Source organism: Massilia sp. Leaf139, assembly GCF_001424165.1.
GTDB lineage: Bacteria > Pseudomonadota > Gammaproteobacteria > Burkholderiales > Burkholderiaceae_D > Telluria.
Map to the genome: position 1 here is coordinate 511854 of NZ_LMOJ01000025.1, position 113701 is coordinate 625554.

Annotated in this window: 104 protein-coding genes (2 of these 104 only partly in view); 64 read left to right on the plus strand and 40 right to left on the minus strand. The window is 66.0% G+C overall.

Annotated elements, in window-relative coordinates; genetic code table 11:
* From paaH to ASF77_RS20115, 7 genes are all read left to right on the plus strand, one after another.
* Positions 1 to 809: the 3' portion of a 3-hydroxyacyl-CoA dehydrogenase PaaH gene (gene paaH / locus ASF77_RS20085; RefSeq protein ID WP_056343522.1), read on the plus strand. It extends 754 nt beyond the left edge of the window; 809 of the gene's 1563 nt are visible here — the last part of the coding sequence; its start codon lies beyond the left edge, outside the window; the stop codon is at positions 807 to 809.
* A complete protein-coding gene (paaI, locus tag ASF77_RS20090) occupies positions 802 to 1296 on the plus strand; it encodes a hydroxyphenylacetyl-CoA thioesterase PaaI (RefSeq protein ID WP_056343525.1) in 495 nt (164 codons plus the stop codon). The genes paaH and paaI overlap by 8 nt, the downstream gene beginning before the upstream one ends.
* Before the next feature lie 26 nt (positions 1297 to 1322).
* On the plus strand, positions 1323 to 2639 hold the full coding sequence (gene paaK, locus ASF77_RS20095) for a phenylacetate--CoA ligase PaaK (RefSeq protein WP_056343526.1): 1317 nt from the start codon (positions 1323 to 1325) through the stop codon (positions 2637 to 2639).
* A 19-nt stretch (positions 2640 to 2658) separates the two neighbouring features.
* Positions 2659 to 3864, plus strand: coding sequence for a 3-oxoadipyl-CoA thiolase (pcaF, locus tag ASF77_RS20100; RefSeq protein ID WP_056343529.1), 1206 nt, complete (start codon positions 2659 to 2661; stop codon positions 3862 to 3864).
* 2 nt (positions 3865 to 3866) lie between these two features.
* A complete protein-coding gene (locus ASF77_RS20105) occupies positions 3867 to 4466 on the plus strand; it encodes a phenylacetic acid degradation protein PaaY (RefSeq protein WP_056343532.1) in 600 nt (199 codons plus the stop codon).
* A 115-nt stretch (positions 4467 to 4581) separates the two neighbouring features.
* A complete protein-coding gene (paaZ, locus tag ASF77_RS20110; RefSeq protein ID WP_056343535.1) occupies positions 4582 to 6648 on the plus strand; it encodes a phenylacetic acid degradation bifunctional protein PaaZ in 2067 nt (688 codons plus the stop codon).
* Positions 6649 to 6711: 63 nt separating this feature from the next.
* A complete protein-coding gene (locus ASF77_RS20115) occupies positions 6712 to 7248 on the plus strand; it encodes a cupin domain-containing protein (protein WP_082493925.1) in 537 nt (178 codons plus the stop codon).
* Between the two features lie 59 nt (positions 7249 to 7307).
* Here ASF77_RS20115 and ASF77_RS20120 read toward each other — a convergent pair whose 3' ends face one another.
* From ASF77_RS20120 to ASF77_RS20135, 4 genes are all read right to left on the minus strand, one after another.
* Positions 7308 to 7991 (minus strand): HAD-IA family hydrolase, encoded by a 684-nt coding sequence (locus ASF77_RS20120; RefSeq protein ID WP_056343537.1) that lies wholly within the window; start codon positions 7989 to 7991, stop codon positions 7308 to 7310.
* An 8-nt stretch (positions 7992 to 7999) separates the two neighbouring features.
* Complete coding sequence (locus ASF77_RS20125) at positions 8000 to 8227, minus strand: hypothetical protein (RefSeq protein ID WP_056343539.1); 228 nt, start codon at positions 8225 to 8227, stop codon at positions 8000 to 8002.
* A gap of 68 nt (positions 8228 to 8295) precedes the next feature.
* Positions 8296 to 9399, minus strand: coding sequence for a PAS domain-containing protein (locus ASF77_RS20130; protein WP_307181851.1), 1104 nt, complete (start codon positions 9397 to 9399; stop codon positions 8296 to 8298).
* A 114-nt stretch (positions 9400 to 9513) separates the two neighbouring features.
* On the minus strand, positions 9514 to 10251 hold the full coding sequence (locus tag ASF77_RS20135) for a transporter substrate-binding domain-containing protein (protein ID WP_056344201.1): 738 nt from the start codon (positions 10249 to 10251) through the stop codon (positions 9514 to 9516).
* Between the two features lie 199 nt (positions 10252 to 10450).
* Between ASF77_RS20135 and ASF77_RS20140 the strand changes: the two genes are divergently transcribed.
* From ASF77_RS20140 to rsgA, 6 genes are all read left to right on the plus strand, one after another.
* Entirely contained in the window at positions 10451 to 10792 is a 342-nt protein-coding gene (locus ASF77_RS20140) for a PadR family transcriptional regulator (RefSeq protein ID WP_056343546.1), read from the plus strand.
* Positions 10789 to 11313 (plus strand): DUF2812 domain-containing protein, encoded by a 525-nt coding sequence (locus ASF77_RS20145; protein WP_056343549.1) that lies wholly within the window; start codon positions 10789 to 10791, stop codon positions 11311 to 11313. Before ASF77_RS20140 ends, ASF77_RS20145 begins: the two co-directional genes overlap by 4 nt.
* Positions 11314 to 11354: 41 nt before the next feature.
* On the plus strand, positions 11355 to 12779 hold the full coding sequence (locus ASF77_RS20150; RefSeq protein ID WP_056343551.1) for an alpha/beta fold hydrolase: 1425 nt from the start codon (positions 11355 to 11357) through the stop codon (positions 12777 to 12779).
* A gap of 10 nt (positions 12780 to 12789) precedes the next feature.
* Entirely contained in the window at positions 12790 to 13524 is a 735-nt protein-coding gene (locus ASF77_RS20155; protein ID WP_056343554.1) for an ATP-binding cassette domain-containing protein, read from the plus strand.
* Between the two features lie 32 nt (positions 13525 to 13556).
* On the plus strand, positions 13557 to 14714 hold the full coding sequence (locus ASF77_RS20160; protein ID WP_229445514.1) for an ABC transporter permease: 1158 nt from the start codon (positions 13557 to 13559) through the stop codon (positions 14712 to 14714).
* A 229-nt stretch (positions 14715 to 14943) separates the two neighbouring features.
* Positions 14944 to 16002, plus strand: coding sequence for a ribosome small subunit-dependent GTPase A (gene rsgA, locus ASF77_RS20165; protein ID WP_229445515.1), 1059 nt, complete (start codon positions 14944 to 14946; stop codon positions 16000 to 16002).
* Positions 16003 to 16226: 224 nt separating this feature from the next.
* Here rsgA and argH read toward each other — a convergent pair whose 3' ends face one another.
* A complete protein-coding gene (argH, locus tag ASF77_RS20170; RefSeq protein WP_056343559.1) occupies positions 16227 to 17624 on the minus strand; it encodes an argininosuccinate lyase in 1398 nt (465 codons plus the stop codon).
* 146 nt (positions 17625 to 17770) lie between these two features.
* Between argH and ASF77_RS20175 the strand changes: the two genes are divergently transcribed.
* The 3 genes from ASF77_RS20175 (at position 17771) to ASF77_RS20185 (ending at position 20175) form a co-directional block, all read left to right on the plus strand.
* Positions 17771 to 18376: a hypothetical protein gene (locus tag ASF77_RS20175; protein ID WP_229445516.1), complete on the plus strand. Its 606-nt coding sequence runs from the start codon at positions 17771 to 17773 to the stop codon at positions 18374 to 18376.
* 77 nt (positions 18377 to 18453) lie between these two features.
* A complete protein-coding gene (locus ASF77_RS20180; protein ID WP_056343562.1) occupies positions 18454 to 18891 on the plus strand; it encodes a GNAT family N-acetyltransferase in 438 nt (145 codons plus the stop codon).
* A 69-nt stretch (positions 18892 to 18960) separates the two neighbouring features.
* Positions 18961 to 20175, plus strand: a complete 1215-nt coding sequence (locus ASF77_RS20185) for a cyanophycinase (RefSeq protein WP_056343564.1) — start codon at positions 18961 to 18963, stop codon at positions 20173 to 20175.
* Between the two features lie 147 nt (positions 20176 to 20322).
* Here the strand turns inward: ASF77_RS20185 and ASF77_RS20190 are convergent, their stop codons facing one another.
* Positions 20323 to 21033, minus strand: coding sequence for an alpha/beta fold hydrolase (locus ASF77_RS20190; protein WP_162244875.1), 711 nt, complete (start codon positions 21031 to 21033; stop codon positions 20323 to 20325).
* A gap of 174 nt (positions 21034 to 21207) precedes the next feature.
* Between ASF77_RS20190 and ASF77_RS20195 the strand changes: the two genes are divergently transcribed.
* On the plus strand, positions 21208 to 22626 hold the full coding sequence (locus ASF77_RS20195) for an IgA Peptidase M64 (RefSeq protein ID WP_056343566.1): 1419 nt from the start codon (positions 21208 to 21210) through the stop codon (positions 22624 to 22626).
* A 143-nt stretch (positions 22627 to 22769) separates the two neighbouring features.
* Complete coding sequence (locus tag ASF77_RS20200) at positions 22770 to 23312, plus strand: hypothetical protein (protein WP_056344209.1); 543 nt, start codon at positions 22770 to 22772, stop codon at positions 23310 to 23312.
* Between the two features lie 344 nt (positions 23313 to 23656).
* Here ASF77_RS20200 and parC read toward each other — a convergent pair whose 3' ends face one another.
* The 4 genes from parC to ASF77_RS20220 are packed head-to-tail and all read right to left on the minus strand — an operon-like array spanning position 23657 to position 31634.
* Positions 23657 to 25987: a DNA topoisomerase IV subunit A gene (parC, locus tag ASF77_RS20205; RefSeq protein WP_056343569.1), complete on the minus strand. Its 2331-nt coding sequence runs from the start codon at positions 25985 to 25987 to the stop codon at positions 23657 to 23659.
* 4 nt (positions 25988 to 25991) lie between these two features.
* The gene (locus ASF77_RS20210; RefSeq protein ID WP_056343572.1) at positions 25992 to 27914 is read right to left on the minus strand and encodes a hypothetical protein; all 1923 of its coding nucleotides are present in this window, start codon (positions 27912 to 27914) and stop codon (positions 25992 to 25994) included.
* Entirely contained in the window at positions 27911 to 29620 is a 1710-nt protein-coding gene (locus ASF77_RS20215; protein ID WP_056343575.1) for a molecular chaperone HscC, read from the minus strand. Before ASF77_RS20215 ends, ASF77_RS20210 begins: the two co-directional genes overlap by 4 nt.
* 16 nt (positions 29621 to 29636) lie before the next feature.
* The gene (locus tag ASF77_RS20220; RefSeq protein ID WP_056343579.1) at positions 29637 to 31634 is read right to left on the minus strand and encodes a DNA topoisomerase IV subunit B; all 1998 of its coding nucleotides are present in this window, start codon (positions 31632 to 31634) and stop codon (positions 29637 to 29639) included.
* 279 nt (positions 31635 to 31913) lie between these two features.
* Here ASF77_RS20220 and ASF77_RS20225 point away from each other — a divergent pair, with 279 nt between their 5' ends.
* The 3 genes from ASF77_RS20225 (at position 31914) to ASF77_RS20235 (ending at position 34277) form a co-directional block, all read left to right on the plus strand.
* Complete coding sequence (locus ASF77_RS20225) at positions 31914 to 32729, plus strand: response regulator (protein ID WP_056344212.1); 816 nt, start codon at positions 31914 to 31916, stop codon at positions 32727 to 32729.
* Between the two features lie 94 nt (positions 32730 to 32823).
* Positions 32824 to 33810, plus strand: coding sequence for a gamma-glutamyl-gamma-aminobutyrate hydrolase family protein (locus ASF77_RS20230; protein ID WP_082493926.1), 987 nt, complete (start codon positions 32824 to 32826; stop codon positions 33808 to 33810).
* A 137-nt stretch (positions 33811 to 33947) separates the two neighbouring features.
* On the plus strand, positions 33948 to 34277 hold the full coding sequence (locus tag ASF77_RS20235; RefSeq protein ID WP_056343586.1) for a hypothetical protein: 330 nt from the start codon (positions 33948 to 33950) through the stop codon (positions 34275 to 34277).
* A gap of 8 nt (positions 34278 to 34285) precedes the next feature.
* On the opposite strand, the gene ASF77_RS20240 is transcribed toward ASF77_RS20235, so the two are convergent.
* Both ASF77_RS20240 and ASF77_RS20245 read right to left on the minus strand, forming a co-directional pair.
* Complete coding sequence (locus ASF77_RS20240; RefSeq protein ID WP_056343589.1) at positions 34286 to 35422, minus strand: YbdK family carboxylate-amine ligase; 1137 nt, start codon at positions 35420 to 35422, stop codon at positions 34286 to 34288.
* Positions 35412 to 36626, minus strand: coding sequence for a cation:proton antiporter (locus tag ASF77_RS20245; protein ID WP_056343592.1), 1215 nt, complete (start codon positions 36624 to 36626; stop codon positions 35412 to 35414). The genes ASF77_RS20240 and ASF77_RS20245 overlap by 11 nt, the downstream gene beginning before the upstream one ends.
* Before the next feature lie 239 nt (positions 36627 to 36865).
* Between ASF77_RS20245 and ASF77_RS20250 the strand changes: the two genes are divergently transcribed.
* A complete protein-coding gene (locus ASF77_RS20250) occupies positions 36866 to 37462 on the plus strand; it encodes a CPBP family intramembrane glutamic endopeptidase (RefSeq protein WP_056343595.1) in 597 nt (198 codons plus the stop codon).
* 1 nt (position 37463) lies between these two features.
* Here ASF77_RS20250 and ASF77_RS20255 read toward each other — a convergent pair whose 3' ends face one another.
* From ASF77_RS20255 to ASF77_RS20275, 5 genes are all read right to left on the minus strand, one after another.
* Positions 37464 to 38015 carry a DUF4166 domain-containing protein gene (locus ASF77_RS20255; protein ID WP_056343598.1) on the minus strand — a complete coding sequence of 184 codons (552 nt, stop codon included), beginning with the start codon at positions 38013 to 38015 and terminating at the stop codon, positions 37464 to 37466.
* Positions 38012 to 39112 carry a saccharopine dehydrogenase NADP-binding domain-containing protein gene (locus ASF77_RS20260; RefSeq protein ID WP_056343601.1) on the minus strand — a complete coding sequence of 367 codons (1101 nt, stop codon included), beginning with the start codon at positions 39110 to 39112 and terminating at the stop codon, positions 38012 to 38014. The genes ASF77_RS20255 and ASF77_RS20260 overlap by 4 nt, the downstream gene beginning before the upstream one ends.
* A gap of 107 nt (positions 39113 to 39219) precedes the next feature.
* Positions 39220 to 40392, minus strand: coding sequence for a VWA domain-containing protein (locus ASF77_RS20265; protein WP_056343609.1), 1173 nt, complete (start codon positions 40390 to 40392; stop codon positions 39220 to 39222).
* On the minus strand, positions 40393 to 40983 hold the full coding sequence (locus ASF77_RS20270; protein WP_056343613.1) for a GNAT family N-acetyltransferase: 591 nt from the start codon (positions 40981 to 40983) through the stop codon (positions 40393 to 40395).
* Positions 40980 to 41834: a MoxR family ATPase gene (locus ASF77_RS20275; RefSeq protein ID WP_056343616.1), complete on the minus strand. Its 855-nt coding sequence runs from the start codon at positions 41832 to 41834 to the stop codon at positions 40980 to 40982. The genes ASF77_RS20270 and ASF77_RS20275 overlap by 4 nt, the downstream gene beginning before the upstream one ends.
* 187 nt (positions 41835 to 42021) lie before the next feature.
* Between ASF77_RS20275 and ASF77_RS20280 the strand changes: the two genes are divergently transcribed.
* The 3 genes from ASF77_RS20280 (at position 42022) to ASF77_RS20290 (ending at position 44325) form a co-directional block, all read left to right on the plus strand.
* Entirely contained in the window at positions 42022 to 42357 is a 336-nt protein-coding gene (locus tag ASF77_RS20280) for a cytochrome c (protein ID WP_056343620.1), read from the plus strand.
* 11 nt (positions 42358 to 42368) lie between these two features.
* The gene (locus ASF77_RS20285) at positions 42369 to 42719 is read left to right on the plus strand and encodes a cytochrome c (protein ID WP_056343625.1); all 351 of its coding nucleotides are present in this window, start codon (positions 42369 to 42371) and stop codon (positions 42717 to 42719) included.
* Between the two features lie 109 nt (positions 42720 to 42828).
* Entirely contained in the window at positions 42829 to 44325 is a 1497-nt protein-coding gene (locus tag ASF77_RS20290; RefSeq protein ID WP_229445517.1) for a SulP family inorganic anion transporter, read from the plus strand.
* Here ASF77_RS20290 and ASF77_RS20295 read toward each other — a convergent pair whose 3' ends face one another.
* From ASF77_RS20295 to ASF77_RS20320, 6 genes are all read right to left on the minus strand, one after another.
* Entirely contained in the window at positions 44326 to 45876 is a 1551-nt protein-coding gene (locus ASF77_RS20295) for a retroviral-like aspartic protease family protein (protein WP_056343630.1), read from the minus strand.
* Between the two features lie 131 nt (positions 45877 to 46007).
* Entirely contained in the window at positions 46008 to 46436 is a 429-nt protein-coding gene (locus ASF77_RS20300; RefSeq protein WP_056343631.1) for a DUF1841 family protein, read from the minus strand.
* Between the two features lie 28 nt (positions 46437 to 46464).
* A complete protein-coding gene (locus tag ASF77_RS20305; protein WP_056343634.1) occupies positions 46465 to 47994 on the minus strand; it encodes a retroviral-like aspartic protease family protein in 1530 nt (509 codons plus the stop codon).
* Complete coding sequence (locus tag ASF77_RS20310; RefSeq protein WP_056343638.1) at positions 47991 to 49505, minus strand: aspartyl protease family protein; 1515 nt, start codon at positions 49503 to 49505, stop codon at positions 47991 to 47993. The genes ASF77_RS20305 and ASF77_RS20310 overlap by 4 nt, the downstream gene beginning before the upstream one ends.
* Positions 49506 to 49507: 2 nt before the next feature.
* Entirely contained in the window at positions 49508 to 51028 is a 1521-nt protein-coding gene (locus ASF77_RS20315; protein WP_082493929.1) for a retroviral-like aspartic protease family protein, read from the minus strand.
* A 144-nt stretch (positions 51029 to 51172) separates the two neighbouring features.
* On the minus strand, positions 51173 to 51793 hold the full coding sequence (locus tag ASF77_RS20320; RefSeq protein ID WP_056343643.1) for an RNA pyrophosphohydrolase: 621 nt from the start codon (positions 51791 to 51793) through the stop codon (positions 51173 to 51175).
* Between the two features lie 204 nt (positions 51794 to 51997).
* On the opposite strand from ASF77_RS20320, the gene ASF77_RS20325 reads away from it, so the two are divergent.
* The 4 genes from ASF77_RS20325 to ASF77_RS20340 all read left to right on the plus strand — a co-directional run bounded on the left by ASF77_RS20325 (position 51998) and on the right by ASF77_RS20340 (position 57376).
* On the plus strand, positions 51998 to 53728 hold the full coding sequence (locus ASF77_RS20325) for a proline--tRNA ligase (RefSeq protein WP_056343646.1): 1731 nt from the start codon (positions 51998 to 52000) through the stop codon (positions 53726 to 53728).
* Positions 53728 to 54372 (plus strand): lytic transglycosylase domain-containing protein, encoded by a 645-nt coding sequence (locus tag ASF77_RS20330; RefSeq protein ID WP_373961958.1) that lies wholly within the window; start codon positions 53728 to 53730, stop codon positions 54370 to 54372. Before ASF77_RS20325 ends, ASF77_RS20330 begins: the two co-directional genes overlap by 1 nt.
* A 152-nt stretch (positions 54373 to 54524) precedes the next feature.
* Positions 54525 to 55955 (plus strand): alkaline phosphatase, encoded by a 1431-nt coding sequence (locus tag ASF77_RS20335; RefSeq protein ID WP_082493930.1) that lies wholly within the window; start codon positions 54525 to 54527, stop codon positions 55953 to 55955.
* A 20-nt stretch (positions 55956 to 55975) separates the two neighbouring features.
* Positions 55976 to 57376 (plus strand): alkaline phosphatase, encoded by a 1401-nt coding sequence (locus ASF77_RS20340; protein WP_056343652.1) that lies wholly within the window; start codon positions 55976 to 55978, stop codon positions 57374 to 57376.
* A 168-nt stretch (positions 57377 to 57544) separates the two neighbouring features.
* Here ASF77_RS20340 and ASF77_RS20345 read toward each other — a convergent pair whose 3' ends face one another.
* Positions 57545 to 57946: an SWIB/MDM2 domain-containing protein gene (locus ASF77_RS20345; RefSeq protein WP_056343657.1), complete on the minus strand. Its 402-nt coding sequence runs from the start codon at positions 57944 to 57946 to the stop codon at positions 57545 to 57547.
* A 360-nt stretch (positions 57947 to 58306) separates the two neighbouring features.
* Positions 58307 to 59674, minus strand: coding sequence for a signal recognition particle protein (gene ffh, locus ASF77_RS20350; protein ID WP_056343659.1), 1368 nt, complete (start codon positions 59672 to 59674; stop codon positions 58307 to 58309).
* A 273-nt stretch (positions 59675 to 59947) separates the two neighbouring features.
* On the opposite strand from ffh, the gene ASF77_RS20355 reads away from it, so the two are divergent.
* The 10 genes from ASF77_RS20355 to ASF77_RS20395 all read left to right on the plus strand — a co-directional run bounded on the left by ASF77_RS20355 (position 59948) and on the right by ASF77_RS20395 (position 71766).
* Positions 59948 to 60931 (plus strand): ABC transporter substrate-binding protein, encoded by a 984-nt coding sequence (locus tag ASF77_RS20355; protein WP_056343662.1) that lies wholly within the window; start codon positions 59948 to 59950, stop codon positions 60929 to 60931.
* Positions 60932 to 60946: 15 nt separating this feature from the next.
* Entirely contained in the window at positions 60947 to 61810 is an 864-nt protein-coding gene (locus tag ASF77_RS20360) for an ABC transporter permease (protein WP_056343665.1), read from the plus strand.
* Positions 61811 to 61820: 10 nt separating this feature from the next.
* A complete protein-coding gene (locus ASF77_RS20365) occupies positions 61821 to 62615 on the plus strand; it encodes an ABC transporter ATP-binding protein (protein WP_056343667.1) in 795 nt (264 codons plus the stop codon).
* A gap of 60 nt (positions 62616 to 62675) precedes the next feature.
* Positions 62676 to 63485, plus strand: a complete 810-nt coding sequence (locus tag ASF77_RS20370; RefSeq protein WP_056343671.1) for an inner membrane protein YpjD — start codon at positions 62676 to 62678, stop codon at positions 63483 to 63485.
* Positions 63482 to 63736 (plus strand): PP0621 family protein, encoded by a 255-nt coding sequence (locus ASF77_RS20375; RefSeq protein ID WP_056343674.1) that lies wholly within the window; start codon positions 63482 to 63484, stop codon positions 63734 to 63736. The genes ASF77_RS20370 and ASF77_RS20375 overlap by 4 nt, the downstream gene beginning before the upstream one ends.
* Positions 63733 to 65493 carry a PAS domain-containing sensor histidine kinase gene (locus ASF77_RS20380; RefSeq protein ID WP_056343676.1) on the plus strand — a complete coding sequence of 587 codons (1761 nt, stop codon included), beginning with the start codon at positions 63733 to 63735 and terminating at the stop codon, positions 65491 to 65493. Before ASF77_RS20375 ends, ASF77_RS20380 begins: the two co-directional genes overlap by 4 nt.
* Positions 65490 to 66944 carry a sigma-54 dependent transcriptional regulator gene (locus ASF77_RS20385; protein WP_056343679.1) on the plus strand — a complete coding sequence of 485 codons (1455 nt, stop codon included), beginning with the start codon at positions 65490 to 65492 and terminating at the stop codon, positions 66942 to 66944. Before ASF77_RS20380 ends, ASF77_RS20385 begins: the two co-directional genes overlap by 4 nt.
* A 4-nt stretch (positions 66945 to 66948) precedes the next feature.
* Entirely contained in the window at positions 66949 to 67119 is a 171-nt protein-coding gene (locus ASF77_RS24430) for a hypothetical protein (RefSeq protein WP_156648955.1), read from the plus strand.
* A gap of 539 nt (positions 67120 to 67658) precedes the next feature.
* Entirely contained in the window at positions 67659 to 70577 is a 2919-nt protein-coding gene (locus ASF77_RS20390) for a ribonucleoside-diphosphate reductase subunit alpha (RefSeq protein WP_056343682.1), read from the plus strand.
* 76 nt (positions 70578 to 70653) lie between these two features.
* On the plus strand, positions 70654 to 71766 hold the full coding sequence (locus tag ASF77_RS20395; RefSeq protein WP_200934208.1) for a ribonucleotide-diphosphate reductase subunit beta: 1113 nt from the start codon (positions 70654 to 70656) through the stop codon (positions 71764 to 71766).
* A 603-nt stretch (positions 71767 to 72369) separates the two neighbouring features.
* On the opposite strand, the gene ASF77_RS25170 is transcribed toward ASF77_RS20395, so the two are convergent.
* Positions 72370 to 73851: a hypothetical protein gene (locus ASF77_RS25170; RefSeq protein ID WP_156648956.1), complete on the minus strand. Its 1482-nt coding sequence runs from the start codon at positions 73849 to 73851 to the stop codon at positions 72370 to 72372.
* Between ASF77_RS25170 and ASF77_RS25045 the strand changes: the two genes are divergently transcribed.
* Together ASF77_RS25045 and ASF77_RS20410 are read left to right on the plus strand one after the other, a co-directional pair.
* Positions 73835 to 74173, plus strand: coding sequence for a hypothetical protein (locus tag ASF77_RS25045; protein ID WP_056343690.1), 339 nt, complete (start codon positions 73835 to 73837; stop codon positions 74171 to 74173). The two genes, ASF77_RS25170 and ASF77_RS25045, sit on opposite strands and share 17 nt — an antisense overlap.
* 80 nt (positions 74174 to 74253) lie before the next feature.
* Positions 74254 to 74781, plus strand: coding sequence for a YggT family protein (locus ASF77_RS20410; RefSeq protein WP_229445518.1), 528 nt, complete (start codon positions 74254 to 74256; stop codon positions 74779 to 74781).
* Positions 74782 to 74911: 130 nt separating this feature from the next.
* On the opposite strand, the gene ASF77_RS20415 is transcribed toward ASF77_RS20410, so the two are convergent.
* The 8 genes from ASF77_RS20415 to ASF77_RS20450 all read right to left on the minus strand — a co-directional run bounded on the left by ASF77_RS20415 (position 74912) and on the right by ASF77_RS20450 (position 82138).
* Positions 74912 to 75853 carry a carbohydrate kinase family protein gene (locus tag ASF77_RS20415; protein ID WP_056343696.1) on the minus strand — a complete coding sequence of 314 codons (942 nt, stop codon included), beginning with the start codon at positions 75851 to 75853 and terminating at the stop codon, positions 74912 to 74914.
* A gap of 18 nt (positions 75854 to 75871) precedes the next feature.
* Positions 75872 to 77368, minus strand: coding sequence for a zinc-ribbon and DUF3426 domain-containing protein (locus ASF77_RS20420; protein WP_082493932.1), 1497 nt, complete (start codon positions 77366 to 77368; stop codon positions 75872 to 75874).
* 9 nt (positions 77369 to 77377) lie between these two features.
* On the minus strand, positions 77378 to 78328 hold the full coding sequence (gene prmA / locus ASF77_RS20425; RefSeq protein WP_056343702.1) for a 50S ribosomal protein L11 methyltransferase: 951 nt from the start codon (positions 78326 to 78328) through the stop codon (positions 77378 to 77380).
* On the minus strand, positions 78325 to 79713 hold the full coding sequence (accC, locus tag ASF77_RS20430; RefSeq protein ID WP_056343705.1) for an acetyl-CoA carboxylase biotin carboxylase subunit: 1389 nt from the start codon (positions 79711 to 79713) through the stop codon (positions 78325 to 78327). Before accC ends, prmA begins: the two co-directional genes overlap by 4 nt.
* Before the next feature lie 105 nt (positions 79714 to 79818).
* Positions 79819 to 80286, minus strand: a complete 468-nt coding sequence (gene accB / locus ASF77_RS20435) for an acetyl-CoA carboxylase biotin carboxyl carrier protein (RefSeq protein WP_056343709.1) — start codon at positions 80284 to 80286, stop codon at positions 79819 to 79821.
* Between the two features lie 99 nt (positions 80287 to 80385).
* A complete protein-coding gene (aroQ, locus tag ASF77_RS20440) occupies positions 80386 to 80817 on the minus strand; it encodes a type II 3-dehydroquinate dehydratase (protein WP_056343710.1) in 432 nt (143 codons plus the stop codon).
* A gap of 140 nt (positions 80818 to 80957) precedes the next feature.
* On the minus strand, positions 80958 to 81509 hold the full coding sequence (locus ASF77_RS20445; RefSeq protein WP_056343713.1) for a TlpA disulfide reductase family protein: 552 nt from the start codon (positions 81507 to 81509) through the stop codon (positions 80958 to 80960).
* Positions 81506 to 82138, minus strand: a complete 633-nt coding sequence (locus ASF77_RS20450) for a hypothetical protein (protein ID WP_056344222.1) — start codon at positions 82136 to 82138, stop codon at positions 81506 to 81508. Before ASF77_RS20450 ends, ASF77_RS20445 begins: the two co-directional genes overlap by 4 nt.
* A 76-nt stretch (positions 82139 to 82214) precedes the next feature.
* Here ASF77_RS20450 and mpl point away from each other — a divergent pair, with 76 nt between their 5' ends.
* The 9 genes from mpl to corA all read left to right on the plus strand — a co-directional run bounded on the left by mpl (position 82215) and on the right by corA (position 90886).
* The gene (gene mpl, locus ASF77_RS20455) at positions 82215 to 83585 is read left to right on the plus strand and encodes a UDP-N-acetylmuramate:L-alanyl-gamma-D-glutamyl-meso-diaminopimelate ligase (RefSeq protein ID WP_082493933.1); all 1371 of its coding nucleotides are present in this window, start codon (positions 82215 to 82217) and stop codon (positions 83583 to 83585) included.
* Positions 83582 to 84190, plus strand: a complete 609-nt coding sequence (locus ASF77_RS20460) for a YqiA/YcfP family alpha/beta fold hydrolase (protein ID WP_056343716.1) — start codon at positions 83582 to 83584, stop codon at positions 84188 to 84190. The genes mpl and ASF77_RS20460 overlap by 4 nt, the downstream gene beginning before the upstream one ends.
* Positions 84187 to 84771, plus strand: coding sequence for a chorismate lyase (locus tag ASF77_RS20465; protein WP_056343719.1), 585 nt, complete (start codon positions 84187 to 84189; stop codon positions 84769 to 84771). The genes ASF77_RS20460 and ASF77_RS20465 overlap by 4 nt, the downstream gene beginning before the upstream one ends.
* Position 84772: 1 nt before the next feature.
* Positions 84773 to 86815: a ribonuclease catalytic domain-containing protein gene (locus tag ASF77_RS20470; RefSeq protein ID WP_056343722.1), complete on the plus strand. Its 2043-nt coding sequence runs from the start codon at positions 84773 to 84775 to the stop codon at positions 86813 to 86815.
* Positions 86815 to 87117 (plus strand): hypothetical protein, encoded by a 303-nt coding sequence (locus tag ASF77_RS20475; RefSeq protein ID WP_056343725.1) that lies wholly within the window; start codon positions 86815 to 86817, stop codon positions 87115 to 87117. The genes ASF77_RS20470 and ASF77_RS20475 overlap by 1 nt, the downstream gene beginning before the upstream one ends.
* Before the next feature lie 172 nt (positions 87118 to 87289).
* Complete coding sequence (locus tag ASF77_RS20480) at positions 87290 to 88141, plus strand: energy transducer TonB (RefSeq protein WP_056343728.1); 852 nt, start codon at positions 87290 to 87292, stop codon at positions 88139 to 88141.
* Positions 88138 to 88953 (plus strand): shikimate dehydrogenase, encoded by an 816-nt coding sequence (gene aroE, locus ASF77_RS20485; RefSeq protein ID WP_056343730.1) that lies wholly within the window; start codon positions 88138 to 88140, stop codon positions 88951 to 88953. Before ASF77_RS20480 ends, aroE begins: the two co-directional genes overlap by 4 nt.
* An 8-nt stretch (positions 88954 to 88961) precedes the next feature.
* The gene (mtgA, locus tag ASF77_RS20490) at positions 88962 to 89687 is read left to right on the plus strand and encodes a monofunctional biosynthetic peptidoglycan transglycosylase (protein WP_056343733.1); all 726 of its coding nucleotides are present in this window, start codon (positions 88962 to 88964) and stop codon (positions 89685 to 89687) included.
* Between the two features lie 224 nt (positions 89688 to 89911).
* On the plus strand, positions 89912 to 90886 hold the full coding sequence (gene corA, locus ASF77_RS20495) for a magnesium/cobalt transporter CorA (RefSeq protein ID WP_056343735.1): 975 nt from the start codon (positions 89912 to 89914) through the stop codon (positions 90884 to 90886).
* Between the two features lie 195 nt (positions 90887 to 91081).
* On the opposite strand, the gene ASF77_RS20500 is transcribed toward corA, so the two are convergent.
* The 4 genes from ASF77_RS20500 to ASF77_RS20515 all read right to left on the minus strand — a co-directional run bounded on the left by ASF77_RS20500 (position 91082) and on the right by ASF77_RS20515 (position 94545).
* Positions 91082 to 91456, minus strand: a complete 375-nt coding sequence (locus tag ASF77_RS20500) for a hypothetical protein (RefSeq protein WP_056343738.1) — start codon at positions 91454 to 91456, stop codon at positions 91082 to 91084.
* 76 nt (positions 91457 to 91532) lie between these two features.
* Complete coding sequence (locus tag ASF77_RS20505) at positions 91533 to 92339, minus strand: hypothetical protein (protein ID WP_229445519.1); 807 nt, start codon at positions 92337 to 92339, stop codon at positions 91533 to 91535.
* An 84-nt stretch (positions 92340 to 92423) separates the two neighbouring features.
* On the minus strand, positions 92424 to 93734 hold the full coding sequence (gene hemL / locus ASF77_RS20510; RefSeq protein ID WP_056343743.1) for a glutamate-1-semialdehyde 2,1-aminomutase: 1311 nt from the start codon (positions 93732 to 93734) through the stop codon (positions 92424 to 92426).
* A 16-nt stretch (positions 93735 to 93750) separates the two neighbouring features.
* Positions 93751 to 94545: a hydroxymethylpyrimidine/phosphomethylpyrimidine kinase gene (locus ASF77_RS20515; RefSeq protein ID WP_229445520.1), complete on the minus strand. Its 795-nt coding sequence runs from the start codon at positions 94543 to 94545 to the stop codon at positions 93751 to 93753.
* A gap of 133 nt (positions 94546 to 94678) precedes the next feature.
* Between ASF77_RS20515 and ASF77_RS20520 the strand changes: the two genes are divergently transcribed.
* The 6 genes from ASF77_RS20520 (at position 94679) to ASF77_RS20545 (ending at position 104215) form a co-directional block, all read left to right on the plus strand.
* Entirely contained in the window at positions 94679 to 94831 is a 153-nt protein-coding gene (locus tag ASF77_RS20520; RefSeq protein WP_056344231.1) for a rubredoxin, read from the plus strand.
* Positions 94832 to 95169: 338 nt separating this feature from the next.
* On the plus strand, positions 95170 to 95565 hold the full coding sequence (locus ASF77_RS20525; protein WP_056343748.1) for a PleD family two-component system response regulator: 396 nt from the start codon (positions 95170 to 95172) through the stop codon (positions 95563 to 95565).
* Between the two features lie 21 nt (positions 95566 to 95586).
* On the plus strand, positions 95587 to 95955 hold the full coding sequence (locus tag ASF77_RS20530) for a response regulator transcription factor (RefSeq protein ID WP_056343752.1): 369 nt from the start codon (positions 95587 to 95589) through the stop codon (positions 95953 to 95955).
* Positions 95955 to 96482, plus strand: a complete 528-nt coding sequence (locus tag ASF77_RS20535) for a chemotaxis protein CheW (protein ID WP_056343755.1) — start codon at positions 95955 to 95957, stop codon at positions 96480 to 96482. Before ASF77_RS20530 ends, ASF77_RS20535 begins: the two co-directional genes overlap by 1 nt.
* A gap of 31 nt (positions 96483 to 96513) precedes the next feature.
* Positions 96514 to 98841, plus strand: coding sequence for a methyl-accepting chemotaxis protein (locus ASF77_RS20540; protein ID WP_056343759.1), 2328 nt, complete (start codon positions 96514 to 96516; stop codon positions 98839 to 98841).
* 25 nt (positions 98842 to 98866) lie between these two features.
* The gene (locus tag ASF77_RS20545) at positions 98867 to 104215 is read left to right on the plus strand and encodes an Hpt domain-containing protein (protein WP_056343762.1); all 5349 of its coding nucleotides are present in this window, start codon (positions 98867 to 98869) and stop codon (positions 104213 to 104215) included.
* A 47-nt stretch (positions 104216 to 104262) separates the two neighbouring features.
* Here the strand turns inward: ASF77_RS20545 and ASF77_RS20550 are convergent, their stop codons facing one another.
* A complete protein-coding gene (locus tag ASF77_RS20550) occupies positions 104263 to 105735 on the minus strand; it encodes a deoxyribodipyrimidine photo-lyase (protein WP_056343764.1) in 1473 nt (490 codons plus the stop codon).
* Between the two features lie 266 nt (positions 105736 to 106001).
* Here ASF77_RS20550 and ASF77_RS20555 point away from each other — a divergent pair, with 266 nt between their 5' ends.
* Genes ASF77_RS20555 through ASF77_RS20580 form a run of 6 tightly spaced genes read left to right on the plus strand, consistent with a single transcriptional unit; the run spans position 106002 to position 110649 of the window.
* The gene (locus ASF77_RS20555; RefSeq protein ID WP_056343767.1) at positions 106002 to 106655 is read left to right on the plus strand and encodes a YqgE/AlgH family protein; all 654 of its coding nucleotides are present in this window, start codon (positions 106002 to 106004) and stop codon (positions 106653 to 106655) included.
* A 15-nt stretch (positions 106656 to 106670) separates the two neighbouring features.
* A complete protein-coding gene (gene ruvX / locus ASF77_RS20560; RefSeq protein WP_056343770.1) occupies positions 106671 to 107063 on the plus strand; it encodes a Holliday junction resolvase RuvX in 393 nt (130 codons plus the stop codon).
* On the plus strand, positions 107050 to 107586 hold the full coding sequence (gene pyrR, locus ASF77_RS20565; protein ID WP_056343776.1) for a bifunctional pyr operon transcriptional regulator/uracil phosphoribosyltransferase PyrR: 537 nt from the start codon (positions 107050 to 107052) through the stop codon (positions 107584 to 107586). Before ruvX ends, pyrR begins: the two co-directional genes overlap by 14 nt.
* Positions 107573 to 108550 (plus strand): aspartate carbamoyltransferase catalytic subunit, encoded by a 978-nt coding sequence (locus ASF77_RS20570; RefSeq protein ID WP_056343779.1) that lies wholly within the window; start codon positions 107573 to 107575, stop codon positions 108548 to 108550. The genes pyrR and ASF77_RS20570 overlap by 14 nt, the downstream gene beginning before the upstream one ends.
* An 11-nt stretch (positions 108551 to 108561) precedes the next feature.
* A complete protein-coding gene (locus ASF77_RS20575; protein ID WP_056343783.1) occupies positions 108562 to 109842 on the plus strand; it encodes a dihydroorotase in 1281 nt (426 codons plus the stop codon).
* A 33-nt stretch (positions 109843 to 109875) separates the two neighbouring features.
* Entirely contained in the window at positions 109876 to 110649 is a 774-nt protein-coding gene (locus tag ASF77_RS20580) for a 1-acyl-sn-glycerol-3-phosphate acyltransferase (protein WP_056343786.1), read from the plus strand.
* Here the strand turns inward: ASF77_RS20580 and ASF77_RS20585 are convergent.
* Complete coding sequence (locus ASF77_RS20585; RefSeq protein ID WP_056343788.1) at positions 110646 to 111491, minus strand: symmetrical bis(5'-nucleosyl)-tetraphosphatase; 846 nt, start codon at positions 111489 to 111491, stop codon at positions 110646 to 110648. The two genes, ASF77_RS20580 and ASF77_RS20585, sit on opposite strands and share 4 nt — an antisense overlap.
* Positions 111492 to 112303: 812 nt before the next feature.
* Here ASF77_RS20585 and ASF77_RS20590 point away from each other — a divergent pair.
* Both ASF77_RS20590 and ASF77_RS20595 read left to right on the plus strand, forming a co-directional pair.
* Positions 112304 to 113404 carry a glycosyltransferase family 4 protein gene (locus ASF77_RS20590; RefSeq protein ID WP_056343791.1) on the plus strand — a complete coding sequence of 367 codons (1101 nt, stop codon included), beginning with the start codon at positions 112304 to 112306 and terminating at the stop codon, positions 113402 to 113404.
* Positions 113405 to 113480: 76 nt separating this feature from the next.
* Positions 113481 to 113701 carry the 5' portion of an H-NS family nucleoid-associated regulatory protein gene (locus ASF77_RS20595; RefSeq protein ID WP_056343802.1) on the plus strand. Its footprint extends 91 nt past the window's final position, so 221 of the gene's 312 nt are visible here — the first part of the coding sequence; it begins with the start codon at positions 113481 to 113483; its stop codon lies beyond the right edge, outside the window.

The following is a 113701-nucleotide window of genomic DNA, read 5'->3' on the forward strand; positions in this document are numbered from 1 at the left end:
ACGCGGCTTATTTCGGCGACGGCCGTTTCACGCCCTCGGTGCTGCAGCAGGAACTGGTGAACGCCGGTTTCCTTGGCCGTAAGTCCGGGCGCGGTTTCTACCGCTATGGCGACGATGCCGCGAAACCAAGCGTGCAGACCGAGCCGCATGCCGTGCGTCCGCACACGGTCGGCATCAGCGTGGCGCGCGAAGTCACGAGCAGCGTGTTGTCGCCGATGGAGGCGCGCCTGGCCATCGCCGGTTTTACCGTCGCCCACCGCGAGCCGCTGCACGGCGCCGAGAAGCACGAGGCGCCGGCCTTCCACACCAACGGCGCGGCGATCTTCCTCACCGACGGACGCAGCGCCACCGAGCGCGCGGCCGCCAACAAGCACCCGAACACGGTGGTCTACGACCTGCTGTTCGACCATGCCAATGCGACGCGCATCGCGCTGGCGCGCGCCGACCAGTGCAGCGAAGAGGCCTACCAGGCCGCCGTCGGCCTGTTCCAGGCGGCCGGCTTCACGGTCACGCGCCTGGACGACGTGCCCGGCATGGCCGTGATGCGCACCGTCGCCATGCTCGCCAACGAGGCGGCCGACGCCGTCAACCAGGGCGTGTGCAGTGCGAGCGCGGTCGACATCGCGATGCAGAAGGGCGTGAACTACCCGCGCGGCCCACTGGCCTGGGCCGACAGCGTCGGCCTCGCCCACATCGTCGCCGTCCTGGCCAATCTCGGCGCCACCTATGGCGAGGAGCGCTACCGCGTCTCGCCGCTCTTGCGCCGCAAACTCGCCGCCAACCCGATCGGAGCCCGCTTTCATGCATAACGAGCAGCACAGCAATCCGCAAGCACTGGCCGAACTGGCCGGCAAGACCATGTACGAGCGCGACCCGGCCAGCCAGGCGCTGGGCATGACGCTCGACGCCATCCGCCCCGGCTATGCACGCATGTCGATGCGCGTGCGCGGCGACATGCTCAACGGGCATGCCACCTGCCACGGCGGCTTCATCTTCATGCTGGCCGACAGCGCCTTTGCCTTCGCCTGCAATTCGCACAATTTCAACACGGTCGGCGCCGGCTGCACGATCGACTACCTGGCGCCCGGCCGCGAAGGCGACCTGCTGGTGGCCGAAGCGGTCGAGCAGGCGCTGGCCGGCAAGACCGGCGTCTACGACGTCACGGTGAAAAACGAAGAAGGGCGCACGATCGCCCTGTTCCGCGGCAAGTCGCACCGCGTGAGCGGCATGGTGGCCGAAGTAGCTAACCCCGCTAACCCCGCTAACCCCGCCAACCCCGCCGGCCTCGCCGCATAAATCCAAACGCTGAAAGGAGTCCGAGAATGGTGCAACGTCATCCCACGCCCGACGATCTGGAGCCGATCGAACGCGCCAGCCGCGACGAGCTTCAGGCGCTGCAGCTCGAACGCCTGCGCTGGTCGCTGCAGCACGCCTACGACAATGTGCCGCACTACCGCAAGGCCTTCGACGAAGCCGGCGTCCATCCGGGCGACCTGAAATCGCTGTCCGACCTGGCGAAGTTCCCTTTCACCGAGAAGAAGACCCTGCGCGACAACTACCCGTTCGGCCTGTTCGCCGTGCCGCGCGAGCAGGTGGTGCGCGTGCACGCCTCGTCCGGCACGACCGGACGGCCGACCGTGGTCGGCTACACCCAGAAGGACATCGATACCTGGGCCGATGTGGTGGCGCGCTCGATCCGCGCGGCCGGCGGACGCCGCGGCGACATGGTGCACATCGCCTACGGCTACGGCCTGTTCACGGGCGGCCTCGGCGCCCACTACGGCGCCGAGCGCCTGGGCTGCACGGTGATCCCGATGTCGGGCGGGCAGACGGAAAAGCAGGTGCAGCTGATCTGCGATTTCCAGCCCTCGATCATCATGGTTACGCCCTCGTACATGCTGAATATCGTCGAGGAATTCAAGCGCCAGGGGATGGATCCGACGGCTTCCTCGCTGAAGGTCGGCATCTTCGGGGCCGAGCCGTGGACGAACGAGATGCGCCGCACCATCGAAACGGAGGCCGGTATCGACGCGGTCGACATCTACGGCCTGTCCGAAGTGATGGGCCCGGGCGTGGCAAGCGAATGCATCGAGAGCAAGGATGGCCCGGTCATCTGGGAAGACCACTTCTATCCCGAGATCATCGACCCGGATACCGGCGAAGTGCTGCCCGACGGTGAAGAAGGCGAACTGGTGTTCACTTCGCTTTCGAAGGAAGCGCTGCCCATCATTCGCTACCGCACGCGCGACCTGACGCGTTTGCTGCCGCCGACCTCGCGCTCGATGCGGCGCATGGGAAAAATCACGGGCCGCTCGGACGACATGCTGATCATCCGCGGCGTGAACGTGTTCCCGAGCCAGATCGAGGAACTGGTGTTGAAGATGCCGGCGCTGGCGCCGCATTACCAGCTGGTGGTGGCGCGCGACGGTCATCTCGACACGCTCGAAGTCTTCGGCGAGCTGAAGGAAAACACGCACACCCAGGACAGCATCGCCGCGCTGGCCAAGGAACTGCAGCACTGCATCAAGACCTATGTCGGCGTGAGCACCAAGGTCACCCTGACGCCGCCGATGGGCATCGAGCGCACGATGACCGGCAAGGCACGGCGCGTGCTCGACAAGCGTTCCAAAAATACCTGAAAAATAAGAGGAGACACACATGAACGACGCATTCATCTGCGACGCCGTCCGCACCCCCTTCGGCCGCTACGGCGGCTCCCTGGCCTCCATGCGCGCCGACGACCTGGCTGCACTGCCGATCGCCGCCCTCATCGAGCGCAACAAGGGCGTCGACTGGGCCAGCGTCGACGACCTGTACTGGGGCTGCGCCAACCAGGCCGGCGAGGACAACCGCAACGTCGGCCACATGGCCGGGCTGCTGGCCGGCCTGCCGCCTGAAGTGCCGGGCAATACGATCAACCGCCTGTGCGGATCGAGCCTGGACGCGGTCGGCCTGGCCGGCCGCGCCATCCTGTCGGGACAAGCGCAGCTGATCATCGCCGGCGGCTCGGAAAGCATGACGCGCGCACCTTTCGTGATGGGCAAGGCCGATTCCGCCTTCTCGCGCGCGGCCAAGATCGAGGACACGACCATCGGCTGGCGCTTCGTCAATCCGCTGATGAAGGCGAAATACGGCATCGACTCGATGCCCGAAACGGCCGAGAACGTGGCGAAGGATTTCAACGTCAACCGCGCCGACCAGGACGCTTTCGCCATTCGCAGCCAGCAGCGCTGGGCGCGCGCGCATGCCGCGGGATTGTTCAAGGACGAGATCGTGCATGTGACCCTGCATTCGAAAAAGGGCGAGTCGCGGGTGTTCGACACGGATGAACATCCGCGTCCGGACACCACCATCGAGGCGCTGGCGAAACTGAAAGGCGTCGTGACGCCGGACGGCACCGTCACCGCCGGTAACGCCTCCGGCGTGAACGACGGCGCCTGCGCGCTGCTGATCGCGTCCGGCGCCGCCGCCGAGCGCTTCGGCTTGCGCCCGCGCGCCCGCATCGTCGGCATGGCGACCGCCGGCCTGCCACCGCGGATCATGGGCTTCGGGCCATCGCCGGCGACGAAGAAAGTGCTGGCGCAGACGGGTCTCACCATCGGCCAGATGGATGTCATCGAACTGAACGAAGCCTTTGCCGCCCAGGGCCTGGCCGTGATGCGCGACCTGGGACTTGCGGACGATGCCGAGCACGTGAACCCGAACGGCGGCGCGATCGCGCTGGGCCACCCGCTGGGCGCGTCCGGCGCCCGCCTGGTCACCGCCGCGGTCTACCAGTTGCAGCGCACCGGCGGCCGCTACGCGCTGTGCACGATGTGCATCGGCGTCGGCCAGGGCATCGCCCTCATCATCGAGCGAGTCTGATCATGGTGAAGGTTTATGAAATCGACGGCGTGCGCCCGGTCATTCACCCGACCAGCTACGTGCATCCGACGGCAGTCATCATTGGCGACGTCATCATCGGGCCGCGCTGCTACATCGGCCCGCTGGCCTCCTTGCGCGGCGACTTCGGCCGCCTGATCCTGGAAGAGGGCGCCAACGTGCAGGATTGCTGCGTGATGCACGGCTTCGAGGACGGCGAGACCGTGATCGAAGTCGACGGCCACATCGGCCACGGCGCCGTGCTGCACGGCTGCCGCGTGGGCCGCAACGCCATGGTCGGCATGAATGCCGTCGTCATGGACGGCGCCGTGGTGGGCGAAGAATCGATCGTCGCCGCCATGAGTTTCGTAAAAGCCGGCATGGTCATCCCGCCGCGCAGCATGGTCATGGGCACGCCCGCCAAGGTGATGCGCGCGTTGACGGACGAGGATATCAAGTGGAAGAGTTTCGGTACGAGCCAGTACCACCAGCTGACGACGCGTTCCCTGAACACGATGCGCGAGGTCGAAGCGTTCACGGAAATCGAACCGAACCGTCCCGTCTTCGATTTCAGCACCACCGGCGGCCACGCCCCCAAAAAATAATCTTTTTGTAGGGGGAATTGAGGCCAGTGGCCTCAATTCCGGGTGTGTCGGGCTCCGCCCACGCGGTGCAGCGCCTGCACACCACCTGCCTAAACAAATCCTGAGGAGACAAAACATGGCTCATGTAAGCACCCCGCCAAGCACCCTGCAAAGCTGGATCGCCGGCCGCTGGATCGGCCAGGAAGCCGCCGCGCCCCTCCACGGCGCCCTCGACGGCCAGCTGCTGTACCACACCCACGCCGAAAAGATCGACTTCGACGAAGCCGTCACCTATGCCCGCAAGACGGGCGTGCCCGGCCTGATGAAGCTCGACTTCCAGACCCGCGCCCAGCGCCTGAAAGCCCTGGCGCTGTACCTGATGGAACGGAAGGAAGAGCTGTACGAGATCTCCCATCTCACCGGCGCCACCCGTCCCGACAGCTGGGTCGACGTCGAAGGCGGCATCGGCACTCTGTTCGCCTACGCCAGCATGGGCTCGCGCGAACTGCCGTCCTCGAACGTGCTGCACGAAGGCCCGGCGCTCAACCTGGGTAAACGCGGCGGCTTCGCCGGTACCCACATCCTGGTGCCGAAGGGCGGCCTGGCCGTGCACATCAACGCCTTCAACTTCCCGATCTGGGGCCTGCTCGAGAAATTCGCGCCGAGCTTCCTGGCCGCCATGCCCTGCATCGGCAAACCGGCGACTGCGACCAGCTACCTGACCCATGCGGTAGTAAAAATGATGCAGGAATCCGGCCTGCTGCCCGAGGGTTCGCTGCAACTCGTGATCGGCTCGACCGGCGACCTGCTCGACCGCCTCACCGGCTTCGACGCCGTCACGTTCACGGGCTCGGCCGACACCGCGGCCAAGCTGCGTGCCAACCCCAACCTGATCCGCGAATCGGTGCCGTTCACGGCCGAAGCGGACTCGCTCAACGCCGCCATCCTGGCGCCGGACGTGAGCCCGGACGATCCGGAGTTCGACCTGTTCGTGAAGGAAGTCGCGCGCGAGATGACGGGTAAAGCCGGCCAGAAGTGCACGGCGATCCGCCGCGTCATCGTGCCCGAGCAGCACGTCGATGCGCTGGGCGAGCGCCTGCGCGACCGGCTTTCGAAAATCGTCGTCGGCAATCCGAAGATGGAAGGCGTACGCATGGGCGCGCTGGCTTCGATGGATCAGCACCGCGACGTGTCGGAACGCTTGGAGATGCTCGCACGCGGCAATGAGATCGTCTTCGGCGCGCACCACGGCTTCAATCCGGTGGGTGAAAACTGCGCCAGCGGCGCCTTCTTCTCACCGACCCTGCTCCTGTGCCGCAATGCGTCCATCAACACAGCCGTGCACGACATCGAGGCCTTCGGCCCGGTCAGCACGATGATGACCTACCGCGACATCGACGAGGCCCTGCACCTGGCCGCTTTGGGGCGCGGCAGCCTGGTCACGACGCTCGCTACCAAGGATCCGGCGATCGCGGCCTACGCGGTGCCGATCGCGGCCGCTTCGCACGGACGCGTGCACATCCTCGACCGCGAATCGGCAGTCGATTCCACCGGCCACGGCTCGCCGCTGCCGCAGCTGAAGCACGGCGGCCCGGGCCGCGCCGGCGGCGGAGAGGAGCTGGGCGGCATCCGCGCCGTCAAACACTTCCTGCAGCGCGCGGCGGTGCAGGGCTCGCCGACCATGCTGACGGCGGTGACCGGCGAATATGTGCGCGGCGCGGCGGTCAAGGAAACGGAAGTCCACCCGTTCCGCCGCCATTTCGAGGAGCTGGAGATCGGCCACTCGCTGCTGACCCACCGCCGCACCGTGAGCGAAGCGGACATCGTGAATTTCGGCGGCGTCTCGGGCGATTATTTCTACATGCACTTCGACGAGATCGCAGCCAAGGACACCCAGTTCGGCAAGCGCATCGCGCACGGCTACTTCGTGCTGTCGGCGGCGGCCGGCCTGTTCGTCTCGCCGGCGCCGGGCCCGGTACTGGCGAACTACGGCCTCGACAACCTGCGCTTCGTGGCGCCGGTGGCGATCGGCGACACCATCCGCGCGCGCCTGACCTGCAAGCGCAAGGTCGACCGCAACCGCAGCGACGAACAGGGCCGTGGCCAGGGTGTGGTGGCCTGGGACGTGCAGGTCACCAACCAGAACGACGAACTGGTGGCAAGTTACGATATCCTGACGCTGGTACAGAAACGCGCGAGCTAAGCCTTTCTCGGGATCGAGGGGGGCCGGCTGCTTTCGAGGCTCCCCCATTCCTAAGGAACGAGTATGTCGCGGTTAGATTTGAGCAGTATCCCCGTGCTGACCGGCACCGGCTATCCGGAACCGTTCGCCGACATCGTCAACGGACGCAGCCGCCAGGCGCTGGGCGCGGCCGGCGGCTTGACGCAATTCGGCGTCAACCTGGTCGAACTGAAGCCGGGCGCGGCCTCGTCGCAGCGCCACTGGCACACCCATGAAGACGAGTTCGTCATGGTCGTGTCGGGCGAACTGACCCTGGTAACCGACGAGGGCGAGACCCTGATGCGCGCCGGCGACTATGCCGCCTTCCCGGCCGGGCGGCCGAACGGCCACCACCTGGTCAACCGCAGCTGGGGCAATGCGCTGTTCCTGGCGGTGGGGCCGAACGTGCCCGAGGACAAGGCGACCTATCCGGACATCGACCTGATGTACGACGGCGCGACCGACAGCTACACGCACAAGGATGGGACGCCGTATCCGAAACGGGAGGGAGCTGCTACGCCGGTGCCCCAGCCGCCGACGGAAGAGCAGACGCTGGACCAGCGGGTGTATCGGCACGAGTAGTTCCGTAACGTGGGCATGCCCGGTAAACCCGTAATCGGGGCCATTGGCCCCGATTACCCCTACTTTACGCGGGTGATTTGCAACAAGCCCTCCGCGCTAAGTTTCACCCGCAAATCCGCATAATCGAGCACGCTCACTACATCCGTTTCCATCGGATGCGTATGCGTCACCGTCACCACGATGGCCTCCATCCCGGCTGCCGCCGCGGCGCGCAGCCCCGTTTGGGTATCCTCGAACACCAGGCAATCGGCCGGCTCGACCCCCAGCTTGCGCGCGCCCAGCAGAAAGGGATCGGGCGCCGGCTTGCCGCGCTCGACATCTTCGGCCGCCACCAGCAGGCGGTGCGACGGCAGGCCGGCGGCCGCAAGACGCGCCTGCGCCAGCGCGCGCGGCGCCGAGGTGACGATGCCCCAGCGCTCCGGCGGCAGGCTGGCGAGGAAATCGGCCGCGCCCTGGATGGCCTCGATGTCGGCGACGTCCTCGATCTCGGCCGCCGTGATCCAGGCCGCTTCCGCGATCGGATCGACGCCGGGCAGGCCGAGCTGGCGGATGGTGTCGTGGGTGCGCTTGCCGTGCAGGGTCGGCAGGAAGGTCTCGCCGTCGAGCTGGTGGCGCGTCGCCCAGGCCGTCCACACCCGCTCGGCGGAGCGGATCGAGGTGAGGATGGTGCCGTCCATGTCGAACAGGAAGGCGGCAAAGGCGCGGTCGGGCAGCGCCGTGGAAGTAGACGTGGAAGCAGTCATGGCGCGCCTCAATCGAGCTTGCGCGCGTAGCGCTCGCGGACGATCTGGCTGATGAAAGTCGACAGGCCGCTGCCCAGCGTCGCCAGCCGCTGCATCTCGGCGATGTTTTCGGCGCCGGCGCTCTGGTCGGTGTAGAGATAGCGGTCGCCGTTCATGAAACGGATCGTGATCGCGCGGTCGCCGATCTCGTAGGCGACGACGCCGGATTCGCCGCTCAGGTTCTTGTAGCGTTGCATCGCGTTCCCCGCAAATTTGATTAATGAAGCAAGTGTATAGGGGCAAGGGCTGGCGCTCTGTGCCGGTTTCAACCGTGCTGGCCTGGCGGCGCCGGTTGCAGGCGCAGGGTCGCCGCGATGCGCGTGCCCTGGCCAGGTGTGCTGTCGACCTGGAACTGGCCGCCGAGCAGCTGGATACGCTCGCCCATGCCGGCCAGGCCGGTACGCCCCGCGCGAGCGGCGCGCTCGCGCCAGTTGGCGGCATCGAAACCGGCGCCGTCGTCGCGCACCACCAGCTCGAGTTCGCTGCCGTCGGCGCCGCCGTTGATTTCCACGACCACATGGCGCGCATCCGCATGGCGCACGATGTTGGTCACGCTTTCCTGGACGATGCGGAACACGCCGATCTCGACCGCCGGCGCCAGCCGTTGCGGCAGGCCGGCATACTCGAAGATCCAGGCCGGGCCGCCTTCGAACTGGCGCGCCAGCAACTGGCGGATCGTCGGTTCCAGTCCGAAGAAGTCCAGGCCGGGCGGGCGCAGCGAGGCCGACATGCCGCGCACCAGTTCGATCAGGCCGCCCAGTTCCTGCTCCGCCTTCGTCCACAGCGCGCGTCCTTCTTCCGCCTCCAGATGGGGAAGCGTGCGGTGCAGCAGGAGGTTCAGCACCGTCATGCGCTGCCCGAGTTCGTCGTGCAGCTCGCGCGCCAGGGCCTTGCGTTCGTTTTCCTGCACCGTGAGCAGGTCGCGCGACAGCTGTTCCAGCTGGCGCCGCTGCAGCTCGAGTTCCCCGATGAGACGGGCGCGTTCGCTTGCCGTGCGTTCGAGATCCGCGAGCAGTTCCCGTTCTAGCGTCACGTCGTGCTGGACGCCGACGAAATGGCTGATGTCGCCGCCGGCGCGCCGGATCGGGAAAAAGTAGAGCTTGTTCCAGAACATGGCGCCGGATTTGCGGTAGTTGCGCAGCACGCATTCGCAGGCGGCGCCATCGCGTAGCGCCGCGCGAATCACCGCCCGGCCGGGCTGGTCGCGATCCTCGCCCTGCAGGAAACGGCAGTTCCGGCCGAGCACCTCCTGCAGCGCATAGCCCGTCATCTTCTCGAAGGAAGGGTTGACGAAGACGATGGGGGTGTCGGGTTGGACGGCATCGACGATCACGATCGAGGAGTTGCTGGCGCCGGCGACGGACAGCAGGAACGCGAAAGCGTCGGGCGAGGGAAGTCGGTAGGCATTGCACGGTCACCTGAATACACCAGATTGCATGCTACGAGAACGGATAGCAGGCCGTCGCGCGCAATGTGTACCGGTTCAGGCGCCGGCCGGCGGCGCCACCGAGGCCCCTTCGATCCGGTGCCGCGCCAGCGCCGCGGCGACAACACCGTTTGCTTTCATCTCTTCGACGAAGCCGGCGAGGAAGGCGGCTGCCTCCGGCCCGCGGCTTTTCGGCACGCCCATCGCCTGCCGGATCACCATGAAGCGCCCGTCCAGCAGGCGCAGGCCGCCCAGGCGCCGCGCATCGGCTTCCAGCTGCTGCCTGACGCCGGCTGCGACGTCGGCATCTTCCGCGACGAAGGTGGCGACCACCGCGGGCGAGCTCGGTGCGCGCACGATCCGCGCGTGCTGCAAACTGCGGCTCAGGTACAGGTCGTAGGCGCTGCCCTGGCCGACCACGACGCGGTGCGCCCCGGCGTCGACCTCGTCGTTGGCGCGGATCGGCGAATCCTCGCGCACCAGGTAGCAGCCTTCGATCAGGACATAGGCATCCGTAAACGCAATGTGCTCGCCGCGCAGCGGGTCGATGGCGAAGAAGCCGACGTCGGCCTCGCCGCCGGCCACGACTTCGACCGACCTGGCGGCGGTGTCCACGACCACCAGTTCCAGTTCCACGCCCAGCAGGCGGGCAAGCCCTGCCGCCAGGTCGACCGAGACGCCGGCTGCGGCGCCCGCCGCATCGCGCTGGGCCAGGATGGGATTACCCAGGTTGATGGCGGCGCGCAGGGTGCCGGTGGGTGTGAAGGCGGAGCGGAGGGCGGCAGTCGGGAGCATGGCGGTCGATGGCGAATTGATTAACCAAGTGTAATCGACTTCCACCCATGGGCTCGTCCGCACATTGTCCGGCGTGAGTCGGCTTTTTCTTGTTGACAAAACATTTCGCACTGCTACTATGTCGTAACCCGATATATCGTAACTCAATGTATCGAGCCTAGGTATATCGGGTTTCAATGTAAAGCGTCAGGAGCGCGGCATGGCAGTAACGGATTACTCGAAATACCTTCCCTTGTCCGAGGCGACCTATTACATCCTGGTCGCCCTCGAGGAGCCCCTGCACGGCTATTCGGTCATGCAGAAGGTCGAGGCGATCAGCGCGGGCACGGTGCTCATCGGCCCGGGCACCCTGTATGGCGCCTTTTCCACGCTGGAGAAGCAGGGCCTGATCGCGATGGTCAGGGAAGAGGCGCGCCGCAAGTCCTATGCGCTCACCGCAAGCGGCCGCGAGGTGCTGGCCGAGCAGGTGCGCCGTTTGCAGATCATGGTGCGCAATGGCGCCCAGTTCGTTTCCACTTTGAAGAAGGCAGAAGCAGCATGAGCGACCAATTCGTCAGCAAACTCAGGTTTTATTGGGACGACGCCGACCATGCGCTCGAACGCTGGCTCGAAGACATGGCGCGCCAGGGCCTGCACCTGCACAAGGTGCAGTGGGTGCGCTGCCGCTTCGTCTTCAAGCGCGGCGCGCCGGCCGAGATGGCCTACCGCCTCGATTTCCAGACGAAGCGCGTCGCGCCTGATTACGTCCAGCTGTTCGCCGACGCCGGCTGGGAGCGGGTCGATTACTACCTGGGCTGGCAGTTCTGGCGCGCGCCGGCACGGGCCGGCCGGCCGACCGAGATCTTCACCGATACCGAATCGCACATCCGCAAGTACCAGCGCCTGCTGTGGCTGTTCGCCCTGGTCTGGCTGATCTTTTTCCTTGCGTTGTTCAGGCGCGGCGCGACCCTGTGGGACTCGCCCGCCGACATTGCCCTGATGCTGGCGGTGGTGTTCTTCAATTTGTATCCGGTGGTGCGCCTGGTGCTGCGCATACGCCGGCTGCGTAACCGAACGCCGTAGGCCGCCAGGCACCCCTTTCACCTTCTCCAAGGAGTTAAAAAATGAAATTTCGGATTTCATGGGCGGTGCTCGCCCTGATGTTTTACGTCCCGGCCTGGGCGCAGGCGGCCAGCGCCGGGCGCGAATGCCATCTGCCGGGCAGCAAGGAGGCCCTGCGCTGCCACGCTGTCGCGGTGCCGCTCGACCCGCAGCAGCCAGGCGGCGCCCAGCTCAAGATTCACGTGACCGTTGCGCCGGCCTTCCGCCCGGCGGCCAGCGCCGATCCGCTGTTCGTGCTGGCCGGCGGGCCGGGCGAGGCGGGATCGAGCCTGGCGGGCATGCATGCCACCGTGTTCCAGCGGGTGCGCGCCACCCGCGACATCGTCTTTATCGACCAGCGCGGCACCGGCCTGTCGGGCAAGCTGCGCTGCCCCGGGAGTCCGATCGACGAGGCGGCGGACGAAGCCGCCATGCGCACCGCGTTCGCCCGCTGCCTCGGCACGCTGCCCCATCCGCTCGCCCTCTACACCACCGCGAACGCCGCGCACGACATCGAACGCGTGCGCCTGGCGCTGGGCTACGGCAAGGTCAACGTGTTCGGCGGTTCCTACGGCACCCGCCTCGGGCAGCACTATGCGCGCAGCTATCCGGCCAGCGTGCGCACCCTGATCCTCGACGGCGTGGCCGCCCCCGAGCGCGTGATTCCGGCCAGCGCCGACAACGCCCGGCGCGCCCTCGACGGCGTGTTTGAGCGCTGCGCCGCCGATCCGGCTTGTGCGCGTGCTTTCCCCGCGCTGCGCGCCGAGTTCGAGACCCTGCTGGCGCGCGTGAACGCCGGCGGCGTGACCCTCGACTTCGCCCATCCGCGCACGGCACAGCCGACCCGGGAGGCGCTGTCGAACCTGCGCTTCGTCTACACGATCCACAACAGCCTGTATGCGCCGCAGACGAGCCAGCGCCTGCCTTACCTGATCCACAGTGCCTACCAGGGCAACTGGGGCCCGTTCATCGCACGCGGCTTTACGGGCACCGACCTGTCGCCGGAAGGCTATCTGGCCATGCCCCTGTACATGGCGGTCGTGTGCGCGGAAGACATCCCGCGCCTGACGCCGTCCCTGCGCGATGCCGACGAGCGCGGCTCCTTCCTGCGCGGCCATGCCGGCCGCCTCGCCGCGCTCTGCCCGCTGGCGAAGGTGCCGGCCGCCGCCGCGCCGCTCACGACGCCGATCGCGGCGCCGGCCTTGCTGCTGTCGGGCGCGCTCGACCCGGTGACGCCGCCGTCCGGCGCCGCCAGCGCCGCCCGCACCATGCCGAAGGCGCAGCACCTGGTCGTGCGCCATGCCGGCCACGGCGTCTCGCCGCTCGGCTGCGCGCCGCGCCTGCTGCGCGAATTCCTCGACCGGCCGGAGGCGGCGCTCGACAGCCGCTGCCTGGGCGAGATCGCCATCCCCGCATTCCAGCTCGGCCACGCCGGCACCCATCCCTGAAAGGCAGGCCATGATCGAAGTTGCAGACATCCATAAACGCTTCGGCCAGGTGCAAGCACTGGCCGGCGTGAGTTTTACCGCCGCCGACGGCCGCGCCACCGCGCTGCTGGGCCCGAACGGCGCCGGCAAGACCACCCTGATCCGCACCCTGGTCGGACTGCTGCAGCGCGACCGTGGCACGGTCGCCATCGACGGCGTCGACCCTGCCCGCGACCCGCTCGGCGCGCGCCGCAGCATCGGCCTGCTGACCGACCAGTTCGGCCTCTACGAACGCCTGAGCACGCGCGAATACCTGCGCTACTTCGGCCAGCTCAACGGCATGGGTCTGGCGGAGATCGGGCACCGCACCGACGAAGTGACCGAATTGCTGGGCCTGGAAGACATCCTGGAGCGTCCCTGCAAGGGCTTTTCGCAGGGGCAGCGCATCAAGGTGGCGCTGGCGAGAACGCTGCTGCACCGGCCGCGCAACCTGCTGCTCGACGAGCCCACGCGCGGCCTGGACGTGATGAGCACGCGGGCGCTGCGGCGCGCGCTGGCGGCGCTGCGCGCCGAGGGCTGCTGCATCATCCTCGCCACCCACGTGATGCAGGAAGTGACGCAGCTGTGCGACGACGTGATCGTCATCGCCAAGGGGCAGACCGTGGCGCAGGGCTCGCCGCAGGAACTGTGCAGGCAAACGGGAATCGCCAGCCTGGAGGACGCCTTTGTCCACCTGGTCGGCACGGAAGAGGGGATCGCAGCATGAAATCGGGAATGACGCCATTGTGGATCGTTATCATGAAAAAGGAATTGCTCGAGGCGCTGCGCGACAAGCGTACCCTGAGCATGCTGCTGATGCTGACCCTGCTGTATCCGGCCCTGGTCGGCTTCTTCCTGCACACCAGCATCGAACGCGGCACCCGCACCGAGAAGGCCGGCATCGAGCTCGCCGTCATCGGCGGCGCGCAGGCGCCGAACCTGCTGGCGCGCCTGCGCGAAAAGAGCGTCAAGGTGAGCGAGCACGGCCCGATGGACGATGCCGGGATCAAGGCGCTGCTGCGCGAGAAGAAGGTCGTGGGCGTGCTCAGGCTGGCGCCGGAATTCGCCGCCTATTACGCCGACATCCGCCCGGCGCCGCTCGAGCTGTGGTTCGATTCCTCGGCCGCGAAGAGCGAACAGCGGCTCGAGGTGGAAACGATCCTGCGCGACTACGCCAACAACATCGCCGGCGCGCGCCTGGCCGCCCATGGCGTCTCGGCGGTCGTCCTGTCGCCACTGCGCCTGGAGCGTTATGACACAGGCGACGGCGCCGGCGCGGGCAAGCGCATCGGCGGCTTCCTCGGGATGTTCTTCATACCGGTCTTCATTTTCGGCTTGTCGATGGCGATCGACAGCACCGCCGGCGAACGCGAACGGCGCTCGCTCGAAGTGCTGATGGCGCAGCCGATGCGCGCACGTGAACTCATCATGGGCAAGTGGCTGGCGGCGTCCGCGCTGGCGGCGATCGGCCTGGCGCTCGAGCTGGTCGTCGCGCACGGCGTGCTGTCGGTGCTGCCGCTGGAAGAGATCGGCCTGTCCTGGCGCGTCGGCCTGCCGATGCTGCTGGCCGTGATCCTGGCCGCGCTGCCGCTGTGCCTGTTCGTGGGCGCGCTGCAGGTGGCGATGGCGATGAATTCGAAGACCTTCAAGGAAGCGCAGGCCAGCGCCGCCATGCTGACCATGCTGCCGATGCTGCCGATGATCGTCATCCCCGTCCTGGATCTGCGGGTCGACACCTGGATGTATGCGGTGCCGGTGCTGTCGAACCAGACCATGTTCCAGTCGATCGCGGCAGGGCAGGCGCTCGGCCTGCTGCCCTACCTGCTGACCTGCCTGCTGCCGCTGCTGCTGGCCTGGGCCGCGGTGGAGTTCGCCGCGCGCCGGATGCGCAGCGAGCAATACGTGATGGGCATCTGAGCTGGCAGGGGCCGCCGCGCGGCCCTTGACCGGATGGCCAGGCCCGGCCAGAATGGGCCTTCATTCACATGCCACGGGGAGACGACACATGCACCAGCCTGATACCGCCTTCCGGTCGGCCGCCTGACCCGTTCCGCCATCTGACGATGCCGCGGGCGCGTTAGCGCCGACCTTCCACGCTTCGACCTCGCTGCGCACGCCACATGCGCCGCAGCCGCCCGCGCACGCCTTGCGCGCATCGAACTGGAACCACATCGTCATGATCGACATCGATTTTCCGACCCTGCACGGGATCGGCTTCAAGCAGCATTTCGTTTCTCAACTCGCGGCCATGTCGCCGCCGCAGCGCCTCGCGCGCGTCACCGAAGTCCAGCGCGACTGGATGAACCTGGACGACGGCAGCGCCGCCTTCGGCGCACGCCACCTGCGCCACAGCATGCCGGTTGCCGTCGGCGACTGGGTACTGGCCCGCCCGCATGGCGGCGAACACTGGGTCGACACGGTGCTGGAACCGCTCACCCGGCTGACGCGCCGCACCCCGGCAGGCCGCCAGATCCTGGTCAGCAACGTCGATACGGCCCTGCTGCTGATGGGCCTCGACCAGGACTTCAATCCGCGCCGCATGGAGCGCTACATCGCGCTGGTGCGCGCCTGCGGGGTGGCGCCGGTGATGGTGCTGACCAAGTCCGACATCGGCAGCGACGCCGCGGACAAGATCGTCCGCTTGCGCGAGCGCATTCCCGCCGACGTGCCGGCCGTGGCCCTGCATCCGGCCGGGCAGCTTGACACCGGTCCCCTGGCGCCCTGGCTGGGCGCGGGCCAGACGCTGGTGCTGCTGGGCTCATCGGGCGTGGGCAAGTCGACGCTGACGAATGCGCTCAGCGGCAGCGCGCAGGCGACCGGCGGCACGCGCCAGGGCGACGACCACGGCCGCCACACCACCACGGCGCGCTCGCTGCACCGCTGCCCAGGTGGCGCCTGCATCATCGACACGCCGGGCCTGCGCGCCTGGCAGCCCGACGCGGACGAGCACGAACTGGCGCTCTCCTTCGACGACATCGCCGCGCTGGCGGCAAGCTGCCAGTTCCGCGACTGCGGCCACGAGGGCGAACCCGGCTGCGCCGTGCGCGGGATCGTGGACGCGGATCGCCTGCGCAACTACCGCAAGCTGCTGCGCGAAGCGCGCCGCAGCGAACAGACGGCGCTGGAGCGGATTGCGGATCGGGGGAAGTGGAAGGTGTTGATGAAGGCCGCGAAGCAGCGCGGGCGCGATAAACGGGGAGGATAGAAGGGCTAGTAACTGCTCTACTGTTGACAGATGTGTAACGTAGGGTGGAGTCCCCGACTCCACGCGTTCGCTGCCTCTGTTCAGAGCTATGGTTAGCCATGACGCAGGTCGTGAGGACACGGTTCCATGGTTCAGGTCGTGAACGCGTGGAGTCAGGACTCCACCCTACGTTATTACGTTACACGGCGGCCAACGATAAATCGAAAGCCGCCCATTAGGCAGCCTTACCCCGCCAGTTGCCCGCGCACGCGTTCGATCGCCTTGCGCACCTGGTTCGGCGCGGTGCCGCCAACGTGGTCGCGCGCGGCAACCGATCCTTCCAGCGTCAGCACGGCGAAGACGTCGTCCTCGATCAGCGGCGAGAAGCCTTGCAAGGTGGCGAGCGACATCTCCGACAGGTCGACGCCGGCCCCGTCGCAGGCGCGCACCGCGTGGGCCACGGCTTCGTGGGCGTCGCGGAAGGGCAGGCCCTTCTTGACCAGGTAGTCGGCCAGGTCGGTGGCGGTGGCATAGCCCTGCAGCGCGGCGGCGCGCATGTTCTCGGCTTGCACCGTGATGCCGCCGGCCATGTCCGTAAAGATGCGCAGCGTGTCGAGCACGGTGTCGACGGTGTCGAACAGCGGTTCCTTGTCTTCCTGGTTATCCTTGTTGTAGGCCAGCGGCTGGCCTTTCATCAGGGTCAGCAGGGAAGCGAGGTGGCCATACACGCGGCCGGTCTTGCCGCGCGCGAGTTCCGGCACGTCCGGGTTTTTCTTTTGCGGCATGATCGACGAGCCGGTGCAGAAGCGGTCGGCGATGTCGATGAAGCCGACCCGTGGGCTCATCCACATGACCAGTTCTTCCGACATGCGCGAGACGTGCATCATGATGAGCGATGCTGCCGCCGTGAATTCGATCGCGAAATCGCGGTCGGAGACGGCGTCGAGCGAATTGTGGCAGACATCCTCGAAGCCGAGCGTCTGCGCCACGCGCAGGCGGTCGATCGGGAAGGTGGTGCCGGCCAGGGCGGCCGCGCCCAGCGGCAGGCGGTTCACGCGGCGGCGCGCATCCAGCATGCGCTCGGCATCGCGCCCGAACATTTCGACATAGGCCAGCATGTGGTGGCCGAAAGTGATCGGCTGCGCGACCTGCAGGTGGGTGAAGCCCGGCATGATGGTGTCGAAGTGGCGCTCGGCCAGATCCGTCAGCGCCCTGCGCAGCTGCTTGAGCAGCGCAACGACGTCGTCGATCGCCGCGCGCACATATAAACGGATGTCGGTGGCGACCTGGTCGTTGCGCGAACGGCCCGTGTGCAGGCGCTTGCCGGCGTCGCCCACCAGTTCGGTCAGGCGCTTTTCGATATTCAGGTGCACGTCTTCCAGGTCGAGCAGCCACTCGAAGCTGCCGGCCTCGATCTCGCTCCGGATCTGCGCCATGCCGCGCTCGATCTCGGCGCGGTCGGCGGCGCTGATGATGCCTTGCGCGGCCAGCATCTCGGCATGCGCGAGCGAGCCCTGGATGTCGAACATCGCCAGGCGCTTGTCGAAGAAGACCGAGGCCGTATAGCGTTTGACGAGATCGGATACGGGTTCGGAGAAGCGCGCCGACCAGGCTTCGGCTTTTTTTGAGAATTGTTCGTTCATGGCGGATGGATTCGGGTGGGATGCGGGTGGGATTCTTTCGATTATAAACGCCCGTCCACTGCGTCGTCGGCGCCGTCGCTGAATGACAGGGCGGCTAAAATAGACGATTATTCAACTGCTAACACTTGTCACCGAAGGAGAAGACGATGAAACGATGGCTCAGGCTTGGCCTTGGCGCCGCCATGGCGGCGTGCGCGGGCGCGGCGATCGCGGCCCAGCAGCCGCTGCAGCAACCGCAGCAGCCAGTGCATACGGCGCCGGCCCATCCCGCGGTGGCAAAGGAAGCCGACGGCGCTTCGGTCGACAGCACGATCGCGGCCCTGTACGAGGTCATCTCCGGGCCGGCCGGGGCGCCGCGCAACTGGAACCGGATGCGTGCGCTGTTCGCGCCGGATGCGCGGCTGATGGTGATCCAGCCAGCGCGCGAAGGCGGCTTCGGGCTGCGCGCGATGACGGTCGAGGATTACATCAGCCGCAACATGAGCGTCTTCAACACCAGCGGATTCTTCGAGCGCGAAATCGCCCGTACGACCGATGCCTTCGGCCAGCTGGTGCACGTGTTCAGCACCTATGAAGCGCTGCGCTCGCCGAACGATCCGAAGCCTTTCATGCGCGGCATCAACAGCATCCAGCTGGCCTTCGACGGCAAGCGCTGGTGGATCGCCAACCTCGTCTGGCGTGCCGAGGACGCCGGACTTGCGCTGCCGGAACGCTATCTGCAAGGCCGCATGGACGCACCCGCGAAGCCTTGATAAAGCCCCGGTGAATCGAACTTGTCGTTTGTGCAAACGGCGCTAGAATTCATTTTTTAGCCAGAGTGGCCAGGCAGATGACTACCAACGATTCCAGCTTCGAGGTCAGCACCGACCAGTCGCGGCTCGACATCCCGATGATCTACCGTTTTCTCAGCGAGCAGTCGAGCTGGGCGGTCGGGATCTCGCGCCCGCTCGTCGAGCGCGCCATCGAGAATTCCCTGTGCTTCGGGGCCTATCTCGACGGCCGCCAGATCGGCTTCGCCCGCGTGATCACCGACTTCGCCACCTTCGCCAACCTGGTCGACGTGTTCGTGCTGCCGGAATACCGCGGCCGCGGCTATGGCAAGCAACTGGTCGGCGCCGTGTTGCGCCACCCGAGCCTGCAGCGCCTGCGCCGCTTCACGCTCGCCACCAACGACGCGCAAGGGTTGTATGAACGCTTCGGTTTCACCACGCCGCGCAATCCTGAAACGCTGATGGAGCGTTACTTCCCGAACATTTATCTCTCCTGAGACACCTCAACATGGCGCACTTCTTCTCGACACAGGCTTATGATTTAGTGTGTTGAGAAGGAGCGCCATATGTGGCCCGTCGCTGGTTCTGTTGCGCTTGCCGTTTCCCTGTTGACCGCCGCCCCGGCGTCCGCTGCCGACCTGCCTGCGTCAAAAGGTTCCCTCGTCATCATCGGCGGCGCCCTGCGGCCCGACAATGCCGCCGTCTGGGAACGCATCGTCCAGCTCGCGGGCGGGAAGGGCGCCCGCATCGCCATCTTCGCCTCCGCCTCCGCCAATCCCGAAAAAGCCGGCGCCGCCCTCGTCGAGCGCCTCAACAAATACGGCGCGAACGCCTTTTTCGTGCCGGTCGCGGTACGCCTGACCGGCACCGACTACCAGGTCGCGGCCGACGATGCCGAACTGGCCAAGGCCGTGCGCGGCGCCGGCGGCGCCTATTTCGCCGGCGGCGACCAGGCCCGCATCACGCGCGCCCTGCGCCGCCCCGACGGCAGCAATACGCGCGTGCTCGACGCCCTGTGGGACATGTACCGCCGCGGCGGTGTGATCGCCGGCACCAGCGCCGGCGCCGCCATCATGAGCAGCACCATGTTCGGCCATCCGAAACCCGTGCTCGCGACCCTCAAGCTGGGCCTGACGGACGGCCAGGAAATCACGCAGGGCCTGGGTTTCATCGGCGACGACGTCTTCGTCGACCAGCACCTGCTGGTGCGCGGCCGCTTCGCGCGCATGCTGCCGGCGATGCTGCAGAAGGGCTACAAGCTGGGACTGGGCATCGACGAGAACACGGCGATGGTGGTGGGGCCGAACCGCGAGGTCGAGGTGCTCGGCTACAAGGGCGCGCTGGTGGTCGATCTGTCGGGCGCGAACGCGAAGCAGGGCACCTTCAACGTCAGCAACGTGCGCCTGAGTTATCTCGACAACGGCGACCGTTTCAATATCGCCAGCCACAGTTTTACGCCGGCGCCGGACAAGGCCGACGGCCGCCTCGATCCGGCGCGGCCGTATTATCGGGAACCGCTGTTTTCGGCCGACATTCTCGGCAACAGCACGGTGGTCGACCTGATGGGCAAACTCATCGACAGCGACCAGCCCGAAGCCATCGGCCTCACGCTCGACAGCGCGCACGCGGTGCAGCCCGATCTCGGCTTCGAGTTCAGGTTCTCGCGCACGGGCGAGAGCGTCGGCTACATGTCGGCCACGACCGAGGCCTATTCGGTCTACAACGTGCGGCTCGATATCCGGCCGATCGTGGTGAAGCGGCCGCTCTACCAATACAAGTGAACTCCCTCAGCGCGCGGCAGACTGGGGCTTGTTCGACGCCGCCAGCACGCGCCGGATCGCCGCCGTCACGACCTCCGGCGAAGTCAGCGCCATCTGGTGGCTGGAATCGGCCACCACCGTCGTCGCGGCCGGATACAGGGCGCGCACCTAGCTGCGCGTCGTCTCGTCCATGCGGAAGGCGCCGAAGTCGACGGCGATCGCCGTGTTCGAGGTCGGCTGGTTCACCAGACGCACGATCGGTTTGTCGTCGATGGCGGGCAGGGCCAGGATCATCTCGCCGGTGGCGTCGATCTGCTCGATCTCGCGCCAGACCGAACGCGAAAACGCCAGCTGCCCGGCCAGGCGCGTCATGAAGGGAAACTCCGACGCTTTCCTGACCATGCGCGGATACAGCGCGTCCACCAGCACCAGCCCCTTGACCTCGTCTGGATAAGCCCTGGCAAAGAGCTGCATGTACAGGCCGCCCAGCGAATGGCCGACCAGCACATAGGGCGGCTGCAAGCCCTTGTGGCGCAGCACGCGGCGCAGTTCCTCGACGATGGTGCGGCCGTCGCGCGGGGTGGTGGCCGGTTCGCTGTCGCCATAGCCGGGGCGGTTATAGGCGAACACGCTGGCCTCGCTGCCGAGCTGCCCGAGCACCGTGCCCCACTTGTCGATCGTGTTGCGCGAGCCGCCCTCGAACACCACCACCTCTTTCGCGGCCGGATGGCGGATCGTCAGCGATTCGACCCGGCGCCCTTCGATTGTCTCGACGACGGGGGAGGGGAGGGGAGCTGCAAAGGCGGCCGCGCATGCTGACGCACACAGGCAGAAGGTGGACAGCAAGATGGAGGACAACATCGGGGTGGGCTGGAACATGGGCGTCTCCGTCGAAGAAAACGCCAGCATCGGCGCCGGCACTCTCGTGCGCACCCGCTTTACGACGGATCGACAGCGGCTGCGACGAACGGCGAGCGGAAGACGCAGCCGCATCGGCCGGAATGGGGCGTGCCAGGATTACAATGCCGGGATTCGCCATCCTGAGGACACCCCATGCTCCGCTTCCTTTCCCGGCTGTGCGCCGCCGCCTTCGTGCTCCTGGCCGGCCTCGTCCACGCCGCGCAACCGGCCACCGTGCGCGTCGACTACACCCACAGCGGCAACGCCCTGCTTGATTCCTACGCGCTGGAACAGGTGCTGATCGAGCCCTTGCCCTGGCCGGGAGACACGGCGAGAAACCTGGACAACACCAACCGCGGCCAGAACCGGGTCGAGGTGGCGGACGCGCAGACGGGCGACCTGCTGTACTCGCGCGACTTCTCCACCATCTTCGGCGAATGGCGCACGACGGACGAGGCCAACAAGATCAGCCGCAGCTTCCAGGAATCGGTGCGCTTTCCGAAGCCCGACCGCCCGGTGCGGGTGCGCATCCTGAAGCGCGACGAGCGCAACGCCTTCTCGGTCGCCTGGAGCGTCGAGATCGATACCGACGCGCCCGACGTGATGCGCAAGCAGGCGCCGGCGCCGGCCGCGCCGATCCCGATCCGCGTCAGCGGCCCCTCGCCGCAGAAGGTGGATCTGCTGGTGCTGGGCGACGGCTACACCGCAAACGAGATGAAGAAGTTCGAGGCCGACGCGCGCCGCCTGGCGGATCACCTGTTCACGGTTTCGCCCTTTAAAGAGCGCGCGAACGATTTCAATGTCTGGGCGCTGGCCGTGCCGACCGCGGAGTCGGGCGTGTCGCGGCCGTCGACCGGCGTGCACCGCGCCTCCAGGCTGGGCACGCGCTACGACATCTTCGGCAGCGAGCGCTATGTGCTCACGCTCGACAACCGCGCCCTGCGCGAGATCGCTCAGCATGCGCCCTACGAGTTCATCGAGATCCTGGTAAACAACGAGACCTATGGCGGCGGCGGCATCTTCGGCCAGTTCAGCACGGCGGCGGCGGGCAACGAATGGGCGCCGTATTTGTTCGTGCACGAGTTCGGCCACCACTTCGCCGGCCTGGCCGACGAGTACTACACCTCGCCGGTGGCCTATGCCGCCAGCAGCACGCGCATGGAACCGTGGGAGCCGAACGCCACCGCGCTGCGCGACCCGAGCAAGCTGAAATGGGCCAAGCACGTCAAGGCCGGCACGCCGCTGCCGACGCCCTGGCCCAAGGCCGAGTACGAGGAAGCCTCGCGCGCCTACCAGAAGCGGCGCGCGGCGCTGCGCGCCGAGAACCGGCCCGAGAGCGAAATGAATGCGCTGTTCAGGGAAGACCTGGCCCGTACCCGCGCCTTGTTCGCGAAGCAGCCGCACCGCCACACGATCGGCGCCTTCGAGGGCGCCAACTACGAAGCGAAAGGGTATTACCGGCCGGCGATGCAGTGCATCATGTTCGACCGCAGCGAGGCGTTCTGCCCCGTGTGCCAGGACGGCATCGTCGACATCATCGACCTGTATGCGGGGCAGGCGGTACGGAAATGACGGCTTGAGGCGGTACAAAGACGGTCTGTGTGATGGCGAACAGACCCGTCCTTCGGGCGGGCCTATTCTGGGGGCGTTGTTAATAAAAGATTAAACAGGCGGGAGAGAACCCGCAACCCACCATAGCTTTGAAAGGACACATCATGAACAAACTGCTCGCCACCCTGATCGCCGGTTTCGTCGCCACCAGCGCCTATGCGCAAACCGCCGTCACGACCACGACCACCACGACCACGCCCGCGGTCACCACCGCGCCGGCTACCACGACCTCGTCGAACACGAAGGCCATCGTGAAGGCCGAAGCCCGCGCCGAGGAAGACGTGGCCAAGGCCGAAGCGAAGGAAATGAAGACCGCCGCCAAGGCCGACGAGAAAGCCGCCAAGGCCGTCGCCGACGCCCAGGAAAAGAAAGCCAAGGCCCATGCCAAGGCCGTGAAAGCGCATGCGAACGCCGCCGAAAAAGTCACCAAGGCCGACCCGGAAGACCGCGCCAAGGCGATCGCCAAGGCGGAAGAGAAAGTCTCGGAAGCGAACCTGAAGGCCGAGAAGGCCATGATCAAGGCCGACGAGAAGTCCCTGAAGGTGCAGGTCGACGCGGCGGCCGACAAGGCGACCGCATCGGCCAAGACCGAGCAAGTGCGCGCCGAAGCGATGGCCGACGTGCACAAGGCTGCCGCCAAGAAGTAATCGGGCTGCGGGTACCAATGAAAAATGCCGGCGCGAAGCCGGCATTTTTTTGTCCGTGGCCGATGGGAGCGCCCAGGTACACATCGGCACGTACGCGGGCATGCCCGCCCTACGTTACGCGACCGTCGTGCACCGTAGGGCGGGCATGCCCGCGTTACGGACGTGTGCATACCCCACCACCATTTAACAGTGCGAAAGCAACAATGCCGGCACACGCCGGCATCGTCACATCGTAGGGCGGGCATGCCCGCGTTACGCACCGTGACACGGCCGCACACCCACTCCATACCGCACAAACAACAATGCCGGCTCACGCCGGCATCGTCGCAATCACAACGAAACGATTACTCGCCGGTCGCGCGCATCGCCAGATCCGTCGCCTTCAGCTTCTGCGACAGCGGCTTGCCCTTGCGTGCCCGCTTCCCGAAATGCGGCTCCAGACCCGATGCATACAGCTCCACCGTGCGCGGCTTGGAGCCGGCCCAGGTGCCGATCACGTTCACGCCTTTCTGGCTGATCGGCTGCGCCGCCAGCAGCTGCTCTTTCGGATCGAGTTCCATCAGCGTCACGCCGCGGCCGCCGTTGGTCAGCACTTTCATCTCGTCGATGCCGAACACCAGCACCCGGCCGTTGCCTGACAGGCAGGCGATCGCGCCGGCACTGTCCGCCACCACGCGCGGCGGCAGCGGCACGGCCCCGTCGTCCAGGGTGATGAAGGACTTGCCGCCCTTCAGACGGCTGACCATGTCGCCCGCCTTGGAAATGAAACCGAAGCCGTTCGAGGTGGCCAGCAGCAGGCGCGTGTCGGCATTGCCGGCGAAGTAGTGCAGGATGCGGATGCCGCCCGACAAATCGACCAGGGTCGTGATCGGCACGCCGTCGCCGCGCGCGCCGGGCAGCGCCGACACCGGCACCGAGTAGGATTTGCCGTTGTCGCCGATGCCGACCAGCGCATCGACCGTGCGGCATTCGAAGGCGGAGAGCAGCGAGTCGCCCGCCTTGAAGGTAAACTGCGCCGGATCGTGGCCGATGCCGGTACGCGCGCGCACCCAGCCCTTCTCGGAGACGATCACGGTGACCGGCTCGTCGATGATCTTCTGCTCGGCAACCGCTTTTTGCGCTTCCTCGATCAGGGTACGGCGCGCGTCGCCGAACTGCTTGGCGTCCGCTTCGATCTCGCGGATGATGGTGCGCTTCATGGTCGATGGATTGGCCAGGATGTCTTCCAGCTTTTCCTTCTCGCCGCGCAGCTGCGACAGCTCCTGCTCGATCTTGATCGCTTCCAGGCGCGCCAGCTGGCGCAGGCGGATCTCGAGGATGTCCTCGGCCTGGCGATCCGACAGCCCGAATTCCGCGATCAGGGCCGCCTTAGGCTCGTCCGAATTGCGGATGATGGCGATCACCTTGTCGATGTTGAGCAGGACGATCTCGCGGCCTTCCAGGATATGGATGCGGTCGTTGACCTTGCCTAATCGATGCTCGGTACGGCGTTTGACGGTTGTAAATCGATAGTCGATCCACTCCTGGATGATCTCGTTCAGGCCCTTCTGGCGCGGGCGGCCGTCGCCGCCGATCATCACCAGGTTGATCGGCGCCGAGGTCTCGAGCGAGGTATGCGCCAGCAGCAGCAGCATGAATTCGTTCTGATCCTGGTTCTTCGATTTCGGCTCGAACACCAGGCGCACCGGCGCCTCGCGGCCCGATTCGTCGCGCATCGTGTCGAGCGAGTTCAGGATCGTCTGCTTGAGGGCGATCTGTTCCGGCGTGAGGGTCTTCTTGCCCAGCTTGACCTTTGGGTTGGTGATCTCCTCGATCTCCTGCTGCACCTTGGCAGCCGAGGTACCCGGCGGCAGTTCGGTGACCACCGCCTGCCACTGGCCGCGCGCCAGTTCCTCGATCTTCCAGCGCGCGCGCACCTTCATCGAGCCGCGGCCGGTCGCGTACATGTCGGCGATCTGGGAAGCCGGGGTGATGATCTGGCCGCCGCCCGGGAAGTCCGGGCCCGGCATCAGCGTCATCAGTTCGGCGTTCGAGATCTTCGGGTTGCGGATCATGGCGACCGTGGCGTCGGCCACTTCGCGCAGGTTGTGCGACGGGATCTCGGTAGCCAGGCCGACGGCGATGCCGGAGGCGCCGTTGAGCAGCACCATCGGCAGGCGCGCCGGCAACGTGCGCGGCTCGAGCGTGGAGCCGTCGTAGTTCGGCTGGAAGTCGACCGTGCCCATGTCGATCTCGTCCATCAGCAGGCGCGAGATCGGGGTCAGGCGCGCTTCGGTATAGCGCATCGCCGCGGCGCCGTCGCCGTCGCGCGAGCCGAAGTTGCCCTGGCCGTCGATGAGCGGATAGCGCAGCGAAAAGTCCTGGGCCATGCGCACCAGCGCATCGTACACCGACTGGTCGCCGTGCGGGTGCAGTTTACCGAGCACGTCGCCGACCACGGCCGCCGACTTGCGCGGCTTGGCGGTCGGGCCGAGACCGAGTTCGTTCATCGCGTACAGGATGCGGCGCTGCACCGGCTTCTGGCCGTCGGCCACATCGGGCAGGGCGCGGCCTTTCACGACCGAGACCGCGTAGTCGAGATAGGCGCGCTCGGCGAAGGTCGACAGAGTCAGCGTTTCGACGTCGTCGTCGACAGGCGCGGCGGCTTGTTCAAAAAGGTTTGCTTGAGTTGACATGGTCTTACGAGAATGGATGTTGATTCTTTTTGGCGCGGATCATGTTCATGAACATGAAGATCGCGACACCGAAGAGCGGGGTGACGAGCATGGACATCGGCATGACGCTCAACACCGGCGACGCCGGCCGCAGGGTGCTCATGCCGAACAGGAGCACGACGCCGCCAACTCCCGCCGCGAAATAATGAATGGTCGGATTCGACAGCAGCATGCCGCCTAGCACCCATAGCCAGCATAGCGCGGCATGCAGGGCCAGCGGCAGCAGCGATCTGTCGGCGCCGAGCACCAGCACCACCGTTCCGGCCAGCCAGGTGCAGCGCAGCGGCAGGAGCAGATGGGCGTGCTCCGGGATCCGGGCCCACAGGTCGGCGCCGCCGCGATACAGCAGCTGCAGGGCACAGTAGGCGCTGGCGATGCAGGTGACGTAGCCGTACGCGGCGAACCCCTTGCTCGCCATCGCGCCGCCGAATAGGCAGGCCCCGAGGCCGCCCATGATGTAATGCGCTTTTGCGAGCATGACCGAGTTGGCGAAGCTGGCGACAAGCGCGCAGCCCACCAGCGCCGTTCCCAGCAGCCATGCAAACACGCGTGGCGGATCCGGGACGAACAGGAGCGCCGAGAGCAGGGCGTAGACGGGAATCCAGCCCAATTGCCAGCCCGCCCGGTAACGCTGCTCGTGCAGCAGCCAGGCCATGCGTTCGCTGTTCTGGAACCACGTCAGGGGCCGCTTGAGCGTCCAGAATGCGCCGCCGGCCACGCCCAGCGCCGCGCACACTGCGACCCGGATGCCGGATTCGACCGCCAGCCCCCAGTAATCGAGCAGGAGCTCGGCCAGCAGGTTGATACCGAACAGCCCCAGGACGAGCGACCACAGCGCAGTCTCGAGGAAATAGCGGCGGCCTGCGACGCGCCGCTCCCATTCCTCGAACAGGTCGCGGTTCAGTTTGAAGTGCAGCAGCTCCGGCTGGTAGGTGCGGATGCGGGCGATCTCGTCCTGCAGCGTGCGCGTGAACTTGCTGCGCAGGGTGCGGCCGAAGCGCCAGCCGGCGCCGTCGGCGAGCAGGGCGGCAACCGCCGGTTCGCTCGAGGAGCGCTCCAGCAGCGCGGCATAGGCGCGATCCGCGCGCAGGCGTGCGAAGGCTTCGCCGGCCGCATCGGGCAGGCGCCGGCTGACGAAGCTGTCGTCGTCTTCCCAGCCGTAGAACGTGACGATGGCCTCGCGCAGGTCTTCCGGGCAGGATTCGGCGGCGCAGTACCCGATGGCGAACAATTCCAGGTGGTCGCGCACTTCCAGGTTCTGCAGCTCCTCGCTGTCGGCCAGTTTGCGCAGGTGCCACTTGGGCGCCACCGTGGAGAGATTGATGAAGTCAGCCCAGAGACGGCGCGCCACCTCGAAGGCGGCGTCGCTCGCAGCTTGCGCTTCGGCCCGCGCCCGTTCGCGTTCGCGGCGGCGCTGGCGCTCGAGCGCGACCGGGTCGGGCAGCGCGCGCAGGAAGGGAACGGGATGCTCCCAGGCTTCCTCGCGCAGCGCCGCCAGCGGCTGCTCCCATGCCTCGACTTGTTCTTCAGGTGCGGACGGCGCCTCGGCATGCTGCGCGCGCACGGCCTGCGGACGCTGCGGCGTCGCCGGCCGTTCCCACGCCGGCTGCGGCGCGGGCTCATGCAACTGCGCGGCTACCGGCTCGGGTTCGGCCTGCTCAATCCAGCCGCCATTGTCCTGCTTGTCCTGCTCGTCCGCCTCGTCCGGTTCCTCCGCCTGCGCATAATGCGGCGCCATGCGCAGCGCCATCTGATAGGCCTCGTTCAGGGCCTGGAAGGCGGCCGGATCGTCGTCCGGACGCGTGAGCTTGAGCTTGCGCGCATAGGCACGTTTGATCTCGCGCTCGTCCGCGGTCGGCGCGATGCCGAGCAGGGCCCAGACGTTCACTCCAGGCCGCCCCGGTCGAGTTCGCGCATGACCTGCTGCAGCGCTTCGCGTGCGCGCCGGGCGGCATGCTGATCCTGGCGGTCGAGCACGGCCTGGAAGGCGGTGATCTGGTGCGCCAGGTATTGGCGCGCCTCGCCCAGCAGTTCCTGGTAGAGGCGGTCGGCTTCGGCCATGACGGTACGGTTTTCGATCTGGTCGCGCGGGTGGATCTTCAGCTCGGCCAGCTCGGCCAGGCGCTGCTCGACCTGCTCCGGCGTCATCACGCCGGCGTTCTCGGTGACCACCAGCTTGTGCTTTTCGCCGGTCTGCTCGACCGTGATTTCCGCTTCCAGCACGCCGCTGACGTCATAGGTGAAACGCACGTCGGCGCTGATCTCGCCCGCCTTTTTCGGCGGGATCGGGAATTCGAGCGCGCCCAGGTAGACGTTGTCCTTCACGAGGCGCGCCTCGCCCTGGTAGACCAGCACGCGCAACTGGCGCTGGCCGTCGGTGATGGTGGTGATGTTCTGCACGCGCGACACCGGCACCGTCGCATTGCGTTCGATGATCGGCAGGTAGTGGCCGCCTTCGTAGTTGTTCGGCCCGAGCTGGCGCGAGATGCTGATGCCGAGCGAGTAGGGCGCGACGTCGGTCATGACCACTTCGTCGAGGGCGGCGTCGCGCATCTTGAGGCCGGCCTGCACGGCGGCGCCGAGGGCGATCGCGTGATCCGGATCCAGGTGCACGTTGGGGAAGCGGCCGAACATGCGCGAGACGAGTTTACGGACGATGGGCATGCGCGTGGCGCCGCCGGCCAGCACCACGGCATCGAGCTCGCTCGCCTTGATGGTGGCGTCGCGCATGGCGCGGTCGACCGGTTTGCGCAGGCGCGCCAGCAGCGGCTCGCACAATTGCGCCAGGGTGTCCTCGTCGAGATCCCAGCCGAATTCCTGCCCCTCGTGCTGGAACACCATGCGCGCGCGCGCCGTTTCCGACAGCGCGCGCTTGACGCGCTCGGCCTCGTCGCGCAGGCGCTGGGTCTGGGTGCGCGCCAGCGTGGCGCTGCCGAGGGCGCGCGCCAGGCCGCTACGGTCATAAAAGGCGCGCACGATGATCTCGACGAAATCCTCGCCGCCGAGGAAATTGTCGCCGGCCGAGGCGCGCACTTCCATCACGCCCTCGAACAGATCCAGGATCGAGACGTCGAAGGTGCCGCCGCCGAGGTCGAAGACGAGGAACTTGGTTTCCTGCTGGCTGTCCTGGATGCCGTAGGCGAGCGCCGCGGCGGTCGGCTCGTTGAGCAGGCGCTCCACGCGCAGCCCGGCCAGCTGGCCGGCGGCGCGCGTCGCTTTGCGCTGGGCGTCGCTGAAATAGGCCGGCACCGTGATGATGGCCTCGTCGACCTTGTGGCCAAGCCAGGCTTCGGCATCTTCCTTCAGCGCGCGCAGTACCAGCGAGGACAGTTCTTCCGGACGGAAGTCCTGGCGCCCGAGCCGGGTGATGCGCTCGCTGCCCATGTAGCGCTTGAACAGCGAAGTGCTCTGGTCGGGATGGGTTTGCAGGCGTGCGCGCGCGGCGGCGCCGACCAGCACGGTGCCGTCGTCGTCGATGCCGACGCAGGAGGGCGTGAGGAACTCGCCCAGGGCATTCGGGATGATGTGCGCCTTGCCGTCGCGCCAGGCGGCGACGAGGCTGTTGGTGGTGCCCAGGTCGATTCCAATGATCATGGTCGCAAGTCCGTGGTCAGATGTCCGCTTCGGTTTCGTTGCCGTGTTCTTCGATCCAGGCGCGGCGTGCGGCGGCCTCGCCCTTGCCCATCAACATGTTGAAACGCGCGCTCGATTCGCCGTGGTCGAAGCCGCCAAGGGCCACCGGCAGCAGGCGCCGGGTGTCCGGATTCATCGTGGTTTCCCACAGCTGCTCGGCATTCATCTCGCCCAGGCCTTTGAAACGCGAGATGTTCCAGCTGCCTTCCTTGAGGCCGTCCTTTTTCAGCTTGTCCTCGATCGCCAGCAATTCGCCGTCGTCCAGCGCGTACAGCTTTTGCAGCGGCTTCTTGCCGCGCGGCGGGACGTCGACGCGGTACAGCGGCGGACGCGCCACGCAGATGTGGCCGTGGCGGAACAGCGCCGGGAAATGCTTGAAGAACAGGGTGAGCAACAATACCTGGATGTGCGAGCCGTCGACGTCCGCATCCGACAGGATGCAGATCTTGCCGTAGCGCAGACCCGACAGATCCGGCGAATCGCCGTGCGAGTGCGGGTCGACCCCGATCGCCACCGAAATGTCGTGGATCTCGTTGTTGGCGAACAGGCGGTCGCGGTCGGTTTCCCAGGTATTCAAGACCTTGCCGCGCAGCGGCAGGATGGCCTGGTATTCCTTGTCGCGGCCCATCTTGGCGGAACCGCCGGCCGAATCGCCCTCGACCAGGAACAGCTCGTTGCGGGTGAGGTCGGTCGATTCGCAGTCGGTCAGCTTGCCCGGCAACACGGCCACGCCCGAGGACTTCTTCTTTTCGACCTTCTGCAGCGAGCGCATGCGCGACTGCGCCTGCTTGATGACCAGTTCGGCCAGCTTCTTGCCGTATTCGACGTGCTGGTTCAGCCACAGCTCGAGCGGCGGTTTCGTGAACGTCGAGACCAGTTTCACGGCGTCGCGCGAGTTCAGGCGCTCCTTGGTCTGGCCCTGGAACTGCGGATCGAGCACTTTCGCGGACAGCACGAAGGAGACGCGGGCGAACACGTCTTCCGGCAGCAGTTTGACGCCTTTCGGCAGCAGGCCGTGCAGTTCGACGAAACCTTTCACGGCGCCGTAGAGGCCGTCGCGCAGGCCGGACTCGTGCGAGCCGCCGCTCGGCGTCGGGATCAGGTTGACGTAGGATTCGCGCACCAGGCCGCCTTCCTCGTTCCAGGCCACGACCCAGGCCGCACCTTCGCCCTCGGCAAAGCTCTCGTCGCCGGCCAGCGCATAGCCCGAACCCTCGAACAGCGGGATCACGGTCTGGCCGCTCGAGGTCTGGTTCATCGCTTCGACCAGGTAGCCGCGCAGACCTTCGTCGTAGCGCCAGGTCTGGATGTCGCCGGTTTTCGCGTTGGTGAGCGTGACGGTCACGCCCGGCAGCAGCACCGCCTTGGAGCGCAGCAGGCGCACCAGGTCGCCCATCGGGATGTTCGGCGAATCGAAGTATTTGCCGTCCGGCCAGGCGGTGACGCGGGTGCCGTTCTTCTTGCCGCCGCGCTCGAAAGGCACGGAGGACAGCGGCTCGATCACTTCGCCGTCGGCAAAGACCAGATTGTGGATGCCGTTGCCGTCGTCGGTTTTACGCCACACGGTGATTTCCAGGCGCTTGGACAGCGCGTTGGTCACCGAGACGCCGACGCCGTGCAGGCCGCCCGAGAAGGCGTAAGCGCCGCCCGAACCCTTGTCGAATTTGCCGCCGGCGTGCAGGCGGGTGAACACGATTTCGACCGTGGACACGCCTTCTTCCGGGTGGATGCCGACCGGGATACCGCGGCCGTCGTCCTCGACGGTGACGGAGCCGTCGACGTTCAGGGTGACGCCGATGTTGTTGCAGTAGCCGCCCAGCGCCTCGTCCGAGGCGTTGTCGATCACTTCCTGGATGATATGCAGCGGGTTCTCGGTACGGGTGTACATGCCGGGCCGCTGCTTCACGGGCTCGAGTCCCTTGAGGACGCGGATGGATGATTCGCTGTAGTCGGGTGCGGGTTTCTTGGTTGCCATGCTGATCAGTGTTTTTTCGTAAGCCTGCGTATTTTATCTTGCCGAGGCTATCTTGTCGGAAGGAAATAACAGGAGGGGCGTAAGCGATTGTTCTTGTCATCGCTTGGAAACGTGACTAGATTGGTACGCAAGGTTGCCATGTCAAGCGGCCCCGAGAAACCGTTGAGCGCAGGCCCAGGCCGAGAATGATACTGTACATGCATACAGTGCTTCTCGCAAGTGGCCTGCTTTTTGCGCAACAGTCGAGGGCCCCCGACAGGGCACGCACCGGTGACGATCATGCATGCACATAAAATTCCGACTGCCGTACGTCTGCTCGGATTCGGGCCTGAGGACTCCCGCCGGCTGACGACGCTGCTCGACGCGGCGCCACGTTCCGGCCCGCTGTATTGCTGCCTCCACGACGACAGCCTGCAGGAACCCGACATCGTGCTGGTCGACGGTGCCAGCCCCTCCGCCCATGCCTGCCTGGACGGCATGCGTTGCCCGCCGCCGGCGCTGGTGATCGGCGGCGCCGCGCGCCCTGGCTGCACGCACCTCGAAACGCCGGTCGACCCGGAACAGCTGCACACGTCCCTGATGCACCTGCTGGACGAACAACGCCGCGCGCTGGCGCTGCTGCGCGCACGCGGGGCGCCCGTGCTGGCCGAACGGCGGCGCCGTCCGCGGCTCGGGCCGGGCACTGGCTGCGCCGCCGAACGCCGGCCGCCGCGCGACGGCAAGGTGCTCATCGTCGACAAGGGCGGCGCCTTCCGCGACCACCTGGCCGGCCTGGTCGGCGCAGGGCGCCTGGCGATTGCCTGGACGGACAGCGCGCCGATGGCGGTGCGCCTGTGCGACGAAACGAAGATTGCGCTGGCGATGATCAATACCGCCGCGCCCGGCATCGATCCGTATGCCTTGAGCCGCACCATCAAGGCCCAGGAGGGGGCGGGACGCACGGCCGTCGTGCTCCTGGTCGGGAAGATGTTCAGCTACGACAGCGAACTGGCGCGCGGCGCCGGCGTGCGTGGGCTGCTCGACAAGCCGGTGGGCGACCGTAGCCTGGTGTGCATGCTGCAAAGGCTGACGAGCTTGCCGGAGTTGCCGGCTTGATGCGACCTGCGCAAGCTCCCGGCAGCCTGCTCATCCGTTTGATTTTGTTACAACTTCGAATCGTGCGCGGCAATGGCAGGGCTATATTTGGGCCATGGCAGACGATCAACCACAGCGCCGCGGCGAGGCACCCGGCCCGCCGCTGGAAAACCGTGAGGATGCGCCGCAGCGCATTCCCGACCGGCGCGCGGGCAATGGCGCGCCGCGCTACCAGCGTCCCGGCGATACCCCCTTCGCCCTGGCCGGCCGCGTCCTGCGCTCGCGCTGGCGCGCCTTGCGCGACCGCTTCAGCCGCGACTTTATGCGCCGCACCCTGCGCATCGGTGTCTCGGCGCGCATCTTTCATCCCGAACCGGGTTCCACCGGGCTACGCAGCAAGAACCTGCAATACCTGGAAGAGTCGATCGCCCAGTGGGTGATGTCGCGCGACGTGCTGGTCTTCATGATCCCGACGGTGAACACCAACGGTCTGCTCCACCCCAGCAACATCACCCTGCGCCACTACGCGCGCCACCTGGACGGCCTGGTGCTGCAGGGCGGGGCGGACGTCTCGCCGCAAACCTATTCCGAATCGCCCACGCGCCCCGAGTGGAGCGGCGACCGCGCGCGCGATCTGTATGAACTCGAGCTGCTGCACGAATTCGTCGAGGCCGGCAAACCGGTGCTGGGCGTCTGCCGCGGCTGCCAGCTGATCAACGTCGCCTTCGGCGGCACCCTGTACCAGGACGTGGCGACCAACGTGCCGGCCGCGCTGGCCCACGTGCACACCGACTACGACGCCCACCGCCACGCCATCGAATTCCCGCCCGGCTCGACCCTGGGCCGCATGTTCCCGAACGCCGGACGGCCGATCGTCAACTCGATCCACCACCAGGCCGTGAAGGAACTCGGGCGCGACATCCGGGTCGAGGCGATGTCGTATCCGGACGGGATCGTCGAGGCGATCCGCTACGACAAGGCCGATTTCGTGATGGGGCTGCAATGGCACCCGGAATTCCACCGGGCCGGTGGGACGGATCTGCTCGATTGCACGCCGGTGCTGGACGAGTTTTTGAGGGCGGCGCGCGAGACGCGCTTGTAATAAACCCCGTGGAGTCGGGACTCCACCCTGCGACTGAATCCACCGCGCACGCTTGCAAAACCACTTGCATCGCCTCGCCCCCTTGATCATAATGAATGAGAATCATTCTCATTAACGACGGATCAAAAGGGAGCGCCATGAATCACCCCTCCGCAGACATCGCCCTGCCATCGTCCGGCATGCCCCAGCGCCACGCCGTCATGCTGGCCTCCCTGTTGCACCTGATGTCGCACTACACCGCGCGCGACGGGAAGGACAAGCCCTGCGTGCGCCTGGCCTCGGTGATCGAGCGCCATCTGTGTGCACTGGCGCGCCTGCCCGATCTCGATCCGGTGCTGCGCGCCACCTGCGAGCAGCTGTGCGAACGCTGGGCGGCGCTGGTCGACGACGGCATGCCGCGCCCGGTGAAGCGCAATTTCCTCGATCGGATCATGCGCAGCAGCCGGGCAGGGGCGAACCCGGCGTAATCGCGTGGCTACCGCCGCCGGAAGCGCCGCTCGCCGCGGAACCAGTTGATGGCCGCATGCACCATGCCCTCGACGCTGCCCTGGCGCTCGTACTGCTGGCGCAGCAAGGCGGCATCGCTGCCGCCGGCCGCGGCGGCGGCCAGGTGGCGCAGGCCGTCCAGGCTGCCCAGCTCGGCCGCGTAGGGTTCCATTTTTGTGAGCGTGGCCAGGATATCCTCGCGCAGCGACACCGTCTCGTAGGTCTTCGGATGCGTGATCGCCCCTTCCAGCCCGAAGCGGCAGGCCTGGAAGCGGTTGTAGTTGTAGACGAGGTAGTCGTCCTCGACTGGCGGCGCCTCGTGCCGCCCCAGCAGGTAGCTGCACAGCGCCTGCAGATACGCCGCCAGCGCCGCCGCCCGTTCCACGGTGAGCGGCGTGTCGCACACGCGCAGCTCGATCGTGCCGTACTCGGGCTTCGGGCGCAGATCCCAGTAAAAATCCTTCATGCTCTTGATGATGCCGGTGCGCTCCATCTTGGCGTAATAGCTGGACTCGAACTCGCCCCAGCCGAGCGTGAACGGCGCGCGCCCGCTCATCGGGAAGGCGAATACGGAATTCAGGCGCGCCGAGTCGAACAGGCTGTCGTGCCCCTGCACGAAGGGAGAGGAGGCCGACAGCGCAATGAAATGCGGAATGTAGCGGCTCAGCGCATGCAGCAGGTACATGGCGTCGTCGCCGCTGCCGCAGCCGATGTGCACGTGCTGGCCGAAGACCGTGAACTGCTTCGCCAGGTAGCCGTACAGCGACGACAAATGCTCGAAGCGCGGCTTCGAAAAGATCTTCTGCTCCGACCAGTGCTGGAAGGGATGGGTACCGCCGCCGGCGATGCCGATGTTGAGCTGGTCGCCGGCCGCCACCAGGGTGTCGCGGATTTCCTGCAGCTCCGCCAGCAGCGGCGCATAGGCCGAGTGCACGCTCGAATTAATCTCGATCATGCTCTCGGTGATCTCGGGCGTGACGTTGCCGGGGAAGGGCTTGCGGCCCAGCAGGTGCAGCAGATCCGGGCTGGCGGCGGTGAGGTCGAAGTCCGACAGGCTGACCAGCTGCAGCTCGAGCTCGACGCCGAAGGTGAGCGGCGTCGAGGCCTTGAACGGTTCAAGCGGCATGGCTAGCCTCCGGCTGGGTCTTCGGTACTTCGTTCGCCCACATCAGGGCGCGCTGGATGATGATCGGGCCGAACACTTCCAGCAGCATCGTCACCGCCGCCACCGAACGCAGTTCCTCGACCACGTGCACGCCGCGCAGGCGCGCGTGTTCCAGCAGCAAGATGACGAACACGGACAGGGGCGCCAGCGCGACCCCGGCCAGCGCGCCCTTGCGCCAGGTGACGCCCGACAGGTGGGCAAAGGCTACCACGCCGCCGGTTTTCGTCAGCAGCCGCACCAGCACGATCAGCACCGCCAACCCGCTGCCGGCGGCGACCTTCTGCCAGTCGAGGGTGGAGGCGGCGAACACGAACAGCAGCACGGTGAGCAGTTCGCCGAGCGCCCCGAACCCGCGCTGGGCCTGGCTGTAGGCGACGCGGCGGTGGCGCGCCACCAGGCCGAAGGCAAGGGTCGCGACCACCGGCGACAGCCCGCATGCATACGAAATGGCCACCAGCAGGATCACCGCCAGGGCAAAGGCGACGGTCGCATCCTGGCGCGGGTTGCCGATCGCCCGCAGCAGCGCCGGCACGGCCAGCCCGAACACGGCGCCGGTCAGGATCGACACGGCCAGCAAGACCAGGCTGTTCCAGATGGCGTCGCTCAGGTCTTCGAAGGTGCGGAAGATCCAGAAGCCGACGACGACGTTGAAGGCGAACACGGCCAGTACGCAGTTCTGCGCCGTCAGGTGCAGCACCCGTTCCGTCACCTGGCCCGAGCTGCGCTGCTCGTTGATGACGCGCACCACGGTGGCGGGCGAGGTGGCCATCGACAGCGCCGCCAGCATCAGCGCCGTCAGTTGCGGTGTGCCGAAGGCGGTCGCGATCAGGTAGACGGCGACGAAGGTCGCCAGCGACTCGACCAGGCCGCTGATCCCGATCCAGGGATTGGTGCGCAGCCAGCGCAGGTTGATGCGGTAGCCGAGCTCGAACAGGATCAGGCCGAAGGCGATGTCGGCCAGCATCGGCACCGCGCCCGAATTCGTGTCCACCCCGGGAAAGGGCAGGATGCCGAGCTGGGGCCCGGCCAGCGCGAAGCCGACCACGCCATAAAAGCTAATGCGCGGCAAGCCCGTCCAGCGCTGCCCGAATTCTCCGGCAAGCCAGGCGATGGCGATCGCGAACGGCCACGCCAGGCTGGTCAGGATGGGCAACAGGTCGGGCATGCATGCTCCTCGAAAATATCGCGCTAAGCCAGGTAAGCCAGCCCAGGGCGGACTGGTCTTTTGTCGATTTTACAAGACGGGTGGAGCGGAGGCTGCGCACGATTGGACAGCCCATTCACGGAAGAGTTCGTTGTCAGCGCCCCCGCGGGTGGCTAGAATGGCGGGCGGCCGGCCGGCATGGCGCTGCTTGCCGCAGCAGTCTTTCCGATTCCTCATCCGTCGTTTCCCGACGCACCATCATGTCCCAGCCGACTCCCCCGCACGTCCAGGCAGCCCGCCCGCCGATCCGCCTCACCGCCCAGGTGCTCACCTGCGTCGTGTTTTCCGCCATCGCGCTGGTGCTGATCTTCGTCATCCAGGACGACCCGCGCGCGGTGCTGCGCGGGCCGATGGCGCTGGGCGAACAGCTGGTGTACGGCCTCGGACTGTCGGCGCTGGCCGCCGTGTTTTCGTATGTCAGCTACCGCTTCACCGCTCGCTCGGAGGCGAGCAGCAATACGATCAAGGCCTATAGCCGGCTCGACCTGTCGGGCCTGAACCCGGTCTGGATCAGCCTGGCCGCCGCGATCGGCGAGGAGCTGCTGTTTCGCGCCGCGCTGCAGCCGCTGCTGGGGGTGTGGATCACCTCGGTCGTGTTCCTGGCGACGCACGTGCCGGTCTACCAGTTCCGCAAGCTGGACAAGGCGACGCTGGTGCAGGCGGCGGGGCTGTTCGCCGTGAGCGTGGCGCTCGGTTTCGTTTACCAATACGTCGGCCTGCTGGCGGCGATGATGGTGCACGCGGCGCTCGACGTGGTCGGGCTGTACGTCGTGCGCAATGCGCTGCGCCGCATGTGAGCTAGGGCTGTTCCGGCGCCGCGGTGTGGATCACCAGGTGGCCTGAGTAACCGGCGACCTGGCCGACCAGCGGCAGCGCCGCGCTGACCTTGAAATACAGCCGGCCGTCGCGCCCTTCTTCTTCGGCCACGATGCGCGGCAGCGCCCAGCGCGGGCAGGGAATGCCGAGAAACTGCAATCCCCGCAATTCCATCACCAGGCGCCCTTCCTCGGCATTGAGCCCGAAGCGCAGGCGCGTCAGGCCCAGGCGTTCGGTCAGCTCGCCGCCGACCAGGGTCATGTGCGAGCGCATGGTGTTGGTCGGGAAGTGGCGCACCCAGGTTTCCCGATCGGGCCGGGCATCGAGTTCGAAGCGGATCGCGCCGGACGAGGGCAGCAAGGGCGTGCCCAGACAGCGTGCCAGCAGGCGCGCCGGCGTCGATTGCGGCGCCTCGGTGCGCACCTGGCCGTGCAGCACGCGCCGGCCGCGGCTGCGGTGGAAGGCCTGCACCGGTTCGGCAAGCTGGCCGAAGGCCGAGCCCATCACAGTTTCATACATCGCGCGATCGTTCATGCTTCCTCTTTCATGGTGATGGCGAGACCATCGGCCTCGCGTGCGAAGTCGGCCAGCGCCAGCAGCCCGAGGCACGGTAACGCTCCGGCCTCGAACGGCACGCTGGCAGCCAGGCGCCGCACCAGCGCGGCGGCGGCCAGGGTCGGCACGAAGGGGCCGTCGCCCCGCGCCGCAACCAGCGACCAGCGGCGCCCGATGGCGGCGCCGTCGGCCGCCACTCCCCTCACTTCGACGTGCATGGCGCCGGCATCCGAGCCGCAGTGCCGGAACCAGTCGGCCATGCGCTTGAGCAGCGGCGCATGCTGCGCCCAGTCGCGCACCAGGCCGCGCTCGGCCAGCAGCGCCATCGCGTTCATCCCGCGGTGCAGGAAGGCCAGTTCGAGGCCGGCGCCAAAGCGCACCGGTGGAGATCCGGCAAAGCGCGGGCCGAGCAGCACCAGGTCGGGCACGTTGCAGGGCGACAGCAGACGGCGGCCGACCGGCGCCGGGTAGGCGTGCGCTCGGGTCGTGCGCCAGCCGATGGCGCCGCCGGGCAGCGGCTTGCCGCAATAGCCGAGGATGGCGCGCACGGTGGACAGGCCGCGCTCGGTGCGGTTGCCGGGGCTGATGCCGATGTCGATGCCGCTCACGCGCGCCATGCCGGCGGCCAGGGCGTCGGCGGCCGCGCCCGACAAGGCGGGAACCGAGCTGGCGCCGCTGGTCACGAGCACGCCGGCGCGCACGGCGGCATCGTCCAGGGTCTTGATGCCGGCCACGAAATCGCGGCCGTCGGCCAGGTCGATGTAGTGGGCGCGCGCGGCGATGCAGGCTGCGGCCACGCGGTAGTCCTGGCCCTGGAAGGGGCCGGCGGTGTGGATGACGGCATCGAGGCGCAGCGCCGCCAGTGCCGCGGGCAGGGAGGGGTCTTCGATGTCGAGCGCCAGGGCGTCGAGTGGCGAGGCGGCATTCGGACGCAGCTTGTCGACCAGGGCTTGCGCCATGGCCAGGGAACGGCCGGCGACCAGGATGTGCAGGGTCGGCTGGCGTGAGAGGAGGGTGGCCAGGCGGGTGCCGAAGAAGCCGTAGCCGCCGATGATCAGGACGCGAAAGGTGCTCATGCGTAGGGGTATAGCACGGGTCGTGTACCGAAAGATAGGGGCGGTTGATCGAGCGGTGAACTGCGTGGGCGCCCCGTGCCCACGCATGACGTGTGCCGGCCCGCGGCTTACTTGCTGAGCAGCCGCATCGCCCGCTCCAGCCCCTCCAGCGTCACCGGAAACATCCGGTTGCTCATGATCTGGCGGATGACGGCGATCGACTGGCGGTACTGCCACAGGTGTTCCGGCTCCGGATTGAGCCAGGCGAACTTGGGAAAAGCCTTGCAGAAGCGCGCCAGCCATTCGGCGCCGGCTTCCTCGTTGTTGTATTCGACCGAGCCGCCCGGCGCCAGCACCTCGTAGGGGCTCATGGTGGCGTCGCCGACGAAAATCAGGCGCGTGTCGTTCGGGTATTTGCGCAGCACGTCCCAGGTGTCGAAGCGCTCGGCGTGGCGGCGGCGGTTGTTCTTCCACAGGTAGTCGTAGACGCAGTTGTGGAAGTAGTAGAACTCCATGTTCTTGAATTCGCTCTTCGCCGCCGAGAACAGTTCCTCGGTGCGCTCGATGTGGTCGTCCATGCTGCCGCCCACGTCCAGCAGCATGACCACCTTGATGCGGTTCTTGCGCTCGGGCTGCATCTTGATGTCGAGGTAGCCGGCGTTGCTGGCCGTGGCGCGCACCGTTTCGTCGAGCGCGAATTCATCGAGCGCGCCGGTGCGGGCGAAGCGGCGCAGGCGGCGCAGGGCGACCTTGATGTTGCGCGTGCCCAGTTCGCGCTCGTCGTCGTAGTCCTTGTACGAGCGCTGATCCCATACCTTGACCGCCGTGCGATTGCGGCCGGCGCCGCCGATGCGGATGCCTTCCGGGTTGGTGCCGCCATGCCCAAAGGGAGACGTGCCGCCGGTGCCGATCCACTTGCTGCCGCCTTCGTGGCGTTCCTTCTGTTCCTTCAGCAGTTCGCCCAAGCGATCCATCAGCCTGTCGTAGCCGAATTTTTCCAAAGCCGCCTTCTGCTCGGGCGTCAGTTCGCGCTCCATGCGCTTGATCAGCCAGTCGAGCGGGATCTCGCCCTTGCTCGTGTCGAAAACGGCCTCGATGCCCTTGAAATAACTGCCGAAGGCACGGTCGAACTTGTCGAAATGGGCCTCGTCCTTCACCATCACCAGGCGCGCGAGATAATAAAACTCGTCGAGGGAAGGGGCGATGACGCTCTTTTCCAGGGCCTCGAGCAGGGTCAGGAATTCCTTGATCGAGACCGGGACTTTTGCGCTGCGCAGCGCGAAGAAAAAGTCGATCAGCATTTACGTGCTCGCGTGCCGTGTCAGTTGATAGTGCAGGTGGCTTTTGATCTCGTGCCATTCGCCGCGCACGATGCTGTACATGACGGTGTCGCGCACGGTGCCGTCGCGGCGCGCGCCATGGTGGCGGATCACGCCGTCCTTTTTCGCGCCCAGCCGCTCGATGGCCTTTTGCGAGGCGTAATTAAAATTATCGGTACGGAAGCCGACGACGGCGCAGCCGAGCGTGTCGAAGGCGTGCGAGAGCAGCAGCAGCTTGCAGCTGGTGTTCACATGGCTGCGCTGGACGCTCCTGGCGTACCAGGTGTAGCCGATCTCGACCCGGTCGACCTCGGGCAGGATGTCGTGGTAGCTGGTCGTGCCGAGCACGGCGCCGCTGGAAGAATCGACCACGGCGAAGGCGACGCGGTTGGGCGTTTCCAGCGCGGTGTGCACATAGGCCTGGGTGCGGTGTGGTTCCGGCACCGAGGTCACGCGCAGGTTCCATAGTTCGCCGTCGGCGGCGGCCAGGCGCAGGCCGTCGACGTGCTCGAGGCTCAGGGGTTCGAGACGCACGCCGTTGAATTCGAGCGCGGCCGGCTCCACGTGAATCACCGGTTCATCCTCGACATCGACAGCAGGCGCTCGAACAGGTGCACGTCCTGCTCGTTCTTCAGCAGCGCGCCGTGCAGCGGCGGCACCACGGTTTTATTGTCCTTGCTGTGCAGGGCTTCGGCCGGGATGTCCTCGGCCATCAGGAGCTTGAGCCAATCGAGGAATTCCGAGGTCGATGGCTTCTTCTTGATGCCCGGGATATCGCGCACATCGTAAAAACTCTGGAGCGCGGCGGCCAGCAGTTCCTGCTTCAGGCGCGGGTAGTGCACCTTGACGATGTCGGCCATCGTCTCGCGATCCGGGAATTTGATGTAGTGGAAGAAGCAGCGGCGCAGGAAGGCGTCCGGCAGTTCCTTTTCGTTGTTCGAGGTGATGATCACCAGCGGGCGGTGCTTGGCCACGACCATCTCGCGCGTCTCGTAGACGTAGAACTCCATGCGGTCGAGTTCGCGCAGCAGGTCGTTGGGGAATTCGATGTCGGCCTTGTCGATCTCGTCGATCAGCAGCACCACCGGCTCCGGCGCGGTGAACGCCTGCCACAGCACGCCCTTGACGATGTAGTTGTGGATGTCGCGCACGCGTTCGTCGCCGAGCTGGGAGTCGCGCAGGCGCGAGACGGCGTCGTATTCGTACAGGCCCTGCTGGGCCTTGGTGGTCGACTTCACGTGCCACTGCAGGAGCGGCATGTCGAGCGCGGCGGCCACTTCCTCGGCCAGCATGGTTTTGCCGGTGCCGGGTTCGCCCTTGATCAGGAGCGGGCGCTGCAGCGTGAGGGCCGCGTTCACGGCCAGTTTCAGGTCGCTGGTCGCGACATAGCTTTCGGTGCCTTCGAAGCGGGGTTGGGCTTGCATACGCGTCTATCGTGAAGAGGGAAATCCCGAGTATATGCCAGAACGGCGGGCACGTCCGGCGCCCCGCACGACGTTGGTAGACTGCAATCTTTTGTTGGGCTAGAATCAACAGCTTGGTAGTACTGAATTAGATTCAAGGCTTTTTGTGCGGTAGCGGTATTCGATTAAAAATTTTGCGATTCCCACCATGAAAAAACTTTTGGCAGTACTCGTTCTGGCAGCCACTGCCGGCTCCGCAGGTGCAGCGGACGTCGTCGGCAATCCGAAGGCGGCGCAGAGCAAGATCGAAATGTGCATCGGTTGCCACGGCATCCCCGGCTACAAGGCCAGCTTCCCCGAGGTCTACCAGGTGCCGATGATCGGCGGCCAGTCGGCCAAGTACATCGAAGCCGCACTGCACGCCTACAAGAAGGGCGACCGCAAGCATCCGTCGATGCGCGGCATCGCCACCAGCCTGTCGGATCAGGACATCGCCGACGTCGCCGCCTATTATTCGCAGCAGAACGCCCAGAGCCGCAAGTAAGGAACCACGCCATGAAAAAAACGATCATCGCGCTGGTTCTCGGCGCCGTTTCCCTTGCCGCTACGTCCGCGTTCGCAGCCGACATCAAGCGCGGCGAGGAGCTGACCAAGAAGTACAACTGCGCCTCCTGCCACGGCGCCGACTATAATAAGCCGATCGACCCGAGCTATCCGAAGCTGGCCGGCCAGCACGCCGACTACATCGCGCACGCCCTGGCGGCCTATAAACGCGGCGGCGACAAGGCCAACGGCCGCGCCAACCCGATCATGGCCGGCTTCGCCAAGCCGCTGTCGAACCAGGACATGGCCGACATCGGCGCCTATCTGCACAGCCTGCCGTCGCAGCTGGTGGTGCGCAAGTAAGCCGTTGAGAGTCCGTCCGGTTCGCGCCGGACACTGAACACTATTCGGATCCCCCGGATGCCGCCGCCAGGCGCATCCGGGGGATTTTATTTTTTGTGGAGCTTTTATCTTGCAGTCCGCCTATCTGAAAACCAATCTGCTCAGCGGCCTCACCGTCGCCCTGGCGCTGGTGCCCGAAGCGATCGCCTTTGCGCTGGTCGCCCACGTGTCGCCGCTCACCGGCCTGTACGCGGCGGTGCTGGTGTCCTTCATCACCTCGGCCTTCGGCGGACGGCCCGGCATGATCTCGGGCGCGGCCGGCGCGCTGGCCGTCGTCATGGTGGCGCTGGTGGTCGAGCACGGCGTGCAGTACCTGTTCGCCGCCATCGTGCTGATGGGCGTGCTGCAGATCCTGTTCGCGCTGGCGCGGCTCGGCAAATTCATCCGCATGGTGCCGTATCCGGTCATGCTCGGCTTCGTCAACGGCTTGGCCCTGGTGATCTTCATCGCCCAGTTCGGCCACTTCAAAGTGGACGGGCAGTGGATGGCGGGCGCCGAACTGTTCACGATGCTGGGGCTGGTGGCCGCGACCATGGCCGTCATCTACCTGACCCCGCGCATCACGAAAGCGGTGCCGGCGACCCTGGCCGGCATCCTGGTGGTGACCGGCGTGGCCGCGCTGCTGGGCATCGAATCGAAGACCGTGGGCGACCTCGGTGCGATTGGCGGCGGCCTGCCCAGCTTCGCGGTGCCAAACGTGCCCTTCAACCTGGAGACCCTGCGCATCGTGTTCCCCTACGCGCTGGTGCTGGCCGGGGTCGGCCTGATCGAGTCGCTGCTGACCCTGACCCTGGTCGACGAGATCACGGACACGCGCGGCCAGCCGAACCGCGAATGCATGGCGCAGGGCGCGGCCAACGTGGTGACGGCCTTCTTCGGCGGCATGGGCGGCTGCGCCATGATCGGGCAATCGATGATCAACGTGAACAACGGCGCCTACGGCCGCCTGTCGGGCATCGCCGCTTCCCTGTTCCTGCTCTCCTTCATCCTGTTCGGCTCGCACTGGATCGAGCAGATTCCGCTGGCCGCGCTGATCGGGGTGATGTTCGTGGTCTGCGAAAAGACCTTCGAGTGGGGGACGTTCCGCATGATCGGCAAGGTGCCGCGCGCCGACACGCTGGTGGTCGTGCTGGTGGCGGCGATCACCCTGGTCTTCGACCTGGCAGTGGCCGTGCTGGTCGGCGTGATCGTCTCGGCCCTGGTCTTCGCCTGGCAGCACGCCAAGCAGGTGCGGGCGAGTACCAAGGTCGATGCCCAGGGCTGGAAGGTGTATGAGGTGGAAGGGACGCTGTTCTTCGCCTCGGTCGCGCCGTTCAACGCGCTGTTCGCGCCGAAGGAGGATCCGCAGGACGTGGTGCTCGAATTCCGCCGCGCGCGCGTGGCCGACCATTCGGCGATCCAGGCGATCGACGCCCTGGCCGAGCGCTATCGGGCACTCGGCAAGCGCCTGCACCTGCGCCACCTCAGTCCCGACTGCCGCGAGCTGCTGGAGCAGGCCCGCGACATGATCGAGGTGAACGTGCTGGAAGACCCGCGCTACCGGGTCGCGGACGACAAGCTGGGTTGATCAGTCGCCCAGGCTGGCGAAGCTCTGCCCGGTGTCGGCGCAGCTGGTTTTCAGCTGCGCGTCGGTCGCCCTGGCCGGCTCGGCCTGGCCGTGTGCGCGCTGCCAGTCGCCGATCGAGGACAGCGCGGAGCAATAGCGCTCCTTGCCCTGCCTGCTTCCCTTGTCATGGTCGGCCGCCTGCGCCAGCAGCTTGTCGGCCGCGAGCGTGCCCAAGTAAAAATCGGCGACCGGCTTCGGCCATTCGTTCTTTTCGCTGCGCGCAAAGGCGGCGGCCAGTTCGGTCTTCGCCAGCTCGGCCTGGCCGGTCTTGACGCGGGCGATGTAGAGCGTCAGGGCGGCATCGCGTTCGGCGGGCAGCTTGTCGAGAGCGGCGCGCAGGCGCGGGATGGCGGCCGCATACTCGCGGCGCGCGACCATGCGTTCGCCGGAGCGCAGCATGGCGTGCGGGCTGCCGCCGGCGGCCGCCTTTTCCAGCCAGCTGGCCGCCAGTTCGGCGTCGCGCGTCACGCCCTTGCCGCGGCTGTAGGCGGAGGCCAGGGCCAGCTGGGCATCGGGGTTGCCGCCATTGGCTTCGGCCACGACCCAGGGCTCGAGCTTCGTGCCCTGGCTGAAGGGGTCGCCGCCGACATAGGAAAAATACAGCTTGTTCTGGCTCATCGCGAACAGCACGCGGTGGGCGCGCAGGAAGTCGGCGCCGAGCGTCACGTCAGCGCCGCCCATGCCCGAGTTCTCCACGGCGATGTCGGCGTTCTGCACGACTTCGTCGCCGATCTGGAAGCTCTTGACGGTCGCCAGCCAGCGCGAGGTCGTATAGCTGCCCACGCCGACCAGATCCACGCCGCGCTTGACGTCGGGCGTGTCGTAGGCGATGCCGGCGCGCCTGGCGCCGTCGGTGCTGATCAGGCTGACGACGGCGCCGGTGTCGATCATCGCTTCCAGTTCGACGCCGTTGATCTTGACGGCGAAATGCGGATTCATGTGGTGCTGGTTGTGGCGGCGCAGCGGAATGTCCTGCGCGTTCCCGCCCCAGTAGCCGAGGAAGGTATTGCCGCATTTTTCGGGGACGAAGAAGGTCAGCTCCTTGGTCGCCAGCGAGAGTTCCATGTCGGTCTGGAACAGGGCCGGCGCGCCCAGGATGCCCTCGTACGATGGGCTGTCGCCGAAGGTGCCCAGCACCGGCATGCTGCTGCGCCCCGCGCGGATCGGACCGACGGTGAACTCCTCGACCTTCGTCGCGTAGATCGGCGAGGTGCCGCCGATGCCGGTCGCGCGCTCGCCGGTATCGTAGAGCCGCAGGCCGCGCCGTTCGGTGCCGGTGCGGGTCATGACGGTCGCGTAGGCGCCCGTGTCGACCAGCAGCTCGGCCGGCGTGCCGTTGATCGTGCCCTGGGTCGTGATGGCCAGGCCCGGGCCGCTGTAGCGCAAGGCCAGCTTGCCGATCGGCGTGTAGCTGCACTTGGCCGGCTCGGCCGCTGCATGGGCGAGGGGGAACAGGGCGCAGCTGGCGCCGACAATCAGGCGCGTGAGCGCGCGGCAAGGGATCGGGTTCATGCTTTAAATTCTAAAAGAAAAATTTGATTTAAAGCAATCTATTTTGACAACAATTCGGAGGCTCTTGCGATCCGGAACACGATACAAAAAATGCGGCCTCGGCCGCATTTCTGTATCAAGTTCGGGGGCGCTCAGCGCGTCGCGCGTCGCCGCACGCACTCGATATACGCCTCGGTATCGGGCGGGACGCCGTTGCGCTGCGATTTCCAGATCATCTCGCCCAGGCATTCCATGATCTCGTGGTCGGCATCGTGCTTGCCGATGCGGGCGACCAGCAGGTCGTGCGCCGCCTTGATGCCGCGCGGCTGGTCGATCGACACCTGCTCGGCGATCGACAGGTGCATCGACAGGTGCAGAAACGGATTCGGCTGGCCGCCCTCGACCGAATAGTCGCGCGCGACGGCTTCGTCGGCGTCCATCAGGGCGTCGTGGTATTCGGGATGCTGGACGATCCAGTCGGCGGCGATGGCGTCCATCGGCGTGAGGACTTCGCCGGCGCGCTGCTTGCGCCAGGCTTCGCAGAAGAAGCGGCGCACGTCGTGCGAGGAGGGTGTGAACATGGGAAGTGGCAGAACGGTGAAGTGGCCGTCATTGTAGCGCGCGTTGCGAAAGCGCGCGCGCTGGAGGGCATTCCGTCTCGAACCGGGCTGCGAGCGCGCCGGCCTGGCCGGTGTCGCCGTGTGCATCGTACCAATCCGCCATGGCCGACAGCGCCTCGCAGGTATGTTCCCGTGCGCGCTCGCCGCTGGCGGCCGCCCCGTTCAACAAGGCCTCGGCGGTGATCTTGCCGAGATAAAAATCGGTGACCGGCGCAGGCCAGGTTTTGGCCGGGTTACGCGCGCGATGGGCGGCCAGTTCGCTCCCGGCCAGCTCTAGCTGCTTGCTGCGCACGCGGCCCAGATACAGCCAGTGCGCGGCCGTGTGAAGCGAGGGCAGCTTGTCGGCCGCATGGCGCAGGCGCACGAGGCCCTGTTCCAGGAACCCTTGCTGGATCAGTGCATGCCCGGTGGTCATCGTTGCCAGCGGATTGGCGCCAAGGGCAGCCTGTTCGAGCCAGCCGGAGGCCCGCGCCGCATCCTCGGGCGTGCCTTCGCCGCTCATCGCCATGTGGGACGCGAGCATTTGCGCATCGTGGTTGCCCGCCTCGGCTTCCGCGACGATCCACCGTTCGAGCTTGCTGCGCTGGCCGAAGGGTTCGCCGCCGATATAGGACAGATAGATTTTTCGCTGGCTCATGGCGATCAGCACGCGGTGGGCGCGCAGGAAATCGGCGCCGAGCAGGATATCGACATGGCCGTCCCAGTCGATCACGCCGACCTGCGCGTTGCGCACGACTTCATCGCCGATCTGGAAGGTGGCGAAACTGGTGCTCCAGCGCGCCACGCGGCCGGCGCCGATGCCGATGCTGTCGTGCACCCGGGTCACGCCCGGTGCGTTCAGTTGCAGGCCGGCGCGCCGGGCGGCGGCCAGGCCGATGACGGTGCTGCCCGACCCGGTGTCGATCATGGCGCGCATCTTCTTGCCGTTGACGAGGACGGTGAACTGGGGATTCGGGCTCGGATCGTTACTTGCCTCGAACGGGATCTGCATGGCCGCCTCGTCCCAATAGGCCAGCGATGCGCCGCCGCAGTGCGAGGGCTGGAAGAAGCGCAGCGTTTTATCCGCCACCGACAGTTCCATGTCGGCCTGCAGCAGGAAAGGCGCGCCGATCAGCGCATCGTAGTCGGGCGCCTGGCCGAACTCGGCCAGCATCGGCATCCAGCGCCGGCCGGTTTGCAGCGGGCCGGCCGTGAGTGCATCCACCTGGGCCAGGTAGATGGGAGTCTCCCCGCCGATGCCTTTCGCGGAATGGCCGGTGGCGCGCATGGGCAGTTTGCGGCGCGCGGCGCCGGTGCCGGTCAGTACCGTGTCGAAGGCGCCGGTATCGACCAGGATGGTGGCCGGGGTGCCATTGATGCTGCCTGCGGTGCTCAAGGCCAGTTCCGCGCCGCTGTACTGCAAGCGGAGCAAACCGACCTGGGTGTAACGGCAGGCCGGTGCATCGGCCTGTGCCTGGACGGCAAAGGGAAAGAGGAGGGCGCAGAGGGCAAGCGCGGCGCGCGGATGCGGGCGGCTCATGTTCCGCTCTCGCTCCGTCCGCACCCGGCCCTGAACTGCTCCGACAAGGCCTTGGCGCGCGCCAGGTCGCCGTGGACATGGTGCCACTCCGACATCCTCGTCAGCGCTTCGCAGGTGCGCGCTTTGGCCGTCGCGGACTGGGCCGCCGCTGTTTTCAGCAAGGCTTCCTCGCCCATTTTGCCGAGGTAGAAATCGGCGACCGGTTCCGGCCAGGCCTTGTCCTCGTTGCGCGCGAAATGGGCCGCCAGTTCGGTCTTGGCCAGCTCAAGCTGCTTGCTGCGCACGCGCGCGATATAGAGCCACAATGCGGCGTCGTGGTTCGACGGCAGCTTGTCGAGCGCGCTGCGGATGCGCGCGGCGCCATCCTCGGGAAAACCCTTCAGCATCATTTCGCGTCCGGAGATGATGTTCGCTTGCGGGTTGCCGGCGCGCGCCGCCTTCTCCAGCCAGCTGGCGGCAAGGGCCCGATCCTGGGGCACGATTTTCCCGGCCCGGTAGATCTGGGCCAGCACCATCTGGGCGTCGCCATTGCCGGCGTCGGCCTCCTGCTGCAGCCACGGCTCGAGCTTGCGGCGCTGGCCGAAGGGATCGCCGCCGATATACGACAGGTAGATCTTCTGCTGGCTCATCGCGAACAGGACGCGGTGGGCGCGCAGGAAGTCGGCGCCCAGCAGGATGTCGACTCCGCCGTCCCAATCGAGGACGCCGATCTCCGCATTCTTCACGGTTTCTTCGGCAATCTGGAAGGTCTCGACGGTGGCGCTCCAGTGCGCCACGCGCTCGGCGCCGATGCCGGCGCTGTCGCCCAAACGGGTCGCGCCCGATCCATCGAGCTTCAGGCCGGCGCGCTCGGCCGCTTTGCGCCCGATGACCGTACTGGCGGCGCCGGTATCGATCATCGCCCGCATCTTCTTGCCGTTGATCAGAACCGTAAACTGCGGGTTCGGACTGCGGCCGCTGTTGCCCTCGAACGGAATCTCCATTGCCGCCTCGTCCCAGTAGGCAAGGAAGCGGTCGCTGCAACCCGTCGGGCGGAAAAAGCGCAGTTCCTTGGTCGCCAGCGACAATTCCATGTCGGCCTGGAGCAGGAAGGGCGCGCCGATGATTGCGTCGAACGAGGGCGCGAAGCCGAAGTCGGCCAGCACCGGCAGCCAGGTGCGGCCGCTTTTGGTCGGGCCGGCCGAGATCTCGTCGACCCGCGCCTGGTAGATGGTGGCGGAGCCGCCGATCCCGCGCGCGTAGTGGCCCGTGGCGCGCATGAACAGCTTGCGGCGCTCGGTGCCGGTCTTGGTCAGCACGGTGTCGAAGGCGCCGGTATCGACCAGCATCGTGGCCGGCGTGCCGTTGATGCTGCCTTCGGTGGTCAGCGCCAGGCCGGGGCCGGTGTAGCGCAGCGGCAGCGAACCGACTTCGGCGTAGCGGCACTTCGGTACATCGGCCTGGCCCTGGGCGGCAAAGGGGAAAAGGAGGGCGCAGAAGGCAAGCGTGGCGCGTGGAGAGAGGCGTGCCATGATCACACTCCGCCCGCGCCGCTGCCCGGCCGGCCGCATCCTGCCTTGAACTGCTCGGACAAAGTCCGCGCACGCGCCAGGTCGCCGTGGACATTGTGCCACTCCGACATCCGCGTCAGCGCTTCGCAGGTGCGCGTTTTGGCGGTCGCGGCCTGCGCCGCCGCTGCTTTCAGCACGGCTTCCTCGCTGCGTTTGCCGAGGTAGAAATCGGCGAGCGGCATGGGCCAGGCATTGTCCTTGTTGTGCGCGAAGCTGGCGGCCAGTTCGGTGCCGGCCAATTCAGGCTGCTTGCTGCGCACGCGCGCGAGGTAGAGCCACAGCGCGGCCTCGCCGTCGGCCGGCAGCTTGTCGAGCGCCGTGCGCAGGCGCGCCGCCCCCTCGGCCGGGAAGCCTTCGAGCATCAGGCGGCGCCCCGTGCGCCGGTTGGCCGCGGCGCTGCCCGCCTTGGCCGCCTTGTCCATCCAGCTGCCGCCGAGCGTCGGATTGCGCGCCACACCGGCACCGTCCAGGTAGGCGAGGGCCAGGCGGAACTGGGCATCGGGATTGCCGGCCTCGGCTTCCTGCACGATCCAGGGTTCGAGCGTGCGGCCCTGGCTGAACGTTTCGCCGCCGACATGCGACAGGTAGAGCTTGCGCTGGCCCATGGCGAACAGCACGCGGTGGCTGCGCAGGAAGTCGGTGCCGAGCAGGACGTCGACGTGGCCGTCCCAGTCGATCACGCCCACTTCCGCGTTGAGCACGGTTTCATCGCCGATCTGGAAGGTGTCGAAGCTGGTCACCCAGCGCGCGACATGCTTGCTGCCGAAGCCGCCGCTGTCCGCTACCCGGGTCACGCCCGGCGCGTCCAGTTTCAAGCCGGCGCGCTGCGCCGCTTTCAGGCCGATGAGGGTGCTGCGGGTGCCGCTGTCGATCATCGCCCGCATCTTCTGGCCGTTGACCAGGATCGTAAAGCGCGGGTTCGGATCGGCCTTGCTGCTGGCCTCGAAGGGGATGACCATGGCCGCGGGATCCCAGTAGGCGAGATGGCGCTCGGCGCAACCAGTGGGACGGAAGAAGCGCAGTTCCTTGGTCGCCAGCGACAGTTCCATGTCCGCCTGCAGGAGGAAGCGCGAGGCCACGATCGCATCGAAGGCGGGCGTGCCGCCGAATTCGGTCACCACCGACACCGTGGCGCTGCCCGTCTTGACCGGGCCGGCGGAAAGGGAATCGACCTGCGCCGTGTAGATGGCCGCCTCGCCGCCGACGCCGTGCAGCGTCTGGCTGGTGGAACGCAAGGGTAGCTTGTGGCGGGCGACGCCGTTGCTGCTCAGTACTACGTCGGGCGAGCCGGTGTCGACCAGCATGGTGGCCGGCGTGCCGTTGATGCTGCCGTCGGTCATGACGTGCAGACCGGGGCCGGCGTAGCGCAGCGGCAAGGCACCGACTTCGGTATAGCGGCAAGCCGCCATATCGGCTTGGGCCTGGGCGGCGAACGGGAGGAGGGCGCAGAGGGCGAGCGCGGCGCGTGAGTAGGATCGGAGCATGTTCCGATTCTACGAGAATAATTTTCTATCTTGCAACTTTTTAATTGTTGCAGTTGTAACGAAGTGGTGGGGCCGCGACGAAAAAAAAGCAAGCGCACCGGATACGCGGCAGGCTTGCTTTCGACAGGTTTTTTACGACCCGCTTTACTTGTCCGGCGCGAGCATCAACTGCGCTTCGCCGCTCGCCACCGGCGCCTTGGCGGCAGACTTGCTGCCCGCCGAGCTGCTGGTGGTGCGCGGCTGGCGCAGGTAACGCGCGCTGTGGCGGCGCTCGCCATGGCCGCCGTTGGGCGGCATGGTGAGAAAACGCGACAGCTCCTGCAAGGCCCGCTGGTAGACATCGCGCTTGAATTCGATGACCACGTCCAGCGGCACCCAATAGTCGTGCCAGCGCCAGGCGTCGAACTCCGGATGGTCGGTCAGGCGCAGATTCACGTCGTTGTCGCGCGCAACCATGCGCAACAGGAACCAGATCTGCTTCTGGCCGCGGTAATGCCCGCGGATCTCGCGCTTGATGAAATGATCCGGCACCTCGTAGCGCAGCCAGTCGCGGGTACGGCCCACAATCTTGACGTGCTCCTGGCGCAAACCGATTTCTTCCTCGAGCTCGCGGTACATCGCCTGTTCCGGCGTCTCGCCGTATTTGATACCTCCTTGCGGAAATTGCCATGAGTGCTCGCGCACCCGCTTGCCCCACCACACCTCGTTATTGGCGTTCAGCAGGATGATGCCGACGTTGGGGCGGAACCCTTCCCGATCGAGCATAAGACACCTCGAAACTTTCTGCCGGCTTCTGTGTCCCTTACATTTTTACCTACAAATCCACACGTCAGCTTCCCTCGTGCACGACGAAAACGGCGGACGCTGCGTGTTCCGGACCCATTTGTACAAAGATTGGACGCATCAGCCAGCTAATCCTTTAAAATTAGGTCGATTATAACTCTCTCTTTTTAAAAAGAATTCATCGATATGCGCGCCTCACGATTTTTTATTTCTACGCTTAAAGAAGCGCCGTCCGACGCCGAGATCGTCAGCCACCAGCTCATGATGCGCGCCGGGATGATCAAGCGCCTCGGTTCCGGTATCTATACGTACATGCCGGTCGGCTTGCGCGTGATCCGCAAGGTCGAGGCCATCATCCGCGAAGAAATGAACAAGTCGGGCGCCCTCGAACTGCTGATGCCGGTCGTGCAGCCGGCCGAACTGTGGCAGGAAACCGGCCGCTGGGACAAGATGGGTGCTGAACTCATGCGCGTCAAGGATCGCCACGGCCGCGAGTTCGCCATCCAGCCGACTTCGGAAGAAGTCGTCACCGATGTGGTGCGCAGCGAGATCAAATCCTACCGCCAGCTGCCGCTGAATTTTTACCACATCCAGACCAAGTTCCGCGACGAGCGCCGTCCGCGCTTCGGCCTGATGCGCGGCCGCGAATTCACGATGAAGGATGCCTATTCCTTCGACCGCGACCTGGAAGGCATGCAGAAGTCCTACCAGATCATGTTCGACGCCTATGTCCGCATCTTCAACCGTTTTGGTTTGAAATTCCGCGCGGTGGCGGCCGATAACGGCGCCATCGGCGGCACCGGCTCGCATGAATTCCACGTGATCGCCAGCACCGGCGAAGACGCGCTGGTCTATTGCCCGGATTCGGATTTCGCCGCCAACATGGAAGCGGCCGAGGCGCTGGCCATCGGCGAGCGCGCGGCACCCGCCGAGGAAATGAAAAAGGTGCCGACGCCTGGCAAGACCAAGTGCGAAAGCGTGGCCGAGCTGCTGAACCTGCCGCTGTCGCGCACCGTCAAGACGATCGCGCTGACGGTCGAGCAGGAAGAAGAGGGCAAGGTCTCGAAACAGTACTTCATGCTGCTGCTGCGCGGCGACCACGAGCTGAACGAAGTCAAGGTCGGCAAGGTGGCCGGCCTGGCGAATCACCGCTTCTCGACCGAAGCCGAGATCCAGGAAGTCTACGGCACCGTGCCGGGCTACCTGGGCCCGGTCGCGCCAAAGCAGCCGGTGACCATCGTTGCCGACCGCACGGTCGCCAACATGGGCGATTTCGTCTGCGGCGCGAATGAGGTCGACGCCCACCTGACGGGCGTGAACTGGGGCCGCGACCTGCCGGAACCGATCGTTGCCGACCTGCGCAACGTGGTCGAGGGCGACGCTTCGCCGGACGGCAAGGGCGTGCTCGCCATCGAGCGCGGCATCGAAGTCGGCCACGTGTTCCAGCTCGGCACCGCCTACTCGGAAAAGATGGGCGCGACCTTCCTGGACGAGAACGGCAAGCCGGCGCCGCTGCAGATGGGCTGCTACGGCATCGGCGTGACCCGCATCCTGGGCGCGGCGATCGAGCAGAACTTCGACGACAAGGGCATCGTCTGGCCGGACGCGCTGGCGCCGTTCCAGCTCGTGCTGTGCCCGATGGGCATGGATCGCAGCGAGATGGTCAAGACCCAGGTCGAGCAGCTCTACGCCGACCTGCAGGCGGCCGGCGTGGATGTCATCGTCGACGACCGTGGCCTGCGTCCGGGCGCGATGTTCGCCGACTGGGAGCTGATCGGCGTGCCGCACCGCGTCGTCATCGGCGAGCGCGGCCTCAAGGAAGGCAACCTGGAATACCAGGGCCGCCGCGACAGCGAAGCGACCGCCGTGCCGGTGGCGGAGATGGTCGGCTTCATCAAGGGCAAGCTGGGCCAGTGATGCCGATGCGGGGACATGGCCGGGTCGCAGCCTGGCTGGGCGGCCTGCTGTGCGCCGCCGCGCTTGCCGGCGGGCCGGCGCACGCCGGCAACCAGAAGGAAGAGGCGCTGGCCGACTCCGTGCGCCTGGCCCTGTCGAACGCGATCGCCGACACCCGCCCACCGAAGCCCACCTTCCGCGACGAGGCGGCGCGGGTGCGCTACCAGGCCTGGTTCGGCGAGATGTCGGCGCGCCTCAAAAAGCGCCTGCCGGACGACCAGTCGCGCACCGAGTTCCTCGAATCGGTCTGGTACGAATCGACCCGCGCCGGACTCGACCCGGGCCTGGTGCTGGGCCTGATCCAGGTCGAATCGGCCTACCGCAAGTACGCCGTCTCGATCGTCGGCGCGCGCGGCTACATGCAGGTGATGCCCTTCTGGACGAAGGTCATCGGCGACAGCGACCGCCGCAAACTCTTCCACATGCAGACGAACCTGCGCTACGGCTGCGCCATCCTGCGCATGTACATCGACATGGAACGCGGCAACCTGTATCTGGCGCTGGGCCGCTATAACGGCAGCCGCGGCAAGCCGCAGTATCCGAACGCGGTGCTGGCGGCGTGGAAGCGGTGGGAGTTCAATCCGGTGGCGGTCGCGTCGCGGTAGTTCAACCGGTCTTTGAAACTTCGCGACATTTCAAACGTGCGCTGAACGCGTGGGCGGAAACCCGCCTACCTTACAAAACCCTAACATATCAACTTCACCACGCTCCTTGCTGCCGGTGTAGACTCCACCCTTTCCCCGCTCCACACTCCATCATGCGAATGAACACTCTCGCCGCCGCGTGCCTGCTTTCGGCGCTTGCCGGTTGCGCCTCGACCGGCCCGGCCGCAACGGGCACCCGTCCAGCCGTCGCCGGACAAGCGAAAAACATCATCTTCTTCCTCGGCGACGGCATGGGCATCAACACCCTGACCGCGGCCCGCATCTACGCCGTCGGCGAAGACGGCGAGCTCGCCATCGACACGCTGCCCGAATCGGCCTTCGTGAAAACCTTCTCGAACGACGCGCAAGTCACCGACAGCGCCGCCTCGATGTCGGCCTACATGACCGGCGTAAAACAGAACAATGGCGTGATCTCGATGTCGACCGACACCCGCTCGATCGCGCCAGCCACGGAAGGCAAGCGGACCGTCAGCCGCTGCAACAACGGCCACGCCGTGCCGACCCTGGCCGAGCTGGCAAAAGCGCGCGGCATGGCCGCCGGCGTCGTCACCACCACCAGCGTCACCGACGCCACGCCCGCCGCGACCTATGCCCACGCCTGCCACCGCAAGCTCGAGGAAGACATCGCGGCGGCCCTGGTGCCAGGCGGCGCCGGCTACAACAAGGCGCTCGGCGCAACCGGCCTCGATCTGGTCTTCGGCGGCGGCGCCCAGCAATTCACGCCGCTGGACGCCGGCGGCAAGCGCGGCGACGGCCGCAACCTGCTCACCGAACTGCAGGGCAAGGGCTGGCGCGTGGCATCGAACACGGCGCAGCTGCAGGCGCTGGCCGCCAACAGCCAGCCGGCCATCGGCCTGTTCGCGCAAAACCATTTTAAATACGAAGCCGCGCGCGACCCGGCGCAGCAGCCGGCGCTGTCCGAGATGACGGCGAAAGCGATCGACATCCTGGCGAACAATCCGAATGGTTTCTTCCTGATGGTCGAGGGCGGCCTGATCGACCACGGCCTGCACGCCACGCTGGCCAAGCGCGCGCTGCAGGAGACGGTCGGCTACAACGCCGCCATCAAGACCGCGCTCGACAAGATGAACAGGCTCGATCCGGGCCTGAAGAATACCCTGATCGTCGCCACCGCCGACCATGACCACACCCTGCTGATCAACGGCTATTCGCCGCGCACCGGCAAGACCACGCCGACCAATGCCGGCGTGCTGGGCCTGGTGCGCAGCCTGCCGGACGGGAAAGTCCGCCTGGACAAGGACGGCGCGCCGTTCACGATCCTGGGCTTCGGCACGGGCGAGCACCGCATCCAGGGCAGCCGCAAGGACGTGAAGCTCACCGACGAGATCGCGGCCGGCGACGACTACCATCAGGAAGCCGTGGTGCGCACCAAGACCGGCGCCGAGACCCATGGCGGCGCCGACGTCTATCTGGGCGCGGCCGGCGCCAATGCCGAGCTGTTCCGCGGGACGATCGACAACACCCGCGTTTTCGAACTGATCAAGACCGCGGCGGGATTATGAGCGCCGCACGAAAGCAAGCAATGACCAGAACCCTCCTTTCCACGCTGCTGCTGGCAGCCTGCTGCGGCGCCGCGACCGCGCAGACCGCAAACACCATGCGCCTGGCGCCGAAGGCGCAAGCCAAGAACATCATCTTCTTCCTCGGCGACGGCATGGGCCCGACCACGATCACGGCCGCGCGCATCTTCAAGGCCGGCGAAGACGGCTTGCTCGATTTCGAACGGCTCGATCGCACCGCGCGCATCAAGACCTATTCGGCCGACGCCCAGGTGACCGACAGCGCGCCCTCGATGGGCGCCTACATGACGGGCGTGAAGATCAACAACGACGTCATCTCGCTGAAGGACGCGAAACCGGTCGCACCGGGAAAGGACGGCAACGGTAATCCAAGCATTGACCGCTGCGGCACCGGTAACGGCACGGCGCCGATGACGATCCTGGAACTGGCCAAGGCGGCCGGCAAGTCGGTCGGCGCGATCACGACGACCGAGCTGACGCACGCCACGCCGGCCTCGACCTTCTCGCACGTCTGCGACCGCGACATGGCCTACAACATCGCCGAGCAGCTCGTGCCCGGCGGCGCCGGTTTCAACCCGCGCCTGAAGGACGGCGTCGACGTCCTGATGGGCGGCGGGCGCAACCACTTCACGCCGTATGAGGCCAAGCGCAATCCGAAGGGCCGCGGCGACGGGCGCGACCTGGTGGCCGAGCTGGAAAAGCAGGGCTATTTCATCGCCAATACGCGCGCCGACATGGCCTCGGGCCGCCCCGGCCAGAAATTCCTCGGCCTGTACAGCGCCGAGAGCCATCTCGACTACGCCTCCAAACGCCGTCCCGAGCAGCCGACGCTGGCCGAGATGACGGCCAAGTCGATCGAACTTCTGTCCACCAATCCGAAAGGCTTCTTCCTGATGGTCGAAGGCGGCAAGATCGACCACGCGCTGCACGATACGAATGCGCGCAATGCCCTGATCGAGACGGTGGCGTTCGACGAGGCGATCCAGACCGCGGTGGAGCGCATGCGCGCCATCGATCCGGGCCTGGACAACACCCTGATCGTCGTCACCGCCGATCACGACCACACGATGGTCTTGAACGGCTACCCGAAGCGCGGCAACCCGGTACTCGACATCGTGCGCGGCTACCGCGACGGCGAGCCGACGCGCGACGCCGACGGCAAGACCTACACCACCCTCGTCTTCGGCAACGGCCCGAACCGCCCGGACGTGCGCGCCGATGTCGACAGCGCCAAGGCGCTGGCCGCGGACTACCACCAGGAGACGGGCGTGAAGTGGTCGAGCGAATCGCACGGCGGCGGCGACGTCAAGCTGTATGCCGCCGGCGCCGGCTCGGCGCCCTTCCGCGGCACGATCGAGAACACGCATGTGTTCACGCTGATGAAGGCGGCGGCGGGCTTGTGATGAACCGTAGGGTGGGCGCCCTGTGCCCACCAGAAGCATAGGTCTCGCTTGCGCATCGCTCGGTGGGCACGGGGCGCCCACCCTACAAATGCAAACCCCATTTAAAACAAAAAGCCCCGATCGTGAGATCGGGGCTTTTTAAACATCCGGCCAGAAGGCCAGGTATTCTTATTTCAGGTGATTCGAAATCAGCTTGGTCATTTCGAACATCGAGACCTGGGCCTTGCCACCGAAGACGGCTTTCAGCTTGTCGTCGGCGTTGATCATCTGGCGGTTGTCCGCAGCCTGCAGATCCGCTTTCTTGATGTATTCCCAGACTTTCTTCGTCACCTCGGTGCGTGGCAGCGGCTTGTTGCCGACCACTGCAGCCAGTTCGGCCGACGGCGTCAGTTCTTTCATGAACGCGGCGTTTGGCTTGCGTGCGGCGGCCGGTTTCTTGGCGGCTGCTGCTTTCGGTGCTGCTTCCTTGGCAGGAGCTGCTGCCTTCTTCGCTGCAGGCTTGGCCGCGGCGGCCGGCTTCGCGGCTGCCTTTTTTGCAGGCGCTGCTGGGGATTTCTTGGCTGTTGCCATCTTCGAGCCTCCTAATATGAGAAATTGCGCAATACATCGCACGGCTTATATTGGTGGCGTTTTACTGTTCCTGCAAGTCTTTTTCACCATTTTTTCACTCTGATAAGCCCAAAAAACAGGGTTTATACGCAACTCGTCCGGATAGAGTGAAAAAGCGCCATAAAACGCATGCAAAAACGCCGCGCCGACAGAGGTCGGGCGCGGCGTTTTAAGAGGACAAAAGATTCCGCTAAAGCTTCAGAATCTCGAAGAACCGTAGCGAGCGGCAGCAATGTTGGCCGAGACGCGCAGCTGTACGAGTAGTACAGCGAGCATCGCAGGCCGACAGTGCAACGCGCAGTAGGGTATTCGAGATTCCTACTACCGCATACCGGGCATCATGCCTTTCATACCGCGCATCATCTTCATCAAGCCGCCGCCCTTCAGCTTTTTCATCATCGTCTGCATCTGGTCGTACTGGTTCAGCATGCGGTTGACTTCCTGCACCTGCACGCCGGCGCCGGCGGCGATGCGGCGCTTGCGGTTGGCCTTGATCAGCTCCGGCTTGGCGCGTTCCAGCGGCGTCATCGAATCGATGATGCCGCACATGCGCTTGACCTGCTTCTCGGCCTGATCCATGTTGGCGCCCGCCGCGGCCTGCTGGAACTGCGCCGGCAGTTTGTCCAGCAGACCCGACATGCCGCCCATCTTCTTCATCTGCGACAGCTGCGCCTTGAAGTCGTTCATGTCGAAGCGGCCGCCCGACTTGATCTTGTTGGCCATGTCGGCCGCGGCTTTTTCGTCGACGCCTTTGCGGGCCTCTTCGACCAGCGCCATGATGTCGCCCATGCCCAGCACGCGGCTGGCCATGCGGGTCGGATCGAAGGCCTCCAGGCCATCGAGCTTTTCCGAGACGCCGGCGAACTTGATCGGCTTGCCGGTCACGTGGCGCACCGACAGCGCCGCACCGCCGCGCGAATCGCCATCGAGCTTGGTCAGCACGATGCCGGTCAGCGGCAGCGCGTCGTTGAAGGCCTTGGCGGTGTTGATCGCATCCTGGCCCAGCATGGCGTCGACCACGAACAGGGTCTCGATCGGTTTCACCGCGCCGTGGACGGCGGCGATTTCCTGCATCATCGCTTCGTCGATACCGAGGCGGCCGGCGGTGTCGATGATCAGGACGTCGTGGTAATGCTTCTTGGCCCAGTCCAGCGCGTTCAGGGCGATGTCGACCGGCTTGTCGGTCGACGAGGACGGGAAGAAGTCGGCGCCGACCTGCTTGGTCACCGATTCGAGCTGGGCGATCGCAGCCGGACGATACACGTCGGCCGAGACGGTCAGCACCTTTTTCTTCTTCTGCTCCTTCAGGTACTTGGCGAGCTTGCCGGTGGTGGTCGTTTTACCGACACCCTGCAAACCGGCCATCAGGATGATCGCCGGCGGCTGCTGCGCGAACGACAGCTGGGTCGCTTCGGGGCCGAGGTCGGCGCCCATCAGGGCGGCCAGCTCGCGCTGCACCACGCCGACCAGGGCCTGGCCGGGGCTGAGCGAGCCGATGACTTCTTCGCCCAGCGCTTTTTCCTTGACCTTGGCGATGAATTCGCGCACCGCCGGCAGGGCCACGTCGGCCTCGAGCAGGGCCAGGCGTACTTCGCGCAGCATCTCGGAGGTGTTCGCCTCGGTCAGGCGGGCCTCGCCGCGCATCGTCTTGACGACCTTGGCAAGGCGTTGGGTAAGGTTATCTAGCATGTTCTACCTATATATAAGGCGGCAATTCGACAGGAACCGCATTTCCGAATCCGTCATTTTACCCTGCGCCCAGCTCGCCCGCCCGTCCTTGCCGCCTTTTTGCCGCGCGAATTTTTGGCCGCCGTCATCTTGTTCCACATCAAAAGCCGAGCTTGCTTTATCTGACACATTCTGGATTCGCGGTGAGTCCTTTCCTTTTGACATCAGTTTCGAGGAAAGATAAGCGCCGCGGCGGCAACGGCCGCCTTTTCGGCCTACACAAGGGAGACAGGCATGATGCACAAATTCGGCAAAACCCTGGCCGCGCTGGCCTTGCTGGCCGCAAGCGCTGCGCAGAGCCAGGTACAGGCCCAGGAAGTCGTAAGGCTCGGGAACATCAAGCTGGCCCATTTCGGCGCCATCTCGTACATCAAGGAGATCGCACCCAGGTGCGGCATCAAGGTCGAGGAAAAAACCTTCGCCAAGGGACTCGACGTGATGCAGGCGATCATCGCCGGCGAACTCGATGTCGGCGCCACCGCGTCCGAGGCCGCGATTTCCGGCCGCGCCGGCGGCGCCCCGATCCTGGTGGTGGCCGGCTTCGCCACCGGCGGCGCGCGCCTGGTGGCGCAGCCGGGGCAGAACATCACGAGCGTCGCCCACTTGAAGGGCAAGCGCGTCGGCGTCACGCGCGGCGCCATCCAGGAAGTGCTGCTCATGGCCGAGCTGCAGAAGCACAAGCTCAGTTCGGGCACCGAACCGGGCAAGGACGTGCAGCTGGTCTTCCTCTCGTACGCCGACCTGAACGCCGCCATGATCGGCAAGCAGATCGACGCCATGATGCAGTCCGAACCGCAGGCCTCGCAGGCGATCAACAAGGCCTTTGGCGTCGAAGTGCTGAAACCCTACGACACCCCGATCGGCTCGCCCGTGCGCACCATGGTCATGACCGAACAGTTCTACAACACGCGGCGCCCGCTCGCCGAAAAATTCATGCGCTGCTTCGTGCAGGCGACCAAGGCCTTCATCGACGACAAGGCGCTGGCCTCGAAATACGTGCGCGAGACGATTTTCAAGGGCCAGATCAGCGTCGACGACTTCGAGGACGCGATCGGCAACGCGCCGTATTCGTACGACATCACGGCCGAGCACATCCAGGTCACGACCGACACCATGGCGAAAACCGGGGTGGGGCGCATGCGCCAGCCGCCGGTGGCGCGCGACTGGGTGCGCACCGACCTGCTGGCCGCGGCCAAGAAAAGCCTGAACGTGAACTGAGGCGGGAGAGCGATCATGAATGAGCCGAAGGCAAGCACGGCGTGGCGCCGCGAGTGGCAGGCGCGCGCGGTCGGCATGGTGGTGCCGCTGCTGGCGATCCTGATCTGGCAGGCCGTGGCCAGCGCCGGCCTGGTCAACCCGCAGGTGCTGCCGGCGCCGGTCGACGTCGGCCACAAATGGGTCGAGTACCTGCTGCCGCTGCAAGCTTACGAGGAGCATGGCGGCCGCATCTGGTGGTCATCGGCCTGGTGGGCCTGGGCTTTTTCGGGCGAGCTGGTGGTCGACACCCTTACCAGTCTGTACAGGGTGGTGGTGGGCTTCGCCATCGGCGGCGGCCTGGCCCTGCCGCTGGGACTGGCGATGGGCGCGATCCCCGCCGTCTACGCCTGGATGAACCCCCTGGTGCAGCTGCTGCGTCCGATTCCGCCGATCGCCTACATCCCGCTGGCCATCCTCTGGTTCGGCCTGGGTAATCCGCCCGCCGTGTTCCTGATCGCGCTGGGCGCCTTCTTTCCGGTCTTGATGAACACCATCGCCGGCGTGCGCCAGGTCGACGGCATCTATCTGCGCGCGGCGCGCAGCCTGGGCGCCGGCCGCGGCACGGTGTTCTACCGCGTGATCCTGCCGGCGGCCGTGCCCTACATCCTGTCGGGTGTGCGGATCGGCATCGGCACCGCCTTCATCGTCGTCATCGTCTCCGAGATGATTGCGGTGAACAACGGCCTGGGCTTTCGCATCCTGGAAGCGCGCGAGTATTTTTGGTCGGACAAGATCATCGCCGGCATGATCACCATCGGCATGCTCGGTCTCGCCATCGACATCGGCATGAACCGCCTGAACAACTACCTGCTGCGCTGGCACCGCGGCCTGGAGCATTGAGGGAGCACGCATGGAAGCGCATATCCGCATTCAGAAGGTCAATAAAGTCTTCGCCAGCGGGCGGCGCGAGATCGTGGCGCTGCAGGACATCAGCCTCGACATCGCGCCCGGCCAGTTCACCTGCCTGCTCGGGCCTTCGGGCTGCGGCAAGTCGACCCTGCTCAACGCCGTGGCCGGCTTTTCCCATCCGACCGGCGGCAGCATCCTGGTCGACGGCGCGCCCGTCACCGGGCCGGGGCCGGAACGCGGCATGGTGTTCCAGGAATATGCGCTGTTTCCCTGGATGACGGTCGAGAAGAACGTCGCCTTCGGGCTCGAGATCAAGGGACTGGCCAAGGCGCGCATTGCCGGCACGGTCGAGAAGCTGCTGCACATGCTGTCGCTCTCGGAATTTCGCACGCGCTATCCGAAAGACCTGTCCGGCGGCATGCGCCAGCGGGTGGCGATCGCGCGCGTGCTGGCGCTCGATTCGCCCATCATGCTGATGGACGAACCCTTCGGCGCGCTCGACGCGCTCACCCGGCGCAACCTGCAGGACGAGCTGCTGCGCATCTGGATGGAGACGAAGAAGACGATCCTGTTCGTCACCCACAGCATCGAAGAGGCGATCTATCTGGCCGACCGCATCGTCGTCATGACCTATCGGCCGGGCACGGTCAAGCGCGACATCCTGGTGGATCTGCCGCGCGGGCGCGACCCGGCTTCGCCCGCCTTCAACGACCTGAAACGCGAACTGGGCCAGCTCGTCATGGAAGAGCAGCAGCGCCATCACCAGGACGAGCGCCGCATGGCGGCCGTCGACTAGGCGCCTGGCGGGCAGGGCAGGGCCTGCCACCGGCGGGTGTCGATGGTGTAGACTCGCGTTATGCACAACACCCTCTTTTTCGCCGCGGCCATCCTGTACGCGGCCTGCGCCCTGCTGGCCTCGAACCGGGGCGCGCTCATTTCCGGCGTCACCGCGCTGGCCTGGGCGGTGCACGGCCTGGCGCTGTGGAGCGACGCGTTTGCCCCGGGCGGCCTGCGCATCGGTTTCGCCATCATGCTCTCGGCCGCGCTGTGGGTCTCGGTGGCCGCCTACTGGGTCGAGAACCGCAACTTCGCCCTCGACGGCCTGCGCCGCCTGGTCATGCCCTGCGCCTGCGCCGCGGCCCTGCTGCCGATGGTGTTTCCGGGCGCCGTCATGCCGCTGCAAAACCAGTCGAGCGCCTTCGGCTGGCATGTGGCGGTGGCCGTGCTGGCCTACAGCACGCTGACCATCGCCGCCTTCCACGCGGTTCTGATGGCGCTGCAGGAAACGCGCCTGCATGCGCGCGCCGTGCCCGCCGCAAACGGCTGGTTCGGCGGCGCGCTCGACCAGTTGCCGGCGCTGCTGACGATGGAAAAGCTGCTGTTCCGGCTGATCTGGATCGGCTTCGTGCTGCTCAGCCTTACTGTGCTGTCGGGCGTCGTGTTTTCGGAACAGCTGTTCGGCCGCGCGCTGCGCTGGGATCACAAAAACGTCTTCGCGCTGCTGTCCTGGCTGCTGTTCGCGGCCCTGCTGGCCGGGCGCCAATGGCGCGGCTGGCGCGGCAAGACGGCGCTGCGCTTCACGCTGGCCGGTTTCGCCACGCTGGCGCTGGCCTATGTCGGCAGCCGCTTCGTGCTGGAAGTCGTGCTGCACCGGGGGATCGCATGAGCCGCGCCATTTTCTGGATCCTGCTGGCCTTGCTGGTCTATTTCGCGGTGCGCGCCAAGCTGCGCGCCGCTGCCCGCAAGCACGAGATGCACGTGCCGCCGCAGCGGAGCGCGCCGCCGGCCGCGGCCATCGAGGACATGACCAGCTGCGCCCATTGCGGCCTGCACTTCCCGGCCTCGGAAGCGCTGCACGCCGATGGGCGCGATTACTGCAGCCCGGCCCACCTGCGCCTGCCGCCCCATCAACCTTGAAGACCGGCTGGCAGGTGTTGTCGACCCAGTCGCGCGCCACCTTCTGGCGCTCGCTGCAGGCGCTGACGGTGACGCGGATCGTGATCGCGCTGGTGCTGCTGCTCTACCTTGCTTTCGACGTGCAGGGCGGCGGCTCGCGCGCCTTGCCGATCTACGCGACCACCTGCTTCTTCTACCTGGGCGCGGCCGTCTGCTTCAGCGCGCTGACCCTGTTCTGGCGGCGCCGCTTCACGCTCCAGCTGACGCTGCAGATCGCCTTCGACCTGGGCGTCATTTCGCTCCTGTACCTGGCTGCCGGCGGCGTGCGCAGCGGCCTGGGCATCCTGTACCTGTTCCCGCTGGCCGGAGCGGCGATCCTGGCGCCGTTGGTGCCGGCCCTGTTCTCGGCCGCGCTGGCGACCTTGTTCATCCTGGCCGACGCCGCCTGGCAGCTGTTCACGGACGACGGCGAACCGGCCCTGATGCAGGTGGGGATGACCGGCATCGCCTTCTTCGCCGTGGTCTGGCTGGTGAACCGGCTGGCGGCGCGCCTGATCGGCCAGGAAGAGCTGGCGGCCCAGCGCGGCATCGATTTGCAGGTGCAGCAGGCGATCAACGAGATCGTGATCGCGGACGTGGGCGACGGCGTGCTGGTGGTCGGCGCCGACGGGCGCATCCACACGGCCAATCCGGCGGCCCGGCGCATGCTAGGAATGGAAGCGGCGGCCGGCCTGCAGCTCGATGCCTTGCCGGGACTGGAGCCGGTGGCGCATGCCTTCGACGCCTGGATCGGGGTGGCGGCGGACGCGCCGCAGGCGCTGGCCGCGATCGAGCCGGTGCCGGGCGAGGCCGGGCCCGACGCGGCGTATGTCATATTAAAACCCTACCAGGAAGTGGCGGTCGGCGAAGCGGGCCTGCGCGCGCGGCGCGACCAGCCGGCGCACCTGAAGCTGCGCTTCGCGCGGGTGGCTGCCGGCGGCGGCGCGCCGGCGCGCAGCGTGATCTTCCTGCAGGACGTGAGTGCCATCGAAAACCAGGCGCAGCAACTGAAACTGGCTTCGATGGGACGCCTGACGGCCAGCATCGCGCACGAGGTAAGAAATCCCTTGTCGGCGATCGGCCACGCCACTGCCTTGTTAGCGGAAGACCTCCACGGCAAGGCCGAGGTGCGCCTGTTGAAAATCATCGGCGACAACGTGGCGCGCGTGAACCGCATGGTCGAGGACATCCTGCAGCTCTCGCGCAAGGCCCAGCCGTATGCGGAACCGGTGCAGCTGGGGCCCTTCCTGCTCGAACTGAAAAACGAGTTCTGCGAGACCCAGGGCCTGGCGGACGAGATGGTCTGGCTGGGCGGCGCCGGCGCGATCGAGGTGCGCTTCGACGCGCTGCACCTGCGCGAGGTGCTGGTCAATTTGCTCGGCAATGCCATTCGCTATGCCAGCCGCGAGCCGGCCAGCATCCGCATCTGGCCCGAACTCGACGCCTTCGGCACCCTGGAACTGCATGTGCAGGACGACGGCCCCGGCATCACGCCCGAGGTGCGCGCCCACCTGTTCGAGCCGTTCTATACGACCTCCAGCAAGGGCACCGGCCTGGGCCTGTACCTGGCGCGCGAGCTATGCCTGAACAACGGCGCTAAACTCGATTACGAATCGCGCTTCAGTCACGATGGAGAGCGCACGGCACTGGGGCCGCGCAAGGCGAGCGGCCGCTTCGTCATCACCTTCGCCCGACAGCAGGCTGCCGGTGCGAGCGCCCAGCAAGAGAGGACAGTATGAGTTCACCCCGCATCCTGGTCGTCGACGACGAAGCCGACCTGCGCGAACTGCTCGAGATCACGCTCCTGAAAATGGGGCTGGACGTCGACTGCGCGGCCACCCTGCGCGAGGCGCGGCGCCAGGTGGCGGACAACAGCTACGACCTGGTGCTGACCGACATGCGCCTGCCCGACGGCCTCGGCCTGGAACTGGTGCGCGAAGTGTCGGGCAGCTCGAAGACCCCGATCGCCGTCATCACCGCCTTCGGCAGCGCCGAGAACGCCGTGGTGGCGCTGAAGGCCGGCGCCTTCGACTACGTGTCGAAACCGGTAGTGCTGGACGAGCTGCGCGTGATGGTGCGCTCGGCATTGAAACTGTCGGAAGCGCCTGTGGGGCAGGCGGGCGGGGAGGGCGGCGGCTCGCGCCTGATCGGCAATTCGCAGGCGATGCAGGCGCTGCGCGCGCAGATCGGACGCCTGGCGCGCTCGATGGCGCCGATCGCGATCACCGGCGAGTCCGGCGCCGGCAAGGAACTGGCGGCGCGCGAAATCCACGCCCAGAGTTCGCGCGCTAGCAAACCCTTCGTTGCCGTCAACTGCGGCGCGATTCCGGAAAACCTGATGGAGTCCGAATTCTTCGGCCACCGCAAGGGCGCGTTCACGGGCGCGGGGGAAGAGCGCGACGGCTTCTTCCAGGCGGCCAACGGCGGCACCCTGATGCTCGACGAAGTGGCCGATCTGCCGCTGGCGATGCAGGTCAAATTGCTGCGCGCGATCCAAGAGCGGCGCGTGCGCAAGATCGGCGCGACCAACGAGGAGCCGGTCGACGTGCGCATCATCAGCGCGACCCACGAGGATCTGGCCAAATGCGTCGAGACCGGGGTGTTTCGCCAGGATTTGTTCTATCGCCTGAACGTGATCGAGCTGGCGCTGCCGCCGCTGCGCGAACGCCTCGACGATCTGCCGGTGCTGACAGACGGCATCCTGGCGCGCCTGGCGGGGCCTGGTTCCACCAGTGCCGCGCTCGGGCCGGGCGTGCTGGACGCGCTGCGCGCCTATTCCTTCCCCGGCAATGTGCGCGAACTGGAAAACGTGCTGGAGCGGGCGCTGGCGTTTGCCGACGGCGGCGTGATCCAGGTCGAGGATCTGTCGCTGAAGGCGGCGCGGCCGGCGGAGACGGCGCGAAGCGAGATGGCACCGGTGGCGCCCGTTGTCGAGGTGCCGCCATCCCCCCCGCCGGCCCCGGCGGCGCCGAGCGCGGCGCCGGTCGTGCAGGAACCCGTGGGGCTCGGCCCGGCTTCCCTGCCGAGCGACCTGCCGGCCTACCTGGAACAGGTCGAGCGCGACATCATCGGACGCGCCCTGCAGCAAACCCAATTCAACCGCACCAAGACCGCCAGCCTGCTCGGCATCAGTGTCCGCCAGCTGCGCTACCAGATGCAGAAACTCGATATCCAGGCCCCGGAGAATTAATAACATGCCTAAATTACTACGGTATGCCGCCCTGGCGATCGCCCTGATCGCTGCCTTCATGTGGATGAAGCACGAACGCGCCGCCGACGCCTGCCGCAAGGCCGGCGGGCAGTGGGACGGGGCGGCGAACGCTTGCGTGCCGGCGGCGCCGGCGGCGGGCAGCCGGGCGGGGTAAACGCGTGGCGCACGCCAAGTTTGTGTCATCTCAAGCCTGAACTTGTCAAAAAGCGTTGCCTTTTCGCCAGTGCAAAATCGTATCGTGTGCACGGCGATTGAGCAGGGTTCGCGGCGGCTGAACAAGCTTTAAGCAGCAGGTTAGTGCCCACTTACTCGCAAGCGCGCATTCGAAGTCGAAGCCGACGATGTCAAGAGTCACGCGCACAAAAAACGCCGGATTTTGAAAATTTAATCACTTGCGGCTTGCGGCGGCCAAGTACTACAATTAGTCCATTGTCAAACCACGGCACTATATCTAGTGGTAGCAGACTCAAGCATAAGAGACAGTTATTGCAGCACGGCAGCAAATCAGCGTCCTTGCTTCACCATGCTTCAAACCCGATAAATCCAATGGCAGCACCATTGTCCAGCCCGGTAATCACCGGCTGGCAGGGGTTCGTTTTGCTCCTTGTTTTTTAGTTAATTTACTGGCCGCCCGCTCTGCGGGCACCGATCGACAACATAGGCGGCAGCCCGACTGCCCTTCCTGGAGGCCCCATGCAGACTTCTCAAGACATTTCCATCCACCCGCACGCGGCCTCCGGAACGGCTGCCGGCACGAACAACGCCGCCGAACTGGCCGCGCGCGCCGACTACCGTATCCTGCGCCGTAACGGCGCCGTCGTGCCTTTCGAGCCGAACAAGATCTCGGTCGCGATGACCAAGGCCTTCCTGGCGGTCGCCGGCGGCCAGGGCGCCGCGTCGGCCCGCATCCGCGAGCTGGTGGAAGAGCTGACCAACAACGTGGTCGCCAACCTGATGCGCCGCCAGCCGAACGGCGGCACCTTCCACATCGAAGATGTGCAGGATCAGGTGGAACTGTCCTTGATGCGCTCGGGCGAGCACGATGTCGCACGCGCCTATGTGCTGTACCGCGCCAAGCAGATGGAAGAGCGCCGCGCCGCCAAGGAAGCCGCCGGCACCCAGCAGGTGGCCGCGCCCCAGATCCACGTGGTCGACGGCGGCCAGCGCCTGCCGCTGGACATCAACGACGTGCATGCCCTGGTGAACGCCGCCTGCGCCGGCCTGGAAAAGCACGTCGACGCCGAGGCGATCGTCGCCGAGACCCTGCGCAACCTGTACGACGGCGTGCCGGTCGAAGAGCTGCACAAGTCCGCCATCCTGGCCGCGCGCGCGCTGATGGAAACCGATCCGGCCTACAGCCAGGTCACGGCCCGCATCCTGCTGCACACGATCCGCAAGGAAGTCTTCGGCAAGGAAGTCCCGCAAGCCAAGGCTGCCGCCGAATACGTCACCTATTTCCCGCAATACGTCGCCAAGGGCATCGAAAACGAACTGCTCGACGCCGAACTGGGCAACTATGACCTGGAGCGCCTGGCGAAGGCGATCGTGGCCGACCGCGACCTGCAATTCGGCTACATCGGCCTGCAGACCCTGTACGACCGCTACTTCCTGCACGTGCGCGAAACCCGCATCGAGATGCCGCAGGCCTTCTACATGCGCGTCGCCATGGGCCTGGCCCTGCGCGAAGCGGATCGCGAAGCGCGCGCCATCGAGTTCTACAACCTGCTGTCGAGCTTCGATTTCATGAGCTCGACCCCGACCCTGTTCAATTCGGGCACCCGCCGCTCGCAGCTGTCGTCGTGCTACCTGACCACCGTCGGCGACGACCTGGAAGGCATCTACGACGCCATCAAGGAAAACGCGCTGCTGTCGAAGTTCGCCGGCGGCCTGGGCAACGACTGGACGCCGGTGCGTGCGCTCGGCTCGCGCATCAAGGGCACCAACGGCAAGTCGCAGGGCGTCGTCCCGTTCCTGAAAGTGGTCAACGACACGGCCGTGGCCGTGAACCAGGGCGGCAAGCGCAAGGGCGCGGTCTGCGCCTACCTGGAAACCTGGCACATGGACATCGAGGAATTCCTCGACCTGCGCAAGAACACCGGCGACGACCGCCGCCGCACGCACGACATGAACACGGCGAACTGGATTCCCGATCTGTTCATGAAGCGCGTGATGGAAAAGGGCCACTGGACGCTGTTCACCCCGAGCGAAACGCCGGATCTGCACGACCTGGTGGGTAAAGCCTTCGAACAAGCGTACCTGGGCTATGAAGCCAAGGCCGAGCGCGGCGAAATCCGCGTGTTCAAGAAGATCGAAGCGCTCGACCTGTGGCGCAAGATGCTGTCGATGCTGTTCGAAACCGGCCACCCATGGATCACCTTCAAGGATCCGTGCAACATCCGTTCGCCGCAGCAGCACATCGGCGTCGTGCACTCGTCGAACCTGTGCACCGAGATCACCCTGAACACCAGCGCCGACGAAATCGCGGTCTGCAACCTGGGTTCGATCAACCTGCCGCAGCACATGAAGGGCGATGGCCTGGATCACGTGAAGCTGCAGAAGACGATCCGCACCGCGATGCGCATGCTCGACAACGTCATCGACATCAACTACTACGCCGTCGAAAAGGCGCGCAATTCGAACCTGCGTCACCGCCCGGTCGGCATGGGCATCATGGGTCACCAGGACTGCCTGCACATGATGCGCGTGCCGTTCGCCTCGGACAAGGCCGTCGAATTCGCCGACAAGTCGATGGAAGCCGTCTGCTACTTCGCCTATCTGGCCTCGACCGAGCTGGCCGAAGAGCGCGGCCGCTACGAGTCCTACGCCGGTTCGCTGTGGGATCGCGGCATCCTGCCGCAAGATTCGATCAAGCTGCTGGCGGAAGAACGCGGCGGCTACCTCGAGCAGGACACGAGCGAATCGATGGACTGGACGGTGGTGCGCGAGCGCATCAAGCAGTTCGGCATGCGTAACTCGAACTGCGTGGCGATCGCCCCGACCGCGACGATCTCGAACATCATCGGCGTGTCGGCCTGCATCGAGCCGACCTTCCAGAACCTGTACGTGAAGTCGAACCTGTCGGGCGAATTCACCGAGATCAACGCGTACCTGGTGCGCGACCTGAAGGCGCGCGACCTGTGGGACGAAGTCATGATCGCCGACCTGAAGTACTTCGACGGTTCGCTCAGCAAGATCGACCGCGTGCCGCAAGACCTGCGCGACATCTACGCCACGGCCTTCGAGGTCGAGCCGAAGTGGCTGGTCGAGCAGGCATCGCGCCGCCAGAAGTGGATCGACCAGGCCCAGTCGCTGAACATCTATATGGCCGGCGCCTCGGGCAAGAAGCTGGACGAAACCTACAAGCTGGCCTGGCTGCGCGGCCTGAAGACGACCTACTACCTGCGCACCATCGCGGCGACGCACATGGAGAAGTCGACCACCCGCACCGGCGCGCTGAACGCGGTGCCGGTCTCGGGCGGCCTGGCGGCCGGTCACGCGGCGCCTGCGGCTCCTGCCGCGGCGCCAGTCGCCTCGGCGGACATCGTCGAAGGCGCGGCCTGCTACCTGCGTCCGGGCGATGCCGGCTTCGACGAGTGCGAAGCGTGCCAATAAGAGTCGTTTAAGTCATTAATCCACGCCCGGCCTATGCGCCGGGCGTTGCCGTCAAAGAATTCAAGAGGAAACCATCATGCTGTCATGGGACGATGAACCAAGCACCGCGCCTGTAGCGCCCCCACCGCAATCCGGCGCCCTGCCGGAAACCACCGATGCCGCCCTGGTCGCCAAACGCGTCAACGCGGACGATAAGCGCATCATCAACGGCCAGACCGACGTCAACCAGCTGGTGCCGTTCAAGTACAAGTGGGCCTGGGACAAGTACCTGGCCGGCTGCGCCAACCACTGGATGCCGCAGGAAGTGAACATGCAGCGCGATATCGAGCTGTGGAAGAGCCCGAACGGCCTGTCCGAAGACGAGCGCCGCCTGGTCAAGCGCAACCTGGGCTTCTTCGTCACCGCCGACTCGCTGGCCGCCAACAACATCGTGCTGGGCACCTATCGCCACATCACGGCCCCGGAATGCCGCCAGTACCTGCTGCGCCAGGCCTTTGAAGAGGCGATCCACACCCACGCCTACCAGTACATCGTCGAGTCGCTCGGCCTGGACGAGAAGGAAATCTTCAACGCCTACAACGAGATCGAATCGATCCACGACAAGGATCAGTTCCTGATCCCGTTCATCAACGTCCTGACCGACCCGGAATTCAAGACCGGCACGCTGGAGGCGGATCAGAAGCTGCTGAAGTCGATCATCGTCTTCGCCTGCCTGATGGAAGGCCTGTTCTTCTACGTCGGCTTCACCCAGATCCTGGCGCTGGGCCGCCAGAACAAGATGACCGGCGCCGCCGAGCAGTACCAGTACATCCTGCGCGACGAGTCGATGCACGTGAACTTCGGCATCGACCTGATCAACACGATCAAGATGGAAAACCCGCTCCTGTGGACGCCGGCCTTCCGCGACGAGATCAAGGCCCTGTTCCTGGAAGCCGTCGAACTGGAATACCGCTACGCCGAAGACACCATGCCACGCGGCGTGCTGGGCCTGAACGCTCCGATGTTCAAGGGCTACCTGCGCTTCATCGCGAATCGCCGCGCCGTGCAGATCGGCCTCGATCCGCTGTTCCCGAACGAAGAGAATCCGTTCCCATGGATGAGCGAGATGATCGACCTGAAGAAGGAGCGTAACTTCTTCGAGACGCGCGTGACGGAGTACCAGACCGGCGGCGCATTGAGCTGGGATTGATGCCAATCCGCTGTCTGTAAATGCCATGAAGCCCGATGAGAAATCATCGGGCTTTTTTCATGGGCACCTGTTTGGGCACATATGGCGATGTGGATGGTCAAAGGAGATAGCGGTGCGGAGGCGTCGGTTGAATCGACGATGCGTCCGATGTACGGTGTCCGAATGCGATGCGCACGATTGAAATCGCGGATCGCCGGTGCGGTCGAAGCGGCGCGCGTTTTCCAGCGGCGACATGTGCTCCAAATAGCAGGAGCCCTGATGGAATCAGGCGCGCTTTGAAGCGGGGCGACCCGGATCGTGCCTTGGTTCCGACATCAGGATTGTTGTAGTCGTCATGAAGGAACGAATTTACTCGTGCGCGGGTTGCGGAGTGACAAGGTTTTCGTGTACTTTACGTGATTGAATTTGTCAAAACGTGAACATGGATTTTTTCGCATGCTCGCGGGCAAAGAAAACCGATCGAATCAAGGATGTCTCGACCGCGAAAGCAGACGCAAAAACCACGCGCTGCCGGTAGTCCGGGGCCTCCATAATGGGACGCTGATTCAAGCCAGCATGCACATAAGCGTAACGAAAAGAACAAGCCGCACTGCCTGATCCTTTTCAGGCATGGCGGCTTTTTCTTTTCGTGCCCGCGAGGGCAGCGATGTGAAAGCGCATCTGAGTAATGAGTGGGTGTCCCGACGTCGTTGGCTGAAGCGCTGCAATTGTGAGGAGTTGCAGCAGTTCAGCTGGTGCCGGATTCATTGGCAGTAACCCAAAACGGTTTATGCCGATGAATAACCCGCCTGGCCATCCGGACAGACGGGTTTCAACCTTGTAGCGTATTTTCTCATCGCAGAGAAGGAGAACGAAAATGGCAACAGCCGCTAAGAAACCAGCAGCAAAACCGGCAGCGAAAGCTGCGACCAAACCGGCCGCCAAGGCCGCCGGCGCCGAGAAGCCAGCCGCCAAGTCGGCCGCGAAGACGGCGACCAAGACCGCCGCCAAGCCTGCAGCCAAGGCCGCGACGAAATCGGCTGCGAAGCCGGCCGCCAAGCCAGCGGCCAAGGCAGCATCGAAGTCGCCAGCGAAAGCCGCAGCGAAGCCGGCAGCAAAGAAGGCCGCAGCCAAGCCAGCAGCAAAGAAGGCAGCCGCCAAGCCTGCAGCCAAGGCAGCGACCAAGCCGGCCGCCAAGAAGACCGCAGCAGCCAAGCCGGCAGCCAAGCCAGCGGCGAAGAAAGCCAGCGCTGCCAAGCCGGCAGCCAAGAAGGCCGCAGCCAAGCCGGTAGCAAAGGCAGCCGCAACGAAATCGGCAGCGAAACCGGCAGCGAAGAAATCCGCAGCGGCTAAAGCGCCGGCGAAGAGCGCAAACAAGGCCGCCGCCAAGCCAGCGGCTAAATCGGCAGCCAAGCCGGCGGCCAAGAAGACCGCGACCAAGACCGCTGCCAAGCCAGCCGCGAAGAAAACCGCAGCTGCAAAGCCGGCCGCCAAGCCAGCAGCCAAGAAGACCGCAGCCGCGAAACCGGCAGCCAAGTCGGCAACTAAGTCGGCAGCCAAGTCGGCAACTAAGTCGGCAGCCAAGTCGGCCACCAAATCAACAGCCAAGTCGGCCAGCAAATCGGCAGCCAAGCCGGCCGTCAAGAGCGCAGCGAAGTCCGCCGCGAAGCCGGTAGCAAAAGCTGCGGCGACCAAGTCGGCGGCAAAATCGCCTGCCAAGTCGGCCGCCAAAGCGCCTGCCAAGTCGGCGTCGAAAGGCCCGGCAAAGTCGGCAGCCAAGACCGCCGCCAAGACGCCTGCAAAGTCGGCAGCTAAAACCGCAGCCAAGGCTCCGGCGAAGTCGCCAGCGAAATCCGCAGCGAAGGGGACGTCTGCGAAGACGTCCGCCAAGGCCGCTGCCAAGAGTGCCACGAAGGCGCCGGCCAAGTCAGCCGCCAAGACTGCCACCCCAGCACCGGCCAAGGCTGCTGCTACCAAGCCCGCCGCGAAGCCTGCTGCGACCAAGACCACCGCAACCAAGGCCGCCGCACCAGCGCCAGCCAAGCCGGCAGCCAAGCCCGCCGCCAAGGCCGAAGCCAAGCCAGAGGCAATGAAGGCCGAAGCCAAGCCGGAAGCGATGAAGGCGGAAGCGAAGCCGGAAGCTGCGAAAGCGGAAGCCAAGCCGGAAGCGTCGGTGAAAGCCGAAGCCAAACCGGAAGCGGCGGCAGCCAAGGCGGAAGCCAAGCCGGAAGCGGCAGCCAAGCCAGCAGCGAAGAAAGCTGCGGCGAAGAAGCCGGCCGCCAAGCAAGCTTCGGCAGTGCCGCAAGCGAGCGCGGAAGCCAAGCCAGCGCAAGCAGGAACCGAAGCCAAGCCGGCAGCAGCACCGGCCGCCAAGACCGTGCTGGCACCGGCAGCCGCCTGGCCGTTCCCGACCAGCAGCCGTCCGTAACACCCAGTCAGGCCCGCTTAGGGCAAAATACCGCTGTGTGAACCCTCACACAGCGGTTTTTTTTATCTCAAGGAGTTGTCGTGCTGCCCATTCTTCAGTTGATCGTCGATACCGTTGCCACTGTGCTGGGGGCGGTGCTTCTGCTCCGCTTCTGGATGCAGGCCATCCGCGTGCGTCCTCCGGCCTCGGTAGCGCAGTTCACCTTCACGCTGAGCGACTGGCTGGTGAAACCCCTGCGCCGCGTCGTGCCGGGGGCGGGCGGCTACGACTGGGCGAGCCTGATCGGCGCCTTCCTGGTGGTGCTGCTGGCGACCTCGATCCTGTTCATCGTCGGCGCGTCGGCGGAGCAGGTGTTCCTGGTGGCGCTGGCGCGCTTCGTGAAGTGGATCATCTACGGCTTCATCGCGCTCCTGATCATCGAGGCGATCTTCAGCTGGGTCAATCCGCATGCGCCGCTGGCGCCCTTCATTCACGCGCTGAACGATCCGCTGCTGCGGCCGATCCGCAAGGTGGTGCCGCCGATTGGCGGGCTGGATTTGTCGGTGCTGGTGGCGGTGCTGCTGCTGCAGATTGCCTTGTATTTGTTGCGGACGGTGGTGCCGATTTAAGGCGCGGGAACGGATGTGAAAATGGGCAGCGCGGGCTGCCCATTTTTTTGATATGTCATGGCCAGCGGCCATCGTCAAAGTGCGTAACGCGTGGGCTCGGGGAGCCCACCCTACATAAAGATGGCGCGTCTTAGTTGAAGCGGTAGCCGAAGGCGGACTCGAATTTGTCGGCGATTTCCTGCGGCGTGAAGCTGTGGTTCTGGCCGCCCTGGTGGGCGATCTTGATGGAGCCGAGCAGGCTGGCCAGGCGGCCGGTGGTGTTCCAGTCGTAGCCCTGGGCGATGCCGAACAGGAGGCCGGCGCGGTAGGCGTCGCCGCAGCCGGTCGGGTCGACCACGGCGCTGGCTGCGACCGGCGGGATGTCGTGGCGTTCGCCGCCGGCATAGATCTCGGAACCCTTTTCGCCGCGGGTGACGATCAGCGCGTCCAGGCGCGAGGCGATCTGTTCCAGGGTGAGGCCGGTGCGATCCATCACCATCTCGAATTCGTAGTCGTTGGCGGCCAGGTAGGTGGCCTGTTCGATAAAGGTGAGCAGTTCTTCGCCGCTGAACATCGGCAGCTGCTGGCCCGGGTCGAACATGAAGGGCACGCCTTGTGCCGCGCAGTCGCGCGCGTGCTTGATCATGCCGTCGCGGCCATCCGGGGCGATGATCGCCACCCGCAGCGGGCCCTGGTCGGCGACGTTGTTCTCGTGCGAGAACTGCATCGCGCCTGGGTGGAAGGCGTTGATCTGGTTATTGTCCTGGTCGGCCGTGACGAAGCACTGCGCGGTGTAGGCGTCGCCGATGGTCTTGATGGCGCGCGTCTTGATGCCGAAGTTGCGCAGGCGCTCGAGGTAGTCGGCGCCGTCCTGGCCGAGCGTGGCCATGATCAAAGGATCGCCGCCGAGGAGCTTGAGGTTGTAGGCGATGTTCGCCGAGCAGCCGCCGTACTCGGTGCGCAGGGTCGGCACCAGGAAGGAGACGTTCACCCGGTGCAGCTGGTCGGCCAGCAGGGTGTCGGCGAAGCGGCCGTGGTACTGCATGATCTTGTCGAAGGCGAGCGAACCGCAGATCAGGGTAGGGTGGGTCATAGGAATCGAAAAAGAAAATCAGGGATAGAAGACGGCGATGTGGTAGCCGGACGGTTTCAGGTCGTCCACCCGGAAGTGGAGCGTGATGGCATGTTCGGCGCGCGGGGCGATGCCACTGGCGAGCGGCGTCGCTGCCGCCAGGTAGTCTTTCGGGGCGAATACGCGGCGCACCAGCGGCTTGTCATTGGCGTCGGTCAGGGCCAGCTCCAGGCTGGGCCAGGCCTGGGCGGTGGCGCCCGTGTTGCGCAGTTCGGTCGTGTACGAATAGGCGCCGCCGCCCAGGGTCGTCAATTCTCCGGTTTCGATGGCGAGGTTATCGGCCTGGGCCGGGAGCTCGACGCGGCAGCCGAAGACGGCGCAGCTCGACTCCAGCGCCGGTTTCGCGCCCGGGAAGCGCGCCGCGAGGGCGTTGCGGAAAGTGAAGGCGCCTTGCGCGAACAGCAGGATCAGGAGGACGACGACGCCGGCCAGCAGCGCGATCTTGCGCGTGCGGCCGTTCTGCTCCTGCTGGCGGCCGCGCCGGACGAACTCGGGTTCGTCGATCTCGGCTGCGCGCAGTTTCGGCGCCGCCTCGATCCGGGTCGGGGTCAGCTTGGAGCGCCGCGCCGCGGCCTTCTCGGCACGCTTGGCGGCCGGCGTGCGTGCGCCCGGCGGCACGTGCGCGGCGGCGGGCGGCGGCGGGCTGGCGCTGGCGGTCGACTCGCGCATCAGGAGCGGCGGCGCGTCGTCCGCAGGCTGTTTCGGGCGCGGGATGGCGCTGACCGCAGGCGCCGGTTCCGGCTCGGGTTCCGGCTCGGGTTCGAGCTCGATCTCAGGCTCGTGGCCGGGCAGAGGCGCGGCTACGATCTCCTCGTCGACCGGCAGGCCGAAACTCGGGTCGATGCGGACGAAGTCCCGGGCTTCAGGGTGGGTGTCGCGCGCTGCCTCGGCCGATGGCTCGATGTGCGGCTGCGGCGCGGCCTCGGCGGGGGCGGCGGCCTCCGGCTCGGGATCCTTCAGCAGCTGCGACCATGGCGGCATGACCGGCGCGGCGGCCGGCGCCGCTTCGGCAGGAGGCACGCTCTCGCCCGGCAGATCGACTTTCGGCAAGATACCGAACGGGTCGAAGGTGTGGTCGAAATCGAGGGTATAGACGGGCTGGTCGTCGAAATTCGGCAGGTCGACCGCCACCTCGAGAGGGGCGAGCGGTTCGTCCTCGGGAACGGACGCAGAAGGCGTTTCGACGGGCGCCGCAGCCTGGGCGCCAGATGCGGGCGTGGTTTCCGGTTCGGGTTCAGGTGCCGGCGCTGCTTCAGCCACGACAGGCGCAGGTTCAGCGACAGGCTCGACCGGCGCCGCCGCCTGCGGCGTCACCGGCGCCTTACCCGGCAATGCATCGAGATCGACCAGCGTCGCACTGCCGTCGAAGATCTCCTGACAGGAGCCGCAACGCACAATGCCCCCTCGCAGCTTGAGCTGGTCCGAGGCAACCCGGAACATCGTGCCGCAATGGGGGCATTGGGTGGCTAACGCCATACTGGCTCCTCAGGCAGGAGAGCGCGGGGCCGGCACCGTGTCCTGGCCAAGCGTCCCGTGAAGGGCGACCCAGCCGTCCTGCTCGGCCCAGACGCCCAGCTTGATGAAAGGTGCGTAGGCGGCGGCCACTTCCTCGGCCTGGCGCGCCAGCACGCCCGACAGCACCAGCGAACCGCCTTCGGCCACGCGGCCGGACAGCATCGGCGCCATCAGCTTCAATGGGCTCGACAGGATGTTGGCGACGACGATGTCGAACTTGCCGCTCGCATGGCGTTCGTTCGCCGCAACCGCCAGTTCGTCCGGCACGTAGAAGGTGATCTCGCAGGCATTGCGCTCGGCATTCAGGCGCGCCGATTCGATCGCCTGCGGATCGATGTCGACCCCGGCCACGTCGCCGGCGCCCATCTTCTTGGCGACCATCGCCAGGATGCCCGAACCGCAGCCGTAATCGAGCACCGACTTGCCCGGCTTCGGATGCGCTTCCAGCCACTCCATGCACAGGCGGGTGGTTGGATGGCTACCGGTGCCGAAGGCCAGGCCCGGATCGAGTTCCAGGATGATGCCGTCCGGATCGGGCGCCTCGTGCCAGCTCGGCACGACCCAGATATTGGTGCCGATGTGGATCGGCTCGAACTGCGACTGCGTCAGGCGCACCCAGTCGGCGTCGGCCACGGCGCGCGTGGTGAACGCGGGTGCGGTGGCCAAACCGATGGCCGCGGCCGCTTCGGCGATGATCGCGGCCTGGTCGGCGTCGACGTCGGTCAGGGCCACGACGCGGCTGTGATCCCAGGCTGCCTCGGTCGGCTCCATGCCAGGCTCGCCGAACAGCGGCTTTTCCTGGTCGGTGCCTTCGTCGGCATCTTCCACCGAAACCGACAGCGCGCCCGCTTCCATCAGTGCGTCGGACAGGGCCTCGGCATGGTCGCGTGCGATTTCGATGATGACTTCAGTCCAGCTCATGCGTCAGCCTTGTTTTCCGGGGCCACGACGACCTTCGTGTCGGGGCGGTTGGCCAGCTTCTGTTCCAGGTAATGGATGTTGGTGCCGCCTTCGATGAAGCGGGCGTCGACCATCAGTTCGCGGTGCAGCTGGATGTTGGTCAAGATACCCTCGACCACCATTTCCGACAACGCAATTTGCATGCGGCGGATGGCTTGCTCTCGAGTAGCACCGTAGGAAATTACCTTGCCGATCATCGAATCGTAATGAGGTGGCACATAGTAGCCCGCATACGAGTGCGAATCGACACGGATGCCAGGGCCGCCCGGCGGGTGCCAGCCGGTGATGCGGCCCGGCGACGGGGTGAATTTGAATGGATCTTCCGCATTGATGCGGCATTCGATCGCGTGGCCGGCCAGCATGATGTCGCGCTGCTTGAAGCGCAGCTTCTCGCCGCAGGCGATGCGGATCTGTTCCTGCACGATGTCGATGCCGGTGATCATTTCCGTGACCGGGTGCTCGACCTGGACGCGGGTGTTCATTTCGATGAAATAGAACTCGCCGTTTTCGTACAGGAATTCGAAGGTACCGGCGCCGCGGTAGCCGATCTTGCGGCAGGCTTCGGCGCAGCGGTCACCGATCTTCTCGATCAGCTTGCGCGGGATGCCTGGCGCCGGCGCTTCTTCGATCACCTTCTGGTGGCGGCGCTGCATCGAGCAGTCGCGCTCGCCCAGCCAGACGGCATTTTTATGTTCGTCGGCCAGGATCTGGATTTCCACGTGGCGCGGATTCTCCAAAAACTTCTCCATATACACTTCCGGATTGCCGAAGGCGGTACCGGCTTCGGTTTTGGTCATCGCCACGGCGTTCAGCAGGGCCGCTTCGGTGTGGACGACGCGCATGCCGCGTCCGCCGCCGCCGCCGGCCGCCTTGATGATGACCGGATAGCCGACCTTGCGCGCGGTCTGGATGATTTCCTTCGGGTCGTCCGAGAGGGCGCCGTCCGAGCCCGGCACGCAAGGCACGCCGGCGCGGATCATTGCCTGCTTGGCCGACACCTTGTCGCCCATCAGGCGGATCGAATCGGAACGCGGGCCGATGAAGACGAAGCCCGATTTTTCCACGCGCTCGGCGAAGTCGGCGTTTTCCGACAGGAAGCCGTAGCCCGGGTGGATCGCTTCGGCGTCCGTCACTTCGGCGGCGCTGATGATGGCCGGCATGTTCAGGTAGCTCAGCGAGGATTGCGCCGGGCCGATGCAGACCGACTCGTCGGCCAGCTTCACATACTTGGCGTCCTTGTCGGCTTCCGAGTGAACGACCACTGTCTTGATGCCCATTTCGCGGCATGCGCGCTGGATACGCAGCGCGATTTCACCACGATTGGCGATAAGAATTTTTTCAAACATGGTTAGCTTCGGTATATGAGAGAGCCGGCGTCGTGCGCCGGCCTGGGTTCGGGATGGTGCGGCCGGGAAGAGGTCACGGCCGGGAGGCGCATCGAAAGCGGACGCTTAACCGATCACGAACAGCGGCTGGCCGAATTCGACCGGCTGGCCATTTTCCACCAGGATCTTGGTTACCACGCCGGACACGTCGGCGTCGATTTCATTCAGGAGCTTCATCGCTTCGATGATGCACAGGGTGTCGCCTTCCTTGATGTTGGCGCCCACTTCGACGAAGGCCGGTGCGCCTGGCGCCGACGAGCGGTAGAAGGTGCCGACCATCGGCGACTTGACGACGTGGCCGGTCTCGGCGGCGACCGCCGGTGCGGCTGGCGCGGCCGGAGCAGCAGGAGCGGCGGCAGGGGCGGGCGCCGAATATTGCTGCATGCCGGCGGACGGCATCATGACCATCTGGCCTTGGGGCGCGGCGGACGACTTGACGATGCGCACCTTGCTTTCGCCTTCGGTCACTTCGAGTTCAGCGATGTCCGATTCGGCGACGAGGTCGATCAAAGTCTTGAGTTTACGTAGATCCATGTGAAACCCCTTGGAATTATTGTGGTATTAAGAGAGTAAAACAGCGCGCCAAAAGAGGGCGCAGCCGATGATGATGCATGAAGTTACTTGAGATTAACGCTATTTAAGCGCGAAGTCGATGGCAAACCGATACCCGTCAGTGCCGAGTCCGCAGATAGTGCCGCGGGCAAGCGCCGACAGATAAGAATGGTGGCGGAATTCTTCGCGCTGATAAATGTTTGAGATATGAACCTCAATGAACGGAATCGCCACCGCCGCCAGCGCATCGCGCAAGGCCACGCTTGTGTGGGTCAGTCCGCCAGGATTGATGACGATCGCGTCGATGCCTTCCTCGCGGGCGGCATGGATGCGGTCGATCAGCGCACCTTCATGGTTGCTCTGAAAGCAGGAAAGCGACCCGCCCGCAGCTTCGGCCTGGGCCGTCGCAGCGCTTTCGATGTCGGCCAGCGTTGCCGCGCCGTACACCGCAGGCTCGCGGGTACCCAATAAATTCAGGTTGGGACCGTTGAGCAGCAGTAGCTTTTTCGCCATTATATTCTAGAGTCTATGCTCGAAAGTGTCGCATTTTGCCGCTAACGTCAGCTATTGGCAAGCGATAAAATTCTCTATGGATAATACGAACTTGACGAGGACTTGGGTGCGGATCGGAAAAGAACGACCGTTCGCGCGCCCTAGAGTGCCTCCAGATCGGCCTCCAGCTCGTCGAATTTCAGCTTGCCGAGATAGGTCTTGCGTACCTGGCCATCCGCGCCGATAAGGACGGTGAAAGGCAGGCCGCCGTTGGCATTGCCGAATTCGCGCGCGATGTCCGTGCCGCCCATGCCGCCGACCAGCAGGGGATACTTGATGTTGTGCTTGGCGGCAAACTCACGCATCGCCGTCGGGGAATCGATGCCGACCCCAATCACGTTGAAGCGCTTGCCAGCCTCTTTGTCGGCGATGGCCGAGAGTTCAGGCATTTCCTGGACGCAGGGCGCGCACCAGGTGGCCCAGAAGTTGACCAATAAGGGCTTGCCCTGCCATTGGCTGAAGGCTTGCGGCTTGCCCGCGAGGTCGTCCAGCGTGCGCGCATATAGATTAGTGGAGGCGGTGTGGGCCTTGCCCCCCGTCGGCGCCATCGTGGTGGTGAGCGGCGCTGCATCCTTCTTCGTTCCAAACACGGCGCCAAGGGCGCCAAAAATGACTGCCACGGCCGCAAACGCGGCCAATTTCTTTTTATTCATTCGTCCTGTTCCAGGGATTGGTCGGTCGTCATCAGGGCGCGCAAGCCGGCGGCGTCGACGCGCTGCAGGCGGCCGTCGCTGCGCGGTTTCAAGGCGCCGCGCAGATCATGAAAATCGTACAACTCGGCATGTACCGCCTCCTTATGCCACAGGAAGCTCACCGTTTCAACAGGATCGTGCCTGGCTCCCTTGAAATGCGGGGTCTCCGAAATGTCGATGGCGACATTGCGGTTCAGAAGGAAGATCTCGACTTCCTTCGCGCTGTCCGCGAACAGCTGCAAATGAATGTCGTCGTGCTCGCCGGCTGTGCCGTTCAGCACGGCGCCCGTCAAGTAGGGACGGAACTCGGCCAGCGCATCCATCACCTGCAAGGCCGTCTCGCGCAGCGCCTGCAAACGTTCGGCATGCATGGCGCCGCCGAACAGGGCCTGGTAGCGCCTGACCTCGTCCTCGATCTCGCCGTTGTCGGGCATTAAATTAGGCTGGGGCTGATCCACGCCGAGCACTTGTCGGGCCGCTTTTTTACGTGCCGTGGCATAGTCGGCGCCATCTTGCGCGATCATGCGCGCGGCCGTCGCGGCGATCTGCGCACGCAACTGTTGGAGGTCATAATTCTGGGTTGGCATCATGCCCTCGATCATACTCTTGAACGAAAAATGGCATCGCGTCGGGTAGAATCGCGTATTCGCTTCTTTCCTCAAGATCATGCACATTCACATCCTCGGCATTTGCGGCACCTTCATGGGCGGCCTGGCGGTTCTGGCGAAAGAGGCCGGCCACCGCGTCACCGGTTGCGACGCCAACGTCTACCCTCCGATGAGCACCCAGCTCGAAGCCCAGGGTATCGAACTGATCCAGGGTTATGGGCCGGAACAGGTGTCCCTGAATCCCGACCTGTATGTCGTCGGTAATGTGATGACGCGCGGTAATCCCCTGATCGAGGAAATCCTGAACCGCGGCCTGCCGTATGTGTCGGGCCCGCAGTGGATTGGCGAACATATTCTGCGCGAAAAATGGGTGCTGGCCGTGGCCGGTACCCACGGCAAGACCACGACCTCGTCGATGCTGGCCTGGATCCTGGAAGACGCGGGTTACGCGCCCGGCTTCCTGATCGGCGGCGTGCCGATGAATTTCGGTATTTCCGCACGCCTGCAGGGCGCCACCGAGTCGGACTTCTTCGTCATCGAAGCGGACGAATACGACACCGCCTTTTTTGATAAGCGCAGCAAGTTCGTGCACTACCACGCGAAAACCGCGGTGCTGAACAACCTGGAATTCGACCACGCCGACATCTTCCCGGACATCGGCGCCATCGAGACCCAATTCCACCACCTGGTGCGCACCGTGCCCGGCGTGGGGCGCCTGATCGTGAACGGCGACGAAACCTCGCTCGCCCGCGTGATCAAGCGCGGCTGCTGGAGCGAGAAGGAAACCTTCGGCTCGTCCGAGGGCGTGGACTGGGCGATGGTCGAGCATCCGGGCGGCTCCAGTTTCGACGTGATCTTCAATGGCGAGCACCAGGGCACTGTCCACTGGGAGTTGACCGGCAAGCACAACCGTTCGAATGCGCTGGCCGCCATTGCCGCCGCGCGCCACGTCGGCGTGCCGGTGGCGCAGGCCGTCGATTCGCTGTCGCGCTTCCAGAGCGTCAAGCGCCGCATGGAAGTGCGCGGCGTCGTCAACGACATCACCGTCTACGACGATTTCGCCCACCACCCGACCGCGATCGCGACAACCGTCGGCGGCCTGCACCAGAAGATCGGCGCCAGGGGCCGCATCCTGGCCGTGCTCGAGCCGCGTTCGAACACGATGAAACTGGGCGCCATGAAGGATGCGCTGCCGGGCAGCCTGAAAGATGCGGATCTGGTGTTCGGCTTCGGCAGCCAGCAGGCGCTGGGCTGGTCGCTGGCGGACGCATTGAAACCGCTGGGCACGATCGCACACAGCTTCGACCAGATCGATTACATGGTGCAGGCCATCGTGCAGGCGGCCCAGCCGGGCGACCACATCCTCGTGATGAGCAACGGCGGCTTCGGCGGCGTGCACCAGAAGCTGCTCGAGGCGCTGGCGAAATGATCTTGTACTTGCACGGTTTCCGTTCCTCGCCGCGTTCCTTCAAGGCGCGCGTGATGCAGGAGCGGATGACGGCGGCCGGACGCGCCGGCGACCTGATCTGCCCGCAATTGCCGGCCTCGCCGAAAGCGGCGATGGAACTGGCCCTGCTGCTGGCCGAGCGCCACGCGCCGCACAACCTGTCCATCGTCGGCTCTTCGCTGGGCGGCTTCTACGCCACCTGGCTGGCCGAGCGCCTGGACGTGCGCGCCGTCCTGCTCAATCCGTCGGTGAATCCCTTGAAAAACCTGGAACACCACGTCGGCGTGACGACCAGCTGGCACTCGGACGAGCCTTTCGAATTCCGCCGCGAATACATCGACGAACTGGCCGAACTGAAGGTCGAACGCATCACCCGGCCGGAGCGCTATTTCCTGATGGCTGCAACCGGCGACGAAGTGCTGGATTACCGCGACATGGTGGCCCATTACCCGGGCGCGCGCCAGCACGTAATCGAAGGCAGCGATCACGCGATTTCCGAGTTTCCGCAGTATGTGGACGAGGTGCTGGCGTTTTGCCAGCCGGATGTGGATTGGTCGGCAACGAAGCTGGCAGGCGCGGCCCCGTGAGGGGCCAGTCCCTGCGCCTGGCCAAGTGGCACCGCAATGTCGCCGCCGTCGGCGCCGGCGCTGCTGCGCGCGACTGGCTGGCGACGCCGGGTTCGCTGACAGCGCGCCTGGTCGCGCACAGCGGCAGTTTCCGCGTACGGCGCTTGCACCAGAAGGCAGCAGTCTGTTCGATGGAAGAGGCGGCGCGGATCGGCTTACCGCGCCGCGCGCGGGTCTGGGAGCGCGAAGTGCTGCTCTGCTGCGACGGCGTGCCGGTGGTGTTCGGCCACACCGTGGTGCCGCTGTCGGCGACCGCCAGCGACTGGCCGCTGTTTTCGGCGCTGGGCGAACGCTCGCTCGGCAGCACCCTGTTTTACGACCCGCTGGTCGAGCGCGGGCCGCTGGAGTTTGCCCGGCTGCGCGCAGGCCATCCCTTGCTGGCGCAGGTAAACGCAGCCTTGGGCGGGGCGCGCGATGCGAACGATTTTCATGCGCGGCGCTGTGTCTACCGCCGCCATCAAGGCCTGTTAATGGTCACCGAAGTATTCTTGCCGGCTGTATATAACCTGGCGGCAGCTGGAACAATAAAGATAGCGAAATAACATGAACGTATTTTTTGAAGAATCGGGCGACTTCAAGGTCGGCACGGTGTTGTCGACGGCCGGCGAAGCCTATCAGGTGGAACTTGCGAGCGGCAAACGCAGCAAGGTCAAGATCAAGGACGTGCTGCTGCAGTTCGAGAAACCGGCGCCGGAAGCGCTGCTCGAGGCCGCCAAAGGCATCGCCGCCGAGGTCGACCTCGACTTCCTGTGGGAAGTGGCTGGCCAGGAAGAGTTCGGCTTTGCGGAACTGGGCGCCGAGTATTTCGGCCACGCGCCGTTGCCGCCGGAAGCGGCCGGCCTGGTGCTGGCGCTGCACAATGCCCCGATCTACTTCTACAAGAAAGGGCGCGGACGCTACAAGGCCGCGCCCGAGCAATCGCTGCGCGCGGCCCAGGCCGGCATTGAAAAGAAGAAGCAGCAGGCGCTGATCCAGGCCAGCTATGTCGAGGAACTGAAAGCGGGCACGCTACCGGCTGCGATGCAGCCCATCGTGGCGCAACTGCTGTTCAAGCCCGACAAGAACACGATCGAATACAAGGCGCTTGAAGCGGCCGCGAATGAGCTGCAAACGACGGCGCCGCGCCTGATGCTGGCGACGAAAGGCATCGCCTCGCCTAAAGACTTGCACATGGGACGTTTCTTGTTTGAGAACTTCCCGCGCGGCGCCGGCTTCCCGCAGGTCGCGGTACCGAGCGCGCCGACGGCGCTGCCGACGGCGAATGTCGCCGCCTTTTCGATCGACGACGTTACCACCACCGAAATCGACGACGCCTTCTCGGTCGAGCAACTGGACGACGGCAATGTGCGCGTCGGTATCCACATCGCCGCGCCGGGTCTCGCCATCAAGCCGGACGACGAGATCGACAAGATCGCCCGTTCGCGCATGTCGACCGTCTATATGCCTGGGGACAAGATCACCATGCTGCCGGACGAGGTCGTGAATGCCTTCACCCTGGCCGAAGGCAACACCTGCCCGGCCTTGTCGCTGTACGCGACCTTGAACCCGCAGGATTGGTCGACCATCTCGACCACGACCCGCGCCGAACTGGTGCCGATCAAGAGCAACCTGCGCCACAACGACCTGGATGCGCTGGTCAACGAGGAAACCCTGGAAAACGGGGAAGGCGAGTATCCGCACAAGGCCGAGCTGGCGCTGCTGTGGAAGTGGGCCTTGAAACTCGAAGCCGGCCGCATGCTCAAGCGCGAAGCCTTCGGCTTGAAGCCGGAGCAGGGCAACCGCGTCGATTTTAACTTTTATGTCGAGGACGACGTGGTGTCGATCGTGCGCCGCAAGCGCGGTGCGCCGCTCGACAAAATTGTTGCCGAACTCATGATTTTCGCGAACAGCACCTGGGGCAAGCTGCTGCACGACTCGGGCGTGCCGGGCATTTATCGTTCGCAGGGCGCCGGCAGCGGCGCCGGCTGGGCGGCCAAGATGCAGGTGCGCATGGTCACGCACGCGGCGCCGCACCAGGGCCTCGGTGTCGACCAGTACGCCTGGAGCACCTCGCCGCTGCGCCGCTATACCGACCTGGTGAACCAGTGGCAGATCATCGCCTGCGCCGAGCACGGCGTGACGGCGCCGCTGGTGGCCCCGTTCAAGCCGCGCGATGCGACCCTGTTCTCGATCGTCTCGGCCTTCGATGCAGCCTATGCGGCCTACAACGACTTCCAGCAGACGATGGAACGCTACTGGTGCCTGCGCTGGCTGGGCCAGGAAGGGGCCAAGCAGGTCGATGCCGTCGTATTGAAAGACGACGTGCTGCGCCTGACGGACGTGCCGCTGGTGATCCGCCTGGCCGGCATGCCGCAGGTCGCGCGCGGCGCCCAGGTGCGACTCGACATCGTGCGCTGGGACGAAGTCGACCTGTCGCTGGAAGCGCGCCTGCTGGAAGTGGCGGCGGCGCCGGGCGAGGACATCGCCTTCGAGGAGGAAGAGGTCGAGGGCGCCGATACCGGCGAGGCGGCCGTGGAAGAAGTGGTCGAGGCCGAAGGCGCGGTGGCGGCGGTGAGCACTGACGACGCGGCGCCGGCCGCTTCCTGATGGCACACCTGGCCGAGGCGGCCGCGCCGCCTGCACGCAAGCGCAGCCGCTCGCTGCGCGCGGTGGTGCTGGTGACGGCCGCGCTCATCCTGGCCTACTGGTGCGTCTTCGGCTGGATGGTGTACCGTTCGCCGCTGTCCTACGAGGCGATCGATCTCGACCACGACGGGTCGGTCAGTTTCGACGAGGCGGATTATGTGTCCTCGTTCGGGATGCGCACGATTTACCGGCAGGGCGCAGAGTGTATCGAGTATTTTGCGGAAAAAGACGGGCACGCGCTGACGCTGGTCTGCCCCAAATAAACCGATAGCCGTCGCGCACCGTAGGGTGCACACCCGCCGACATTTTTCTCATCCGTTGCCACGCCGCCACCAAGCTCCCACGCGGCCGCTGCGCACGGTAGAATGCTCGGATTCCCAGATTCAAAGCCGTCCGGCCGCCCGCGTGAAGTATTCCCGAGAAAACCGTCCCCTCATGATTGCCCTGGCCGCTTCGGTGGCGGCGCACGCGGTCTTGCTCGCCGTTCGTTTCGTGGCCCCCGACGCCTTGCGCTTCGAGCCGGCCGATCCGGGCCTGGAAGTCATCCTCGTCAACGCCAAGCACGCCAAGGCGCCGACCAAAGCCGAGGCACTGGCCCAGGCCAACCTGGAAGGCGGGGGCACGGCGGACGCCGGCCGTTCCAAGTCGCCGCTGCCGGATCTGCGCAAGAACGAGAACGGCGACAGCATCAAGGCCCTGCAAAAGCGCATCGTCGAGCTCGAGCAGTTGCAGCAGAACGTGCTCACGCGCGTCCAGAACGCCAGCTTCAAGGCCGCGCCCGTCACCGACAAGGACAAGCCCGATCCGACCCGCACCGGGCAGGACGAGGTCGACACCACGCGCCAGATCGCGCGCATGACGGCCGAGATCACGCAGACCATCGAAGATCAGAACAAGCGCCCCAAGCGCACCCACATCTCGCCGAGCACGCGCCAGGTCGGCTATGCGCTGTACTACAAGGCGATGCAGAAGCAGGTCGAAGAAGTCGGCACGTTGAACTTCCCCCAGCAGAACGGCAAGAAGCTGTATGGCGAGCTGGTGCTGTCGATCCCCGTCTTCCAGGACGGCAGCCTGTACCAGAAGGAGGGCGGGCCGCGCATCGAGCGCTCCTCCGGCAATCCGGCGCTGGACAAGGCGGCGCTCGACATCGTGCGCCGCGCCGCGCCCTTCGGCGCCTTCCCGCAAAACATGCGCAGCGCCGGCAAGGACGACCTCTGGATCGTCATCACCCGGTTTACCTTTACCCGCGAGGAAAAGGTAAAAGCGCAATTGCAGGAGGGCGTATGAGCGATCGGTATTGTGTGATCGGCAATCCGGTCGCGCACAGCAAGTCGCCGCAGATCCACGCCGCCTTTGCTGCCCAAACCGGGCAGGACATCGCATACGAGCGCTGCCTGGCGCCGCTCGACGGCTTCGCCGCCACCCTGCGTTCCCTGGTAGCGCAGGGCTACAAGGGCGCGAACGTCACTGTCCCCTTCAAAATCGAGGCGAGCACGCTGGCCACGCGCCTGAGCGATCGCGCGCGCGCCGCCGGCGCCGTGAATACCCTCGGTTTCGGCGGCGGCGAGATTGTCGGCGACAACACCGACGGCCCCGGTTTGGTCGCCGACATCATCAAGAATGCCGGCGTGGCGCTGGCCGATAAACGCATCCTGCTGCTGGGCGCGGGCGGCGCGGCGCGCGGGATCATGCTGCCGTTTATCGAGCAGCGGCCGCGCTCGATCCTGGTGGCGAACCGTACCCGCGCCACCGCCGTCAGCCTGGTCGACAGTTTCGCAGGCCACGGTGTCCCACTCGCCGCCTGCGGTTTCGACGAGATCGACGGCGCCTACGACATCGTCGTCAACGCCACCTCCAGCAGCCTGGCGGCCGAGATGCCGCCCGTGCCGGCCGCGGCGTTCGCGCCAGGGAGCCTGGCGCTGGACATCATGTACGGCAGCGCGCCGTCGCCCTTCATGAACTTTGCGGCGGAGCAGGGCGCACGCACGCGCGACGGCCTCGGCATGCTGGTCGAGCAGGCCGCCGAAGCATTCGCGCTCTGGCGCGGCCTGCGGCCGGCCACGGACGACATCCTGAACAATTTGCGCAACCTAAAATAAATACAACGATGGCAAAACGCGGCAATGGATCGGCAAGCGCGAAGGGCGGCCGGCGCTGGATCAAGTGGATTATTTTGGGGCCGATCCTGGCCGTCTTCCTGCTCCAGCTGTATTTCTTCGTCCAGGTGTGCTGGTTCGTGTACTTCAATCCGAGCTCGACCAGCTTCATGCGCCAGCAACTGTCCGAGTTGCGCGAAAAAAATCCGGATGCGCAGCTGAAGCACCAGTGGGTGCCCTACGACCGCATCTCGAACAATCTGAAACGCGCCGTGGTCGCCTCGGAAGACGCGAATTTCGCCGACCACCCGGGCGTCGACTTCGAGGCGCTCGAACGCGCCTACGAGCGCAACAACCGCAAACACAAGGTGGTCGGCGGCGGCTCCACCATCACCCAGCAGCTGGCCAAGAACCTCTTCCTGTCGGGCTCGCGCAGCTACCTGCGCAAGGGGCAGGAGATGATCATCGCCTTCATGCTGGAGACGGTGATGAGCAAGCGCCGCATCCTCGAGGTCTACCTCAACGTGGTCGAGTTCGGCCGCGGCGTGTTCGGCGCCGAAGCGGTCGCACGCTACTATTTCCGTGTGCCGGCCGCCAAGCTGGCCCCGGCCCAGGCCGCGCGCCTGGCCGTGATGCTGCCCAATCCGCGCTATTACGACCGCAACCGCAGCACGAATTACCTGGTCAAGAGAACGGGCCTGATTCAGCGCCGCATGGCCTCCGCCGAATTGCCTTGAGCGCCTAACAAAACCGCCATGGCTGCGTTGCAACGCCTCGCCGTACCTTCGTACTGTCTTCGGCGCTGCGCCTTGCCCTGACGGTTTGTTAGGCGCTCTTAAGCGTCGGCCTGCCAATTCGCTGAAAATCCGCCGAATGCCCCGCGAAACTGTCGTTTCGGGGTGGCTCCGCCCGGGGCTAACGGGTACACTTGCGTCAGTTTTGATTCCGGCCGAGAAAGCGCATGATCAACGTATTTGTCCTACAAAATGGCCGACTGAACCAGGTACCCATCGCTTCGCGCGCCGACCTGGAGAACGCCGCGCCTGTCTGGGTCGATCTCACCGATCCGGATGACGACGAACGCGCGTGGGTCAAGGCAATCTATGGCGTGATTCTGCCGGGCGAGGACGAAGTCTCGGACATCGAAGCCTCGGCGCGCTACTACGAAGCGGAAAACGGCGACCTGCACCTGCGCACCGACTTCCTGCGCGAAGAGGACGACGGCCCCTCGCGGGTGGTCACCGTCGCTTTCATCTTGTCGGGCAAGATGCTGTTCTCGGTGCACAACGACGATCTGCCCGTGTTCCGCCTGGTGCGCATGCGCGCCCGTTCGCGTCCCGGTTCGATCGCCGACTACATGGACGTGCTGCTCGACCTGTACGCGACCGACGCCGAATATTCGGCCGACGCGCTCGAGGGCATCTACGAAAGCCTGGAAGAAGTCAGCACCCGCGTGCTGCAGAAGGAATTCACCGACCAGGATGCGGCCGCCGCGCTGAACGCGATCGCCCACGAGGAAGACTTGAACGGCCGCATCCGCCGCAACATGATGGACACGCGCCGCGCCGTTAGCTTCCTGATGCGCGGCCGCCTGCTGAACTCGGAACAATTCGACGAGGCGCGCCAGATCCTGCGCGACATCGAATCGCTGGACGGCCACACCTCTTTCCTCTTCGACAAGGTCAACTTCCTGATGGATGCGACCGTCGGCTTCATCAACATCAACCAGAACAAGATCATCAAGATCTTCTCTGTGGCCTCGGTCGCCTTCCTGCCGCCGACCCTGATCGCCAGCATCTACGGCATGAACTTCCATAAATGGTTCCCGGAGCTGGACTGGACTTTCGGCTACCCGTTTGCACTGGGCCTGATGGTGGCGAGCGCGATTGCGCCGCTGTGGTATTTCAGGAAGCGCGGCTGGCTGAAGCTGGCCTGAGGTGTATCCCGAGACCGCCACGGTCTCAAGCGAAGCGCGGCAAGTACACGCCTGGGGCGACAGGTCAGCCCCATGACGAACTGGCTTGCATGGTTCACGGTGTCGATCTACGACAACGAGATCGTTGCCAACCGGTTCAAATAAGCGTCAACGGCCGCTGAAATTAAATTTCTGAAGTGTGCTTGGGATGAAATTTTATTTCACGGCCACCGCGCCCATCGGTTCGCGGAAACCTTCGCCGCCATCGGCGCAGCGCAGGCGGCTGATGACCTTGCCGCGCCGCGCGACGATGACGCCATCCTCGAATTCCGGAGTCGATCCGTCGGCGGCGCGCGCCACCTTGCTGTAGACGGTGTACGTGTAGGCGCCGCGCTTGAAGGCAACCGTGGTTTCGCCGCCGCCGATCAGGGGCACGGATTTCACGGTGAAGGCGGCGCTGGCCTGGCGGCCGGGTTCCGGATAGCTCAGTTCGAGCGCGTCCGGGCCGCCGAAGCGGTAGCTCAGCATGCCGCGGTCGCCGGCGGGACGGCACAGCGACACCAGCTTGCTGCCGACATGGCAGGCGAACACGACGGGTTCGTTGGCAGCGCATAGCGACGCGGCCTGCGCCGGCAGGCCCGCGCAACAAGCGGCGGCGAGAACCAATCTAGATACCCAACGCTTTCTTGATGCTTGCAAGGCGCGCTCCGCGATCTTCGAGTCCATTCAGGCCGCCATTGACGGCGCGGGTGACTTGCTCCAGGTCGTCCTGGTCGGCAAGCGCATTGACTGTACGCGCATCCCAGTAATAGAAAGCCGATTCGATGGCGTATTTGAGTTCGCTCATGAGCAGTTCCGGTTGCGCCACAAAATCGCGCGGGTCGGCCGGGCTGCGCGCATTATGGGCCTCGGTAAAAGCGGCGTAGTTGCTCTTGCCAGTCAGCTGGATCAGGCCGCGTCCGCGGTAGCGCCAGCCCTCGCCGGAGGCTTCGTCGCCATTGCCGAGCCGGTTGGCATAGACATAGGCCAGCAGCCGCTCCGGGTTGCCGGCGTATTGGTCGGAATTAAGCCAGAGCTTGGGCCGCAGGCGCGCCGGCGCGCCGTCCGGCCCCAGGCGGCAGTCGTCGCTGGCGCGGTCGTACTGCTGGCGTCCGCCGCGGCAGCCGAAGATCTCGCGCATGCGCGGCGCCGAGTAATTGCCGTTCTCTTCGGTCGCACGCAATCCACTCTCATGGCCGATCTGCGCCAGGAAGTGGGACAGGCGCAGCGGCGTGTCGACGTCGTAGCGGCGCGCATAATCGTTGAGGGCGTCGACGATGCCGGCGTAATAGGCGTCGGAATTCGAGGGATCGGCCGCGCGCAGCAACGCCACCGTGACCGTCGCCAATGCCTGCGGGGTGTGCGGCAGCGGCTGCTGCGAGCGCGGCACCCGCGAACGGGGCGCGCCGGGAAGGGAGCGTCGGAGTCGTGCCATGATGGAGTCCAGCCGAAGTTGGAACCATGATGGCACAAGGCGCGCGCCGCACCGCGCACGCCGGCAGAGTGCGTTTGCTCTTTATTAAGCGATGCGGGCGAAGACTTTCCGTGCGGCCGCGATCGTTTCCTCGATGACCGCGTCGCTGTGTGCGGCGGACACGAAACCCGCTTCGAACATGGCCGGCGCGAAATACACGCCCTCGTCGAGCATGCCGTGGAAGAAGGCATTGAAGCGCGCCTTGTCGCCCGCCATCATCTGGCCATAGGTCGAGGGCACCTTGTCGCTGAAATAAAAGCCGAACATGCCGCCGACGGCATCGCCGCAGAAGGCGATGCCCGCTTCCTGCGCCGCCGCCGTGAGGCCGTCGACCAGCTTGCGGCTCTGGGTCGCCAGGTGCTCGTAGAAGCCGGGTTCCTGCACCAGTTTCAAGGTAGTCATGCCGGCGGCGACCGCCACCGGGTTGCCCGACAGGGTGCCGGCCTGGTAGACCGGGCCGATCGGCGCCATCTTCTGCATCAGCTCGCGCTTGCCGCCAAAGGCCGCCACCGGCAAGCCGCCGCCGATGACCTTGCCGAGGGCAGTCAGATCCGGAACGATGCCGTACATTCCCTGGGCGCCGCCGAGGCCGACGCGGAAGCCGCACATCACCTCGTCGAAGATCAGAACGGCGCCGTGCTCGGTGCACAGTTCGCGCATGCGCTGCAAGAATTCCGGCGTGGCGCGGATCAGGTTCATGTTGCCGGCGACCGGTTCCACGATCACGCAGGCGATGGTGTCGCCCATCGAGGCGAATGCGTCTTCGAGCTGGGCCACGTTGTTGTAGTCGAGCACCAGGGTGTGCTTGACGAAGTCTTCCGGCACGCCGGCCGAGGTCGGGTTGCCGAAGGTCAGCAGGCCCGAGCCGGCTTTCACCAGCAGCGAATCGGCGTGGCCGTGGTAGCAGCCTTCGAACTTGACGATCTTGTCGCGGCCGGTGGCGCCGCGCGCCAGGCGCAGCGCGCTCATGGTCGCTTCGGTGCCCGAGGACACCAGGCGCACCTGTTCGATCGAAGGCACCAGCTTGCAGATTTCCTCGGCGATCTCGATCTCGCCTTCGGTCGGCGCGCCAAAGGAGAGGCCATTCGCGGCCGCGTCCTGCACCGCCTTGATGACTTTCGGATGGGCATGGCCGACGATGGCCGGGCCCCAGGAACCGATGTAGTCGATGTAGCGCTTGCCGTCGGCATCCCAGAAATACGGCCCCTCGGCGCGGGTGATGAAGCGCGGCGTGCCGCCCACGGAGCGGAAGGCGCGCACCGGCGAGTTGACGCCGCCGGGCGTGCTTTCCTGGGCGCGGGCGAACAGGGTGTCGTTGCGGCTGTCGTTGCGGGAAGCGGTTTGTTCAGTCGTCATGTCTCGGAATGCTTTCTTATTGGCCGGCCTGCGGCAGGATGCGGTAAAACCGGTTGGGAACGAGTTTGCCCATGCCGAAGCGCTGGGCGTTCAACAGGGCGCCGTAGGTGTAGTCTTGGGCCGCGCGCAGCGCCTCGACGGCGTCCATGCCGTGCGCCATGCAGGCGGCAAGCGCGCCCGAGAGCGTGGTGCCGGCGCCGACGAAATGGCCGGGCAGGTGCTGCCAGTCGATGATGGTGACGCCGTCGTCGCGGTCGAACAGGGTGTTGGCGCGCTTGTGGCCGTTCTTATGGCCATTGCGCGAGGTACCGGTGACGAGCACGTACTGGCAGCCGCGCGCGGTCAGTTCGGCGACGTCGGCTTCGAGCGAGCTGTCGACGCCCGCCTCGCGCCAGAGTTCGGCCATGCGCCCGAGTTCCGACTGCGACAGCTGCAGCACTGTCGCCTGCGGCGCCAGGATCTGGCGGATCGAGGCGACGATGTCCTCGTCGGACATGCCGGAGTCGGGCAGGGCGGACAAGAACGGGTCGACGATCAGCGGCACCTCGGCATAGTCGGAGACGATCTCGGCGATGGCGGCGGCCTGCTCGATGCTGGCGATGGCGCCGATTTTCACGGCGGCGATCGGCATGTCTTCCAGCACCTGGCGCGCCTGGTCGGCCATGACGCCGGTGTCGACCTCGTGCCATTCCTCGACGCGTGCGCTGTCGGACACCAGCATCGCGGTGGTGATCGAGAGGGCATGGCAGCCATGGGCGGCGAAGGTGGCGACATCTGCCTGCACGCCGAGTGCCCCGACCGGGTCGGACACCCCAAATGTGAGAATCAGCGGAGACGGTTGGTTTTGCACGACGGGTAGATTAAGATACCTGATTCCCCATTTTACTAGATCGAAGGAATGACACGTGAGTAACGAAACGACTGCGACCGCTTACCAGACCTGGATGTGCCTGATCTGCGGATGGGTCTACGACGAAGAAGCGGGCGCTCCTGACGACAATATTGCGCCGGGTACGCGCTGGGCGGATGTGCCGATGAACTGGACGTGCCCGGAATGCGGTGCGCGGAAAGACGATTTTGAGATGACCGCGATCTGATTTGGCTGTTGTAGGGGTCATTGAGGCCAGTGGCCTCAATGACGGATTCACCGGGCTCCGCCCACGCGGTATGGTAACGATGCGTACCACTGAGGGCATTCCACGTTGCGGCTGTGCTGATGTCGTACCGCGTGGGCGGAGCCACCCTACAAATGCCGCATTTCAGTGCTAACTTGGCAAGCAAGTTGTCAAACCAACCTGGTCTGATAACGTAATTTCTAGCCCTTCCAACAAGCTTTTCCCCCTCCCGTCTCCTCGTAGTTGACGCTGTGCAACACTTCCCGCACAAGCCGATCCCGCTATGCTATCTTGGCGTTCCATGCTGAAGTGAAACGAAAATGACGACATCACAGGGAGCAAGCGGCCTCACCGTCATGGTGGTCGACGACAGCAACACGATCCGCCGTTCGGCCGAGATTTTCCTTACCCAGGCCGGCTACCAGGTGGTGCTGGCCGAGGACGGTTTCGATGCGCTCGCCAAGATCAACGACCACCATCCGGCACTCGTCTTCTGCGACATCCTGATGCCGCGCCTGGACGGTTACCAGACCTGCGCCCTGATCAAGAAGAGCGCGCGCTTCCACGCGACGCCGGTGGTCATGCTGTCGTCGAAGGATGGCCTGTTCGACCGTGCGCGCGGCGCCATGGTCGGTTCCAGCGCCTATCTCACCAAGCCGTTTTCCAAAGACACCCTGCTCGCGGCCGTCCGCGAGCACACGGCCGCCAAGGCCTGACATTCGAATTGCGGAGCCCCCGTGGCCATTCATAAAATCCTGATCGTCGACGATTCGCCGACCGAGCGCTACTACCTGACCGACATCCTGGTGAAAAACGGTTTTTCCGTTTCCACCGCCGACAACGGCGAGGACGCGCTGGTCAAGATGCGCGCCGACCGCCCCGAACTGATCCTGATGGACGTCGTCATGCCCGGCGCGAACGGCTTCCAGGTGACGCGCTCCATCGCGCGCGATCCGGAGCTGGCCGCGGTGCCGGTCATCATCTGCAGCAGCAAGAACCAGGAAACCGACCGCATCTGGGGCATGCGCCAGGGCGCCAAGGATTATTTCGTCAAGCCGGTCGATGCCGGCCAGCTGCTGGCGCGCATCGCCGCGCTGGGCGCCTGATGCATGCCGAGGCCGGCGCGCTGGCGCCGCAGGCGAACCGCCGCACCCGCCTGAGCGACTACCAGGCGCAGCTGCTGGCGCGCATGCAGGCGGCGCAGAACGGCGCCCCGCAGGCACAGCACCAGCTCGGCGTCGCCATCGGCGGCGAGCGCTACCTGCTGGAACTGACCGAGGCCGGCGAGATCGTCCCGCCCGGGCTGCTCGTCGGCGTGCCGCTGACCCAGCCCTGGTACCTGGGCCTGGCCAACGTGCGCGGCAGCCTGCTCGGCGTGATCGACCTGGCGCGCTATGTCGACTGCGCCGCCAGCGCGGCCGGGCCGGAGGCGCGCCTGGTCTCGCTGGCGCCGCGCCTGGGCTTCAATTGCGCGCTGCTGGTCACGCGCGTGTATGGCCTGCGCCGGCCGAGCACGATGGAAAGCGTCAACGGCAGGCTGCACGACGCCGACGGCCAGGCCTGGACGCCGCTGTCGCTGGCCGCGCTGGTGCGGGAAGAACGCTTCCTGCACGTGGCACTTCAACCCCGCTAACTACAACAACACCGCAGCACCAGGAGCCGCAATGGGAAAGATGAGCTTGAATTTCCTCCCGAAAGGGAAGGGCGAGAACGGCAAGAGCGACAGCGACACCGTACTGGCGTCGCCCGACACCCGCTTCGGCGCCGACGTGCTGGCGCAGGCGCAGCCCGCCGCCGCGTACGCAGCCGCGGCGCCCGCGGCCGGCGGCTCGGCCGAGGAAGCCATGCTGCGCCTCGGGAACGTGATGCGCCGCCGCGCGCCCGCCGCGGCCGACGAGCTCGACGAGGAGGACAACCTCAGCCTGCCGCTGATCGGCCACCTGTCGCTGCCGCGCCAGCTGCGCATCCTGCTGATTGCCTTCGTCGCCGGCATCCTGCTGACCATCCTCGGCATGTGGCAGAACGCCGAGGGCAACGCCAAGGTGGCGGCCCAGATCCAGGTCGCCGGCGACATCCTGATGCACACCCAGCGTGCCGGCAAGGCGGCGCCGAATGCGCTCGCCGGCCGCGCCGATTCGTTCGCCCAGCTCGACGAGAGCCGCGCCGAAGTCGACCGCAACATGCGCCTGCTGACCAAGGGCGGGGAACTCGGCGGCGTCGCCATCCCGGGCGCCGCCGGCCGCCAGAGCGCGCAGCTGCAGCGCGTGCGCGCGGTCTGGAAGGCGTCGGAGCAGGGCGCGGCCAACATCATCACGATGAAGCCGGCACTGATCGCCTTCGATAAAAGCGTGCGCCAGCTCGACGCCCTCGCTTCGGAAATGCTGACCCTGAGCGAAGACCTGATGGTGCAGAACGTCGAGCGCGGCGCCAGCGCGCGCGAGCTGGCCGCCATCGGCCGCATGATGATGCTGACCCAGCGCCTGGCGCGCGGCGCCAACCAGTTCTTCGCCATCGGCATGCCGGGCGACGACGCCGCGGTGCGCATCGGCGCCGACAGCGCCGCCTTCGAACACGCGCTGGGCACCCTGCTCGGCGGCGCGGCGGCCCAGCGCAATCCCGACCTGCGCGACAAGCTGGTGCAGGTGCAAACCCGTTTCAACGCCTTCCGCAAGGACTTCGCGCCCTTCCTCGACAACCCGGGCGCCTATTCGCAGGCCCGGGCCGCGGCGCGCACCATCCACCGCGACAACGAAGACATCAAGAAGGAAGTCACCACGCTGCAGGCCGGCTACCGCGAACAGCAGTCCTCGCAGAACGGCTGGTTCTGGCTGCTGGTGGTGGCCTCGATCTTCACGCTGGCCACGGCCGGCTCGATCAGCCGCGTCATGCTGCAGGACTCGCGCAACCGCACCCGCGGCGCCGACGCGCGCCGCCGCGAAGCCGAGGCGCTGCGCCAGCTGGCGCAAGCCCAGGAAGAAGAAGCCAAGGCCACCAACAGCCAGAACCAGGCCGCGATCCTGCGCCTGATGAACGAACTGCAGGAAGTGGCCGACGGCGACCTGACCGTGCACGCCACCGTTTCCGAAGACATCACCGGCGCCATTGCCGATTCCGTCAACTACACGGTCGAGGAACTGCGCACCCTGGTGCAGCGCGTGACCACCACCGCCGAACAGGTGACGCTGGCCTCGAACGAGGCGCAGAACATCTCCACTGGCCTCCTGGACGCGACCGCGCAGCAGTCGCGCGAGATCGAGGACGCGTCGAGCACGGTGCTGCGCATGGCCGGCGAGATCACCGACGTGTCGAAGTCCGCCAACGAATCGGCCGACGTCGCGCGCCAGTCGGTGGCGGCAGCGGAGCAGGGCTCGGCCGCCGTGCAGAATGCGATCCTCGGCATGCACGAGATCCGCGAGCAGATCCAGGAAACCTCCAAGCGCATCAAGCGCCTGGGCGAATCCTCGCAGGAGATCGGCGAGATCACCGAGCTGATTTCCGACATTACCGAACAGACCAACGTGCTGGCGCTGAACGCGGCGATCCAGGCCGCGTCGGCCGGCGAGGCGGGGCGCGGCTTCTCGGTCGTGGCGGAAGAGGTGCAGCGCCTGGCCGAACGCTCGGGCGAAGCGGCCAAGCAGATCGGCGCCCTGGTGCGCACGATTCAGACCGATACCCACGACGCCGCCGCGGCCATGGAAAAATCGACCCAGGGCGTGGTCGAGGGCGCGCGCCTGTCGGATGCGGCCGGCGCCGCGCTGGCCGACATCTCGCGCGTGTCGAACCGCCTGGCCGAACTGATCCAGGGGATCTCGTTCGCAACCAGCCTGCAGGCGACGTCCGCCAACGGCGTGGCGCACAACATGCAGCACATCCTGTCGGTGACCGAGCATACGCAAGCCGGCACCGAGCAGACCGCCCAATCGATCCGCCAGCTGGCCGTGCTGGCGCAGGAACTGAAAAACTCGGTGTCGCGCTTCCGCGTCGCCGCCTGAGCCGCATATATATCCGACGACGACCATGACTTCATCCCCGCACGCGAGCGCTTTTGATACCGGCCCCCTGTCGTGGGTGATCGGCGAGATCCGCGGCGCGCTCGAGCGCGCCGGCACCGCCGTCAACGATGCCGCCACGCGCGCCAGCGAAGCCCAGCCGACCCTGCTGCTGCATGCGAAGACCCACCTGCACCAGGCCCACGGCGCGCTGCAGATGGTCGATGTCGACGGTGTCGGCCTGCTCACCGCTGCCGCCGAGCGCACGCTCGAGCACTTCAAGGAGCGCAGCCTCGACTGCACGCTGGAGAATGCGAAGACCGTGCGCGACGCCTTTGGCGCGATCGGCGAATACCTGGAAGAACTCGTGGCCGGCAGCGCGCCGCAGCCGGTGCGCCTGTTCCCGTATTACCGCGCGCTGCAGGAGCTGCTGGGCGCGGAGCGGGTTCACCCGTCGGATCTGCTGAGCATCGATTCCGGCGTGACCTGTGCGCTCCCGGAGGCCCCGGAGGCCGCCCCCGACTACGCCGCCTGCCGCGCCCAGTTCGAAAAGGCGCTGCTGCCCTACCTGAAGAGCGCAGATCCGGCCGCCCAGCGCACGCAGGCGGGCGCACTGGCGGCGGCGATCGCGCCGCTGGCCGCCAGCGCGCCGGATGCACAGGCACGCACGGCCTGGCGCGCGCTGCACGCGTTTGCGAACCTCGTCGCCGATGGTGTGGTCGCGGGCGATCTGTACGTGAAGCAGCTGTTCGGCCAGATCAACCTCCAGCTGCGCCGCCTGGCACAGGGACAGGTGGGTCTGCCCGAGACGATGCTGCGCGACGCGCTGTTCTTCATCGCCGCCGCACCTGGCGCCGAGGGGGACGCTGCGCTGCTGCGCCGCGCCTTCCATCTCGAGGGCGCGGTGCCGCCGGACTATGCCGGGCGCCGCTACGGCAAGGTCGATCCGGCCGCGCTGAAGCAGGCGAAGGAAGCGCTGGCGCGCTCGAAAGCGGACTGGGATCAGCTGGCGCTGCAGGCCGACGACAGCCGCGAAGCCGATTTCAAGAACGCGCTGGCGACGCTGGCCGGTGCCAGCGAAAAACTCGGCGCCCCGGCGCTGGCCCAGCTGCTGCGCGAACTGGGCCAGGCGGCCAGCGATTCCATCGCCTCCGGCCGCAACGAGGGCTTCGGCCTCGAGATGGCGACGGCGATGCTGTTCGTCGAACACGGCCTGGATCAGGTACGCCAGCTGCCCGACGATTTCGGCCAGCACGCCGAAGTGGTGGGGCAGCGCCTGCTGGCCCTGGCTGCCGGCCAGACGCCGCCCGCCGCGCCCGACTGGCAGAACGAGCTGACGCAGCAGATCCAGCAGGGCCAGACGGTGGCCGTGCTGGCGGGCGAGATCAAGTCCGGCCTGCGCCAGGTCGAAAAACTGCTCGACGAATACTACGACGACCCGCAGCACAAGCGCGGCGCCCTGGTGGCGGCCGATCCGGTGCTGCACCAGATCCAGGGCGCGCTCTCCATCCTCGACCAGGAAGCGGCGGCGCGCACCGCCTACCACGTGCGCGACGCGGTGGCCGGCATGGCCGAGGGCGACGGCGACGTCCAGTCCCAGGCGGCAGTCCTGCACAACATCGCGCGCAACATCGGTGCGCTCGGCTTCTTCACCGACATGCTGGCGCAAAACAGCGAGAGCGCAAAGGGCCGCTTCGTGTTCGACGACGAAGCGGGCCTGCTGCGCGAGCTGAGCTTCGAGCAGGCGGGCGGCGCGCAGGAAACGGCCGCGGCGCCTGGCATCGTCGAGGCACCGGAAGTCCAGGCCGCCGCACCGGAAGCGGACGTCGACGCCGAACTGCTCGAGATCTTCGTGCTCGAAGCCGGCGAAGTGCTGGACACGATCGCGAGCACGCTGCCGGCGCTGCGCCAGGATCCCGCCGCGCAGGATGCGCTGACGGTCGTGCGGCGCGCCTTCCATACGCTCAAGGGCAGCGCGCGCATGGTCAGCCTGGATGAATTCGCGGCCGCCGCGGCGGCGCTCGAACGCGTCATGAACGTGTGGCTGGCCGATGGCCGCGCCGCTACGCCAGATTTGCTCGATCTGGTCGAACACGCGCATGGCGCGCTGGCGCCCTGGGTGGCCGAGCTGGCGGCGCAGGGCACGTCGGATCGCGCCAGTGCGGCGCTGGTGGCGGCCGCCGAGCGCGTGCAGGCGGGCGGCGCCTTTGCCGGGGAAGCGGCGGAGACCGCGCCGGCCGAGCCTGTGCCGCAAGAAGAACCCGAAGCGGCCAGCAACGTGATCGCGCTGCCGACGGCCACGCGCCCGGCGCCGGCGGCCGACGAGAACCTGCACCGCGTCGGCACGCTCGAGATCCCGCTGGCCCTGTACAACATCTATGTCGCCGAAACCGACGAGCTGGTGCGCCTGCTCGAACGCGATTTCGGCGAGTGGCGCCACGAGGCGGGCCGTCCCGTCAGCGCGGATGCACTAAAAGCCGTGCACACGCTGGCGGGCACCTCGGGTACGGTCGGCTTCCTCGCATTGCGCGACCTGGCGCAGGCGCTGGAGACGACGCTCGAGATGCTGGCCGCGCCGGCACCATTGCTGACGCCGGCCCAGCATGACGTCTTCGACGCCGTGCTGGCGCGCGTGCGCCAGATGCTGCAGGCCTTTGGCCGCGACGAGCTGGCCGAGGCCCAGCCCGACATGCTGGCGCAGCTGGCGCTTCTCGCCGAAGCGCTGGCCCAGCAGCAGGCCGCCGCCGCGTATGGCGACGCCCCTCCCGAGCTGGCGCGCCGGCTCGACGACCTGTTCGCCCAGGCCTACGACGCGCTGCTGGCCGCACCGCCGGTGCTGGAGCAGACCGCGCTGCCGGCAGCCGAGAAGCCGGCTGCCGCCGAGGTCGACGACGACCTGTTCGGCCTCGATTTCGACGCCCTGTTCGATAGCCCGGCGGCGCACGTGCCGGCGCCGGCGGAAGAGGGCATCGACGAGCATGTCGATGCGCCGGCCTTTGATGCCGATGTCGTCGCCGAGGACGACATCGTCTATGCGGCGGTGGACGAGGCCGCGCAAGCCGAAGCCGAGGCACTGGCCGAAATACAGCCCGCAGTACAGCCCGAAGCGATCGAGCGCAGCGTCGCCCTGCCGCAGGAAAGCGGCGCGCTCGCCGCCGAACCGGTGCTGCACGACGAGCTCGATCCCGACCTGCTGCCGGTGTTCCTGGAAGAGGCGGCCGACCTGCTGCCGCAAATCGGCAACGGCCTGCGCCAGTGGCAGCACAATCCGCAGGATCCGGCCCCGGCCCAAGGTTTATTACGAACCCTGCACACGGTAAAAGGCAGCGCGCGCATGGCGGGCGCGATGCGCATCGGCCAGCACACGCACGAGCTGGAAACGCAGGTCGAGAACATGGTGCATGCCGGCACCACGCAAAGCGCCGCCTTCGACGAGCTGATGGCCAGCTACGACACGGCGCTGGCCCTGTTCGAACAGCTGGTGCAGCCGGCCCAGGCGGGCGAAGCGGAAGCCCCCGCGAGCGACACGGCGCCCGCCGAGCCGCTGGCCCCGAGCGAGGCGCGTACGCCCCTGGTGCGGGTGCGCGCCGACATCCTCGACCGCCTGGTGACCCAGGCCGGCGAGGTGTCGATCACGCGCTCGAAGCTGGAAAACCAGATGGGGGTGCTGAAAAGCGCCTTGTCCGACTTCTCGGACAACCTGGGCCGCCTGCGGCGCCAGCTGCGCGAAGTCGAGATGCAGGCCGAGTCGCAGATCGCTTCGCGCATGTCGATCGCCGGCGAGCGCGAATTCGACCCGCTCGAATTCGACCGCTTCACGCGCCTGCAGGAACTGACGCGCATGATGGCCGAGAGCGTCAACGACGTGGCTTCCTTCCACGAGTCGCTTTCGCGCACGGTGGACGGCGCCGGCGAAGAACTGGCGGCGCAATCGCGCATGACGCGCGACCTCCAGCGCGACCTGATGCGGGTGCGCATGGTGCCCTTCGCCAGCCTCTCCGAACGCCTGTTCCGGGTCGCACGCCAGACGGCGAAGGAAACGGACAAGCGCGTGAACCTGGACATCCGCGGCGGCGCCGTCGAGATTGACCGCAGCGTGCTGGAACAGATGGCCGCGCCTTTCGAACACCTGCTGCGCAACGCCATCGTGCACGGCATCGAGCCGCGCGACGCGCGTGCGGCCGCCGGCAAGCCGGAGACGGGTGAGCTGCTGGTGCAGGTGAGCCAGCAGGGCAACGAAGTCGTGCTGCAGTTCGGCGACGACGGCGCCGGCCTCGACCTGGGACGCATCCGCGCCAAGGCAAGCGCGCTGGGCCTGATCGCGCCGGATGCCGCACTCGCCGACGCGCAGGCGGCCGAACTGATTTTCGCGCCGGGCTTCTCGACCGCCGACACGCTGACCGAACTGGCGGGACGCGGCGTCGGCATGGACGTGGTGCGCTCCGAAGCGCAAGCCCTGGGCGGACGCGTCATGATCGACACCACGCCCGGCCAGGGCGCGCGCTTCACGATCCGGCTGCCGCTGACGCTGGCCGTGACGCAGGTGGTGCTGGTCGCCAGTGCGAATAAAACCTATGCGCTGCCCTCGACCCTGGTCGAGCAGGTGGTGCAGGTGCGCGAACCCGAGCTGCTGGCCGCCGCCGACGCCGGTACGCTGGAGGCCGGCGGGCAGGTGCTGCCTTTCCATTACCTGCCGGCGCTGCTGGGCGAAGGGACACGCGATGGCGAATACGTCCAGCAAGGCCCGCGTTCGCGCCCGGTGCTGGTACTGCACAGCGCCGGCGAGCGCATCGCGCTGCAGGTCGACGAGGTGCTGGGCAACCGCGAGGTCGTCATCAAGAATCTCGGGCCGCAACTGGCGCGCGTGCCCGGCATCGCCGGCGCCACCGTGCTCGGCACCGGCGACATCGTCCTGATCCTCAATCCCCTGGCGCTGGGACGCAATGCCGGCATCGTGACGCCGGCGTCGGCCGCCGTCCAGCCGGCCCCGAGCCACCGTCCGACCGTGATGGTGGTCGACGATTCGCTCACCGTGCGCCGCGTGACCCAGCGTCTGCTCGAGCGCGAAGGCTACCGGGTAGCGCTGGCCAAGGATGGCGTCGACGCGCTGGAGCAGCTGCCGGAAGCGCGGCCCGACCTGATGCTGGTCGATATCGAGATGCCGCGCATGGATGGCTTCGATCTCGTGCGCCACGTGCGCAGCGACGCCGCCACGGCCAACCTGCCGGTGATCATGATCACCTCGCGTACGGCCGACAAGCACCGCAACTATGCGCTGGGGCTGGGGGTGAATGCCTACTTCGGCAAGCCGTTCCAGGAGCCAGTGCTGCTGGGGGCGATCGCGGGTTTGTTGCACCGCGAGATGCCGCAGGGGTGAATGGCAGGACGTAGGGTGGGCGGCTTCGCCGCCCACCCTACGTCCTGCTAATCGCTGTCCGGTTGAGCCGCTTTGACCATCGCAAACCGCTCCAGCGTACGCTGCCTCGCCTGCGCATGATCCACGACCGGGCGCGGATAATCCCTGCCCAGCACGATCCCGCACGCCGCCAGTTCCGCCTCGGGCACCAGCCACGGCGCGTGGATATCGCGCGCATCCAGGCCCGCCAGTTGCGGCAGGTACTGGCGTATGAATGCTCCCTGCTTGTCGAACCTCTGCGACTGCGTGGTCGGATTAAAAATCCGGAACCACGGCTGCGCGTCGCATCCCGTCGAAGCCGCCCACTGCCAGCCGCCGACGTTCGAGGCCAGGTCGTAGTCGTTGAGGTGACGGGCGAAATAGCGTTCGCCCCAGCGCCAGTCGATGCCGAGATCCTTGACCAGAAAGCTGGCCGTCACCATTCGCAGCCTGTTGTGCATGAAGCCGGTCGTGTTCAGCTGCGCCATGGCCGCGTCCACGAGCGGATAGCCGGTGCGGCCTTCGCACCAGGCGGCGAACAGGGTTTGCGCATCCTCGCCCGCTTCCCAGGCGACCGCGTCGAAGGCGGGCTTGAACGAGGCTCCAGCGATGTGCGGGTGGTGGAACAGGATCATCGCGTAGAACTCGCGCCAGATCAGTTCGGACAGCCACACCGGCGCGCCTGCGCCGCCGGCGCCGTTGGCCATCATCTGGCGCAGCGTGCGCACCAGGTGGCGTACCGAGGTCGTGCCGAAGCGTAGGTGGATCGACAGGCGCGAGGTCGTGTCCTGCGTCGGGAAATCGCGCGCCGTGCCGTAGTCCGCCAGGCGCGGCAGGAAGTCTTCGAACAGGCGGTTCGCGCCCGTCATGCCGGCCGGGGCGGGCAGGGGGCCGTCGTCGAAACCGAGTTGCGCGAGGCTGGGCAAGGGCGTGGCCGGCGCCGGTGCCAGAGCCGCTGCATACGGCTCGATCATCCAGGGCGCGGCTGCTTCCGGCTGCGCGTTCAGGCGCTTGAGCCAGGCATTTTTATAAGGCGTGAATACGCCGTAGATGCCGCCGGCCATCGTCAGCACCTCGTTCTTCTCGAAGATAACCTGATCCTTGAAACGCAGCAGTGCGCGGCCCTCGTTCGCCAGGGCCTCGGCTACGCTTGCATCGCGCCCAATCGCATCCGGCTCGTAGTCCTCGTTGAGGTAGACGGCGTGCGCGTCCAGCTCGGCCGCCAGGCGCGGGATTTCAAGGGATGCCGGCCCATGGCGTACGATCAGGCCGCCGCCGAGCGCGCGCAATTCGGCGTCCAGTTCCTGCAGGCTGGCGTGGATGAAGCGCACCCGGCGGTCGTCGCGCGGCAGGCCGGCCAGGATCTCCGTATCGAATACGAACACGCAGTGGACGACGCCGCCGGCCTGCATGGCGTCGCGCAGCGCGTGGTGCAGGGCCGCGTGGTCGAACACGCGCAGGTCGCGGCGGAACCAGACAAGGGACTTGCTTTTCGGAATCATCGTGTTTTCAGTCAAGAGGGCGGGCCGGTTTCGGGGCTAGGATCGTTCTGTTGCGCCAGGTAATCACATCGGTGACCACGCGCGCAACGGCGCTCAAAGTGGTCGGTGACGCGTTTCAGTGTAAACTATCGAAAAGCCTAATGTTGTTGTCTGGATACTTGTAGTCAAACACAGGGGCTTCGGGAAACCGCGGCGAGTGGACGATCCAACGCGCGGCCGGTCGATCGAGGTTCTCCCAGAGAGCAAGCCAAACTGAGAGTCAGCGTATGAAGAAAAGCAAAATCGGCACAACTCTGCCTTTGGCCGGCCTGCCGCAGGGAGGTGAACCCCTCGGCAATATTGGCCCGGCACCGTCAGGGTTGAATTTGGCCAATCATTTCCTCATCGCCATGCCTTCCATGGAAGACCCGATCTTCGGCGGCGCGGTGGTGTACATCTGCGAGCACAACGAGAAGGGCGTGCTCGGGGTCGTCATCAACAAACCGACCGACATGACGATGGAAGTGCTGTTCGACCGCATCGACCTGAAAGTGGCCGACGGCCTGCGTTCGCAGGTGGTCGACGAGCCGATCATGTTCGGCGGCCCGGTGCAGGACGATCGCGGCTTCGTGCTGCACAGCCCGGGCGGACGCTATTCTTCCTCGCTCAACGTGACCGACGAGGTGGCCTTCACCACCTCGATCGACGTGCTCGAAGCCGTCGCCAGCGGATCCGGCCCGGCGCGCATGCTGGTCTCGATCGGCTATGCCGGCTGGAGCCCGGGCCAGCTCGAGGAAGAACTCTCGCGCAACGGCTGGCTCACTGTCGGCGCCGACGCCCACGTGCTGTTCGACCTGCCGATCGAAGAGCGCTACAACGCCGCCATCAAACTGCTGGGCATCGACCCGATGATGCTCGCCACCGAGGCCGGCCATGCGTGACGCGCGTTGATATCGATGGTTGATATCGTTCTGGGCTTCGACTTCGGCATCAAGCGGATCGGCATCGCAATGGGCAACACGCTGACCGGACAGGCCCAGCCTCTCGCGGTGGTGAATGCCATCGACAATGCCACCCGTTTCACCACCATCGGCAAGCTGATCGACGAATGGCGCCCCGCGCGCCTGGTCGTCGGCGAGCCGCGCCATCCCGACGGCGCCGAGCACGACATGACGCTGCGCGCGCGCCGCTTCGCCAACCAGCTGCACGGACGCTTCAATCTCCCGGTCGAACTGGTCGACGAACGCTACTCGTCGGCCGTGATCACCGCCAAGCGCGGCGAGATCATCGACGCCAAGGCCGCCGCCATCATTTTGCAACAGTACTTTGACGACCATGCCAACAACTAATCAAGACTTCGATGCCGAGGCGCTGTACCGCACCTTGCTCGAACAGGTGCGCGCCGGCCTGGCCGGCGTGCCGGAATTTCGCGAAAGCGCCGCCATCGTCGGCATCCATTCGGGCGGCGCCTGGCTGGCCGAACGCCTGGCCGCCGACCTCGACCTGAAAGCGCGCCTCGGTTTCATCGACGTCTCGTTCTACCGCGACGACTATGCGAAGAAGGGCCTGCATCCGGACGTGAAGCCGACCCATATCGGCTTCAACGTCGACGGCGCCACCATCGTGCTGGTCGACGACGTGCTCTACACGGGCCGCACCACCCGCGCTGCGATCAACGTGCTGTTCGACTACGGCCGTCCGGCCTGCATCAAGCTGGCCGCGCTGGCCGACCGCGGCGGGCGCGAACTGCCGGTGGCGCCCGATTTCGTCGGCGTGACCACCACGCTCGCAAGCCAGCAGCAGCTGTCGCTCGCGCGCGACGCATCCGGCCAACTCTCGCTGACGATCGAAGAAGACAATGCCGATTCTTAAAAATCACCCGCAACTGAACAGGAATGGCGAGCTGCAGCACCTGCTCACCATCGAAGGCCTGCCCAAGGCCATCATCAACCACATCCTCGACACCGCGCAGAGCTTCGTGGGCATCTCCGACCGCGAAGTCAAAAAGGTGCCGCTGATGCGCGGTAAAAGCGTGTTCAACCTGTTCTTCGAAAACAGCACGCGCACCCGCACCACCTTCGAGATCGCCTCCAAGCGCCTGTCGGCCGACGTCATCAACCTGAACATCCAGGCCTCGTCGACCACCAAGGGCGAGTCGCTGCTCGACACCATCGACAACCTGGCTGCCATGCACGCCGACATGTTCGTGGTGCGCCACGCGCAGTCGGGCGCGCCCTACCTGATCGCCAAGCACCTGAACGACAGCGGCCGCAACGACATCCACGTCGTCAACGCCGGCGACGGGCGCCACGCGCATCCGACGCAAGGCCTGCTCGACATGTACACGATCCGCCACTACAAGCAGGATTTCACCAACCTGCGCGTGGCCATCGTCGGCGACATCCTGCACAGCCGCGTGGCGCGTTCGGACATCCATGCATTGACGACCCTGGGCGTGCCGGAAGTGCGCGCCATCGGCCCGCAGACGCTGCTGCCGGGCGGCCTGGAACACATGGGCGTGCGTGTCTTCAACAACATGGACGAGGGCTTGAAGGACGTCGACGTCATCATCATGCTGCGCCTGCAGAACGAACGCATGTCGGGCGCGCTGCTGCCGTCGGCCCAGGAGTATTTCAAGAGCTACGGCCTGACGCCCGAGCGCCTGGCGCTGGCGAAACCGGATGCGATCGTGATGCACCCGGGGCCGATGAACCGCGGCGTCGAGATCGATTCGGCGGTGGCCGACGGCAAGCAGGCCGTGATCCTGCCGCAGGTCACCTTCGGGATTGCGGTGCGCATGGCAGTGATGAGTATTTTGGCGGGAGGCCGGGTTTGAACTTCGCACGGATGAAACTACATATCAAGAACGGGCGTCTGATCGACCCGGCGAACGGCATCGATCGCGTCAGGGACCTGTTCATCGCGGACGGCAAGGTGGCGGCGCTGGGCGAGGCGCCCGCCGGTTTCAGCGCCGACGACACCCTCGACGCCAGCGGCCTGGTGGTCGCTCCCGGCCTGGTCGACCTCTCGGCGCGCCTGCGCGAGCCGGGCTACGAATACAAGGCCACGCTCGAATCGGAAATGCGCGCGGCAGTGCAGGGCGGCGTGACCACCCTGGTGTGCCCGCCCGACACCGACCCGGTGCTCGACGAGCCGGGCCTGGTCGAAATGCTCAAGCACCGCGCCCGCAACCTCGACCTGGCGCATGTGCACCCGCTGGGCGCGCTGACCATGGGCCTGAAAGGCCAGGCCCTGACCGAGATGGCCGAACTGACGGAAGCGGGCTGCATCGGCTTCGCCCAGGCCGAGGTGCCGATCCTCGACACCAACGTCCTGCTGCGCGCGCTGCAATACGCGAAAACCTTCGGCTTCACGGTCTGGCTGCGTCCGCAGGATCCGCACATCGGCCGCGGCGGCGTGGCCCACAGCGGGCCGCTGGCCTCGCGCCTGGGCCTGTCCGGCGTGCCGGTCATGGCCGAGACGATCGCGCTGCACACGATCTTCGAACTGGTGCGCTCGACCGGCGCCCGCGTTCACCTGTGCCGCATGTCGTCCGCCGCCGGCCTGGCGCTGGTGCGCGCGGCGAAAAAGGAAGGTTTGCCCGTCACCTGCGACGTCGGCGTGCACCACCTGCACATGACCGACGCCGACATCGGCTTCTTCGATTCCAACGCGCGCCTGACGCCGCCGGTGCGCAGCGGCCGCGACCGCGATGCGATCACGGCGGGCCTGCTCGACGGCACCATCGACGCCGTCTGCTCGGATCACACCCCGGTCGACGACGACGAAAAACTGCTGCCCTTCGCCGAGGCCTCGCCCGGCGCCACCGGTCTCGAACTGCTGCTGTCGCTGACGCTGAAATGGGCCGAAGCGCAGCACGAGGGCGACGCGCTGCCGCAGGCGCTGGCGAAGATCACGTCGGATGCCGCGCGCACCGCCGGCCTGGCCGCAGGCCAGCTGGGCGTGGGTGCGCAAGCCGACGTCGTCGTGTTCGATCCGGCCGCGCGCTGGCTGGTCGAAGGCGCGGCGCTGGCCAGCCAGGGCAAGCACACGCCTTTCCTCGGCATCGAGCTGCCGGGGCAGGTAAGAGCGACCGTCGTCGGCGGACGCATCGCCTACCGGCGTTGATACGGGCGGGGCTGCGGCCCCGCTGCTCCTTTCATGACCCGATTCCGCCTCGCCTGGCGCCTTGCGCGCGTGACCGTTCACCTGCTTGCGGGCCTGGCGACTTGCGCGCTCGTTTTTCCCTGGGCCAGCCGCAGGCTGCGCGACGCGGCGACGCGGCGCTGGTCGCGCCGGCTGCTGGCGATTTGCAACGTGGGCGTGGAAGCGGCGCCGGGCAGCCCGCCGCTCGAACACGCGCTGTTCGTCGCGAACCACATCTCCTGGCTCGACATCTTCGTCATCAATTCGCTGTATCCCTGCCGTTTCGTGGCCAAGGCCGAGATCCGCAGCTGGCCGGTGCTCGGCTGGCTGGCCGCCGCGGCCGGCACCGTGTTCATCGCGCGCGGCAACCGGCGCGAATTGCGCCACATCTTCAAGGGACTGGTGCTGGTGCTGGGGCAGGGAGAGCGCGTCGCCTTCTTCCCGGAGGGGACGGTCGCCCAGCAGGGAACGGTGCTGCCGTTTCACGCCAACCTGTTCGAGGCGGCGGTGGATGCGCGGGTGCAGGTGCAGCCCTGCGCCGTGGCCTACCTCGATGCCGCCGGCGGCTGGCACCGCGGGGTCGACTACACGGGCGACGTGACCTTTGTCGACAGCCTCCTCGCCATCCTGAAAGGCGCGCCGGTACGCGCGCGCCTGGCTTGCCTGACGCCTCTGGAGGGCAGCGGAGCGCACCGCAGGGAACTGGCGCAGGCCGCGCACGACGCGATCCAGGCGGCCCTGGCGCAGCCCGCCGCGCCTGCCGAAGCGACGAGCGTCAGCGCGCGCTAGGCTTTGCCGCCGTGCGGCCGGTATTCCGGGCAATCGACCTGCAGCAGGCCGCGGTCATCCAGGCAGACGGCAGTCAGCTTGCCGCCCCAGACGCAGCCGCTATCGAGCCCCACCAGGTTGGGCCGCAGGATCAGGCCCAATGCCGACCAGTGGCCGAACACCACCGTCACATCCATCGTGCGCCGTCCCGGCAGGTCGAACCAGGGCAGCAGGCCCGAGCCGATTGGGCCGCTCTCGCTTTCCTTGTGCGCGAAATCCATGGTGCCGTCGGGCAGGCACAGGCGCATGCGCGTGAGGGCGTTGACGATGCAGCGCAGGCGATCCATGCCGGTCAGCCCGTCGTCCCAGCGATCGGGCTGGTTGCCGTACATATTCGCGAGAAAATCGATCCAGCCGTCGCCGCGCAGCACTTCCTCGACCTCGCCGGCCAGCGCCATCGTCTGCGCCGCATCCCACTGCGGCGCCACGCCCGCATGCACCATCAAATGGGCGTCGACGAACATCGCCAGCGGCCGCCCGCGCAGCCAGGCCATCAGCTCGTCGCGGTCGGGCGCGGCCAGGATCTCGTCGAGGGTGTCGGACTTGCTCGCCGCCTGCGCGCCGGCGGCCACCGCCAGCAGATGCAGGTCGTGGTTGCCGAGCAGGGCCTCGACCCGGCCGCAGCTCGTTTCCGCCAGCGCCTTCATGCGGCGCAGCGCCAGCAGCGATTCCGGGCCGCGGTTGATCAGGTCGCCGACGAACAGGACGCGGGCATCGCCGCCGGCATCCTGCGCGATCTTCTCGAGCAGGGCCTCGGCTTCGTGGGCGCAACCCTGCAGGTCGCCTATGACATAGGTTTTCATGGTGTGTATTCCAGTCGCCGGCCGGCCTATGCGCGGCGGCGGCCATATTGTTGGAGGATGCCGCCTGCGCGGTATGCGGACGGCTGGTGTGCCTTGAAGGGCATACTAAATGATTTCGCCGGCCCGCGTTGTCTGTCGGGCCCGGCGATTGCCGCCGCACGATGCAGGGACGCGACCGGTTTTGATTATCCGCCTGCCGATCGAGAAATCGGCGCAGCCGAAATCGCATTGGCGGCGACCGTATCGTATTTCCATCGCGGCGCGCATGTCTTATCGGGCCGTGCCATCGCGCAGCGAATCCGGCATATTAATCGGGCTTATCTGTCGGCATACGATTCGGGCCGAGGCAGGGCGGCAGGGCGGATCGGCCGCCGTGCGAATGGCCCTGGCCGTAGCGGGGGCTAATCAGCGCGGTGATCGATATCGGGAGGTGTAAGCTGCCGGGTAATGGCATCGGGATGGGCTATATCGGCCGCGCCAAGCGCCAATGCCTGAGCGAATCAATAAAGCCGATACGGCAAGTAAGCGTAATTCGGTGCACCAGTCTGGTGCGTGGTTGGCGCTGTCCTGTCCGGGCAAATAAGCAGGCAAGCGTATCGCATTATCGATACGCCCTTGCGCGCGATCTGGCGCAATTTCCAACACTGTGCATACGGTAAACTGGCGTGCCCGTGCTGAGGGCGCCTATCCGGTTAGAATAGATCGAGCGCCTGTCACGTCTAGAATTTCTTTGCAGGCAAGTTGACGTGCACCTCCACCGCCGCAGTGCGCCTGGGGCAGCCGCCGTCGAGCCATGAGACCGCGGATTATCCATGTTTTCATTCTTTGTCAGCTTCGTCTGTTCGGCCCTGCTGACCCTGCTCGTGATCAAGCAGGCAAAATTGCATGGCCCGGCGCTCGATAGCGATTTCACCGGCGTGCAACGCGCGCATACGCACCTGGTGGCGCGCATTGGCGGCCTGCCGATTTATTTGTCGGTGGTGCTGGCCGCGGCCATTTCGATCTGGCGCCAGCCGGCACAGCTGGAATTGCTGCCCGTATTGCTGCTATGCGCCTTTGTCGCCTTTATCGGGGGCATATTCGAAGACTACACGGGCTCGATACGGCCTTCGCGCCGGCTGCTGCTGACGATGGCGGGAGCGGCGCTCGCCTATTTCCTGCTGGAGGCCAGGATCCAGCGCATCGACCTGCCGTTCGGCCTCGTCATCCTCGCCTCGGGCTGGATCGCGCTGCCGCTGACAGTGCTGGCGGTAGCCGGCATTGCGAACGCAGTGAATATCATCGATGGTTTCAATGGCCTGGCCAGCATGGTCACGATCTGCATGCTGCTGTCCCTGGCCTATGTCGCGTTGCGCGTGGACGACATGTTCATCCTGATTATCGCGCTGATGGTGGCCGGCGCCACGGCCGGTTTCCTGATCTGGAATTATCCGGTGGGCCTGATATTCCTCGGCGACGGCGGCGCGTATTTCATCGGATTCATGCTGGGCGAACTGGCGCTGCTGCTGGTAATGCGCAACCCGGAAGTGTCGACCTGGTATGCTGCGCTGCTCCTCATTTATCCGGCCTTCGAAACAATCTTTTCCGCTTATCGCCGTATGTTTGTGCGTGGAAAATCGCCCGCGGTTCCCGATGGTATTCACTTGCATAGCCTTATTTTCAGGCGTATTGTCCGATGGACGGTTGGTAAAAAAGAGGCGCGTGCGCTGCTTCAGCGAAATGCACGTACCTCGCCTTATTTGTGGTTGTTTTCACTCATGGCTGTCATCCCTGCTACATTGTTCTGGCAAAATACAATCGTCTTGATAGTATTCTGTTTATTGTTCGTTATCAGCTACGTGTGGTTGTATGCGCGTATTGTTCGATTCAAGTCCCCCAGATGGCTGATTTGGCGCAAGAAGGACTGGCAATAAATTGTCAATGTAGTATATTGCGACATTTGGTGAGAATTCACCTGAATTGGATTAACCCAACTTTCGAGGAACGATGATGGATCTGTCAAATATGTCGGTTGGCGATTTGCGCAACCTGCAAGAGCAAATCAAGCAGGAAATGAAGCAGCGCGAGCATCAGGAAGTGCAGCAAGCGCGCGAGCAGATCCTGGCTATCGCTCAAAAGGTGGGCGTACCGCTGAAAGACCTGATCAATACCCCGGCGCGCGGTACCAAAACCGGTTCGGTCGCAGTGCGTTATCGCCACCCGGACAATTC

Coding starts and splice junctions, on each gene's coding strand:
- ASF77_RS20260 (WP_056343601.1), bottom strand. CDS start 39,112: ATGAGCACCTTTCGCGTCCTGATCATCGGCGGCTACGGCTTCTTCGGC.
- ASF77_RS20395 (WP_200934208.1), top strand. CDS start 70,654: ATGCTGTCATGGGACGATGAACCAAGCACCGCGCCTGTAGCGCCCCCA.
- accC (WP_056343705.1), bottom strand. CDS start 79,713: ATGTTTGAAAAAATTCTTATCGCCAATCGTGGTGAAATCGCGCTGCGT.
- ASF77_RS20580 (WP_056343786.1), top strand. CDS start 109,876: ATGACCCGATTCCGCCTCGCCTGGCGCCTTGCGCGCGTGACCGTTCAC.
- argH (WP_056343559.1), bottom strand. CDS start 17,624: ATGAACGAACAATTCTCAAAAAAAGCCGAAGCCTGGTCGGCGCGCTTC.
- ASF77_RS20360 (WP_056343665.1), top strand. CDS start 60,947: ATGAATGAGCCGAAGGCAAGCACGGCGTGGCGCCGCGAGTGGCAGGCG.
- paaZ (WP_056343535.1), top strand. CDS start 4,582: ATGGCTCATGTAAGCACCCCGCCAAGCACCCTGCAAAGCTGGATCGCC.
- aroQ (WP_056343710.1), bottom strand. CDS start 80,817: ATGGCGAAAAAGCTACTGCTGCTCAACGGTCCCAACCTGAATTTATTG.
- ASF77_RS20390 (WP_056343682.1), top strand. CDS start 67,659: ATGCAGACTTCTCAAGACATTTCCATCCACCCGCACGCGGCCTCCGGA.
- accB (WP_056343709.1), bottom strand. CDS start 80,286: ATGGATCTACGTAAACTCAAGACTTTGATCGACCTCGTCGCCGAATCG.
- ASF77_RS20295 (WP_056343630.1), bottom strand. CDS start 45,876: ATGAACCCGATCCCTTGCCGCGCGCTCACGCGCCTGATTGTCGGCGCC.
- ASF77_RS20320 (WP_056343643.1), bottom strand. CDS start 51,793: ATGCTCGATCGGGAAGGGTTCCGCCCCAACGTCGGCATCATCCTGCTG.
- ASF77_RS20140 (WP_056343546.1), top strand. CDS start 10,451: ATGGCAGTAACGGATTACTCGAAATACCTTCCCTTGTCCGAGGCGACC.
- corA (WP_056343735.1), top strand. CDS start 89,912: ATGATCAACGTATTTGTCCTACAAAATGGCCGACTGAACCAGGTACCC.
- ASF77_RS20160 (WP_229445514.1), top strand. CDS start 13,557: ATGAAAAAGGAATTGCTCGAGGCGCTGCGCGACAAGCGTACCCTGAGC.
- ASF77_RS20385 (WP_056343679.1), top strand. CDS start 65,490: ATGAGTTCACCCCGCATCCTGGTCGTCGACGACGAAGCCGACCTGCGC.
- ASF77_RS20460 (WP_056343716.1), top strand. CDS start 83,582: ATGATCTTGTACTTGCACGGTTTCCGTTCCTCGCCGCGTTCCTTCAAG.
- ASF77_RS20475 (WP_056343725.1), top strand. CDS start 86,815: ATGGCACACCTGGCCGAGGCGGCCGCGCCGCCTGCACGCAAGCGCAGC.
- ASF77_RS20285 (WP_056343625.1), top strand. CDS start 42,369: ATGAAAAAAACGATCATCGCGCTGGTTCTCGGCGCCGTTTCCCTTGCC.
- ASF77_RS20535 (WP_056343755.1), top strand. CDS start 95,955: ATGCATGCCGAGGCCGGCGCGCTGGCGCCGCAGGCGAACCGCCGCACC.
- parC (WP_056343569.1), bottom strand. CDS start 25,987: ATGTCAACTCAAGCAAACCTTTTTGAACAAGCCGCCGCGCCTGTCGAC.
- ASF77_RS20235 (WP_056343586.1), top strand. CDS start 33,948: ATGAATCACCCCTCCGCAGACATCGCCCTGCCATCGTCCGGCATGCCC.
- ASF77_RS20240 (WP_056343589.1), bottom strand. CDS start 35,422: ATGCCGCTTGAACCGTTCAAGGCCTCGACGCCGCTCACCTTCGGCGTC.
- ASF77_RS20200 (WP_056344209.1), top strand. CDS start 22,770: ATGAACAAACTGCTCGCCACCCTGATCGCCGGTTTCGTCGCCACCAGC.
- ASF77_RS20505 (WP_229445519.1), bottom strand. CDS start 92,339: ATGGCACGACTCCGACGCTCCCTTCCCGGCGCGCCCCGTTCGCGGGTG.
- pyrR (WP_056343776.1), top strand. CDS start 107,050: ATGCCAACAACTAATCAAGACTTCGATGCCGAGGCGCTGTACCGCACC.
- ASF77_RS20185 (WP_056343564.1), top strand. CDS start 18,961: ATGTGGCCCGTCGCTGGTTCTGTTGCGCTTGCCGTTTCCCTGTTGACC.
- ffh (WP_056343659.1), bottom strand. CDS start 59,674: ATGCTAGATAACCTTACCCAACGCCTTGCCAAGGTCGTCAAGACGATG.
- ASF77_RS20215 (WP_056343575.1), bottom strand. CDS start 29,620: ATGATCATTGGAATCGACCTGGGCACCACCAACAGCCTCGTCGCCGCC.
- ASF77_RS20250 (WP_056343595.1), top strand. CDS start 36,866: ATGTCCCAGCCGACTCCCCCGCACGTCCAGGCAGCCCGCCCGCCGATC.
- mtgA (WP_056343733.1), top strand. CDS start 88,962: ATGGCAAAACGCGGCAATGGATCGGCAAGCGCGAAGGGCGGCCGGCGC.
- ASF77_RS20305 (WP_056343634.1), bottom strand. CDS start 47,994: ATGAGCCGCCCGCATCCGCGCGCCGCGCTTGCCCTCTGCGCCCTCCTC.
- ASF77_RS20325 (WP_056343646.1), top strand. CDS start 51,998: ATGCGCGCCTCACGATTTTTTATTTCTACGCTTAAAGAAGCGCCGTCC.
- ASF77_RS20150 (WP_056343551.1), top strand. CDS start 11,355: ATGAAATTTCGGATTTCATGGGCGGTGCTCGCCCTGATGTTTTACGTC.
- ASF77_RS20155 (WP_056343554.1), top strand. CDS start 12,790: ATGATCGAAGTTGCAGACATCCATAAACGCTTCGGCCAGGTGCAAGCA.
- ruvX (WP_056343770.1), top strand. CDS start 106,671: ATGGTTGATATCGTTCTGGGCTTCGACTTCGGCATCAAGCGGATCGGC.
- ASF77_RS20480 (WP_056343728.1), top strand. CDS start 87,290: ATGATTGCCCTGGCCGCTTCGGTGGCGGCGCACGCGGTCTTGCTCGCC.
- ASF77_RS20420 (WP_082493932.1), bottom strand. CDS start 77,368: ATGGCGTTAGCCACCCAATGCCCCCATTGCGGCACGATGTTCCGGGTT.
- ASF77_RS20340 (WP_056343652.1), top strand. CDS start 55,976: ATGACCAGAACCCTCCTTTCCACGCTGCTGCTGGCAGCCTGCTGCGGC.
- ASF77_RS20120 (WP_056343537.1), bottom strand. CDS start 7,991: ATGACTGCTTCCACGTCTACTTCCACGGCGCTGCCCGACCGCGCCTTT.
- hemL (WP_056343743.1), bottom strand. CDS start 93,734: ATGACGACTGAACAAACCGCTTCCCGCAACGACAGCCGCAACGACACC.
- ASF77_RS20450 (WP_056344222.1), bottom strand. CDS start 82,138: ATGATGCCAACCCAGAATTATGACCTCCAACAGTTGCGTGCGCAGATC.
- ASF77_RS20550 (WP_056343764.1), bottom strand. CDS start 105,735: ATGATTCCGAAAAGCAAGTCCCTTGTCTGGTTCCGCCGCGACCTGCGC.
- ASF77_RS20220 (WP_056343579.1), bottom strand. CDS start 31,634: ATGGCAACCAAGAAACCCGCACCCGACTACAGCGAATCATCCATCCGC.
- ASF77_RS20355 (WP_056343662.1), top strand. CDS start 59,948: ATGATGCACAAATTCGGCAAAACCCTGGCCGCGCTGGCCTTGCTGGCC.
- ASF77_RS20470 (WP_056343722.1), top strand. CDS start 84,773: ATGAACGTATTTTTTGAAGAATCGGGCGACTTCAAGGTCGGCACGGTG.
- ASF77_RS20525 (WP_056343748.1), top strand. CDS start 95,170: ATGACGACATCACAGGGAGCAAGCGGCCTCACCGTCATGGTGGTCGAC.
- ASF77_RS20370 (WP_056343671.1), top strand. CDS start 62,676: ATGCACAACACCCTCTTTTTCGCCGCGGCCATCCTGTACGCGGCCTGC.
- ASF77_RS20575 (WP_056343783.1), top strand. CDS start 108,562: ATGAAACTACATATCAAGAACGGGCGTCTGATCGACCCGGCGAACGGC.
- ASF77_RS20115 (WP_082493925.1), top strand. CDS start 6,712: ATGTCGCGGTTAGATTTGAGCAGTATCCCCGTGCTGACCGGCACCGGC.
- ASF77_RS20190 (WP_162244875.1), bottom strand. CDS start 21,033: ATGTTCCAGCCCACCCCGATGTTGTCCTCCATCTTGCTGTCCACCTTC.
- ASF77_RS24430 (WP_156648955.1), top strand. CDS start 66,949: ATGCCTAAATTACTACGGTATGCCGCCCTGGCGATCGCCCTGATCGCT.
- ASF77_RS20265 (WP_056343609.1), bottom strand. CDS start 40,392: ATGCTGATCGACTTTTTCTTCGCGCTGCGCAGCGCAAAAGTCCCGGTC.
- ASF77_RS20555 (WP_056343767.1), top strand. CDS start 106,002: ATGAAGAAAAGCAAAATCGGCACAACTCTGCCTTTGGCCGGCCTGCCG.
- ASF77_RS20145 (WP_056343549.1), top strand. CDS start 10,789: ATGAGCGACCAATTCGTCAGCAAACTCAGGTTTTATTGGGACGACGCC.
- ASF77_RS20225 (WP_056344212.1), top strand. CDS start 31,914: ATGCATGCACATAAAATTCCGACTGCCGTACGTCTGCTCGGATTCGGG.
- ASF77_RS20275 (WP_056343616.1), bottom strand. CDS start 41,834: ATGCAAGCCCAACCCCGCTTCGAAGGCACCGAAAGCTATGTCGCGACC.
- ASF77_RS20105 (WP_056343532.1), top strand. CDS start 3,867: ATGGTGAAGGTTTATGAAATCGACGGCGTGCGCCCGGTCATTCACCCG.
- aroE (WP_056343730.1), top strand. CDS start 88,138: ATGAGCGATCGGTATTGTGTGATCGGCAATCCGGTCGCGCACAGCAAG.
- ASF77_RS20310 (WP_056343638.1), bottom strand. CDS start 49,505: ATGGCACGCCTCTCTCCACGCGCCACGCTTGCCTTCTGCGCCCTCCTT.
- mpl (WP_082493933.1), top strand. CDS start 82,215: ATGCACATTCACATCCTCGGCATTTGCGGCACCTTCATGGGCGGCCTG.
- paaI (WP_056343525.1), top strand. CDS start 802: ATGCATAACGAGCAGCACAGCAATCCGCAAGCACTGGCCGAACTGGCC.
- ASF77_RS20590 (WP_056343791.1), top strand. CDS start 112,304: ATGTTTTCATTCTTTGTCAGCTTCGTCTGTTCGGCCCTGCTGACCCTG.
- ASF77_RS20520 (WP_056344231.1), top strand. CDS start 94,679: ATGTGCCTGATCTGCGGATGGGTCTACGACGAAGAAGCGGGCGCTCCT.
- ASF77_RS20125 (WP_056343539.1), bottom strand. CDS start 8,227: ATGCAACGCTACAAGAACCTGAGCGGCGAATCCGGCGTCGTCGCCTAC.
- ASF77_RS20585 (WP_056343788.1), bottom strand. CDS start 111,491: ATGAAAACCTATGTCATAGGCGACCTGCAGGGTTGCGCCCACGAAGCC.
- ASF77_RS20570 (WP_056343779.1), top strand. CDS start 107,573: ATGCCGATTCTTAAAAATCACCCGCAACTGAACAGGAATGGCGAGCTG.
- ASF77_RS20365 (WP_056343667.1), top strand. CDS start 61,821: ATGGAAGCGCATATCCGCATTCAGAAGGTCAATAAAGTCTTCGCCAGC.
- ASF77_RS20300 (WP_056343631.1), bottom strand. CDS start 46,436: ATGTTCACACCCTCCTCGCACGACGTGCGCCGCTTCTTCTGCGAAGCC.
- ASF77_RS20195 (WP_056343566.1), top strand. CDS start 21,208: ATGCTCCGCTTCCTTTCCCGGCTGTGCGCCGCCGCCTTCGTGCTCCTG.
- ASF77_RS20255 (WP_056343598.1), bottom strand. CDS start 38,015: ATGAACGATCGCGCGATGTATGAAACTGTGATGGGCTCGGCCTTCGGC.
- ASF77_RS20180 (WP_056343562.1), top strand. CDS start 18,454: ATGACTACCAACGATTCCAGCTTCGAGGTCAGCACCGACCAGTCGCGG.
- ASF77_RS20445 (WP_056343713.1), bottom strand. CDS start 81,509: ATGAATAAAAAGAAATTGGCCGCGTTTGCGGCCGTGGCAGTCATTTTT.
- ASF77_RS20345 (WP_056343657.1), bottom strand. CDS start 57,946: ATGGCAACAGCCAAGAAATCCCCAGCAGCGCCTGCAAAAAAGGCAGCC.
- pcaF (WP_056343529.1), top strand. CDS start 2,659: ATGAACGACGCATTCATCTGCGACGCCGTCCGCACCCCCTTCGGCCGC.
- ASF77_RS20330 (WP_373961958.1), top strand. CDS start 53,728: ATGCCGATGCGGGGACATGGCCGGGTCGCAGCCTGGCTGGGCGGCCTG.
- paaK (WP_056343526.1), top strand. CDS start 1,323: ATGGTGCAACGTCATCCCACGCCCGACGATCTGGAGCCGATCGAACGC.
- ASF77_RS20280 (WP_056343620.1), top strand. CDS start 42,022: ATGAAAAAACTTTTGGCAGTACTCGTTCTGGCAGCCACTGCCGGCTCC.
- ASF77_RS20245 (WP_056343592.1), bottom strand. CDS start 36,626: ATGCCCGACCTGTTGCCCATCCTGACCAGCCTGGCGTGGCCGTTCGCG.
- ASF77_RS20375 (WP_056343674.1), top strand. CDS start 63,482: ATGAGCCGCGCCATTTTCTGGATCCTGCTGGCCTTGCTGGTCTATTTC.
- ASF77_RS20315 (WP_082493929.1), bottom strand. CDS start 51,028: ATGCTCCGATCCTACTCACGCGCCGCGCTCGCCCTCTGCGCCCTCCTC.
- ASF77_RS20545 (WP_056343762.1), top strand. CDS start 98,867: ATGACTTCATCCCCGCACGCGAGCGCTTTTGATACCGGCCCCCTGTCG.
- ASF77_RS20415 (WP_056343696.1), bottom strand. CDS start 75,853: ATGACCCACCCTACCCTGATCTGCGGTTCGCTCGCCTTCGACAAGATC.
- ASF77_RS20230 (WP_082493926.1), top strand. CDS start 32,824: ATGGCAGACGATCAACCACAGCGCCGCGGCGAGGCACCCGGCCCGCCG.
- prmA (WP_056343702.1), bottom strand. CDS start 78,328: ATGAGCTGGACTGAAGTCATCATCGAAATCGCACGCGACCATGCCGAG.
- ASF77_RS25045 (WP_056343690.1), top strand. CDS start 73,835: ATGAAGGCCGAAGCCAAGCCGGAAGCGATGAAGGCGGAAGCGAAGCCG.
- ASF77_RS20175 (WP_229445516.1), top strand. CDS start 17,771: ATGAAACGATGGCTCAGGCTTGGCCTTGGCGCCGCCATGGCGGCGTGC.
- ASF77_RS20540 (WP_056343759.1), top strand. CDS start 96,514: ATGGGAAAGATGAGCTTGAATTTCCTCCCGAAAGGGAAGGGCGAGAAC.
- ASF77_RS20135 (WP_056344201.1), bottom strand. CDS start 10,251: ATGCTCCCGACTGCCGCCCTCCGCTCCGCCTTCACACCCACCGGCACC.
- ASF77_RS20335 (WP_082493930.1), top strand. CDS start 54,525: ATGCGAATGAACACTCTCGCCGCCGCGTGCCTGCTTTCGGCGCTTGCC.